This is a genomic window from Pseudomonas sp. 14A (assembly GCF_018132745.1).
GTDB lineage: Bacteria > Pseudomonadota > Gammaproteobacteria > Pseudomonadales > Pseudomonadaceae > Aquipseudomonas > Aquipseudomonas mercuritolerans.
In genome coordinates this window covers 288357-403699 of record NZ_JAGRQJ010000003.1, presented here as the reverse complement: position 1 = coordinate 403699, position 115343 = coordinate 288357, and the positions used below count along the sequence as shown (strand labels likewise).

Genomic DNA, 115343 nt, shown 5'->3' with positions numbered 1-115343 from the left:
GCCCACGGCGAGGAACTGGCGAAGCTGGAATCCGACAACTGCGGCAAACCTTACAGCGCCGCGCTCAACGACGAGATTCCGGCGATTGCCGACGTGTTCCGCTTCTTCGCCGGCGCCAGTCGTTGCATGGGCGGTTCGGCCGCTGGCGAATACTTGCCCGGCCACACCTCGATGATCCGTCGCGATCCGGTCGGCGTGATCGCCTCGATCGCACCGTGGAACTACCCTCTGATGATGGTCGCCTGGAAAATTGCTCCGGCGTTGGCTGCCGGTAATACCGTGGTGCTCAAACCATCGGAACAAACTCCGCTGACCGCGTTGCGTCTGGCCGAACTGGCGTCGGAAATCTTCCCGGCCGGCGTGCTCAATCTGGTATTCGGTCGCGGTCCTACGGTCGGCAGTCCACTGGTGAACCATCCGAAAGTGCGCATGGTTTCCCTGACCGGATCGATCGCCACGGGCGCCAACATCATTTCCAGCACCGCCGATAGCGTCAAACGCATGCACATGGAACTGGGCGGCAAGGCGCCGGTAATCATCTTTGACGATGCCGATATCGACGCGGCAGTAGAAGGTATACGTACCTTCGGCTTCTACAACGCCGGTCAGGATTGCACCGCTGCATGCCGGATCTACGCGCAGCAAGGCATCTACGACACGTTCGTCGAGAAGCTCGGCGCGGCGGTCAGCAGCATCAAGTACGGCTTGCAGGACGATCCGTCGACCGAACTCGGCCCATTGATCACCGCGCAACATCGCGACCGTGTTGCCGGGTTCGTCGAACGCGCCGTGGCACAACCGCACATTCGCCTGATCACCGGCGGCAAATCGGTCGACGGCGATGGTTTCTTCTTCGAACCAACCGTATTGGCCGACGCGCAGCAGGATGACGAAATCGTCCGCCGTGAAGTATTCGGGCCGGTGGTCTCAGTGACGAAATTTACCGATGAAGCACAGGCGCTGGAGTGGGCCAACGATTCGGACTACGGCCTGGCGTCATCCGTGTGGACCTCCGATGTGGGACGCGCGCATCGTCTGTCGGCGCGCTTGCAGTACGGCTGCACATGGGTGAATACGCACTTCATGCTCGTCAGCGAAATGCCCCATGGCGGCCAGAAACTGTCCGGCTACGGCAAGGACATGTCCATGTTCGGGCTGGAGGACTACACCACGGTTCGGCATGTGATGTTCAAGCACTAGGATCCAGAACCTTCGCGAGCAGGCTCGCCCCCACATTTGATCTCTATTTCCTGTGGGAGCGAGCCTGCTCGCGAAAGTGTCACCTCGGCTCCAGAACGGAAACCGGCTCAATGCACCACTTTCCTGGGCCCGCATGAACAAGTTCAGGGGCCATCACCCCCCGGAAAGCATCATCAAAACAAAAGCTCTGCCTGATCGTGTTTCAGCAAGGATATACGATCGAACAGCCTGATTTTTTCATTGGCTTTTTGCCTGGCGTGATCGGACATGACTGCAATCAACTCCTCGAGCTGGCTGACATCTCCAACCACTTTGAATTGCTTTTCCTTGTTGACGAATACAAGCGACTTCTTTTTTCTGGATAACAGTTCGATCACATTGCTGAGCGTACCGGTACTCTTTGCATCCCAGATCATCAAGCCATAGTCAGCCGCTTCGGCCATGACCACGTCTTTTTCGGTGAAAAAGGCTCTTGATCCTTTGGTATGTTTTGAGGCCACGGGCCTGGCGGGCCACTGCCCAAGGTTATTCCTGGGCACCGAGCCGCTGCAGAACACCGTTGTTCTGGAAGCTTCGAGACTCAGCAGGTACTCCTGAATGGAGCTATCAGCGCCACCCGCATCACCCACCACCACCTCAAAATCAGACGCAACGATATTATTGATGCGCTCTTTAACCTTTGGATCAAGGTTCTTGATGTTGATAGAGCCAGCAATAAATACAGTGGTCATTGAGTTCATTTCCAGGTAAGTGCCGCTACGTAAATCTTTCCGACCTTTGGATATTTACGTAAAACGGCGCAGGCCGCGTCCATCGACGCGCCGCTATCAAACAAATCATCTACCACCAAAACATTCCAGCGCCCGTCAGTAGTGATTTCGTCATTGACGCTAAAACTGTTTCCAATCGCTGCAACCTTGTCTGCTTTGGAATGCAGATCCTTCAACGATTTCCCCGTAGCCGCCTTTCGGAGCAAATCCGAGAAAACCGGTCGCCCGATGATTCGTCCCAACGCCAATGCGACCTCGGTTACCGGTTGGCGCTGACGAATATTCGAAGCTGGCATAGGCACTACGAAACCTACCTGATCCAGTTTTGGGAACACGTTTGTCGCTACCGCTTGAGCAAGTGGGCCGACCTGGTTCCAATCCTTCTGGTACTTGAGCCGGTAGGTCGCCTCACCGATCTCGGTACGCTGATTATCGAAACATGCGTGTCCGCGATCATCGTTGCCGAGAAAGGTACTACTTACCATGTGTTTGTCCAGCACCCAGCCCTGATCCCAAGGGCCATTGATCTGCTTGAGAGACACCTTCATTGAATTCTCCGTTATTCGTAACAATCTCTTTAGCCCTGAAACCAAGGGCCGGGCATCTGCAGCGACGCGTAAGATCAAACAAATAACGGAAAAAACACCGGCTAGGGGTGGTCACGCTGATGCCTGCACAAAAACAGGCATTTCCTACAGATACGACCTTCCTGAAAAACTCTCATTTCCTACAGCATCATCCAGTTGCTGCTAAAAAACTGTGGCAAGGGAGCAAACTCCCTCGCCACAGGTAAGGTTGATTTATCTGTCCACCGTGTAAGCCAAATCGCTTTCAGGGTGCCTGCTTCAGTGTTAAAACCGCGAAACACTCCGCATCGCATCCACCAGATAGCGCATGGCGATCCGGTCGCTTTCCGATAGCTCTCGATAACGTTCCACCAGCTTCAATTCCTCGGAATTGAGACGGCGTCTTCTGCGCCCGCCGCCCAAGCAAGGGAAGATGCCCAACATTTCGGTGATGCCCTGTATTTTTGCCATGGACGATGTCCTTCTCTATTGAGTCAAGAAACTGCTGAACCTCACATCGCCCTGCCTCTTCGAGCAGCGTCGTGTGCCCCGCCGGCACGAAGGCTTGTATCCGGTCTTGCTCATAGAATAGGAATTAAATCGGCGTTGAAAAGTGGTTTTTAGAGTAATTAATCGAAAAAAGCAGATATGCCCTCTAAATCAGATAGCCCTGTCAGAAAAATTACAGACATGTCTTGTTTCATTGCCAGATGACGCAACGCAAACAAGCCTTTTTGCCCGACAATCGAACCGATTAAGCTAGCGGGCATCTGTTTATAGTCCGTTGCGTTTGGCCGAAGGCATGACCGAACCGTAATTTCCGATCCGATACGTGCCAGGAACGGCGCGGGATTGCACACGACAGGTTGTATTTATGCACCGCAGGAATTTGCTCAAAGCGTCCATGGCCATTGCGGCCTATACCGGTCTTTCCGCGTCGGGCCTGTTGGCCGCTCGCGCCTGGGCGGCCAATGGTGGCGCCGCCGATGGCGAGGCTCAGGCCTTCGATTTCGAATCGCTGAAGCGTCAGGCCAAGCAGCTCGCCGGCAATGCCTATCAGGATACGAAACAGGTGTTGCCGCCGACCCTGGCGACCATGACTCCGCAGAATTTCAACGCGATCCGCTACGACGGCGAGCATTCCCTGTGGAAGGAAAACAAAGGCCAGCTGGACGTACAGTTCTTCCACGTCGGCATGGGTTTCCGTCAACCGGTGCGCATGTACAGCGTTGATCCGAAAACACGCATGGCGCGCGAAGTGCACTTCCGCCCGGCGCTATTCAACTACGAGAACACTTCGGTCGACACCCAGCAGCTCAAGGGCGACCTGGGTTTTGCCGGCTTCAAGTTGTTCAAGGCGCCGGAGCTGGATCGCCATGACGTAGTGTCGTTCCTCGGCGCCAGCTATTTCCGTGCGGTCGACGCCACTGGCCAATATGGCCTCTCCGCGCGCGGCCTGGCCATCGACACGTACGCAAAGAAGCGCGAAGAATTTCCCGACTTCACCAAGTTCTGGTTCGAGACGCCGGACAAGAACGCCACACGTTTTGTGGTCTACGCCCTGCTCGACTCGCCGAGCGCCACTGGCGCCTATCGCTTCGACATCGACTGCCAAGCCGAGCGCGTGGTGATGGAAATCGACGCGCACATCAACGCGCGTACCACCATCGAACAACTGGGCGTGGCGCCGATGACCAGCATGTTCAGCTGCGGCACCCACGAACGGCGCATGTGCGACACCATCCACCCGCAGATCCACGACTCTGACCGTCTGGCCATGTGGCGCGGCAATGGCGAGTGGGTCTGCCGTCCGTTAAACAACCCGGCAAAGCTGCAATTCAACGCATTTGCCGACAAGGACCCGAAGGGTTTCGGCCTGGTGCAGACCGACCACGAATTCGCCAACTATCAGGACACTGTCGACTGGTACAGCAAGCGCCCGAGCCTGTGGGTAGAACCGACAACCGCGTGGGGCGAAGGCTCTATCGATCTGCTGGAAATTCCCACGACCGGCGAGACGCTGGATAACATCGTTGCCTTCTGGACGCCGAAGAAACCCGTGGCTGCCGGTGATTCGCTGAACTACGGGTACAAGCTGTACTGGAGCGCCCTGCCACCGGTCGGCACGCCACTGGCACGGGTCCACGCAACGCGTTCGGGCATGGGCGGCTTCACCGAGGGTTGGGCGCCGGGTGAGCATTACCCGCCAGTCTGGGCGCGGCGCTTTGCCGTGGACTTCACCGGTGGCGGCCTTGAGCGCCTGCCACAGGGCACCGGGATCGAGCCGGTGATTACCTGTTCCAACGGCAAGGTGCAGGACTTCAGCGTGCTGGTGCTGGATGACATCAAGGGTTATCGGATCCTGTTCGATTGGTACCCGACCAATGACAGCGTCGAGCCGGTGGAACTGCGCCTGTTCATTCGCACCAATGACCGCACGTTGAGCGAGACCTGGTTGTACCAATACTTCCCGCCGGCGCCGGATAAGCGTAAATACCCTTGAGGTTCTAAGGCGGCTGTTCTGGCGTCATTCGCGAGCAGGCTCGCTCCCACACGGGTCCGCATTCCTATTGTGGGAGCGAGCCTGCTCGCGAAGAGGCCCGCCTGGACAACGCAAACTTCTGCGAATAGAAAAGCCCCGACCATCACCGGCTCGGGGCTTTTGCTTTCCAGCCTTCAATCAATCACGCAAATCCGACTCATGAATGGGCTGATCGCGATGAGTCGCGCGTTGATACTGCGCCGGCCACACTGCTTTGCGCCCGCCCAGATCATCGTCGGCGTGCAGCGGCCAGTAGGGATCGCGCAGCAGTTCGCGGGCGAGGAAAATGATATCGGCCTGACAGGTGCGCAGAATGTGCTCGGCCTGTGCAGGCTCGGTAATCATGCCGACAGTGCCCGTGGCGATGCCTGACTCTTTGCGTACCCGCTCGGCGAAGCGCGTCTGATATCCCGGCCCGACCGGAATCTCCGCGTTGGCCGCAGTCCCGCCCGACGACACATCGATCAGATCCGCGCCCAGAGCGTGCAGACGCCGCGCCAGTTCCACCGTCTCATCCGGATTCCAGCCGTCTTCGACCCAATCAGTCGCCGAGACGCGGACAAACACCGGTAATTCCTCCGGCCACACCGCCCTCACCGCTTCGGTGACTTGCAGTACCAGACGGATGCGATTTTCAAACGAACCACCGTACTGATCGCGGCGTTGATTGCTCAGTGGCGAGAGAAACTGATGCAGCAGATAACCGTGCGCGGCATGCACTTCAACCACACTGAACCCGGCCGCCAGCGCGCGTTTGGCCGCGTCGACGAAGGCCTGGATCACGTCGGCGATCTGCCCTTCATCGAGCTGTTTCGGCTGGGTGTGCTGCGGATCGAAAGCAATCGGCGATGGCCCGACCGGGGTCCAGCCGCCATCCTCGGGTTTGACGCTGCCATGCTTGCCGATCCACGGCCGGTGGGTGCTGGCCTTGCGCCCGGCGTGGGCCAGTTGAATACCAGCGACCGCACCCTGGGCGGTGATGAAGCGAGTGATGCGTTGCAGCGGTTCGATCTGTTCGTCGTTCCACAGTCCAAGGTCTTCGGCGGTGATGCGCCCGTCGGCGGTAACCGCCGTGGCTTCGGTGAAAACCAGACCGGCACCGCCCACCGCGCGGCTGCCCAGGTGCACCAGATGCCAGTCGTTGGCCAGGCCATCGACGCTGGAGTACTGGCACATCGGCGACACGGCGATGCGGTTGGGCAGGGTCAGTTGGCGCAGGGTAAAGGGTTCAAGCAGCAGACTCATGGGGCACCTCTCGAATCAGTGGGCAGGCTCCAGGGTTCTGTTTGAAAAGTCGACGAGTGACAGAAAAAGGATGCAGCACCCGCCCCCGCGGGCAAGAATTCGACAAGACGTCACAAGGCCAATCAAGCAGTGCTTAGAGCCTAGTCGACAACCGGAGATGACGGAGGGTTCAGAGTAATTCAGTGTGTGAAAGGACGCTTTCGCGAGCAGGCTCGCTCCCACAAGGCAGCACCGTACCTGTGGGAGCGAGCCTGCTCGCGAATGGCTTAACGCGGTTCGATATGAGCAATCATCAACTGCACAGTCTCGTTGCCACGAAACTCGTTAACGTCGAGCTTGTAAGCCAGTTCAACCCACTGGATCGTCGGGTTCGGCCATACATCGCGATCAACGCCAAACGCGATGCCATCGAGCTTCACCGCACCGCATTCGCTTTTCAGCACCACTTTCAAATGCCGTTCGCCAACCACACGCTGCTCGACCAACTGGAACACGCCATGAAACAGCGGCTCCGGAAAGTGCTGACCCCATGGCCCGGCGTGGCGCAAGGCGCGGGCCAGTTCGAGGTGGAATTCTTCGACGGCCAGCGTGCCGTCCGACAACATGCGCCCGGTGAGGTCTTCTTCGCGAAGTTGCCTACGCACTTCAGCGTCGAAAGCCTCGGCGAACAACGGAAAATTCTCCTGCGGCAAGGTCAGACCAGCGGCCATCGCGTGGCCACCGTACTTGGCGATCAGGTTCGGATGCTGCGCCGCGACCACGCTCAGCGCATCGCGAATATGGAAGCCCTGCACCGAGCGACCGGAGCCCTTGAGCAGACCATCACCGGCATCGGCGAAAGCAATGGTCGGGCGGAAATAGCGCTCTTTCATGCGCGAAGCGAGAATGCCGATCACACCCTGGTGCCACTCCGGATCGAACAGGCAAAGACCGAACGGCATCGAATCGACCGGCAGATCCTTGAGCTGCGCCAGCGCTTCACGCTGCATGCCCTGCTCGATGGATTTGCGATCCTGGTTCATGCCGTCCAGTTGCGCAGCCATTTCCCGCGCCAAATTGGCGTCGGCGGTGAGCAGGCATTCGATGCCCAGGCTCATGTCGTCCAGACGTCCGGCGGCGTTCAGGCGAGGGCCGACGATAAAACCCAGGTCGGTGGAAGTGATCCGCGCAGCCTCTCGCTTGGCGACTTCGAGAATCGCCTTGATCCCCGGCCGTGCCCGGCCGGCACGAATCCGCTCCAGCCCTTGATGCACAAGGATGCGGTTGTTGGCATCCAGCGGCACCACGTCGGCGACGCTGCCCAGCGCTACCAGATCGAGCAGTTCGCCGATGTTCGGTTGCGGCTTGCTTTCGTACCAGCCGAGGCTGCGCAGACGCGCGCGCAAGGCCATCAACACATAAAAAATCACCCCGACACCGGCCAGCGCCTTGCTTGGAAATTCGCAGCCCGGCTGGTTCGGATTGACCAGCGCATCGGCCTGCGGCAGTTCATCGCCGGGCAAGTGGTGGTCGGTGATCAACACTTTCAGTCCGGCGCGCTTGGCCGCCGCGACGCCTTCGACGCTGGAAATACCATTGTCGACGGTGATCAATAGTTGCGGTTCGCGGGTCAGCGCGACTTCGACGATTTCCGGCGTCAGGCCATAGCCGTATTCGAAACGGTTCGGCACCAGATAATCGACATGCGCCGCGCCCAGCAGGCGCAGGCCGAGCACACCGACCGTGCTGGCGGTGGCGCCGTCCGCATCGAAGTCGCCGACGATCAGAATGCGCTGGCGTTGCTCCAATGCCGTCACCAGCAGGTCGACCGCCGCATCAATGCCTTTGAGCTGGTGAAACGGGATCAGGCGCGCCAGACTTTTGTCCAGCTCCGCTTCAGATTGCACGCCCCGCGCCGCATACAGGCGGGTCAGCAGTGGCGGCAGATCACCGAGGAAAGGCAGCGTGGCAGGCAGTTGACGAGGTTCGATACGCATGGGGCGACGGAGGCTTCTCTTTGATTCGTGGGAAATATCAGCGGTGATGCGACCTCAGCCGCGCTCACCTTGCAGCCATTGCAACTGGACTTCGTGCTGACCGCGATCATCGGTGACGAAGATCGTGCCTTCGCTGATCATCACGTCCCACTTGATGACGCGCGGCATGTCCTTGGCCAGGGTTTCCAGCACTTCCTGCGGAACGGCTGCGATGTTGACGTTTTTCAGGTTCTTGATCGCCGGGATCACCTTGGTTTCCCAGACTCGCAGGCTGCCGTAGGCCAGCAGGCTGGTGCGTTCGGTGCGACGCGAGCACCAGGTCAGGCGATCGGCATCCGGCTGGCCGACTTCGATCCAGTGCAGGACACGGTCGTCCAGGCTCTTTTCCCACAAGGCCGGTTCATCCACGTCTGACAGACCACGGCCGAACGACAGCTGCTCGTTGTACCAGAGCGCGTAGGCCAGCAGCCGCACGGTCATGCGCTCTTCGGTCTCCGAAGGATGACGGGCAATGGTCTGCTTGACGCTCTCGTACACGCTGCGGTCGAGGTCGGTGAGGTTCAGTTCGAATTTGTAGGTAGTGGACGGCTGGGCCATGAACGGGCTTCTTGATACGAGGAAAGTCGGCAAGTCTAACCGATGCCACCGGCAATCATCGAATTGATGGCGATCAAGCTGCGGCGTCTGACAGCCGGCTATGTTAAAACCCTGTATCCGCTCAGCCTTGTCCCACAGGATTTCGCATGCCGTTCACCAGCAAACCGCTCTCGGGTCTGAAAGTCATTGAATTGGGTACGCTGATCGCCGGGCCGTTCGCCTCGCGCATTTGTGGCGAGTTTGGCGCTGAAGTGATCAAGATCGAGTCGCCGGACGGCGGCGATCCCCTGCGCAAGTGGCGCAAGTTGTACGAAGGCACCTCGTTGTGGTGGTTCGTCCAGGCGCGCAACAAGAAGTCGCTGACCCTGAACCTCAAACACCCCGACGGTTTGGCGATCCTGAAACAACTGCTCGGTGAAGCCGACATCCTCATTGAAAACTTCCGCCCCGGAGTGCTGGAAAAACTCGGTCTGAGCTGGGAAACGTTGCATGCACTGAATCCGAAACTGGTGATGGTGCGCCTCTCCGGTTTCGGTCAGACCGGGCCGATGAAAGACCAGCCAGGTTTCGGTGCGGTCGGCGAGTCCATGGGCGGTCTGCGGTACATCACCGGTTTTGAAGATCGGCCACCGGTGCGTACCGGGATTTCCATCGGCGATTCGATTGCCGCGCTATGGGGCGTGATCGGTGCGCTGATGGCGCTGCGTCATCGCGAGGTCAATGGCGGACTCGGCCAAGTGGTCGACGTCGCCCTGTATGAAGCGATTTTCGCGATGATGGAAAGCATGGTGCCGGAGTTCGACGTGTTCGGTTTCATTCGTGAGCGCAGCGGCAATATCATGCCGGGCATCACGCCTTCTTCGATCCATACCAGCGCCGACGGCAAGCATGTGCAGATTGGCGCCAATGGTGATGCGATCTTCAAACGCTTCATGCTCGTGATTGGCCGCGAAGATCTTGCCAACGACCCACTGCTGGCCAGTAACGACGGGCGCGACAGTCGCCGGGACGAGTTGTATGGCGTGATTGATCGCTGGGTCAATTCGTTGCCGCTGCAAACTGTGCTCGACCTGCTCAATCAGGCCGAAGTACCGGTGAGCCGGATCTTCAGCGCCGAGGACATGTTCAACGATCCGCAATATCTGGCGCGGGAGATGTTCCTCCACGCCAAGCTGCCGGATGGCAAGGACTTCAAGATGCCCGGCATCGTCCCGAAACTTTCCGAAACTCCAGGTTCGTCCGAGTGGGTCGGACCGCAGCTTGGCGAACACAATGCGCTGGTGCTTGGCGGTCTGGGTTACGACGCGGAGCAAATCGCTCGGCTGCGTAAAGACGGAGCCATTTAAGCTGAAGCGTCAGCAGACATCGGGCAGCAAACGCGCCCCTCTACTTTGGACGTTGTTCGGTCTGATGGTGCTTGGCCTGCCGTTGATAGCCCATGCGAAACCGACGCTGATCTGGCTGCTGCGCGACTTGCCGCCCATGACGATTCTTGAAGGACCGAAGAAAGGCCAGGGTGTCATCGATCAACTGATGCCGCAGTTGATCGCCGGCATGCCGCAGTACGAGCACACGCTGATGCGCGTCAACCGCGCTCGCGGCTGGCAGATGCTCGAGGAGAACCCGCTGGCTTGCGACCCCGCGCTGCTCTGGAGCAAGGCGCGCGCACAGTCGGTGACCTATTCGATCCCGGCGATTCGCGCCGTGAGCAATGGGCTGGTGGTGCGCCAGCAGGATCGCGGCGTGCTCGCCCCTTATTTGGTCGCGGGCGAAGTTGATCTGGCGGCGCTGCTGGGGGATGGCGCAAAGCAGCTCGGCGTAGTTGCCGAGCGCAGTTATGGCGAGTTCATCGATAACATCCTGCAACAGGCACCCAAAGGCTCACTCACGCCGCACTACGGCAACGATGCGCTGAGCAATCTGTTGTCGATGCAGCGTCTGGGACGGCTGCAAGTGGTGCTCGGCTATTGGCCGGAAATCCGCTATCAGGCCCGGCACGCACAGATTGACGAAGAAGAACTGCAGTTTTATCCGATCCGGGGCAGCGAGAAATATCTCTCGGGCTACATTGCCTGCTCCGGCACCGAACAAGGGCGCCAAGCCATCGGCGAGATCAATCAGCTGCTGCGCAGCCTGCCGCGCGAACATTTCAATGAGCTTTATGCGCAATGGCTTGATCCAGCAAGAAGAGCGGGCTATCTGGCCGATGCCCGGGCTTTCTTCGAGCTGCAAGCCGCGCATTGAGCAAATCCCGGGCAAAAAGAAACCCCGAGAAGTGGGGAGACGACTCGGGGTTAAACGTGGTCTGCTTCGAGACCCGTAGCAGCAAGCGACAAGCACCGGAGCACAATGCTTGATCCTGCTGTTATGGGGTCTGACTGACAGGGATGCAGGAAGGTTCCCACAAAAAATTTTTCATCTTTTACAGGGCCGGACGCTTGTCCAGAGCCGCATTGCGCAACGCCGCGATGACGCAGGGTTTCAGCCGCCCTTCGGCGATCATGACGTCACGGTGCAGGCCGTCCACCACGTCTGTCAGCAAGCGCTTGTCGCTCAACTGGGCCTGACTGAATTCGCGTTCCACCACAATTGCGCCGCTGCTGTTCTTCAGCGTCACCAGACATTCACCATGGCTGCCACGAGGGGTCAGCGTCACCTGATACGGGCTCAGAGCCTCACCGAGCAATAGACTGATACTTTCCATCTCGATCTCCACTCAATAGTCCGAAAACACAGTGCCTGGGGCGTGTTCACAATAAATGACCACCGGCCCGAGAAGAAAGTTCTGCCTGTCGCGTCCTGATCTCGCGGGACCGCGTCTGACAGAGCATGCACGGCGAAGATGACAGAAAGATAACCGCGAGTTTCAGGCCTCGATGAGTTCCTGTGCAGTCAGCAGATAACTGTCCAGCAGACCTCTCATCAACACCGCCGAGACCGGCGTTTGCAGCCGCCCCAGCAGGCGCAGGCGCTGTTGGCGAAGCACTGGTTCGAGGTCACTCAACAGGCTCTGTGCGACCGCGCCCAGCAGAATCAGTGCACGCGCCTCATGGTGCGCCGCCAGGTGATGAATCAGAGCGAGGCCATCACCGCCCTTGAGTTGCGGATCGCAGATGGCGATATCGACTGCGCCGCGATGCCCCAGTGAACTCAGGGCCGACGCAAGCGAAGGCGCGGTCAATACATCGTAGATGCCGATGGCATTGAGCATTTGATGCAATGCCATCAGCTGGAACGGGTTGGGTTCAAGAATCAGGACTTTAAGCGAGCGCATGGGCGACCTCTGAAGCGATCATCGCGGACTCTCACCGCAGTTGTCGTTCACTCTAGGGCAGGCGTCTTAAGCCTCCCATCAGAAAAGGAGCCGCGTCTTGCAGGACATTTCCTTACTTTATTGCAGACATCGGCAACCGCTCTCGGTCCGGCGCTGGGTGATGTCGGTCCAGCCGCCCAACAAGCCGCGCAATTTGCCGTCGCCGCTGTAAAACGGCACCGTCCACTGATAGACCTCACGCGGCCCGCCATTGAACAGCAACTGCCGCTTGCTGAAGCGCGATTTGCGGGTCTGCAACTGCGCGATGAACTCCTCGTGCAGCATGCGCGCGGTGGCTTCGGGAAACGCATCGACCTCGATCAGCAAGCGTCCGTGCATCTGGTCCAGGCGCACCGACAGCGCCTCTTCGTAACTGCGGTTGCAGATGATCAGGCGCCCCTGCAGATCACGAACAAATACCGGATCGGGCATGGAATCAATCAGGGCGTGCTGAAAGGCCAGTTGGTCCCCCAGTTCCTTTTCCGCTGCGCAGCGCAACTTGATCACGGCCGCCAGCCGCCTGTTCCAGACCAATGACAATATTCCGAAAACACCGATCACGCCCATCGCCCAGCATCCCCACTCGACCAACTGCTGCCAGATCGACGGCACCGGCGTCGGCGAAATGCCTTCGAGCCATTTGAGACGGATCGCCCGCAACTCCGCCGCAGGGAAAGCTTCCAGCGCCTTGTTGAGAATACTCAGCAGCTGCGGCATGCCTTTTCGTACAGCCAGATGATCGGCTTCCCACTTGCCCTCCACCAGGCCTCCAACCTTGAGCATCCCCAACGGGTAAAGCTGCGCGCCGATTTCGTTTTCGATCGTGGCGTAGGCCTCACCGCTCTCGACCAGTGCTCGCGCTTCGGCATAGGTCTTCACCGAGCGTATTTCAATCGCGGGGTAGTCACGCCGGATCAGATCCTCCAGCGCATGCCGGGCCGGCAGTACCACCACGCGATTCGCCAGTTGTTCAAAGGATTCCACGATCGGCGCGTTGGCATGCCCGACGAAGACCCACCCCGCTCCCCCGAAGGCGTGGCTGAAATCCAGGAACATCTTGCGCTCGTCGCTCACGGCCAGGGTCGTACTGATGTCCGCGACCCCGGTTTGCAGACGTTCGAGCATATGATCGGTAGAAAACGATTCCTGATGCTCGAATTGCAGGCCCGTCATTGCACTGACGCGTTTGAGCACATCGTTGTTCAGACCGCTCCACTGCCCGTGTTCGTCCTGAAACAGGTACAGCGGATACTGAACCGAGGCGACTGTGACCTTGGGATTGTCACGGATCCATTGTCGCTCGTGCGCATCCAGTTCGACAGGTGGCACATTGACTGACGCATGCGCCTGATCGAGTGCCATTTGCGCTGCCAAGGCACTGTTGCATCCCAGCATCGCCCACAAAACCAACCAGCCCAGTGCCGGTTTCAAACCTCTGTAAAACAGCATTGCCATTTCCTTCGTGATCGACTCACCCGTCCTTCATGGGTGAAAACCCGAGCAGTGTGGCAGCAGAAACAAAAAAGCCCGTCAGGAGACGGGCTTCAAAATGTGACAGCTTTTGCGCGCTTAAAGGGGCTTGCCGCGGTTGCCATGCTGGCTGACAAAGGCTTGCACGGCTTTGAGATCGTTTGGCAGAACAGTGCAGCGCTCGTTTCGCTCAAACAAATCAGAAAGATGTGCAGGTAGCTCGAGCGCTTTTCCTACACCCGCTTTCTCCACTGCCTCAGGAAACTTGACCGGATGGGCAGTGCCGAGAATCACCATTGGAATGTCCAGACTGCGACGGCATTCGCGCGCGGCCTTGACGCCAATGGCGGTGTGCGGATCCAGCACTTCGCCGGTCTGCTCGTAGACTTCAGCGATGGTTTCGCAGGTTTGTGCGTCATCCACGGCCAGCGAGTCGAACAGTTTGCGCGCTTCGGTCCAGCGCTCTTGTTCAACGCTGAAGCTGCCGTCCTTTTTGAACGAGTCCATCAGGCCGGCGATCGCCGCACCGTTACGCCCGTGCAGGTCGAACAGCAGACGCTCGAAGTTCGACGACACCATGATGTCCATCGACGGCGACAGCGTTGCGTGCAGGGTTTCCTTGACGTACTGGTTGCCGCTCATGAAGCGGTGCAGGATGTCGTTGCGGTTGGTCGCTACGATCAACTGGTTGATCGGCAGGCCCATGTTGCGCGCCAGGTAGCCGGCGAAGATGTCGCCGAAGTTGCCGGTCGGTACCGAGAACGACACCGAACGCGCCGGGCCGCCCAACTGCAGGGCCGCGTGGAAGTAGTAGACGATCTGGGCCATGATCCGCGCCCAGTTGATCGAGTTCACCGCCACCAGACGCGTGCCTTTGAGGAAGCTCTGGTCGGCGAAGCTGTTCTTGACCATTTCCTGGCAGTCATCGAAGTTGCCTTCGATGGCGATGTTGTGGATGTTCTCGCCGAAGATCGTCGTCATCTGCCGACGCTGCACTTCGGATACACGCTGGTGCGGGTGCAGGATGAAGATGTCGACGTTTTCGCAGTGCTTGCATCCTTCGATGGCCGCCGAACCGGTATCGCCGGAGGTGGCGCCGACGATCACCACGCGCTCGCCGCGCTTTTCCAGCACGTAATCGAGCAGACGACCGAGCAGTTGCAGGGCGAAGTCCTTGAACGCCAGGGTCGGGCCGTGGAACAGCTCGAGCACCCATTCATTACCGTTCAACTGACGCAGTGGCGCCACGGCGCTGTGGGCGAACACACCGTAGGTTTCTTCGAGAATCTTCTTGAAGTCGGCGTCGGGAATGCTGCCGGTGACGAACGGACGCATCACCCGGAAGGCCAGCTCGTGATACGGCAGGCCGGCCCAGGAAGCGATTTCTTCCTGAGTGAAACGGGGCAGGTTTTCCGGGACGTACAGACCGCCATCGGTCGCCAGACCGGCCAGCAGGACCTCTTCGAAATTCAGGGCCGGGGCCTGGCCGCGAGTACTGATATATCGCATTTTTTTCAAACCTTCGGTTTGAGCTGCAAGCTGCAAGCTGCAAGTCGCAAGTAAAAGCCAGACTGCTTCTCTCTTGCCGCTTGCAGCTCGAAGCTTGCCGCTGCTTTTAGTTCAAATGTTCGACACGGATCCGTACAACCGGGCCGTCGACGCCAGCCAGTGCTTCCAGCGCGGTGATCGCATCGTTGATGCGCTGCTCGACCACGCGGTGGGTCAGCAGGATCATCGGCACCAGACCGTCATGCTCTTCGACTTCCTTCTGCATGATCGATTCGATATTGATGCCGCGCTCCGACAGGATGCTCGCCACCTGGGCCAGTACGCCCGGATGATCCTTGGCGTGAATGCGCAGGTAATAAGCGCTTTCGCAGGCTTCGATCGGCAGGATCGGATGCGCCGACAGCGAGTCCGGCTGGAAGGCGAGGTGCGGCACACGGTTTTCCGGGTCGGAAGTCATCGCGCGAACTACGTCGACCAGGTCGGCGATCACCGAGGAAGCGGTCGGCTCCATGCCAGCGCCGGCACCGTAGAACAGCGTCGAACCGGCGGCGTCGCCGTTGACCATCACTGCGTTCATCACGCCGTTGACATTGGCGATCAGGCGATCGGCCGGAATCAGCGTCGGGTGCACGCGCAACTCGATGCCGGCGTCAGTGCTGCGCGCCACACCGAGGTGCTTGATGCGATAGCCCAGCGCTTCGGCGTAGTTGACGTCGGCGGTGGTCAGCTTGGTGATGCCTTCGGTGTACGCCTTGTCGAATTGCAGCGGAATGCCGAAGGCAATCGACGCCAGAATGGTCAGCTTGTGCGCGGCATCGATGCCTTCGACGTCGAAGGTCGGGTCGGCTTCGGCGTAACCCAGCGCCTGCGCTTCGGCGAGCACGTCTTCGAACGTACGGCCCTTCTCGCGCATTTCGGTGAGGATGAAGTTGCCGGTGCCGTTGATGATCCCGGCAACCCAGTTGATGCGGTTGGCGGACAGGCCTTCGCGGATCGCCTTGATCACCGGAATGCCACCGGCCACCGCTGCTTCGAACGCCACGATCACGCCTTTCTCGCGTGCCTTGGCAAAAATCTCATTACCGTGAACGGCTATCAGCGCCTTGTTCGCGGTGACCACATGCTTGCCATTCTCGATGGCCTTGAGTACCAGCTCGCGGGCAACGGTGTAGCCGCCCATCAGCTCTATGACGATGTCGATCTCAGGGTTCGTGGCCACTTCGAAGACATCGTTGGTAATCGCAATACCGGTCGTCTGGAACTGAGGCTTTGGCGTGCGGGTGGCAATTTGTGCCACTTCGATTCCACGCCCGGCACGACGAGCAATTTCCTCGGCGTTGCGCTGAAGTACGTTGAAGGTACCGCCACCGACGGTCCCTAACCCACAGATGCCTACTTTGACCGGATTCACTGTGAACTCCCCATGAAACGGCCGACACAGGGTCGGCCGGAAAACAACCGCATGCTCGCGGCTCTCTGTTGATGGCCCGGCGCTGTTGCCGCCGGACCACGATCGTCAACGGTTGCCCGTGACGATGCGAATTACTTCGCGCCCAGCGCCAGTTTGGCGACTTGTGGCGCCGGCTGGTAGCCCGGAATGACCTGGCCGTCGGCCAAAACGATGGCCGGTGTACCGTTCACGCCGATCGACTGACCGAGGGCGAATTGCTTGGAAACCGGGTTATCGCACTTGGCGGCCTTGATTTCCTTGCCATCGACCATTTTGTCCATCGCGGCTTTCTTGTCTTTCGAGCACCACACTGCTTGCAGCTGCTCGTCACCCGGCGAATTCAGGCCCTGGCGCGGAAAAGCCACGTAGCGCACTTCAATGCCGCGCTTGTTCAGCTCGGGCACTTCCGCATGCAGTTTGTGGCAGTACGGACAGGTGGTGTCGGTGAACACGGTGATGTGCGACTTGGTCTCGCCCACGGCCGGGTAGACCACGGTTTCGGCCACCGGGATGGCATTGATCAGTTTGGAAATGCCCAGGCGTTCGGTCTTCTCGGTCAGGTTGACCGGTTTGCCATTCGCCAGCTGATACAGGTTGCCCTGCACGATGTACTGGCCATCGGCGCTGGCGTACAGCACGCGGCTGCCTTTGAGTTTGACTTCGTACATGCCAGGCAACGGGCTGGCACTGATGCTCTCGACCGGAACCTCGAGTTCGAGTTTTTCCAGGCTTTGACGAATGGCTTTGTCGGCCGCGTCGTCGGCGACGGCAAAGGTGCTCACCAACGCAATGGCGGCGGCAGCGAAAATCTGGGTCAGACGCATGAGTACTCCTGAGGGCGGGCGGATGGAACGATCAGAACGCCCGTGCGAAACACCGGGTCATAACCGTCCATCGTGCAAACCGGCAAAGCCTAACACATAAGGTCACGAGGGCCGAATGCGCCTGTCGCCACACACTCATGTGCAACTGACATACATTATTGTGGCGAGGGGATTTATCCCCGTTGGGTTGCGAAGCAGCCCTGAACCATCCACCGCGATCTTTCAGTCAAAATCGAGCCAGCCGGGCGTGCGAATGCTGCGCAGCCGAACGGGGATAAATCCCCTCGCCACAGGTAATTCTCTCAACATAGAAGCCTGCCTTAGCCGCGTGGGTGGTGCTTGGCGTGCAGATCCTGCAATCGGGCGCGGGCGACATGGGTATAGATCTGCGTCGTAGAGAGGTCGCTGTGCCCGAGCAGCATCTGCACCACGCGCAAGTCGGCGCCATGGTTGAGCAGGTGCGTGGCGAACGCGTGACGCAAGGTGTGCGGCGACAGCGACTTGCTGATCCCGGCGACCTTGGCCTGATGCTTGATGCGATGCCAGAACGTCTGCCGGGTCATCTGCTCGCCGCGCTGGCTGGGGAACAGTACATCGCTGGGGCGGCCACCGAGCAGTTCGCTACGGCCGTGGCGCATATAGCGCTCGACCCAGACAATCGCCTCCTCGCCCATCGGCACCAGACGCTCCTTGCTGCCCTTGCCCATCACCCGCAATACGCCTTGGCGCAGGTTGACCTGCTCCAGCGTCAGGCTGATCAGTTCGGTCACGCGCAGGCCACAGGCATACAGCACTTCCAGCATCGCGCGGTCGCGCTGGCCGATGGCGTCACTCAGGTCCGGCGCCTTGAGCAGCGCCTCGACATCGGCTTCCGACAGCGACTTGGGCAACGGCCGACCCAGTTGCGGCATGTCGACGCGCAACGTCGGGTCGACGCTGATCAGTTTTTCCCGCAGCAGATAGCGATAAAAGCCACGCACCCCGGAGAGAAATCTCGCCGTCGAGCGCGGCTTGTAGTTTTGCTCCAGCCGCCACGCCAGGTGATCGAGGATCAATTCGCGGCCGGCATTGATCAGCTCGAGATTTTTTTCCTGCAACCAGCCGTTGAACAGCGCGAGGTCGCTGCGATAGGCGTCGCGGGTGTTGTCGGACAGGCCTTTCTCCAGCCATAAAGCGTCGAGGAATTGATCAATCAGCGGATGGTCGATGGCAGGCATGGGTGCTCGGGGCAGGCAGTTTTTCACACTGCGCGCAAATAGACAGTGAACGACGGGAATGGCCGCTAGTCTTTCATAGCCAGCCAGATCAAGGAACAGGGAGCATCAATGAACGAGCAGCAAATTCTCTTGGCATTTGGCGGGATCGGCGCGGCGGCGCTGGGTTGTCAGTGGCTGGCATGGCGCCTGAAGCTGCCGGCCATTCTGTTTTTGCTGCTGACCGGCATTCTGGCCGGCCCGCTGCTGGGTTGGCTCGACCCGCAGGAAATGTTCGGCCCGCTGCTGATGCCACTGGTGTCGCTGGCAGTGGCGCTGATCCTGTTCGAAGGCAGCCTGACCCTGCACCTGTCGGAATGGAAAGAGATCGGCAGCGTCGTTCATCGACTGGTGACCCTCGGTGCGATTTCGACCTGGATCGTCATCGCGGTGGCTACGCATTTTCTGCTGGGCTTCGACTGGATGCTGGCGATTCTGTTTGGCAGCCTGACGCTGGTCACCGGTCCGACCGTGATCGTACCGATGCTGCGGGTGGTGCGGCCAAAAGCTTCAATCGCCAACATCCTGCGCTGGGAAGGCATCGTCATCGATCCGATCGGCGCTCTGCTCGCGGTAGTGGTGTATAGCTTCATCATCGCCAGCGCTGACGGTCATGGCCTCAAGCAAAGCCTCTTCACCTTTGGCGGGGTGATTCTCTGCGGCGCGGTGTTTGGTGTCGTCGGTGGCTGGCTGCTGGGGACGGTGATCCGGCGTCAGTGGCTGCCGGACTACCTGCACAACCTGGCCTCGCTGGCGGCGGTGCTGGCGATTTTCATCGGTGCCAACCAAGTGATGCATGAGTCCGGCCTCCTGGCGGTGACGCTGATGGGCATGTGGCTGGCCAACATGAAAGGCGTGGACGTGCGGCACATTCTGCACTTCAAGGAAAACCTCAGCGTGTTGCTGATTTCCGGGCTGTTCATCCTGCTCGCGGCGCGTCTGGATCTGAACGCTTTGCTTGGCCTGGGGCCGCTGGTGTTGATTCTGCTGCTGGTAATCCAGCTGATCGCCCGTCCGTTGAATGTTTTGCTCAGCACCGCCGGTTCCAGTCTGAGCTGGCGCGAACGAGCGTTGCTGTGCTGGATCGCGCCGCGCGGAATCGTCGCTGCGGCTGTCTCGGCGATTTTCGCGATTCGCCTGGATGAATCCGGGCATGAAGGCGCCCTGCTCCTGGTGCCGCTGACCTTTGCGGTGATCATCGGCACCGTGGTTTTGCAAAGCGCGACGGCGCGACCGCTGGCACGGCTGTTAAAGGTCGCCGAACCGGCGCCGAGCGGTTTTCTGATCGTTGGAGCCAATGGCCCGGCTCGTGAATTGGGCAAGTCGCTGCAGCAACTGGGCAGCCGCGTGCTGCTGACCGATTCGAGCTGGGAGAATATCCGCGCGGCACGCATGGAAGGCTTGCCGACCTACTTCGGCAACCCGGCGTCGCAGCATGCCGACGCGCATCTGGATCTGGTGGGGTTGGGGCATTTGCTGGCACTGTCACCGTCGGGCGAGCTGAACACATTGGCGGCGATGCGCTTTCGTCATGACTTCGGTCATCAGCGCCTGTTCGGCCTGGCCAGCGGCCATGAAAGCCGCCGCAGCGACAAGCACCGCGCGAGCCTGGAACACCGGGGCAATCAATTGGGCAGTGAGGCACTGACCTATTCGAAACTGGCCGGCCAGATGGGCCAGGGAGCGGAGCTTTACAGCACGACATTGACGGACGGCTTCGGCTGGGAGGATTACCAAGCGCTGCACGGCAATCGTGCAACGCTGCTGTTCATGCGTGATGACAGCGGCTGGGTGCATGTGGTGACACCGGAAACGGCGTTGAAGCCGGGGGCTGGGTGGACGTTGCTGGCGTTGATTCAACCGCAAGGTTCCGGCGCCTGACGGATCGATTCGCGAGCAGGCTCGCTCCCACATTTGGACTCCTGTGGGAGTGAGCCTGCTCGCGAAGGCCGCGACTCGGTCACGGATAGACTGAAGATCCTTGCAGCACAAATCCCGGGCAACAAAAAAGCAGCCCGTAGGCTGCTTTTTTCTGCATCGGAAGCTGGGCTTAAGCCAGTTTTTCCTTGATGCGTGCTGCTTTACCCGACAGGTCGCGCAGGTAGTACAGCTTGGCTTTACGTACGTCACCGCGACGTTTAACAGCCATGCTGTCGATCTGCGGGGAGTAGGTCTGGAAAGTACGTTCTACGCCAACACCGTTGGAGATTTTACGAACGGTGAACGCACTGTTCACGCCGCGGTTACGCTTGGCGATTACAACGCCTTCGAACGCTTGCAGACGGGAACGATCGCCTTCCTTCACTTTCACCTGAACGACAATAGTGTCGCCTGGGGCGAAGGTAGGGATTTCTTTGGTCATCTGCTCTGCTTCGAGTGCAAGGATGATTTTGTTGGTCATGCTGTGCTCCTAAGGTAAATCGTTCGATCTACCATCGATACGTTGTTAACTATCGTCCCGCTCGCGGATGTATTCCTCGAGCAGCTTCTTCTCTTCTCCAGAAAGCGAGCGGCTTTCCAGAAGATCGGCGCGTCGTTCATAGGTCCGACCAAGGGACTGCTGTAAACGCCAACGCCGGATATGCGCGTGATTGCCACTCAGCAACACGTCGGGAACACGCTGATCCGCATACACCTCCGGTCGGGTGTAGTGCGGGCAATCCAGCAGACCATCCGTAAAGGAATCTTCCTCAGCGGAATCCGCATGCCCTAAAGCTCCAGGCAGCAGTCGTGTAACCGCATCGATCAGGACCATGGCCGGCAGCTCGCCGCCAGACAGTACATAGTCGCCAATCGACCACTCTTCATCGACATGAGCCTCAATAAAGCGCTCGTCAATGCCTTCGTAGCGGCCGGCAATCAGGATCAATGCATCCGATTGTGCCAGCTCGCGTACCGCCGACTGAGTCAGTTGACGGCCTTGGGGGGACAGGTAAATCACCTTCGCCGCCTCCCCGGCTGCTGCCTTGGCCTGAGCCAGCGCATCTTCCAGGGGCTTGATCTTCATCACCATGCCCGGACCACCGCCAAACGGGCGATCGTCCACAGTGTGATGCCGATCCGTCGTGTAGTCTCGCGGATTCCAACAGGTCAGCTGCAAGAGCCCCTGTTTGACCGCACGACTGGTGATGCCGTAATCGCCAATGGCGGAAAACATCTCGGGAAACAGACTGATCACTTCTACGCGCAAGTTAGCCACGTTCAGAAGTCCGCGTCCCAATCCACCTTCATCTCGCCCGCTTCCAGGTCGACGGCCAACACGCATTGCTCCGTATAGGGCAACAGGCGTTCGCGATCATCCAGGCTGCCAGCGCAAGGCTTGACGACCATTACATCATTGGCGCCGGTTTCCAGAAGATGATCGATTTTCCCGAGCAATTGCCCAAGGGTGTCGATGACCTTCAGACCTTCCAGCTGGTACCAGTAGTACTCGCCTTCGGTCAATTCAGCGAACAGGTTGCGCGGCACGCAGATCTCATAACCGGCCAGAAGACGAGCTTCTTCACGATCATCGAGACCCTTGAGCTTGGCGACCAGGAACTTGTCGCTCCCGCGTCCACTGACCAGCTCGACCTGTTTGACATTGCCTTCGCGCTTGAGCGTCCAGGTTTTGTACTGCAACAGGTTTTCAGTCGGATCAGTAAAGGAATAAACCTTCACTTCGCCGCGAACGCCATGAACAGAATAAATTTTGCCAATAACGATCAAATCATCGGCAGGGGCTGGCGTCGCGTTCATATTGCTCAGGCCGCAGCCTTGGCAGATTCCTTCAACAACTGAGCAACGCGCTCAGAAGGTTGTGCACCAACGCTCAGCCAGTAGGCAACGCGCTCTTGGTTCACGGACAGACGGATTTCCTGACCACGGGCAACAGGGTTGAAGAAACCAACCTGTTCTTTGTGGGAGCCGTCACGCGGGTTGCGCGAGTCGGTTACGGTCAGGTGGTAAAACGGGCGCTTTTTGGAGCCGCCAAGGGCAAGACGGATTGTTAGCATGTGAACATCGTTCCTGTAGTCGGTGCTGCAAATCTAAATGCACAGCGGGCATGGGTGCCCGAAAGGCCGCATATTCTAAGGAATATCCGGACTTTTGCAAATGACTTTTTCCGGCGCCCATGGCATGCCGTGCAGATTTGCATAGAGAGCCGTCGATAAAAACGGCCAGTCAGCTCCCGCCGAGTGCGGGTTTGCTGTTGATCCTGCGTCCTTGCAGGGTCTGCGCCGGTGCGACGACCGGCGAAGTCTTGGTGTCCTGTCTCACATTTTCGGCATGCCGCCGCCGGGCAACATACCGCCCATGCCGCGCATCATTTTTGCCATACCGCCCTTGGCGGTGAATTTCTTCATCATCTTCTGCATCTGCTTGTGCTGCTTGATCAAGCGGCCGATGTCCTGCACCTGCGTGCCGGAACCCATGGCGATCCGGCGCTTGCGCGAACCGCTGATCAGCTCAGGATCGCGGCGCTCGGCCGGAGTCATGGAATTGATGATGGCTTCCATCTGCTTGAACTGCTTCTCTGCGGCGTTCTGGGCATTGCCCATCTGCGACAGGTTGACGCCGCCGATGCTCGGCAGTTTGTCCATGAGGCCGCCGAGGCCGCCCATGTTCTTCATCTGTTGCAACTGATCGCGGAAGTCTTCGAGGTCGAAGCCCTTGCCCTTCTTCAGCTTCTTGGCCAGTTTGTCAGCCTTGTCCTTGTCCAGCGTCGCTTCAGCTTGTTCGATCAGGCTGAGCACGTCGCCCATGCCGAGGATCCGCGAGGCGATACGCTCAGGGTGGAACGGATCGAGCGCTTCGCTCTTCTCGCCCATACCGATGAACTTGATCGGCTTGCCGGTGATGGCGCGCACCGACAGCGCGGCACCGCCACGGGCGTCGCCGTCGACCTTGGTCAGGATCACACCGGTCAGCGGCAGCGCATCGCCAAAGGCCTTGGCCGTGTTGGCGGCGTCCTGACCGGTCATGGCGTCGACCACGAACAGGGTTTCGACCGGGTTGATCGCCGCGTGCAGCGCCTTGATCTCGCCCATCATCTCTTCGTCGATGTGCAGACGACCGGCGGTGTCGACGATGACCACGTCGATGAATTTCAGTTTGGCTTCTTTAATAGCCGCGTTGGCGATGTCGACCGGCTTCTGGCTCAGGTCGGACGGGAAGAACGTCACGCCGATGTCGTTGGCCAGGGTTTCCAGCTGCTTGATCGCCGCCGGACGGTAGATGTCCGCCGAAACAACCATGACCGACTTCTTCTTGCGCTCTTTAAGAAAGCGCGCCAGTTTGCCGGCGGTGGTGGTTTTACCCGCGCCCTGCAGACCGGCCATCAGAATCACGGCTGGCGGAACGGCGCTCAGGTTGAGGTCTTCGTTGGCCGCGCCCATCAGGCTTTCGAGCTCGGCCTGGACGATCTTCACGAACGCCTGGCCCGGCGTCAGGCTGCGCGACACCTCGGTGCCGACAGCGCGCTCCTTGACCGAATTGACGAAGTCCTTGACCACCGGCAATGCGACGTCAGCTTCGAGCAACGCCATGCGCACTTCACGCAGGGTGTCTTTGATATTGTCCTCGGTCAGCTTCGCCTTGCCGGTGACATGGCGCAGCGTCTGCGAGAGACGGTCGGTTAAGTTTTCAAACATTGCGCGATCCTTTCAGGCCCTGTACGAACCGGGATAATGGCGGCCCAGACCGGAATCAACATGTGCTCGGCGAGCCTGCGGCGTGGGCAGGTCGCGGATTATAGCGAAGACTGCGGCCGGCGGACACCTCGCCGTCAGCTTGCGGAGTCTTTCGTGCCGTGGCGGTTCTATGCCAAACTCAGCGCCTTTCGGGCTCGCCTAACAGGATTTATGCTCCCCTTGTCACCCAGTTTGCTGACCACCCTCGCCGCCGCCCTGCTCTATGCCGCTGCGACCGTCTATCAAAGCACCCGCCTGGCCACCGGCGCCAAGGCGAACAAGCGCCTGCTGGTCAGCCTCGGCGTCTTCGCCGTGCTCGCCCATGGCGCCAGCCTGCTTACACATCTATTGACCCCGATCGGCCTTGGCCTGGACTTTTTCAGTGCGTCCAGCCTGATTGCCGCCGCGGTAATCGCCCTGACCCTGCTCGCCTGTTCGCGGATCCCGGTGGAAAACCTGCTGGTGCTGTTGTTCCCGCTGGGCGCGATCACGGTATTGCTGGCGCAGTTCGCGCCGACCGGCACGGTGCAGATCATCGATGAAGAGCCGGGCATCCTCGCGCACATCCTATTGTCGATCCTCGCCTACGGCATGTTCACCATTGCGGTGTTCCAGGCGTTGCTGCTGCTGGTTCAGGACCATCAGCTCAAGCACAAGCACCCGTCCGGGCTGATCAAGAACTTCCCGCCCCTGCAAACCATGGAAAGCCTGCTGTTCGGCTTTCTCTGGGCCGGCTGGACGCTGCTGTCGCTGTCGCTGATTTCCGGCTGGCTGTTCGTCGAGAACCTGTTCGCCCAGCACCTGGTGCACAAGACTCTGCTGGCCTGCCTGGCATGGATCGTCTTCAGCGTGCTGTTGTGGGGTCGCAACCGCCTGGGCTGGCGCGGCCACAAGGCGATTCGCTGGACCCTCGCCGGTTTCTGCCTGCTGATGCTGGCGTACTTCGGCAGCAAACTGGTTCGTGAATACATTCTGCACATCTGACGGGCGGCATAAATGGACGGTTTGCCCATAGGGCCGATGCTCGCGGTATTTGTCCTGCTGATTTTATGGTCAGGGCTGTTTACCGCCGTCGAAATCGCGCAGCAGCACCTGCTCGCGCAACGTATCGCCTCGCGCGCCAGCGATAAACCGCTGGCGAAGCTGAGCTTCCCGCTCGACAGCCTGATCCTCTGCAATACCCTGTGCCGCGCTCTCGCGGTGATCATCGCGACGCTGCTGGCGATTTTTCTCTGCGAAGAAAACGGCCCTTGGGCGGCGTGCCTGGGCGCCGGCGCCATCCTGCTGGTGTTCGCCGATTATTTCCCGCGCACCGTCGCCCGGCGCTATCCGGATGCCGTGCTGGCGTTCGGCAACGCCCTGCTGGTCGTGCCGATGAAAATCGTCTATCCGTTTGCCTGGCTGTTCAGCCGAATCAGCGCCTTGCTGATGACCCCGTTTACGCGCAAGGTTCAGGTGGTGCAACAGAGCGAGGACGAGGTGCCGGCCGATCACGATGAGGATCACGACCATCCCGTGCGCAGCCACCCGCTGTCGGGCATTCATGCGCTGGACAACATCACGGTCAACGACATCCTGGTGCCGCGCAGTGACGTCGATGGCATCAACCTCGACGATTCGATCGAAGAGATCATCGAGCAACTGCGCGAGAACAAGCGCACGCGTCTGCCGGTTTTTCACAGCGACATCAATCAGGTCGAAGCGGTGCTTAACACCCGCCAGATCGGCCATTTACTGAGCAACGGCGGATTGACCCGCGAGGCACTGCTGGCCGCCAGCTACGAGCCCTACTTCGTCCCGGAAAGCACGCCGCTCCAGCTGCAATTGCTGAACTTCCACAAGCAGCAGCGGCGCCTTGGCATGGTCGTCGATGAGTACGGCGAAGTGCTGGGCATCGTCACCCTTGAAGATATTCTCGAAGAGATCGTCGGCGAATTCGAAAGCGAGCACAGCCTCGACAATCCGCACATCCATCCCCAGGCCGACGGGCGTATGGTGATCGATGGCGCCGCATCGATCCGCGACCTGAACAAGTGCCTGGGCTGGCATCTGCCGAGCGACGGGCCGAAGACGCTGAACGGGCTGGTGACTGAAGCTTTGGAGACGATTCCTGAAAGTGCTGTCTGTCTGAAGCTCGGGCGTTATCGACTGGAAATTCTCGAGACCGAGGAGAACCGGGTGAGCAAGGTGTTGATCTGGCTGACCTCATCGGTGCCTGCTCTGGTGCCTGCAAGATAAAAGATCAAAAGATCGCAGCCTTCGGCAGCTCCTACATGTGGAATGCGTTCATCTCCAGGAGCTGCCGAAGGCTCGGACCGCGATCGGACGATCTTTTGCGCTTGTTTGATCGTTAGCCCCCTTCCTATAATCGAGGCGCTTACCCAAGCGCCGTCGATCCCTGTGCCTACCCGGCACTGCCCGGATCCTGACTGTTTCCGCTGCAAACCGACGACTGTTCCTACTCGAAACAGCGCTCGCGCCCTACCCCACATCCCTGGGTGTTCGACCATAATAATTCGCTCCACCGGAGCTCATGACTGTCAGGGATCACCGCATGACGACCCATACCGCTTACAGCGAAACCGCGCCTGCCCAGCCGACCAATTCCGCCACCCGCGTGGCCACGGCAAGCTTCATCGGCACCGCCATCGAGTTCTACGACTTCTACGTTTATGCCACCGCTGCGGCGCTGGTGATCGGGCCGGTGTTCTTTCCGCAGACCTCCGGCACGGCGCAGATGCTTTCCGCTTTTCTCACTTTCGGCATTGCCTTCCTCGCCCGACCACTGGGTTCGGCACTGTTTGGCCACTTCGGCGACCGCATCGGGCGCAAGTCGACGCTGGTCGCCTCGCTGCTGTTGATGGGCGTGTGCACCACCTTGATTGGCGTGTTGCCGGGCTACGACAGCATTGGGGCCTGGGCGCCGATTCTGCTGTGCGTGCTGCGTTTCGGTCAGGGCCTGGGCCTTGGCGGTGAATGGGGCGGCGCGGCGCTGCTGGCTACGGAAAACGCGCCGAAGGGCAAACGCGCGTGGTTCGGCATGTTCCCGCAGCTCGGGCCTTCGATTGGTTTTCTGGCGGCCAACGGTCTGTTCCTGACCCTGGCGATGACGCTGGATGATGAACAGTTCCGCAACTGGGGCTGGCGTATACCGTTTCTGCTCAGCGCGGCGCTGGTGATGGTTGGCCTGTATGTGCGCCTCAAGCTGCATGAAACGCCAGTGTTCGCCAATGCGATCGCTCGTCAGGAGCGAGTGAAAGTGCCGCTGATCGAGTTGTTCAGCCAATACTGGGCTCCAACACTGCTGGGTGCGGCGGCGATGGTGGTCTGCTACGCACTGTTCTATATCTCGACAGTGTTTTCCCTGAGCTACGGCGTATCCACGCTGGGTTATAGCCGCGAAACGTTCCTCGGCCTGCTGTGCTTTGCCGTGTTGTTCATGGCCGCAGCGACCCCATTGTCAGCCTGGGCCAGCGACCGTTACGGGCGCAAACCGGTGCTGATCATTGGTGGCGTGCTGGCGATTCTGTCTGGATTTCTGATGGAGCCATTGCTGACGCAGGGCTCGACCTGGGGCGTGGCGCTGTTTCTGTGCATCGAGCTGTTTTTGATGGGCGTGACATTCGCACCGATGGGCGCGCTGTTGCCTGAGCTGTTTCCGACCCACGTGCGTTATACCGGCGCTTCAGCGGCGTACAACCTGGGCGGGATCGTCGGAGCCTCGGCGGCGCCGTTCTTTGCGCAGAAACTGGTGGCGATGGGTGGGTTGAGCTATGTCGGCGGGTATGTGTCGGCGGCGGCGGTGTTGAGTCTGATTGCGGTGCTGTGCTTGAAGGAAACCCGCAACAACGATCTGAATCAGGTTGCCTGACAGAAGATCAAAAGCTTCGCGAGCAGGCTCGCTCCCACAGGGAAATGCATTCCAAATGTGGGAGCGAGCCTGCTCGCGAATAGTTGCCGCGACCCGGTTTACAGCTCGACAACAACCGCCTGCGACGCACGGGTCGCTTTGGCGCGAGCAGCCTCGATCGACTCATCCCGCGCCAGCGCCACGCCCATGCGGCGCTGACCGTTCACTTCCGGCTTGCCGAACAGACGCAGCGCGGTGTCCGGCTCGCTCAACGCAGCGCCCAGGTTGGCGAATGCAGTCTGGGTCGACTGGCCTTCCACCAGAATCACCGCCGACGCCGATGGGCCGAACTGACGGATCAGTGGCACCGGCAGGCCGAGAATCGCACGGGCATGCAGGGCGAACTGGGACAAATCCTGGGAAATCAGCGTCACCAGACCGGTGTCATGCGGCCGTGGCGAGACTTCGCTGAACCACACCTGATCACCTTTGATGAACAGCTCGACGCCGAACAGACCACGGCCACCCAGCGCTTCAGTGACTGCTTTGGCAACGCGCTCGGATTCAGCCAGAGCAATCGGGCTCATGGCCTGCGGCTGCCAGGATTCCTGATAGTCGCCTTTCTCCTGACGGTGGCCGACCGGTGCGCAGAACGTGGTGCCGCCAATGTGGCGCACGGTCAGCAGGGTGATTTCGTAGTCAAAGTCGATGAAGCCTTCGATGATCACCCGACCTTTGCCGGCGCGACCGCCCTCTTGCGCGTAATCCCAGGCTTTCTGTACGTCATCGGCGCTGCGCAGCAGGCTCTGCCCCTTGCCCGACGAACTCATCACCGGCTTGACCACGCAAGGGAATCCCAGGTCCTGAACGGCTTTGCTGTAGTCCTCGAAGGTGTCGGCGAAGTGGTACGGCGAGGTCGGCAGGTCCAGCTCTTCGGCAGCCAGACGACGGATGCCTTCGCGGTTCATGGTCAGCTGCGCCGCACGCGCGGTCGGGATCACGGTGAAGCCTTCGGCTTCCAGTTCGACCAGCGTGGCGGTAGCGATGGCTTCGATTTCCGGCACGATGAAGTGCGGCTTCTCGGCTTCGATCACTGCACGCAAAGCAGCGCCGTCGAGCATGTTGATCACGTGGCTGCGATGGGCGACTTGCATGGCCGGCGCGTTGGCGTAGCGGTCGACGGCAATCACTTCAACGCCCAGGCGCTGCAGTTCGATTACCACTTCCTTGCCCAACTCACCACAGCCACACAGCAATACGCGGGTCGCGGTTGGCGACAATGGAGTTCCGATACGGGTCATCTCAGGTCCTCAAAGGAAGCGGATCATCGAGGAAAGCCACGCAGGTGCGCTTTCCATGGGGAGAAAGCGCGGCATTTTACATGAACCCGAGGGTTTGGCTTCAGCTGGCGACAGCCTGTTTGCGATCACGCCAGGCCATGATCAGCCAGACCGCGGTAACGCCGGCGAACTTCGAGGCCAGCGCGGTGATGATCACCGGCGGCGTCAAGGCGTCGATCATGCCGAAAAAGATGAAGGTATCCAGCGGAATGCTCAGCGCCGAACTGATCCACAGACGATCACGCAATGGCCGCTTGGTGATGCTGAACACCAGCCAGTCGATGCACTCGGAGACCGCGAACGCCGTGGCGCTGGCCAGCGCGATGGATGGGTCGGACGTGATGTAGGAGAGCACCAGCGCCGCCAGCATCGCCACGATCGCGCCATGACCGAAGCGCGTTTGCACCATGTCGCGCAGCACGAACACCAGCCCGCCCCAGGCCGACCAGATGATGTCCAGGTGCGGTGCGGTGGAAAAGGCGAAGTTGATCAGCACGACGCTGCTGATGTAGGCGATGAGGAAGATCATGGGGGCGGCCTGTAAATGTGGCGCACAGGTTACTTGAGCGCTGGTATTGCGCCAATAGGTGCGGTGACAGGACCGACGTCTTCGCGAGCAGGCTCGCTCCCACAGTGGAATGCATTTTCAAGGTGGGAGCGAGCCTGCTCGCGAAAGCGGTGGTTCAGACGCCTGACTTCGCGGGAATCATCCAGACCAATCCACTCGCCTTCGCCCGTTCATGACACAACCCCAGCACCACGCGGCGCTCGTCATCGCTCATGCGGCCCCAGCGGGTGATCTCTGCGACCGTGCGCTGGCACCCGGTACAAACGTCATCTTCATCCAGCGCGCAGATATTCACGCAAGGCGAGGCGACTGGTCGTTCAACAGTCGTCATTGTTCCTGCTCGACCAGATCGCGGGCGTAACGCTGCGAGTTATGCACATAGTGCGCGGCGCTGGCTTCGAGCATCTTCTTTTGCGCCTCGGTCAGTTCACGTACGACTTTGCCCGGCGAGCCCATCACCAGCGAACCGTCGGGAATTTCCTTGCCTTCGCCGATCAGCGAATTGGCGCCGATGATGCAGTTCTTGCCGATCTTCGCGCCATTGAGAATCACCGCGTTGATGCCGATCAGGCTGTAATCGCCGACCGTGCAGCCGTGGAGCATCGCGTTGTGGCCGATGGTCACGCCGGTACCGATGGTCAGTGGATAGCCCATGTCGGTGTGCATCACCGTGCCGTCCTGCACGTTGCTGTTCTTGCCGATGAGGATCAGTTCGTTGTCGCCGCGCAATACGGCGTTGAACCAGACGTTGGCGCCCTCTTCCAGGCGAACCTTGCCCACCAGCACCGCATTGGGCGCGACCCAGCTCTGTGGATGGGTTTCGACACGGGCGTCGCCCAGGCGGTATTTCATCTTGTTTTCCTCAGGGCTCACGGCCGTTCGAACGACGGCTCAGGTATCGATAAAGCTTTTCGGCGGTCGGTGCAGGCTGATTTTGGCGTCATAGAGCAGGTTGATCAACTCGACGATCATGATCGCCGTCAGGCCCCAGATCTTGTACTCGCCAAAGCGATAGCTCGGCACGTACCAACTGCGGCCCTGATAATCGATGCGATGGGTATGCTCACGCGGGTCCTTGCGGAAGAATTCCAGCGGCACGCTGAAGACGGCGGCGATCTCGGCATCGTTGGGCTGGTATTCCACAAAATCGGGAATCACGCCGACATACGGCGTTACCTTGATGCCGTGCAGGGAGATCAGCGGACTCAGCGGGCCGATGACTTCGACCAGGCCCGGCGGCAGGCCGATCTCTTCTTCGGCTTCGCGCAGGGCGGTGAATATGAGGTCGGGGTCTTCCGGGTCGCGGCGCCCTCCGGGGAAGGCGACCTCGCCGCCATGGGTCGAAAGCCCGCTGGCGCGCAGGGTCAGGACCAGTTCCGGTTCGTCACTGCGGGTGATCGGCACCAGCACGGCGGCTTCGGGGAAACGTGCGTCGGTCTCCAGCGTGCGCGGTGTGTGGTTGCTTACCCTGTGCAGTAGCTCGTCCAGCATGAGTGTTCTCGATCGGTGCCTTGCTCCGCATCATGCACCAATCAAAGCGAGCGCCCAAGCCCCCGAAACCCGTCGTGTCGCGAAACGACAACTTGCCGACCGGCCCCGCTGCACGCCAAGATAGGCGCAGCATTCAGGAACCCGAGCATGAAATTTTGCAGCCACTGCGGTAACCCGGTCACCCAGCGCATTCCCGAAGGCGACTCGCGGCTGCGATTTGTCTGCGACAGCTGTCAGACTATTCACTACCAGAACCCCAATATCGTCGCCGGGTGCGTACCGACCTGGGGGACGAAAGTGCTGCTCTGCCGCCGCGCCATCGAGCCGCGTCTCGGTTACTGGACGCTACCTGCCGGCTTCATGGAAAACGGCGAGACCATCGAGCAGGCCGCCATCCGCGAAACCGCCGAAGAAGCCTGCGCCCGGGTGCGCAACCTGAGCATCTACACGCTGATCGACGTGCCGCACATCAGCCAGGTGCATGTGTTCTTCCGCGCCGAACTGGCCGATCTGCAATACGCGGCCGGGCCGGAGAGCCTTGAAGTGCAGCTGTTCGAAGAAGCCGACATTCCCTGGGACGAGCTGGCTTTCCGCACGGTCGGGCGTACCTTAGAATGCTTCTTCGCTGATCGGCGCGTCGAGAAGTATCCGGTTCGTTCGGAATCGATTCCGCCATTGGTTCAGCCGGTGATTGTTGGCTAGAAGATCAAAAGATCGCAGCCTTCGGCAGCTCCTACCTAAAACCTGATCGCGTCACTCCCTGGGGAATCGTTTCAATGCGTTGGTTGCTTGCCCTGTTGTGCCTGTCGTTCGTCAGCGTTTCGCAAGCGTCATTCGTGACCACCGTGACGCCCTCGAACACTCCATTGATCGAAAAAGTCCTGGTACTGAAATCGGCCCACCAACTGCAGTTGATTGCCGACGGCAAGCCGCTGAAGACCTATCGCATCTCCTTGGGCAAGGGCGCGAAGAAAGGGCCGAAACTGATCGAGGGCGACAAACGCACACCCGAAGGTTTCTATTGGATCGACTGGCGCAAGACCAGCGACAAATTCAACCTGTCGATGCACATCTCCTACCCGAACATCAGCGATGCCGCCCGTGCTCGCCGTGAAGGTGTCGAGCCCGGCGGGATGATCATGATCCACGGCACTCCGGATTCGGCAGACAATCCGGAGCAGTTGTTCCATACCCTCGACTGGACCGACGGCTGCATCGCCATGCGCAACGTCGACATGCGTGAAGTGTGGAATCTGGTACCGGACGGCACGATGATCGAGATTCGCCCTTAATCCCTGACCACTGGTCACCCGCAAAAAAATAAATCAAAAGATCGCAGCCTGCGGCAGCGCCTACAGAGGTGATACCACTCTCAACTGTAGGCGCTGCCGCAGGCTGCGATCTTTTGCTTTTTATAGGCCAACACTAATACCACTTTAAACAACGCCCTCTGAAAGCCGCCAATCCATTGGGCCAGACGCCGATTCATGGCGTTGACATGGTATTCAAGTGGTATTAGCTTCCGTCGCACAAGCGAGCCACAACAATCCTATACTCGCGACGGAAACGACCTACATGAACGACCTTCAAACCCTACGTCCCGATGACTCCCAGCCGACGCCGCTGTACTTGCAACTGGCGCGCAATCTGGAAGCGGCGATTCATGCCGGGCAGTGGAAGGCCGAACAGGCGATGCCGTCCGAGCGCAACCTCAGCGACCAGCTCGGCATTTCCCGGGTCACCGCACGCAAGGCGCTGGAAGTCTTGCTCGAGCAAGGCCTGATCCGCCGCCTGCAAGGCTCGGGCACGTTCATCACCCCACGCCTGGAACAACCGCTGTCGCGTCTGTCCGGCTTCAGCGAAATGCTGCGCCTGAAAGGTTTCGTGCCGAGCTCGAAATGGCTGGAGCGGGAAATCACCCTGCCGACCCACGAAGAATTGATCCGCCTCGGCCTGTCGCCGAATGACAAGGTGGCGCGCATGAAGCGCCTGCGCAAAGCCGATGACACGGTCATGGCGATCGAGATGAGCACCCTGCCCGCCTCAATCATGCCCAGGCCGCAAGCGGTGGGCGATTCGCTTTACGAATACCTCGACGGCATCGGCAAACCGATCGTCCGCGCCCTTCAGCACATCCAGGCAATCAACGCCTCGGACGAATTCGCCGCACTGGTCGGCATCGCCCCCGGCACCGCCATGCTGCTGATGACCCGGGTCGGCTACCTGGAAGACAACACGCCGATCGAAGTCACCGACACCTATTGCCGCAACGACTACTACGACTTTGTGGCAGAGCTGCGCCGCTGAGCGCGGCCCCAAGCGAGAACGAAAATGTCCGAAGACAACATCCTCACCGCCAGCGGCTGGGTTCGCGGCCGGCTGATTCACGAACACGGCAAGGTCGTGTCGATCGAAGGCGTGCCCTGCGATCCGGCCGCCAACGATCTGCCCTATCTGCTGCCGGGTTTCATCGACCTGCATGTGCACGGCGGCGGCGGCAAAGACATCATGGAGGGCGCCGAAGCCTTCGAAACCATCAGCAGAACCCATGTGCGTTTCGGCACCACTTCGCTGCTGGCCACGACCATGACTGCGCCGAGCGCGGAGATCTCCAGCGTTCTCAAAGAGGTAGGAGAATTCTGCGAACAGCGTCCGAAAGGCGCCGCGCGAGTCCTCGGCGTGCACCTTGAAGGCCCTTACATCAACCCGGGAAAACTCGGCGCTCAACCGAACTTCGCCCACACCGCGTTGATGGCCGAAGTCGAAGAATATCTGGCGCTGGCGCCGATTCGCGTCATCACCATTGCCCCGGAAATCGCCGGTCACGATGCATTGATCCGTGAGCTGAGCAGCCGTGGCATCCGCATGCAGATCGGGCACACCCTCGGCAGCTACGAGGAAGGCGTCGCCGCGCTGGCTGCCGGAGCCAGCAGTTTCACCCACCTCTATAACGCCATGAGCCCGCTGCATCACCGCGAGCCGGGCATCGTCGGCGCAGCACTGGCCCACGCCAAATACGCCGAGCTGATTCCCGATCTGCTGCACGTGCATCCCGGCGCCATCCGCGTGGCCCTGCGCTCGATCCCGTGCCTGTATTGCGTCACTGATTCGACCGCCGCCGCCGGCATGCCCGACGGTGAATACAAGCTTGGCAGCCACACCGTGACCAAATGCCTGGGCGGCGTGCGTCTGCCCGACGGCACGCTGGCCGGCAGCACCCTGACCATGGATCAGGCCCTGCGCAATCTGGTCAAGATCGGTTTGCCGATCGCCGAAGCCTCGCAGCGTCTGTCGCAATTTCCCGCCGACTACCTCGGCATCACCGAACGCGGGCGCCTTGCCCCCGGCGCCTGGGCCGACTGCGTGCGGCTCGATCGTTCACTCACACTGACCGCCGTCATGGTCGAAGGAGAAGACATTGACTTCAAAAATGCTTGAAGAGGCGCTGTCCTCGTTCGAGGCCGTGCAAGCACAGCTGCAACAGCTCGACGCGCCGATGATCGAGATCGCCGGGCGCCTGCGCCGTCAGCCGCCGCAAGTGGCGATGACCGTCGCCCGTGGCAGCTCCGACCACGCGGCGAGCTACTTCGCCTACCTGACCATGCAGCAACTGGGCGTGCCGGTGGCCTCGTTGCCGATGTCGGTGGTGACCATGCAGCAGGCGCCGCTGAAAGTCAGCGGTCAGGTCGCCTTTGCGTTTTCGCAGTCGGGGCAGAGCCCGGATCTGGTCAACAGCCTGCGCCTGTTGCGCAAGCGTGGCGCGCTGAGCGTGTCGATGGTCAACGCTGCCGATTCGCCACTGGAAGCGGCCTGTGAATTCAGCCTGCCGCTGCTCGCCGGCACGGAAAGCAGCGTCGCCGCGACCAAGAGTTTTATCGCCACCCTCAGCGCCAGCGCGCGTTTGATCGCGCACTGGAAAGAGGACAGCGAATTGCTGCAAGCCCACGATGCGCTGCCAGAAGGCCTGCGCGAAGCGGCGAAACAGGACTGGAGCGTGGCCATCGAAGCCCTGCGCGGTTGCGAGCGCCTGATGGTGATCGGCCGCGGAGCCGGTTTCGCGATTGCCCAGGAAGCGGCGCTGAAATTCAAGGAAACCTCGGCGATTCAGGCCGAAGCGTTCAGCAGTGCCGAAGTCCGTCACGGCCCGATGGCACTGATCGACGAACACTATCCGCTGCTGGTGTTCGCCCCACGCGGCGCCGAGCAGGCCGGCCTGCTGAGTCTGGCGGCGGAAATGCGCCAGCGCGGCGCCCGGGTTTTGCTCGCCGCGCCGGATGACGTCAGCGAACGCGACCTGACCCTGAGCCGCGCCGAACACCCGGCCCTCGATCCGATTCTGGCGATCCAGAGTTTCTACGTGATGGCCGCAGGCCTGGCCGTGGCGCGGGGCATGGACCCGGATCAGCCGCGCCATTTGAGCAAAGTGACCCGCACGCACTGATAGCGGCTAAAGGACGTAACTCCATGCAGGAGCTGCCGAAGGCTGCGATCTTTTGATCTCGACCCATAAAAACAAGATCAAAAGATCGCAGCCTTCGGCAGCTCCTACAGGGGACATCGAACCGAGATTCAACTGATGAGACCCAGCCATGCCCGACAACAATAAAGAGCTGACCCTCAGCGCCCCGCTCAGCGGCCCGGTGCTGACGCTCGCCAACGTCCCGGACGCGGTGTTCGCCAGTGGCGCGATGGGCGACGGCATCGCCATCGACCCGCTCAACGACACGCTGTATTCGCCCTGCGCCGGCGTGGTCATCCACGTCGCGCGCAGCAGCCACGCGGTGACCGTGCGTGCCGACAACGGTGCGGAAATCCTCCTGCATCTGGGCCTCGATACCGTTGAGCTGAACGGCGAAGGTTTCGCCATGCTGGTCAAGGAAAGCGATCGCGTCAGCCTCGGTCAGCCGCTGCTGCGTTATGACCTGGACAAGGTCGGCCAGCACTGCAAAAGCCTGGTCAGCCTGTTGATCCTGACCAACAGCGCGGATTTTCAGGTGCGGCCGATCACCCTCAAAGCGGTGAAAGTCGGCGAGCCGTTGCTGCACATCATCGCGCGCAATGTGGTGGCGGCGAATACCGATACAAGCGGCGGGCCTGAGGTTCGTGGTCAAGTGCAGGTCGCTCATCGCGGCGGCTTGCATGCGCGCCCCGCTGCGCTGATCCGCCAGACCGCCCAAGGTTTCAGCAGCCACTCACAGCTGCACTTCAACGGCAAATCGGCGCCGTGCAACAGTCTGATCGGTTTGATGGGGCTGGCGATTAGTGAGCAGGATGAGGTGCAGGTCAGTTGTCAGGGACCGGACGCCGATGCCGCATTGCGAGCTCTTCTCAGCGCATTGACAACGGCGCTGCCGGACGATCATCACGCGCAGGCGCCGACCACCACAGCCGCGCTGAAACGCCCGGCCGAGGCTGGGGTGTTGCATGGTGTTTGCGCCGCGCCAGGGCTGGTCGCCGGGCCGTTGTTTCGCCTGAACGCGATCACCTTGCCGGCGGATGCGGGCCATCACGATCCAGAGCAACAGCAGCAGACGCTTGAAACGGCATTGAACGCGGTGCGCAGCGAAATCGCCGCCACCCTCGCCCAGGCGAAAAAGCACAAGAACGCCGACGAAGAAGCGATCTTCGCCGCACACATGGCGCTGCTCGAAGACCCGGCCCTGCTCGACGCCGCGCAGCAATTCATCGCGCAAGGCACCGCAGCGACGCACGCCTGGAGTCAGTCGATCGACACCCAGTGCGACATGCTCCAAGGCACCGGCAGTCCGCTGCTGGCCGAACGGGCCAACGATTTGCGCGACCTCAAGCAACGCGTCCTGCGCGCCCTGCTTGGCGAGGCCTGGCAATACCAGGTGCCGGCCGGCGCCATCGTTGCCGCCCATGAACTGACGCCATCGGATCTGCTGCAACTCAGCGCGCAAGGCGTCGCCGGGTTGTGCATGGCCGAGGGTGGCGCGACCTCGCACGTAGCGATTCTGGCGCGCGGCAAAGGTCTGCCGTGCATCGTCGCTTTGGGCGCGCAATTGCTTGAGCAGCCGCAGGATCAGGCCGTGGTGCTCGACGCTGACGGCGGTCGTCTCGAATTGACGCCGAATGCGCAACGCCTGGCCGACGTGCAACAGGCACAAATCCAGCGCCAGCAGCGCCGCGACAGCCAACAGGCCAAGGCCCATTTGCCCGCTGAAACGCGCAATGGCGTGCACATCGAAGTGGTCGCCAACGTCGCCTCAAGCAACGAAGCGGCAGACGCATTTGCCAACGGTGCCGATGGCGTAGGCCTGTTGCGCACCGAGTTTCTCTTCGTCGATCGCCAGACGGCACCGGACGTCGAAGAACAGCGCAGCGCCTATCAAGCGGTCATCGATGCCATGGGCGACAAGTCGGTGATCATCCGCACCATCGACGTCGGTGGCGACAAGCAACTCGACTACCTGCCACTGCCCGCCGAGGCCAACCCGGTGCTCGGTCTGCGCGGCATTCGGCTGGCCCAGGCGCGGCCGGAAATTCTCGATCAGCAACTGCGCGCGCTGTTGCAGGTCAAGCCGTTGTCGCGTTGCCGGATTCTGTTGCCGATGGTCACCGAGGTCGATGAACTGCTGCACATCCGCCAGCGCGTCGATGCACTGCGGCTTGAACTGGGCATTGCCGAGCGCCCGGAAATCGGCGTGATGATCGAAGTCCCCGCCGCCGCGCTGCAAGCCGAGCAACTGGCCGAACACGCCGACTTTCTCTCGATCGGCACCAACGATCTGTCGCAATACACCCTGGCCATGGACCGCGACCACGCCGGGCTGGCGGCGCGGGTCGATGCCCTGCACCCGGCATTGCTGCGCCTGATCGCCATGACCTGCGAAGGCGCGGCGGTGCACAAGCGCTGGGTCGGTGTCTGCGGCGCCCTCGCCTCCGACCCGCTGGCCACGCCGGTGCTGATCGGCCTCGGCGTCACCGAACTGTCGGTGAGCCCGGTGCAGATCGGTGAAATCAAGGACCGCGTACGTCAGTTGCATGAAGCCGAATGTCAGCGCCTGAGCCGCGACTTGCTCAAGCTGTCCAGCGCCGCCGCCGTTCGCCACGCCTGTCATCAACATTGGCCTCTGCGCTAACAAAAACAAAAAGGACAAACGCCATGTACCAACTCTTCATCGAAGGCCTGCAACGCCTGGGCCGCGCGCTGATGCTGCCGATCGCGATCCTGCCGATTGCCGGCCTGCTGCTGCGCCTGGGCGACACCGACCTGTTGAACATCGCGATCATTCACGATGCCGGGCAAGTGATCTTCGCCAACCTGGCGATGATTTTTGCCATCGGCATCGCCGTCGGTTTCGCCAAGGACAACAACGGCACCGCCGGCCTGGCCGGGGTGATCGGTTATCTGGTGATGATCTCCACGCTCAAGGTGCTCGACTCGACCATCAACATGGGCATGCTCGCCGGGATCGTCAGCGGCCTGTTGGCCGGCGCGCTGTACAACCGCTTCAAGGACATCAAGCTACCGGAGTATCTGGCGTTCTTCGGTGGCCGGCGGTTCGTGCCGATCGTCACCGGGTTCGCGGCGGTGGGGCTGGGCGTGCTGTTCGGCTATATCTGGCCGCCGATCCAGCAGGGCATCAATGCGTTCGGCGCGCTGATGATGGAAAGCGGCAGCATTGGCGCCTTCGTCTTCGGCGTCTTCAACCGTTTGCTGATCGTCACCGGCCTGCACCACATCCTTAACAACATGGCGTGGTTCGTCTTCGGCAACTTCACCGACCCGACCACCGGCGCTCTGGTGACCGGCGATCTGTCGCGGTATTTTGCCGGCGATCCGAAGGGCGGCCAGTTCATGACCGGCATGTTCCCGATGATGATCTTCGGCCTGCCCGCCGCGTGCCTGGCGATGTATCGCAACGCTTTGCCGGAGCGGCGCAAGGTGATGGGCGGGATCTTCCTGTCGATGGCGCTGACCTCGTTTCTGACCGGCGTGACCGAGCCGATCGAATTTGCCTTCATGTTTCTCGCACCGCTGCTGTTCCTCCTGCACGCGCTGCTGACCGGGCTGTCGATGGCGATCACCAACGGTCTGAACATTCATCTGGGCTTCACCTTTTCCGGTGGTTTCATCGACATGATTCTCGGCTGGGGCAAGTCCACAAATGGCTGGTTGGTGGTGCCGGTCGGGCTGGCTTATGCGGTCATCTATTACCTGGTTTTCGACTTCTGTATCCGTCGTTTCAACCTGAAGACGCCGGGGCGCGAAGACGTGGCCACGGCAGAAAAAGCCGTGCTTTCGGAAACCGAACGCGCCAGCGCGTATATCAAAGCCTTGGGCGGCGCCGAGAATCTGCTCACCGTCGGCGCGTGCACGACCCGACTGCGCCTGGAGATGGTCGATCGCAACAAGGCCTCGGATGCCGAGCTGAAAGCGCTGGGCGCGATGGCGGTAGTGCGCCCGGGCAAGGGCGGCAGTCTGCAGGTCGTGGTCGGGCCGTTGGCTGACAGCATTGCCGATGAAATCCGCTTGGCCATGCCTGCGCTGGGCCGAACAACGTTGGTGGAAACCGCAGTAATTGCCGATGAACCGAAGACCGTTGTGCTTACAAGCAACGAGGCTCAGCAATGGCTGAATGCGCTGGGCGGTCGCGACAATGTGCTGCAGCTCGATTGCATCGCCATGACCCGCATTCGCCTGCAACTGGCCGATGGCAAGACGTTGTCAGAGGCGCAGTTGCAAGCGCTGGGCTGCCAGGGTGTCAGCCAGTTGGACGGTGGGATCTGGCATTTGCTGGTGGGTGACAAGGCAGCAAGTCTGAGCTGCGCGCTGGAAGGGTTGGTGAATCGCCAAGAGGTCAGCGCGCAAGTTTGAACGAGGGTTGGCGGGCCTGTTCGCGATCAGGCTCGCCAGCTCCGCAGATTCCACACTCCATACGTATGTACCACCCTCCTCCACGCCCCCCTCGCCATGCTGAGCGCTCATTCCCAATCTGGAGAGCGCCCGTGACCCCGGCAAAATCCCCAACACCCGCAGAGATCAACAGCAACGTCAACCAGATCAGCGACTATCTGTTTGACAGCCCGCCCCCACTGCTTCCCGCACAAAAACCGACCGCTGAACAGACTTACCTGAAACGTCTCAACGAACAGCTCACCACTTACCGTAACGGCTTTTTACAACGCAGCCGAGCGCTCTATCAGGCGCTGGAAACCAGCGATCTGCAAACCGCGGAAGGCAAACAGCTCATCGCAACCCAGAAGATCAGGCTCAACACCCAACTGATCAACATGGACCTGCGCGATCAGATCGACGGAAAGCCGGCGAAAACCTTCCTCAAATACGATGCCGGGTTCACCGCCATTGAGCACGAAGCGCGGCAAGCCGTGACCGACCGACTGTTGCACCCGCAAGCCGGCGAGCTTCTGGAGAAACTCGGACTGGGGCCGATGCTGCGTCCGGCAATGTACGCGCTGCAATTCAGCTATCAGGGCAGCCGCGTCGAGCTGGCCGGCGCCTTTGTCGTCACCCAAAAGGACACTCCCCGGGTCAGCGATCTGCTGACAGACCAGAGCGTTGGCTTTGCCGTACTGTTCACACCCGTGCGCGGTCTCGAGTTTTTCAGCTCTCTGGCCGACCTCGATAGCCAATTGCGTGCGTCCCTGAACCAGCCCGGCGGTCGCGACGAGTTCATGTCCCTGTTGCCGACGCGCTACCACGACGTCGGCGCCGCGGGGATCTGGCCGCTGCGACTTGCAGCCATCGACAGCAAGCCGTTGTTCGAGCACACCTACGACGCGCTGTTCGAAAAACGCACCCAGGACATCGAACGGGCGTTGAGCTTCGCCGACAATCCGCAGCAAGATCCCAAGTTACTGGTCAGCGCCCTGGAGCGCGCAATCGCTGCGGCACTGCCTGATCTCACCGCGCGTCTTCAATTGCGTGCCCAGACCCTGTTCGAGCGCCACCTGCGCTACAGCGCGCCGGACTGGTATCGCAGCGCCAGTCCCGACAGGCAGACAGAACTCACGCAGCATGTCGCCAACTACAACCGTGCGCGTCAGCATCTGCTTGATCTGATGGAGCCGACGGGCAGCCTGGCGGCGCTTGCTCGCCACCAATGGCTGGAGCGCCTGAGTGATGACCTGGAGATCGACGACCTCGAACCGCACAAGCTGCAGATCAGCACCGATCGCCGAGTGCCGGGCTATGGGGTTTATGTGCATCGATGCAACTTGCTCGATCTGTCCTTGCGCGGCCCGCACACTGGCGATGAACTGCCCGGCTCGGAGTTTTTGCGCTACACCACGCTCAGCTACGATGACGCGCCGTTGCCGGCAATGTACGCGGACGTGACTCCGGCGTGGCTGGTCGAACAAGCGCTCAAGATGCAACCTCGCGTCGACTACGCCAGCTTGCAAAAAGATATGCAGGCGCGGCCCACGATAAAGCCGGCGATCGAAAAGATGCTCGATCAACGCATCGTCGCGCTCGCGCATACGGCAGCGTTGCAAGGGCACTTGCTCGACACTGATCTGCAACTGATCGAGCGTCTGCGCAGCGCCAGCGACAGCCAACTGCAGGCCGCCACCCTTTGCGTGCATGGGGCGCAACTGCTGGACCTGTGGGTGCTGCGCCAGAGTGATGCGAATGGCGCGATCACGCGGATATTGCTGTGTACGCCTCAGGCACCTCGCGAGCAACAGTTCCAGGCTTTCGGCAGTGAGCGCGAGTGCCAGTCCCAGCTGTTGAGCTGGGCCAGGCACAGCGATGTCGCTGACAGCATGGCGGGTTACCTGATCAACCGTGCGCCCATGCGCTTTCGCCCGACCCTGCGCAAAGTGCTGGCCGGCCTGAGTTTCAAGCCTGGATCGCTGGAACATCAGAGGGTCACGTTCGAACATATCGGCAGTCACTCCGATTGCCTGCGAGCAATGGCCGAGCATGTACTGGCCACGCGTCTTGACGATTATGATTTCAGCACGCCGCCGTGGTATCGCCGGACCAGCATGGCCGACCGCAGAAAACTCACGACATTGACCGAGGATGCCGAGGGCGCCCTGCGTGAGTTCAATGACCATCCACTGTCGGGCGGACGTTTCCCGGCGTTTATCGATTTTGTCCACGAGCAAGCCCGGATCAGCCTGAACCGCCTGCTGCAGCGCCCGGCCAACGACGTCGACCCGGATACCGTCTGGGCCTATTCGCCACCCTCGATGGTGCGTTCGTCGACACCGCCGCCGATGACCTACACACAGCTGTATCGCGACGGCTATGCCGACGGCGTCGGTTTTCTCGATGAAAAATTTTCCAGCTCGGCTCGCTTCAAGGGGCCGCCAGGTATCGATATCAGCCTCCTGACCGCGCAGAAAGTAGCGCGCTCGGTCACTGGCGTATGGATCGGCCAACGCTACACCGACAAGGTCAAGAAGGAACTGCAGGGTTCAACCAGCGAGGGCTACGCTTTCAGACGCAACGCGACGCTGGCGATTACCCAGCGGCAGATGAAAAGCGCTGCGCTGGAAAGCCGGCTGCGAGGCAGCATCACCAGTCACGATCTGCAATGGCTGGAGCAAAGTATTACCAGCATGGATGAGACCTCGGGACCTGTGCGCACGAAATACGCGCTGCACCGGATGATGATCGATGGCGAATGGATAATTGATGTGTGGCTGTTCAGCCATGCCGAAAACCCGGTCCTGCTTTACACACCCGATGCGCCGGACGGCATCGGTTTTCGTGAGGCACGACAGTTCAATTACCTGCTCAAGAAACAGCCTGGCCTGATTGAATACCTCACGCTGCGGGTAGGTGTCAGTGGCCAGGCCCGGGTTCGCACCTTCCTCGAAAATGCAAGAAAACAGTTACCCGACAGCCTCAATATCTCCATGCCCAGCCCGGCACGTTACGACTCGACCCGGTCGGTAAAACCTGTCAGCGATTTACGTACTGCGCTGTACAACATGAAATTGCAGCGCCGGATCGACAATGTCCACGCCACTACCACGAGCCGTACCGAGATGATCGCCGGTCTGATCTGGACCAGTGTCGAATGGGTGCTCGCCATTGCCACCGCGCCCTTCCCGCTGTTGAGTCTGAGCACTGGCCTGCTGCTGGCGTTCAAGGACGCCATGCTCGCTTTGCATGCCTACCGCCAGGGCGATACCAATGAAGCGTTCGGGCATCTGCTCGGTTACTGGTTCAACAGTGCCGGCGCGGTACTGACTGACCTGCGTCCCGCCCTGCGCTCGCTCAAACCTGTGCGCCGCCCCTTGCGCCGAATCAGCGCCAGTGCCAGCAACGAACAACGCAATGTGGTGACACTGATCGATCAAGTGGCTCCGGTCGCAGCTCCGGCGAACATGCAGCCGGTGGTATTCAGGGCACAGAATTTGTGGGCGTCGAACCAGCCCGATGCCCTCGGACGCTATCTGTTGCATCGCCTTGACCCGGACAGTGGCAGGTTGTTCTCGACCGGTATCCTGGCAGTGCGTGATTCAGAAGGCAGGATGGTGCGCAGTGGCATCAGCGGGGGGGCGCCGAAGTATGAACCCTTACCGCAGGCCTCCGGCCCGCACACAGATTACGGTGTGGCGGCCAAATATCGCGAACGCATCGAAACGGTGATGAACCCGCAAGCTCGAGAGGAGCTGCTCAAGCGCAGTGCGGACTACATGGTCCGTCCCGAGTCGATCGTCGCCGGGGCTGTCAGTGAAATGTCCTCGACGCGCAGAGCCTACCTGACGCAGGTCGAGAAGCTGACCAAGGATGCCACGCAGCATTTTTCCGAACTTGCCTCGCTACCCGCACGCCCGCAGGTCCCTGATGTCGGCGCCGATATCTCGTTTGCCCAACTGATCGCCAGCGATGCGCTCAAGGGCAAGAACCTGGTAATCGGCGCGGTGCCCGCCTCGATCGCCAGTAAACAAGCGCTGATCCAGAATCTGGATGCGTTGGTCAGAAACGGCTACAAGCGTCTCTATATCGAATACCTGCCCGGAGACGTCTTCCCGCTCAAACTGGAAAAACTCAACGCGGGCAAATCCTGGCTGCATATCCGCAAGCATCTGCAAGCCGTGGATAAGGCGTTGGGCTGCGATGCGACGTTCTCCTACGAGGCGCTGGTGCGCGCGGCACGGGAAAAAGGCCTGAAAATCAGCGCGCTGGATGCTTCCACCTGCTACCGGGTCGAGGGCGCACTGGTCATGTCCGAGCTCTCGCCTCTGACGCCGAGAGGCAACAGCGTGCGAAATTTCTACTCGCACAAAATCCTTGCTGGCGATAGCGTTGACGCGCCAGACGAACGCTGGATCGTGCTCACGGAACAATCGCGGATGAGCACCTTCGACAACACACCGGGGCTTGCCGATCTTCACGATGCCGTGGCCGTGCGCATTGAAGATGTCGACCTGTATCAACCTGCGCGCATTGCCAGGGATGCGCCCGGCGGCATCGCCGGAGATGCATCAGCGCAAGGAGATTTTCTCGTCCAGATGCCGAGTACATACATGGCGCCTCTGCCAGCCTCCAGGCCGTCCGCCGCAACGGCTGCCGTTGACCACTTCAGTGAATTCGATGTTGCTGCGCCACTGCGCAACGACATTGCTGAAATGTTGCAAAGGCCCTACTCCATGAACTCGTATTACACCCCGACAGTACCGAGTGAAAGAACGGCCTACGAGGCTTTCATTGCCCAGCGCGACCGTCTGGAAAAAGCGGCCAGAGACGCCTTCACTGCTTACGTCCCTCCCGACGCGCCGATCCTGCCGGTGCTCACCTCCGACTGCACATTCGAGGTTTTTTTGCGGCAATTGACCGACGCACGCTTGAATCTGCTGATCGGCGAAACCCACAGCGATACAGCCAGCAAAGCGCTGCTGAAAAAGCACATGAAAGCCCTCAAGGAAGCAGGGTACGACACGTTATATGTCGAGCACGTGTTCACCGACCTGCACCAGGCCGATCTCGATACTTTCCTGCGCACCCAGCGCATGCCGGACAGGCTTAAGGCGTATCTGCAGCGTCAGGATCACGGCCACATGCGCTTTTACCAAGGGAGCGATACGTACACCGAGGTCTATCAGGCCGCAGCCAAATACAACATGCGCATCAGGGCAATCGATTGCACGGCGTCCTACCACCTCAAGGGCATACATGACGTGGAAATCTCCCGAAACGAGATGTTCAGCTATTTCGCGACCCAAGTGATCGAAGCCGATCAACTGGCTCACGGACCGCATAAATGGGTGGCCCTCATGGGCAGCGCGCACACCAATTACAACCTCGGCGTGCCAGGTCTGGCCGATACACTTTCAGCCGTCAGCCTGCACGTACGCGACACGGCCCCTGAGCTGGCCAGGGACATCCACCGTGGCTCGTGGGAGTTTGTCAGCGACAAGAGCAAGGCCAACGTACAGGCCTTGAGCAGCGACTTTCTCATGGAGGTCGCCGTCCCCGGAACGAAAAAGCCTGTCGCGACGCCATCTGTCAGTCGCAGCAAACTGATCCAAACCGGCGACTTCCTGATCGAAAATGCAGATACCCGCAACGCTAGCGTTGTGCATAAATCCCGCAATGGCGAGATCGTTGTCACGCCGATCCAGGTCAATGACAAGGGTCTGTTATTCGTTGATCGTTGGGAGAAAAAAGGTGAGAGCTTCAAATACCTGCGGTTGTTGATCGACATGCTTGTAACAGACGTGAACCTGACACCGGTGACGTGACACCCGAGCGATTGCACGTCGTGGAAAACCACTGGGCTTGACGGCCCAGTGGTTTTTTTCATGCCTGGGGATCCACCCGATCCAGCGCACGGTTCACCGCCAGCTCGGCAAGCATGATGATCTGCTGAATCGCCAGCGCCGTATTGCGCTGCGGTCGCCCCAACTGATCGGCGAAATCACTGGCCAGGGTGTTGGCTGAAGCAAGTGACTCACAGGCATGGGCGAGCAGGGTTTCGGTGTCGATCTCGGGCTGGATCACAAACATGGTACTGGGAGGGTGCGCTTTGCTCGGCTGCGGACACAGGTAAAAATCCAGAGCCCGCTTGATCGCTTCGCGGTTCTTGGCGAGGTCGTCGGCGCGGATGGTTTGTTCGAGGGGGGGTGAGGGTTCGAGGGGTGGGTCGGGGACGATTTTATCCACAATATTTCTCCTGCTGAGGCTGATGGACAACCATCAATCGCCGGATCTCACGCGGCGAATAGGTGGCAGCTATGTGCGAGGTGAGATCCACCGGAGCAGGCAACCGGCCAGACCGAAGTCTGCCCGCACACAGCCGCCATAAAGCAGGCAGCAGATTGAGCTGGCGCCAATTATCGTGGTGCTGGCGCCAGTTGCAAGCTATCCGGGGATCTCACTCCCGATCGCTGATTCGCAGCGACGGGAAAAGACTAGAGATCGCACGTCCGACGGACAACCTGAAAACCTTGTGGGAAGGTTCTGCGAACTCAGACACTGCTTTAAACACACTCCAGATCGCCACCCTCACCCTAGCCCTCTCCCAGAGGGAGAAGGGACTGACCGAGTTGTTCAGGCGAGGTACGACGACGTGAAAGTCCGAGTTGAACTCAGGATTTGCAAACCACACAAAATCGGCCCCCTCTCCCTCCCAGAGGGAGAAGGGACTGACCGAGTTGTTCAGGCGAGGTACGCCGACGTGAAAGTCCGAGTTGAACTCAGGAGTTGAAAACCACACAAAATCGGCCCCCTCTCCCTCGGGAGAGGGCTGGGGTGAGGGGCAGCAACAACACAAATCAAAAGCCGGACACCCGCGCTTTTCACCACGCAATAGGCCGAGTGTCAGCTCGCCTGCTCTTGATCTTGATCCACCGGCGACGTCGGAAGGCTGAGTGGAGGGATTGATCCAGGCGTGGGAGCGCAGCGACCGTTCGACGAAGTCGAACACAGCGGAAGGAGGTGCAGCGAAGCAAACCGTAGCCGCTGCGCCCGGATCGATCCCGCAGCGAAGGAACCCGAGCCTGCGAGGGCCGAACGTAGGAGCAAGCGTTTTTTTGCTTACTTTTTTTAGGCGTTTGTAAAAAAAGTGAGTCGCCGTAAGGGCGAAACCGCCAGCCGCAGCCCCCGAAGAAACGGATATTCACTCAGTCAGCCAGAACATGGTCGCCTATAAGGGCGCCATCGCGAGCAGGCTCACTCCTACAGAAAAGCAAATCGCAGGCAACAAAAAACCCGCAGACAATCACTCATCTGCGGGTCTCCCGTTCAAGCAGCAAAGAAGATCAGAAATCCTCCAGCCGCCACACTTCATAAGCCGGCGTCTCATACGGATGACTGAGCTTCAACGCCGCCACAACAGCCACGATCAACTCATCCGCCACCACAAGCTCAACTTTCCATTCCTCAACCCGCTCAACCTGCCCCGCCTCACCGATGAACGGCTGACTGCCGTCCAAAGGCCGAAACTGGCCAGAGCCAAGCACCTGCCACGCACAGTGGTCATAGTCACCGATCCGCCCACCACCGGCAGCGAACACAGCCCCTTTGACCACCTCGACATGACTGTCAGGAACAAAAAACGCCAGCTTGTACACGACGATCAGTTAACCCACACGCGAGCATTACGGAACATGCGCATCCATGGCGCGTCTTCGTTCCAGTCTTCCGAACGCCACGAATTCTGCACCGCACGGAACACACGCTCCGGGTGCGGCATCATGATCGTCACGCGGCCGTCACGGCTGGTCAGGCCGGTGATCCCGCGCGGCGAGCCGTTCGGGTTGGCCGGGTAGGCTTCGGTGACCTTGCCGTGGTTGTCGACGAAACGCATCGCCACGCAACCGGACAGATCGGCTTCCAGCAATGCTTCTTCGCTGGCGAACTCGGCGTGACCTTCACCGTGAGCGATGGCGATCGGCATGCGCGAACCGGCCATGCCCTGCAGGAAGATCGAGTTCGATTCCTGGATCTGCACCATCGCCACCCGCGCTTCGAACTGCTCGGAGCGGTTGCGCACGAAGTGCGGCCAGAACTCGCTGCCCGGGATCAGCTCGTGCAGGTTGGACATCATCTGGCAACCGTTGCACACGCCCAGCGTGAAGCTGTCGTTACGTTCGAAGAAGCCCTGGAACGCATCGCGGGCGCGGCTGTTGAACAGCGCCGACTTGGCCCAGCCCTCACCGGCGCCGAGCACGTCGCCGTAGGAGAAACCACCGCAGGCCACCAGGCCCTTGAACTCGTTGAGGTCGACACGACCGGCGAGGATATCGCTCATGTGCACGTCGATCGCGCTGAAACCGGCGCGGTCGAACGCGGCGGCCATTTCCACTTGACCGTTGACGCCCTGCTCACGCAGCACGGCAACCTGTGGGCGGATGCCTTTCTTGATGTAAAGCGCGGCGATGTCCTGATTGACGTCGTAGCTGAGCTTGACGCTCAGGCCCGGGTTGTCTTCTTCCAGCAGCGCGTCGAATTCCTGCTCGGCGCAGTCAGCGTTGTCGCGCAGACGCTGGATCTGGTAGCTGGTCTCGGCCCACTGACGTTGCAGCAGACGACGCTGGCCTTCGAACACGGTGTCACCGTTGAAGGTGATGTTGATCTGGCCATTGTTGATCGGCTGACCGATCACCGACACGCAGTCGCCCAGACCGGCGGCGCTGAATTGCGCGAGGATGTCCGGGGTGGCGTCCTGGCGAACCTGGATCACCGCACCGAGTTCTTCGTTGAACAGGATCGCGGCGATTTCCGAAGCGGATTCGGCAACGCTGTCCAGGTTCAGGCTCAGACCGCAGTGGCCGGCGAAGGCCATTTCCACCACGGAAGTCAGCAGACCACCATCGGAACGGTCGTGGTAGGCCAGCAGATGACCGTCGGCATTGAGGCCCTGGATCACCGCGAAGAAGGCTTTCAGGTCTTCGGCGTCATCGACGTCCGGCGCATGCTGGCCGAGTTTGCCGTGGACCTGTGCGAGGATCGAAGCACCCATGCGGTTCTGGCCGCGACCGAGGTCGATCAGGATCAGGTCGGTGGTGCCCTTGTCCATGCGCAGTTCCGGGGTCAGGGTCTGACGGATGTCAGCCACTGGCGCGAAACCGGTGACGATCAGCGACATTGGCGAGGTGACGGTCTTGTCTTCGCCGTTGTCATTCCAGCGCGTGGCCATGGACATCGAGTCCTTGCCCACCGGAATGGTGATGCCCAGCTCAGGGCAGAGCTCCATGCCGACCGCTTTCACGGTGTCGTACAGACGCGCGTCTTCGCCCGGGTGACCGGCCGCCGACATCCAGTTCGCCGACAGTTTGATGTCGGAGAGCTTGTTGATGCGCGAGGCGGCAATGTTGGTGATGGTTTCGCCGATGGCCATGCGGCCCGAGGCCGGCGCGTCCAGCAGAGCCAGCGGAGTACGCTCGCCCATCGCCATCGCTTCACCGGTGTACACGTCGAAACTGGTGGCAGTGACGGCAACGTCAGCCACCGGCACTTGCCATGGGCCAACCATCTGGTCACGGGCGACGAGGCCGGTGATGGTGCGGTCGCCGATGGTGATCAGGAAGCTTTTGCTGGCCACGGCCGGGTGATGCAGAACGCGTTCGATGGACTCGCTGATGTCGAGGTTCGACGGATCGAAGTCATCGCCCAGCTCGGCTTCGCGAACCACCGAACGGTGCATGCGCGGCGCCTTGCCCAGCAACACTTCCAGCGGCATGTCCACCGGGTTGTTGCCGAAGTGGCTATCCGTGACAGTAAGCTGCGGTTCGGCGGTGGCTTCACCGACGACGGCAAACGGGCAACGCTCGCGTTCGCAGATCGCCTGGAAGCGCTCGAAGTCTTCCGGGCCGACTGCCAGCACGTAACGTTCCTGGGATTCGTTCGACCAGATTTCGTGCGGGGCCATGCCCGGCTCGTCATTAGGGATGTTGCGCAGTTCGAAACGACCACCGCGGTCGCCGTCGTTGACCAGTTCCGGGAAGGCGTTGGACAGACCGCCCGCGCCGACGTCGTGGATGAAGCTGATCGGGTTCTTGTCGCCCAACTGCCAGCAACGGTCGATGACTTCCTGGCAGCGGCGCTCCATTTCAGGGTTTTCACGCTGCACGGAAGCAAAATCCAGATCCGCCGAGCTGGTGCCAGTGGCCATCGACGAAGCCGCGCCGCCGCCCAGACCGATCAACATCGCCGGGCCGCCGAGGACGATCAGCTTGGAGCCGACGACGATCTCGCCTTTCTTGACGTGCTCTTCGCGGATGTTGCCCATGCCGCCAGCGAGCATGATCGGCTTGTGGTAACCGCGCACTTCGTCACCGTGCGGAGTGGTGATCGATTGTTCGAAGGTACGGAAATAGCCAGTCAGGGCCGGACGACCGAATTCGTTGTTGAACGCAGCGCCGCCGAGCGGGCCTTCGATCATGATGTCCAGCGCGGTGACGATGCGCTCAGGCTTGCCGTACGGCACTTCCCACGGCTGTTCGAAGCCGGGAATCTGCAGGTTCGAGACGGTGAAACCGGTGAGGCCGGCCTTCGGCTTGGCGCCACGACCGGTTGCACCTTCGTCACGGATCTCGCCGCCGGAACCGGTCGATGCGCCCGGGAACGGAGCGATCGCGGTCGGGTGGTTGTGGGTTTCAACCTTCATCAGGATGTGCACCGGCTCCTGCACCGCGCCGTACTGGCGGGTTTCAGGGTTCGGGAAGAAGCGGCCGGCAACGTTGCCGACGATCACCGAAGCGTTGTCCTTGTAAGCGGACAGCACGCCTTCGCTGTGCATTTGATAGGTGTTCTTGATCATGCCGAACAGGCTTTTTTCCTGGCTCTGGCCGTCAATGTCCCAACTGGCGTTGAAGATCTTGTGGCGGCAGTGCTCGGAGTTGGCCTGGGCAAACATCATCAGTTCGATGTCGTGCGGGTTGCGCTTCAGACCGTTGAAGGCATTGACCAGATAATCGATCTCGTCTTCGGCCAGGGCAAGGCCCAGCTCGGTGTTGGCCTTTTCCAGCGCGGCGCGGCCGCCACCGAGGATGTCGATGGCGGTCAGCGGCTTCGGCTCGGCATGGCTGAACAGACCGGCGGCCTGCTCAAGGTTGGCCAGCACGATCTGGGTCATGCGGTCATGCAGCGCGTCCGAAATCAGCTGGGCTTCGGCTTCGCTGAACTGCCCTGCAACATAGAAGGCGATACCGCGTTCCAGGCGCTGGACCTTGCTCAGGCCGCAGTTGCGGGCGATGTCGCTGGCCTTGCTCGACCACGGCGAGATGGTGCCGAAACGCGGCAACACCAGAAACAGACGGCCGGTAGGCTCTTGAACCGGAACACTTGGGCCGTACTTCAGAAGGCGCGCTAGCACCTGCTGTTCGTCGCCGGTCAGGACGCCGGTGACTTCGGCGAAGTGAGCGAATTCAGCATACAGGCCACTGACAGCTGGAACCTTCTGGCTCAGTTGCTCAAGGAGTTTGCTGTGGCGAAAGGCAGAAAGGGCAGGAGCGCCGCGCAGGATCAACATCTTCGGGACAGCCTCGGGAAGGGGTGTGCTTTGAGGCCGTGCATTCTAGCCTAAACCGACCTCAACATCACCCGAAACGCTACGCACGGTTGCACTCGGGTAGCAATCTGTGTTTCTGCCTTCGGGGTCAGGTAAATCGAGCGTTTCAGCATGGCTTATTTTTACTGTAACAAAATGCCCTGAAGGCCCGTATTCAAGGGATTTCGTTCGATTTTGTGATCGCTAGCAGACTAGTCCTACGCTGTCGAGATATGGCGCCCGTGGCCGTTTGCGTATACTGCGCAGATGTTTTTCCCAACGGCTTTGCGTCCGCGATACGCCAAATGGCTGATCGCAACCGGACTCTTCCTGGTGCTCGGTGGCTGTGTTGATAAACCCAACACACTCGAGCGCGTAAAGGAGGACGGTGTGCTGCGCGTGGTTACCCGCAACAGCCCCGCCACCTACTTTCAGGATCGCAGCGGTGAAACCGGCTTCGAATACGAGCTGGTGAAGCGCTTCGCCGACGATTTGGGCGTCGAATTGAAGATCGAGACGGCGGACAATCTCGATGACCTGTTCAACCAGGTCGGCAAGCCAAACGGCCCGGTACTCGCGGCCGCCGGTCTGGTCAGCAGCGATGAACGCAAGAAGCAGGTGCGGTTCTCCCACTCCTACCTCGAAGTCACTCCGCAGATCATCTACCGCAACGGCCAGTCGCGCCCCACCGATCCGGCGGATCTGGTCGGCAAGAAGATCACCGTGCTCAAGGGCAGCACCCATGCCGAGCAACTGGCTGCGCTGAAACAGAAATATCCCGGTATCGAATACGAAGAATCCGACGCGGTTGAAGTGGTCGATCTGCTGCGCATGGTCGATGAAGGTCAGATCGACCTGACGCTGGTCGACTCCAACGAAGTGGCGATGAATCAGGTGTACTTCACCAATATCCGCGTGGCTTTCGACCTCGGCGACGCGCGCAGCCAGAGCTGGGCGGTGGGCCCGGGCGAAGACAACAGCCTGCTCAATGAAATCAACGCCTATCTGGACAAGGTGCAAAAGAACGGCACCCTGCAACGCCTGAAAGACCGCTATTACGGCCATGTCGATGTGCTTGGCTACATGGGCGCTACCACCTTCGCCCAGCACTTGCAGCAGCGCCTGCCGAAATACGAACAGCACTTCAAGAACTACGCGAAGAAAGAGAAAGTCGACTGGCGCCTGCTGGCCGCCATCGGCTATCAGGAATCCCTGTGGCAGCCGACAGTAACGTCAAAAACCGGCGTGCGCGGCCTGATGATGCTGACCCAGAACACTGCGCAGGCGATGGGCGTATCGAACCGCCTCGATCCCAAGCAGAGCATCATGGGCGGCGCCAAGTACCTGGCTTATATGAAGGATCAGTTGGACGATTCGATCCAGGAACCGGATCGCACCTGGTTTGCCCTGGCGGCGTACAACGTCGGCAGCGGTCATCTGGATGACGCGCGCAAACTGGCGGCGAAGGAAGGCCTGAATCCGGACAAGTGGCTGGACGTGAAAAAGATCCTGCCGCGCCTCTCGCAGAAGCAGTGGTACAGCAAGACCCGCTACGGCTACGCCCGTGGCGGCGAGCCAGTGCATTTCGTGGCGAACATTCGTCGCTACTACGACATCCTCACCTGGGTGACCCAGCCGCAACTTGAAGGCGACCAGGTGGCCGAGGGCAACCTGCATGTGCCGGCGATCGACAAGTCGAAACCGGCGCAAGAGCCCGCCCCTCTTTAAAGCACAAGATCGCAGCCTTCGGCAGCTCCTACAGGGTTATGTGTACACCTGTAGGAGCTGCCGAAGGCTGCGATCTTTTGATCTTAGCCCTTGAGAGCAGCAGCCAGGATCAGCGCCTTCATTTCCGATACGGCAGATTTGAAGCCGACAAACAACGCATGCGCCACCAGCGCATGGCCGATGTTCAGTTCGTTGATGCCTTTGATCGCCGCCACGGCCTCGACGTTGTGGTAATGCAGGCCATGCCCGGCATTGACGATCAGGCCCTGTGCCAGTCCAAACGCCACGCCATCAGCGACGCGCTTGAGCTCTTCAGCCACTTCGGTGGGAGTTTCGGCATCGGCGTAACGACCGGTGTGCAGCTCGATGGCCGGCGCACCGACGCGCTTGGAGGCGGCGATCTGGCGCTCGTCGGCGTCGATAAACAGCGACACTTCGCTGCCGATTTTCGACAAACGCTCCACCGCAGCCCTGATGCGTTCTTCCTGTCCCGCCACATCCAGGCCACCTTCGGTAGTCAGTTCCTGACGGGTTTCCGGGACCAGGCAGATGTGCGCCGGGCGAATGCGTTCGGCGAACGCCATCATTTCTTCGGTGACGCCCATTTCGAAATTCATGCGGGTTTGCAGCACATCCTTGAGCAGCAGCACGTCGCGCTCCTGGATGTGACGGCGATCTTCGCGCAGGTGCACGGTGATGCCATCAGCGCCCGCCTCTTCTGCGTCCAGCGCCGCTTTGACCGGATCCGGGTAGCGCGTGCCACGGGCCTGGCGCAGGGTGGCGACGTGGTCGATGTTCACGCCGAGAAGAATGCGATTGCTGCTGGTCACGGATGCGCTCCTGAATTGAGAGGTTCGGCGCACAGCATATCAGGGCTTGCGAAACAGCTCGCGACTGACAAGCGGACGCCCGCCCAAATGCACCGCCAAGGCCTGGCGCATCAGACGCTTGGCCGCCGACAGCGCACCGGGCGCCGACCAGTCGGCTTCGGCCATGGCCAGCAGTTCGGTACCGTTGAACAGGCCTGGTTGCAGCAGATACACCCTTTCGAGACCGGCATCGACTTGCAGGCGATAGAGACCGTCAGGTGCGACAGGCTCACCGTGCATATCGGTGTTCATGGAGAAGCCGTAGCCGAGATCATCCAGCAATCGCCATTCGAAGGAGCGCAACAAAGGCTCCAGCGGTCGACCTTCGGCCAGCGCCAAGAGGGTCGCGGCATAGTGGTCGAATACGGCGGGATGCGGGTCTTCGGCGGGCAGCAGGCGAATCAACAGTTCGTTGAGATACAGACCGCTGAACAGCGCCTCGCCGTTGAGCCATGCCGAGGTGCCGGAGCTCTCCATGCGCCCGACATTCTTCAGCTCGCCCTTGCCACGGAACTCGACTTCCAGCGCAACGAATGGCCGCGCCAGCGTCCCGGCCTTGCCCCGCGCACTACGCAACACCGCCCGCAGCCGACCTTGCGGCGTGAGGAAATCGACCAGTGCGCTGGTTTCGCGATAGGCGCGCGAATGCAGGACGTAGGCGGGTTGGGCAGGAGGCGGGTTTTGCGACATTGAGTTCTCGATGAAGAAACGCGGTTTTTACATGCAACTCAAAACCACTGTGGGAGCGAGCCTGCTCGCGAAAGCGGAGTGACAGTCAACATCGATGCTGAATGTTACATCCTCTTCGCGAGCAGGCTCGCTCCCACAGTGGGTATCGGTGCTCTCGAGATCGCTACTTACAGGTCGCCGTAACCCAGCGAACGCAGCGCACGCTCGTCATCGGACCAGCCGCCCTTCACCTTGACCCACAGGTTGAGCATGATCTTGGAGTCGAACAGCAGCTCCATGTCCTTGCGCGCCTCGGTGCCGATGCGTTTGATGCGCTCGCCCTTGTCGCCAATGATGATCTTCTTCTGGCCGTCACGCTCGACAAGAATCAGCGCGTGAATGTGCAGGGTCTTGCCCTGCTGCTTGAATTCTTCGATTTCGACGGTGATCTGGTACGGCAGCTCGGCGCCCATCTGGCGCATGATTTTCTCGCGCACCAGTTCGGCGGCAAGGAAACGGCTGCTGCGGTCGGTGATCTGATCTTCCGGGAAGAAGTGATCATTCTCGGGCAGGTGATCGGCAATGACCTTTTCCAGCGCTTCGAGGTTGTGCCCGTGCTGCGCGGAAATCGGGATGATCTGTGCGTTCGGCAGCTGTTCCTGCAACCAGCTCAGGTGCGGCATCAGCTCGGCTTTGTCTTCGATGCGATCGGTCTTGTTCAGCGCGACGATCAGCGGGCCAGTCACGTATTGCACACGCTCCAGAACCATCTGGTCTTCGTCGGTCCACTTGGTGCGGTCGACGACGAAGATCACCACGTCGACGTCTTTCAACGCCGCCGAAGCGGTTTTGTTCATGTAACGGTTCAGGGCCTTTTCGCCACCCTTGTGCATGCCCGGGGTGTCGACGTAGATCGCCTGCACGTCGCCCTCTGTCTTGATCCCGAGCATGTTGTGGCGGGTGGTCTGCGGCTTGCGCGAAGTGATCGCGAGCTTCTGCCCGAGGATGTGGTTGAGCAGCGTCGACTTGCCGACGTTGGGACGGCCGACGATGGCAACGTAGCCACAGCGAGTTGCGTTTGTATCAGTCATTGCCATTCTCCACGCCCAGGGCAATCAGTGCTGCGGCGGCCGCTACCTGTTCGGCAATACGACGGCTCACACCCTGACCTCGGCTTTTTTCATTCAGTAAGACCACTTCGCATTCGACGAAGAAGGTACGGCAGTGCGGTTCGCCCTGGATATCCACCACTTCGTAGCGTGGCAGTTCGCAACCGCGCGATTGCAGATGTTCCTGCAAGCGGGTTTTCGGATCCTTGTTGGTGTCGACCAGCGTCAGCCCTTCGAACTCGCCGGCCAACCACGCCAGCACGCGCTCGCGGGCGACGTCCATGCCGGCATCGAGGTAGATCGCACCGATCAGAGCTTCGAGGGCATCGGCGAGAATCGATTCACGGCGGAAACCACCGCTCTTCAGTTCACCCGATCCCAGGCGCAGATAATCGCCGAGGTCGAAACCGCGAGCCAGTACGGCCAGCGTCTCACCTTTTACCAGCCGTGCGCGCAAACGCGACAACTGGCCTTCGCGGGCCAGCGGGAAGCGATCGAACAGCGCCTCGCCAGCGACGAAGTTGAGGATGGCATCACCGAGGAATTCCAGACGCTCGTTGTTGCGCCCGGCAAAACTGCGGTGCGTGAGGGCCAGCAGCATCAGCTCCTGGTCCTTGAAGGTGTAACCGAGCTGGCGCTCGAGACGGCTTAGAGAAACGCTCACGGTTTACCCACGCTGAGTTCGTGGCTGGTTTCCACTGCCATCGCCGGGGTACGGCGCAGGCCTGGGACAATTAACGCTGTGTTCAAAAAATAAATCCTGGCGATTGCGAAGCCGATTGTGCCGGCTCCAGAAATGCATTCGGCGCTGTGGTCAACAGCGCCGTGTTTGATTACTTGATCAGGCCAACCCGCGAGAAATTCGGCAGGTGGCTGAGTTTCGGCTCCGGCCAGCTCATCCAGACCGCGAAGGCCTTGCCGACAATATTCTTGTCGGGAACCATGCCCAGCAGATCCTTGGGAATGTTCGGATCATCCCAGTAGCGGCTGTCATTCGAATTGTCGCGGTTGTCGCCCATCATGAAGTAGTGCCCGGCAGGCACTGTCCACGAACGGTCCGGGGTGGCGCGGTAACGGCTCATTTCCTTGCGGATCAGGTGCTCGGCTGCGCCGAGTTTTTCCTGATAGAGCTCCGCGCTGCCCAGCGAACCCGCCTCGGCGCCGACCATCTTCTCGGCAATCGATTCGCCGTTGACGAACAGACGCTTGTCGGCGGTGTAACGCACCGTGTCACCCGGCAGGCCGACCACACGCTTGATGTAGTTGACGTTCGGGTCGCTCGGGTAGCGGAACACCATCACATCGCCGCGCTGCGGGTCACCGACTTCGATGATCTTCTTGTCGATCACCGGCAGACGGATGCCGTAGGAAAACTTGTTCACCAGAATGAAGTCGCCGACGTCCAGGGTCGGTTTCATCGAGCCGGACGGGATCTGGAACGGCTCCACCAGGAACGAACGCAGCACCAGCACGATGAACAGCACCGGAAAGAACGACTTGCCGTATTCAACCAGCAGCGGCTCTTTGTTCAGCTTCTCGACCACCACAGGCTCGGGCTGGCTGACACTGCCTTGATAAGAGGCAATGGCAGCACGCCGACGCGGTGCCAGGAACAGCAGATCAAGCAACGCCAACAGGCCGCAGACGAACACGGCGATGACCAGCAACAGCGGGAAATTTAGCGACATAGGACCTGATTATTCCAACCTGAGCACGGCGAGGAAGGCTTCCTGTGGAATTTCCACGTTGCCGACCTGTTTCATGCGTTTCTTACCGGCCTTCTGCTTCTCGAGCAGTTTCTTCTTACGACTGACGTCACCGCCGTAGCATTTGGCCAATACGTTCTTTCTGAGCGCCTTGACGGTTGTCCGCGCCACGATCTGACCACCGATGGCGGCCTGGATCGCCACGTCGAACATCTGACGAGGAATCAGTTCTTTCATCTTCTCGGTCAACTGGCGACCTTTGAAGTGCGAATTGTCACGGTGCACGATCAATGCCAGGGCATCGACCTTGTCGCCGTTGATCAGCACGTCCAGTTTCACCAGATTGGCCGATTGGTAACGATCGAAATGGTAGTCCAGCGAAGCATAGCCGCGGCTGGTGGATTTGAGACGGTCGAAGAAGTCCAGGACCACTTCGTTCATCGGCAGGTCGTAGGTCACTTGCACCTGGTTGCCGAGGAACAGCATGTCGACCTGTACGCCGCGTTTCTCGATGCACAGGGTGATGACGTTGCCCAAATGTTCCTGCGGTACGAGGATATTGGCGCGCACGATTGGCTCGCGCATGTCCTCGATTGCCGACACATCCGGAAGCTTCGACGGGTTGTCGACGTAAATCGTTTCACCGGTTTTCAACACCAGCTCGAAAATTACCGTCGGCGCGGTGGTGATCAGGTCCAGGTCGTATTCGCGCTCGAGGCGCTCCTGGATGATTTCCATGTGCAGCATGCCGAGGAAGCCGCAACGGAAGCCGAAGCCCAGGGCGTCGGAGCTTTCCGGGGTGTACTGCAGCGACGAGTCGTTCAGGGTCAGCTTCTGCAGCGCTTCGCGGAAATCCTCGAAGTCGTCGGAGCTGACGGGGAACAGACCGGCGTAAACCTGTGGCTGGATGCGTTTGAAGCCCGGCAGCACCGGCACGTCCGGCGTCGAGCTCAGGGTCAGGGTGTCACCCACCGGTGCACCATGAATGTCCTTGATGCTGGCGATGATGAAGCCCACTTCGCCGGCCTTCAGATCGACGGTCGCGGTGTGTTTCGGGTTGAACACGCCGACGCTGTCGACCAGGTGCACCTTGCCGGTGGACTTGACCAGAATCTTGTCGCCCTTCTTCACACGGCCGTGGCGCACACGTACCAGGGAAACAACGCCCAGGTAGTTGTCGAACCAGGAGTCGATGATCAACGCTTGCAGCGGATCTTCGATATTGCCGGTCGGCGCAGGGATGGTGTGCACCAGACGCTCGAGCACTTCGTCGACACCCAGGCCGGTCTTGGCGCTGCAGGTGACGGCGTCGGTAGCGTCAATGCCGATGATCTTCTCGATCTCGTCCTTGACGCGATCCGGCTCGGCCTGTGGCAGGTCGATCTTGTTCAGTACCGGCATGACCTCCAGGCCCTGCTCGATGGCGGTGTAGCAGTTGGCCACGGACTGGGCTTCGACGCCCTGCCCCGCATCGACCACCAGCAAGGCACCTTCGCACGCGGCCAGGGAACGGCTGACTTCGTAGGTGAAGTCGACGTGGCCCGGGGTGTCGATGAAGTTCAACTGATAGGTGATGCCGTCTTTGGCTTTGTAATAGAGGGTAACGCTGTGGGCCTTGATGGTGATCCCGCGTTCACGCTCAAGATCCATGGAATCCAGTACCTGGGCTTCCATTTCACGCTCGGCCAGGCCGCCGCACATCTGGATGAAACGGTCAGCCAGCGTCGACTTGCCATGGTCAATGTGGGCGATGATGGAGAAATTGCGGATATGACTCAAATCACTCACGGATCAACACTCAAAAAGGCTGCAGGCTTGGCCCGCCGAAAAATAGCCGGGAATTGTACCTGATACACGGCGCAAGCGTCACGTTCGCCTGTCACCCGGATCGCATGCAAAAACGCCCCGGTCTGGCGACCGAGGCGTTTTCAGGGTTCAAGCGCTCAATGAAAGCTTGTTCATCAGCCCGCGCGCCTGAGCAGCCAGACGCCTGCCAGCGCACACACGCCGGCCGGCACCAGCACCGCAAACAGCGGCGAGAAACCGAACACCAGACTCGATGGCCCCAGCAGATCCTGGACGATGCGGAAGGTGAAGCCCACCAGCACGCCGGTGAAAACACGCTGGCCGAGGGTCACCGAACGCAGCGGGCCGAAGATGAACGAGATCGCCATCAGCACCAGCGCGGCGGTCACCAGCGGCTGCAACACCTTGACCCAAAATGCCAGCCAGTAACGGCCATTGCTCAGGCCCTGCTCGGCCAGATAGTGGATGTAGCCCCACAGACCGCTGATCGACAGCGATTCCGGCGCCATGACTACGGTGCTGAGCAGTTGCGGGCTCAACGCCACGTCCCACTCCTCGCTCGGGGCATTGACGACCTCAGTGCTGCGCTCGTGGAACAGCGTGGTGGCGACGTCGGTGAGCTGCCACTTGCTGCCGTCGAACTCGGCCTTTTTGGCGAAGCTGGAGCTGAGCAGATGGCGCTCCTTGTCGAAGTGATAGCGCGTCACGCCGTACAACAGACCGTTCGGTTGCACCGCATTGATGTGGATGAATTCCTCACCCTGACGGTGCCACATACCGTGCTTGGCGCTTTGCGCATCGCCGCTGCCCTGGGCCAGCGAGCGATTGGCCTGGGCCATGCTTTCGGTGGCCGGGGCGACGTATTCGCCGATCAGCACGCCGGCGAGCATCAGCACCAGCATCGGCTTCATGACCGCCCAGACGATACGGCCGATCGACACGCCAGCAGCGCGCATGACTGTCAGCTCACTGCTGCTGGCCAGACTGCCGAGACCGATCAGGCAGCCGATCAATGCCGCCATCGGCAGCATTTCATAGAGCCGGCGCGGTGCGGTCAGCAATACGAAACTGAGGACATCGACCAGTGTATAGGTGTCGCTGACGTCGCCCATTTCATCAATGAAGGCGAAAAGCGTTGCCAGGCCGAGGATGATCGCCAGCACGGCGATGATCGCCATGAATACGCTGCTGCCGATGTAGCGGTCGAGTTTAACCACGGGCCACCTCCAGCGCGGCGCTGCGACGGCTGGCCAGCTTCAGGCGCAGCGGCTCCCAATAAAGCAGGCCGAGGCCGATCACCAGGAAGATCGCGTGTACCCACCACAGGCCAAGGGCCGGCGGGATCTTGCCTTTTTCAAGGGCGCCGCGAGCGGCAATCAGGATGGTCAGGTAAGCCATATAAAGAAGAATCGCCGGCAGCAGCTTGAGGAAACGCCCCTGACGGGGATTCACCCGCGACAGCGGCACCGCCATCAGGGTCACGATGAACACCAGCAGTGGCAGGGACATGCGCCATTGCAGTTCGGTTTTCGAACGGATGTCATCACTGCCCCACAGGGACGAGGTCGGCATTGCGTCACGATCGGTGACTTCTTCGCTCACATCCGGCTTGGGCAGCAGCACACCGTAGGTTTCGTAATGAATGGCGCGGTAATCGGCCTGCCCCGGGCTGCCGTCATAGCGAAAACCGTTGTCGAGGATCAGGTAGCGATTGCCGTCGGGGCGGATTTCCTGACGGCCCGACTCGGCCACCAGCACGGAAATCCCGCGGTCCTTTTTATCGGCGCCGAGGTTCTTCTGCGAGATGAACACACTGCCGAGATTGACGCGGTCGTCGCTCAGGGTTTCGGTGTAAGTCACCCGAGTACCGTCACGCAAGGCCTGGAAGCGGCCCGGTTCGAGGGTATCGAACTCGGTCAGCGCGTCCTGCTTGTTCAGCAGCAGCTGGAACTGGTTGGCGCCCTGCGGAGCCAGGCCGAGGCTCAGCCACGCCACCACCAGTGCCACCAGCGTTGCCGGAAACAGGGTCATGCGAAACAGCTTCTGCTGGCTCATGCCGGTGGCCGAGAGCACGGTCATTTCGCTTTCGAGATACAGGCGACCGTAGGCCAGCAGGATCCCGAGGAACAGGCCCAGCGGCAGAATCAGTTGCAGGAAACCCGGCAGACGAAAGCCCATGATCAGGAACAGCGAGCCCGGATCGAGCTGACCGGCCGCAGCCTGCGCCAGGTATTTGATGAAGCGACCGCTCATGATGATGACCAGCAGCACGGCACTTACGGCGCTGAGGGTCAACAGGACTTCGCGGGACAGATAACGGAAGACGATCAAACCAGACACTCCAGGGTTGTCAGGCTAAGGCGGCCAAACAAGCAAACACATCGACCGGCCCGCCATGCAGAGCGGTCGAAAAAAGATGCGGCATTATCCTGTGATTGGGTGCGCCTGTCACTGCGCACACTCATCCATCGCTGTAATCCTTTGCTGAGGGTTGTCAGGCGCGGGGAGCGAGGTTCAAACTGCGGCCCTTGTCGCAGGCTTTGGCCTGCGCCTCTTCTATCTATAAGCAGGCGACTGCGGACAACGTCGAACGCCTGCGTGTTGACCATTCATTCAGGGATCCGGACATGGAACTGGTTGTAAAAAGCGTTAGCCCAGAAACGTTGAAAACCGCCACCCTGGTGGTTGCCGTCGGCGAAGGCCGCAAACTCGGCGTCGCCGCCAGACTGGTCGACGAGTCGAGCGGCGGCGCAATCAGCGCCGTGCTCAAGCGTGGCGACCTGGCCGGCAAGGTCGGTCAGAGCCTGCTGCTGCACAGCCTGCCGAACCTGAAAGCCGAGCGCGTGTTGCTGGTCGGCGTGGGCAAGGACGAGGAGCTGGGCGACCGTCCGTTCCGCAAAATCGTTGCCGGCATCCTCAACACCCTCAAAGGCCTGGGCGGCGGCGATGCCGTGCTGGCGCTGGATGAAGTCATCGTCAAAGGTCGCGACAGCTACGGCAAGACTCGCCTGCTGGCAGAAACCCTGGTCGACGGCGGCTACACCTTCGACCAGTTCAAGAGCCAGAAAGCCGAACCGCGCGCCCTGAAGAAAATTACTCTGCTGACCATCAAGGCTGCGCAAGCCGAAGTGCAGCGCGCCGTGAATCACGCCACTGCTATCGCCAACGGCATGGCCTTCACCCGCGATCTGGGCAACCTGCCACCGAACATCTGCCACCCGACCTTCATGGGCGAACAGGCCAAGAACCTGGGCAAAGAGTTCAAGGATCTGAAAGTCGAAGTACTCGACGAGAAGAAGATCAAATCCCTCGGCATGGGCTCGTTCTACGCAGTGGGCCAGGGCAGCGCCCAGCCGCCGCGCCTGATCGTCATGCAATACAGCGGTGGCAAAAAATCCGAGAAGCCGTTCGCACTGGTCGGCAAGGGCATCACCTTCGATACCGGCGGCATCAGCCTGAAGCCGGGCGCCGGCATGGACGAGATGAAATACGACATGGGCGGCGCTGCTTCTGTTTTCGGTACGCTGCGCGCCGTGCTTGAGCTGAAACTGCCGATCAATCTGGTGTGCATCCTCGCCTGCGCCGAAAACATGCCGAGCGGCAATGCATCGCGTCCGGGCGATATCGTCACCACCATGAGCGGCCAGACCGTGGAAATCCTCAACACCGACGCTGAAGGCCGTCTGGTGCTGTGCGATGCGCTGACCTACGCCGAGCGCTTCAAGCCACAAGCGGTGATCGACATCGCCACCCTGACCGGTGCTTGCGTAGTGGCCCTGGGCGCACACACGTCCGGCCTGCTGGGCAACAACGACGAACTGATCGACCAGTTGCTCAGCGCCGGCAAGGCTGCCGACGACCGCGCCTGGCAACTGCCGCTGTTCGATGAGTATCAAGAGCAACTGGACAGCCCGTTCGCCGACATCGCCAATATTGGCGGGCCGAAGGCCGGCACCATTACTGCCGCCTGCTTCCTGTCGCGCTTCACCAAGAACCTCAACTGGGCGCATCTGGACATTGCCGGCACCGCTTGGACCAGCGGCGGCAAGGACAAGGGCGCCACTGGCCGTCCGGTCCCCCTCCTGACCCAGTACCTGCTGGATCGCGCCAAGGCCTGAAACCGCTGAAAGGTGGCGTCACCCTCGGGTGACGCCACTTGCCGCTCTGGAACCGCAATGACCAAAGTCGACTTCTATATCCTGCCCAGCGCCGATCCTTCGGCGCGCCTGGATTTCGTCTGCAAGCTCACCGAGAAAGCCTGGCGCATGGGCCACCGCATCTACCTGCATTGCAGCGATTCGGCTCAGCGTGACGATCTCGATGCGCGTCTGTGGGCATTCAAGGGTGAAAGCTTCGTGCCCCACGGCCCGGCCGACAGCGAACCGGACGGTTTGATCGTGCTGGGACTCGGGCAAGACTGCGGTGAGCATCAGGATCTGCTGGTCAATCTCGACCTGAAAGTCCCGGCCTTCGCCAGCAAATTCGCCCGCGTGGCGGAAGTGGTGGTGGAAGATCCGACCATCCGAGCGGCGGCGCGGGAGAGTTTCCGTTTCTACCGCGAACAGGGCTATTCTCTGCAAGACCACCGTTTACAGCGACTCTGAGCACTCCAATGGACACTCCGAAACCGCAACAGAAGTCCGCACACCTGCTGGACGATCTCGAATCGATCCGCCAGTTGCTCGGCGATGACAACCTGCAACCGCCGCTGTTGACCGATACGGTCGATGACAGCGAACAGGAACAGATTCCAATGCTGTTCGACTCCGTCGGCAACCAGCCGGCGGCCGTCGAGCCTCCACTAGCGCCGCCCCAGGCTGCCCAGGCTGCTGCGCCGGTCGACAAAGGTCCCGACGCTCTCCTGCACCTGGACAGCGAACTGCGCGCCGCCGCGCAATTGATCATGCAAGACGTGATCGACGACTTCGCCCCGCACATCGAAACCGAAATCAAACGCCGCCTCGATGCGCGGATGGAGCGGCTGCTCGCTGCAGCTGCAAGCGGCAAGCTTTAAGCTGCAAGCCAAAGCCAAAGCAAATCCGCCGCGCTCCTCTTGAAGCTTGCAGCTTGTGGCTTGTGGCTGTCCCCACGGCTATACTTCCCGGCTTTTCCTGAATAAATGCCAATAGGGTCCCGCCGCGCATGGATAAGACCTACCAGCCGCACGCCATTGAAACTTCCTGGTACAAGACCTGGGAGTCCGAGAACTACTTCGCCCCGCAAGGCGCGGGCGAGTCCTACACCATCATGATCCCGCCGCCGAACGTCACCGGCAGCCTGCACATGGGTCACGGCTTCAACAACGCGATCATGGACGCGTTGATCCGTTTCCGCCGCATGCAGGGTCGCGACACCCTGTGGCAGCCGGGCACCGACCACGCCGGTATCGCCACGCAGATGCTGGTGGAGCGCCAACTCGAAGCCCAGGGCCAGAATCGTCACGATCTGGGCCGGGAAAAATTTCTCGAGAAAGTCTGGGAGTGGAAAGATCAGTCCGGCGGCAACATCAGCCGGCAGATCCGCCGCCTCGGCTCGTCCGTCGACTGGAGCCGCGAGCGCTTCACCATGGACGACGGCCTCTCGGAAGCGGTCAAGGAAGCCTTCGTGCGTCTGCATGAGGACGGCCTGATCTATCGCGGCAAGCGTCTGGTCAACTGGGACACCAAACTGCACACGGCGATTTCCGACCTCGAAGTGGAAAACCACGAAGAGAAAGGCTTCCTGTGGAACCTGAAATACCCATTGGCCGATGGCGTTAAAACCGCCGAGGGCAATGACTTCCTGATCGTTGCCACCACCCGTCCGGAAACCATGCTCGGCGACTCCGCCGTCGCGGTGAACCCGAACGACGAGCGCTACAAAGCGCTGATCGGCAAATTCGTCGAGCTGCCACTGGTTGGCCGGCGCATCCCGATCATCGCCGACGATTATTGCGACCCTGAATTCGGCACCGGCTGCGTGAAAATCACCCCGGCCCACGATTTCAACGACTACGAAGTCGGCAAGCGCCACAACCTGCCGCTGCTGAACATCTTCGACAAGAACGCCAACGTGCTGCCTGCCGCCCAGGTGTTCAACCTCGACGGCACGCTGAACGAGAGCATCGACGGCAAGATTCCGGCCGAGTTCGCTGGCCTGGAACGTTTCGAAGCGCGCAAGCAGATCGTTGCCGCGTTCGACGCTGCCGGCCTGCTGGTGAGCGTCAACGATCACAACCTGAAAACGCCGAAAGGCGATCGCTCCGGCACGGTCATCGAGCCGTGGCTGACCGACCAGTGGTACGTATCGACCAAGCCTCTGGCCGAGCCGGCGATTGCTGCCGTTGAAGACGGTCGCATCCAGTTCGTGCCCAAGCAGTACGAAAACATGTACTTCTCGTGGATGCGCGACATCCAGGACTGGTGCATCAGCCGTCAGCTGTGGTGGGGCCACCGGATTCCGGCCTGGTACGACGAGTCGGGCAAAGTCTACGTCGGTCGCGACGAAGCCGAAGTGCGTGCCAAGCACAACCTCGGCCCGGACGTTGCGCTGCAACAGGACAACGACGTACTCGACACCTGGTTCAGTTCGGGGCTGTGGACCTTCTCGACCCTGGGCTGGCCTGAGCAGACCGAGTTCCTGAAGAAATTCCACTCCACCGACGTGCTGGTCACCGGTTTCGACATCATTTTCTTCTGGGTTGCCCGGATGATCATGATGACCATGCACCTGATGAAGAACGAAGACGGCACGCCGCAAGTTCCGTTCAAGACTGTGTACGTACACGGTCTGGTACGCGACGGCCAGGGCCAGAAGATGTCCAAGTCCAAGGGCAACGTCCTTGACCCGCTGGACATCATCGACGGCATCGACCTGGAAACCCTGGTGCAGAAGCGCACCTCGGGCCTGATGCAACCGAAACTGGCGAAGAAGATCGAGAAAGCCACCCGCGAAGAATTCGCCAATGGCATCGAAAGCTACGGCACCGACGCCCTGCGCTTCACGTTCTGCTCGCTGGCCTCGACCGGTCGCGACATCAAGTTCGACATGGGTCGCGTCGAAGGCTATCGCAACTTCTGCAACAAGATCTGGAACGCCGCGCGTTACGTTCTGGACAAGGGCGAAGACTGCGGCCAGAACGGCGAAGCCTACGAGCTGTCGCTGGCCGATCGCTGGATCATCTCGCAACTGCAACGCACCGAAGCCGAAGTGACCCGTCAACTGGATCAGTTCCGTTTCGACCTCGCCGCGCAAGCGCTGTACGAATTCATCTGGAACCAGTACTGCGACTGGTATCTGGAACTGTCCAAACCTGTGTTGTGGGACGAGAACGCGCCGGTCGAACGTCAGCGCGGCACTCGCCGGACCTTGGTGCGCGTGTTGGAAGTGGCGCTGCGCCTGGCGCACCCGTTCATGCCGTTCATCACTGAAGAAATCTGGCAGCGCATCGCGCCGCTGGCCGGTATTCAGGGCAAGACGATCATGCTGCAGCCTTGGCCGGTGGCTAACGAAGAGCGCATTGATCCGGCGGCGGAAAACGACATCGAATGGCTCAAGGAACTGATGCTCGGCACGCGCAACATTCGTGGCGAGATGAACATCGGCCCGGGCAAGCCACTGCCGATCTTCCTGAAGAACGTCAGCGCTGAAGACCAGCGCCGCCTGACCGAGAACGAAGCGCTGCTGAAGAAGCTGGCGCGTCTGGAATCGATCACCGTACTCGCCGCTGGCGAAGAAGCACCGCTGTCCGCTACCGCACTGGTGGGCGAGATGGAAGTGCTGGTGCCAATGGCCGGCCTGATCGACAAAGGCGCCGAACTGGCGCGTCTGGACAAGGAAATCCTGCGCCTGCAGGGCGAAGTCCAACGCGTTGGCGGCAAGCTGTCCAACGCCGGTTTCGTCGACAAAGCCCCAGCCGAAGTCATCGAGAAGGAACGCGCCAAACTGGCCGAGGCCGAACAGGCCCTGGGCAAACTGGCCGAGCAGCACGCGCGGATTGCCAGTCTGTAACGGCAAATCGCACTGAAAAAGGGAGGCCCAAGTGGCCTCCCTTTTTTATTCCTGCAAAACCTCGAGTCCCCTGTGGGAGCGAGCCTGCTCGCGAAAGCGCTGAGTCAGCCGACAAATCTGCCGGATGTGCAACCGCCTTCGCGAGCAGGCTCGCTCCCACAGTTTGAACGGTGTTGCCTTCAGATGTGGGACAATGCCCGCCACTTTCAGCCATACCCGAATCGACCACGCCCATGACCGCCCCCCGCACACCCAAACCTGCGCGCAAGAAGCCTGACGCCGCGTCCCCGAGCAAAGCCGTCGAGCCGCGTGAGAAGGCCAGCCTGCATCCGCGCAATCGCCATCAGGGTCGTTACGACTTTCCGGCACTGATCAAGACCACGCCGGAACTGGCCAAGTACGTGATCACCAACCCGTACGGCAAGGAAAGCATCGACTTCGCCAGCCCCGACGCGGTGCGGGTGTTCAATCGGGCGCTGCTCAAGGCGTTCTACGGTATTCAACATTGGGATATCCCGGCGGACTATCTGTGCCCTCCGGTTCCGGGGCGTGCCGACTATGTGCACTTTCTCGCCGACCTGCTGGCGAGCATGAACGACGGCAAGGTGCCGCGCGGCGCGATCGTCAATGTGCTGGACATCGGTATGGGCGCCAACTGCGTTTATCCGCTGATCGGCAACAGCGAATATCGCTGGCACTTCCTCGGCTCGGAGATCGACCCGACAGCCGTGGCGGCGGCGCGAGCCATCGTGCAATCCAATGATCTGAGCAAAGTGATCCAGCTGCGCCAGCAGGAAAACCGCAAGCACATCCTCATCGGCTTGCTGGAGCCGGGCGAGCGTTTCGACCTGACCATGTGCAACCCGCCGTTCCACGCTTCGATGGAAGAAGCGACCAAGGGCAGCGAGCGCAAGTGGCGCGCCTTGGGCAAGGCCGACCCGAAACGCAAGCTGCCGGTGCTGAACTTCGGCGGGCAATCGGCGGAGCTGTGGTGTGAAGGCGGTGAAGCGCGCTTCGTGACGCAGTTGATTGCCGAGAGCGCGAACTTTCAGCACAAGGTGTTGTGGTTCAGCACCCTGGTGTCGAAGGCCTCGAACCTGCCGGCCATCGAGACGGCACTGAAGAAGGCCGGCGTACTGGAAAGCCAGGTCGTGGAGATGTCGCAGGGGCAGAAGCAGAGCCGCTTTGTCGCCTGGACCTTCCAGACCAAGTCCGAGCAGCAGATCTGGCGGCGTGAGCGCTGGGTGCGCTAAGGCGCTGTAGATCGACCTGTGGGAGCGAGCCTGCTCGCGAAAGCGGTCTATCAGTCGACATCCAAGGTGACTGAACCACCGCATTCGCGAGCAGGCTCGCTCCCACAATGGTTCAGTGACATACCCACCGAATTGCAGACACAAAAAAACCGTGCCCCGGATCACTCCGAAGCACGGTTTTTTTTTATCGCTGCGTCTTACTTGTTCACAGCGTCGGTCAGGCCTTTGGCCACAACCAGCTTGATCACTTTCTTTGCAGGGATTTCGATGGCAGCGCCAGTCGAAGGGTTACGGCCGGTGCGGGCAGGACGCTCGGTCACTTTCAGCTTGCCGATACCTGGCAAGGTGATTTCGCCGCCGTTTTCCAGCTGATCGGCAACGATTTGGCCCAGTTGGTCCAGAGCGTTACGCGCGGTGGTTTTCGGCGCGTCGATAGCTTCAGCGATGTCGGCGATCAGTTGGTCTTTAGTAAGAGCCATGTAGTGTTCCTTCCCTATCAAATTCATATGGATTGCAGAGTGCAGTGTCAGCCATCGAGCCCGATCTTCTGGATCTGGCACCCTCGGCGATAACCACGACGAGTCGGGTTATAGATGCCGAAATCAGGGTTTGGTTCGACCTGACAAATGCTGAATGCACGCTTAACGCAGTGACTTCGCGTAAGACCGGGCAAAACTAGCACAGCGACAAGGAAATATCCGCCTCTAGCTACCCATTTGGTCAGCTTTATTGCGCTAAATCGGTAAAAAACCACATAAGGCCGGCCCCTTGCCCCGGTTTCAGCCTTCAACCCCCTGTAGGAGCTGCCGAAGGCTGCGATCTTTTGACTTTGTTTTTTTCAAAAACAAGATCAAAAGATCGCAAGCTTCGGTAGCTCCTGCACAGAGCCTCAGATAGAGATTCGGGTACACTGAGCGCTTTTTCGGGGGAGCCTGCCCTCCTCCCTTCCAACAGCCGAGAAGCCCATGCCGATCCGTCATTGCATCGTCCACCTGATCGACAAAAAACCCGACGGCACGCCCGCAGTTCTGCATGCCCGTGACTCCGAACTGGCCGAGTCCGCAGCCATCGAAAACATGCTCGCCGACCTCAACGAAAGCTACAACGCCAAACAGGGCAAAGCCTGGGGCCTGTTCCATCCGGAATCCGGCGCGTTCCCCTTCAGCGGCTGGCTGAAGGAGTACATGGAAGGCGGCCGTGACTTCACCGCGTTCAGTAAAGTGGCGGTCGAGCATCTGCAGAAGCTGATGGAGGAATCCAACCTGTCGGTGGGTGGCCATGTGCTGTTTGCCCACTATCAGCAAGGCATGACCGACTACCTGGCAATCGCCCTGCTGCACCACAGCGAAGGCGTGGCGGTAACCGACGAGCTCGACGTGACGCCTTCGCGCCATCTCGACCTCGGCCAATTGCATCTGGCAGCGCGGATCAACGTTTCCGAGTGGCAGAACAACAAGCAGTCCAAGCAGTACATCTCGTTCATCAAGGGCAAGAATGGCAAGAAGGTCTCGGAGTACTTCCGCGACTTCATCGGCTGCCAGGAAGGCGTCGACGGCCCCGGCGAGACGCGCACACTGCTCAAGGCCTTCAGCGACTTTGTCGAGAGCGAAGACCTGCCGGAAGACTCGGCCCGCGAGAAAACCAAAACGCTGGTCGACTACGCCAGCAGCCAGGCCAAGCTCGGCGAACCGATGGGTCTTGAGGAACTGTCAGAGCTGATCGACGAAGAACGCCCGAAGGCCTTCTACGACCACATCCGCAACAAGGACTATGGCCTGTCGCCGGAGATCCCGGCGGACAAACGTACCCTCAACCAATTCCGCCGCTTTACCGGCCGCGCCGAAGGCCTGTCGATCAGCTTCGAAGCGCACCTGCTGGGTTCGAAGATCGAGTACGACGAAGAGAACGGCACCCTGATCATCAAAGGCCTGCCGACTTCGCTGACCGATCAGTTGAAGCGGCGTAACTGATGCTCGGCAATGTGCTGAAAAAAGTCGCCCTGGTATTGCTGGTGGTCGTGGTCTATCAGAACTGGGGCAAGATCGAGCGGGTGTTCAATCCCGCGCAAATGGTCTCGCCGCAGACCCGGGCGCAAGCCAACGTCGTGCTCTATGCCACCGACTGGTGCGGCTACTGCAAACAGACCAAACGCTTTCTCGACAGCAAGGGCATACCGTTCAAGGAGTTCGACATCGAGAAGGATGCCGATGCGCGCCAGGCGTATGAGGCACTGGGTGGGCGCGGGATTCCGCTGATCGATGTGAACGGCACGTTGATTCGCGGATTTGATCCAGACGAAATCCTCGCTGCCCTGAAATAGTCCACTGTGGGAGCGAGCCTGCTCGCGAAAGCGCTGCATCAGCCAACGATAATGTTGAATGATCCATCGTCTTCGCGAGCAGGCTCGCTCCCACAGGTTTTGCAGCTGACTGGATAAATCAGCGCGCTTCGATACGGAACCCAAAACGCGGAAAGTGCACATGCACCACGCCGCCACGTTCGTCTTCACGGCGAATGATCAGGTCTTCACTGCCAGCAAACAGCAGCTCGCCCACCACCGGATCAACGCCGTAATCGATAGCGGCAATTGCCACTTGCTGGCCGGCCTTGAAGCCGTTCGGATCGACGAACCGCTCATCCGGCAATGCCGCTGGCGTCGCGTTATGCGCGACCTCCAATGCCTCGGCGGAAGACATCTCGCTCGCTGCGCCATGGCCGAACCCCAGCACCCGACCCAGCCACGCCGCGACCGCCGGATATTCATCCACCAGCGGCGCCGTGACGTGGGTCGCCTTGAGGAACCACAGCGGATGCGCCAACGCGAAGTCGGCAATCGACGGTTCGCCAAAGAGGAAGTCACCCTGTTCGCGCTGCAACTGTTGCTCCAGCCGCGCCATGATCGTCGGCCACTGATGCTTGGCCTGCTCGGCGGACAGACGCGTGGCGCTGCCACCGCTGAACAAACCGGCGCGGTCGGCCAGGAAGGCCTTGATCGCTTCCGGCGGCAATTTGCCGAAACGCACCGCCACCGATTCCGGCTGGAACACTAGGCTCACGGCGTGCTGGAACACCACCGAATCGGCCCACGCGGCAAAACTGGCGCTGGTCATTTCCTGGCCCTCGGGGAAGAACGCCGGCAGGGCTTTTTCCTGTTCCAGGCGTCGAGCGATCAGTGCGGTGTCGCAATAGATGTCAGCACCGATCTGCAACACCGGGGTCTTGCGGTAGCCACCGGTCAACGCGGTCAGATCCGGCTTTGGCATCACCGGGGAAATATGCACCGAACGCCAGGACAGGCCTTTGAAACCCAGCAGCAGGCGGGCCTTCTCGGCGAATGGAGAGGTCGGGTAATGGTGCAGAATCAACTCAGACATGCTCGGCTCCGCCGCTCAGATAGTGAGCCCGCAGCTTAGCGTGCATTGGATTAGCAGCCTACAGATCTGCCTGATGGGAACCAATCAGTCAGATTGATAAGACGCGACGAGGCATTCCTTGGCGCTTTTGCGCAGCTTCTTGATCAGCCGTTCCTGGCGCAGAGCATCGCTTTTGTCGCGGCACAGTTCGGTGTAGACCAGCGCCATCGCCGGGCTGGAAAGAAAGAACCGCGCGCCCTTGCCGCTCTGGTGCTTGGCGAAACGGCGTACGGGGTCGTCGCTGATTCCGCAATACAACGAGCCATTGGCGGCACGCACGAGGTAGACGAACCAGGATTTGCTCGCTGGTTCGGCAGCGTCGACGGATTGTTCGCTAAGACTGGTCACTTCGGGATCTGAACGTGTAGGAAAACAGGCGGCGATCTTATCAGCGCCCGGCCTGAAATGCCTTCAGTCCCTTGCGCGCCTGGGCACGTACGGCGTTGCGCACCAGCGGTGTCCAGCCCAGCAGCAGACCTTTGAAACCCAGCGCCTGCCGCGACCAGCGCCACATATCGAAGTGATCGTGGTGCTCGCAGATCTTGCCGTCACGGAACACGAAGCGCGCCTGGATATCGTTGACCACGACATTGCCGGTCTGGCTGAACAGGTAAGTCGCCACCCAATGCGCGCCACCGGTACGCTCGTCGGCGCGGACGTTGTCGAAGGTCAGGGAGAAATCCTTGGCGCGGGCGGTGAGCATGCGCCACATGTCGCCGGCATCGCGACCGCGCAACTCACCGAAGGCCGGATCGCTGAAGACCACGTCATCGGTATAGCAGGCGGCCATGGCTTCGGCATCGAGGCGCTGGAAGGCCTGGTAGAAGCGAGTGATCAGGGCGCTGTGGGCTTCGCTCAAGGCAATCTCCAAAGAAAGATATACAGATTGCCAGCACCATAATCTGCCGCGCGCAGAAACACTATCGGCAATACGCAAAACCCTTGTGGGAGCGAGCCTGCTCGCGAAGGCAATTCAACATTCAACACCTTTGTTGACCGAACACCGCTTTCGCGAGCAGGCTCGCTCCCACATTTGCAACCAGTGCATTCAGAGCTTTTCGCTTTGCACCTGCACATACAACGCACGCCCTGCGCCCAGCCCGGCAATGATCGCACCGGCGCCGATAATGCCGAAAATCCAGCCCAGCGCATTCCAGCCGCCGGTCCAGTCATGCACCACGCCCACGGCGAATGGCCCCATCGACGCCAGCGTGTAGCCAAAACCCTGGGACATGCTCGACAGGTTCGCCGCGACATGGGAATCGCGCGAGCGCAGCACGATCAGGGTCAACGCCAGACTGAACGTGCCGCCCTGCCCCAGTCCGAGCAGAATCGCCCAGCCCCACAGACCTTCGATCGGTGCGTACAGGCAGCCGAACAGGCCGGCCAGGGTCAGCGCCATGACCACCACGATCGCCAGACGCTGATCCTTGCCACGGGTCGCCAGCCACGGCGCGGCCAGCGAACTGGCCAGTTGAATGATCACCGAACCGGACAGCACCAATCCGGCCTGAGTCGGTGTCAGCCCGCGACCGATGAGGATCGACGGCAACCAGCCAAACACGATGTAGGCCAGCGACGATTGCAGGCCCATGTACAAGGTCACCTGCCAGGCCAGCGGATCACGCAGCAACCCGCGCACGCGATAGGCGACGTTGTGTGCGCCATGTTTGGAGCCGACTTGTGGCAGCCAGAAAACCGCCGCCACCAATGCGGGAATCACCCAGAAGCCCAGGCCCATCGCCCAGCTGTTGTCGAAGTGTTCACTCAGCGGCACGGTCGAACCCGCCGCCATCGCTGCGCCCAGGCACAGCGCCATGGTGTAGACGCCGGTCATGGTCCCGGCGTGCTTGGCGAAGTCGCGTTTGACGATGCCCGGCAGCAGCACGCCGACGATGCCAATGCTGGCGCCGCCAAGGACGCTGCCGGCGAACAGGCCGATCTCGCCGAAATTGCTGCGCAGGATGATGCCGCCGGCCAGCGTCAGCAAAATCCCCAGCACCACGCGCTCAGCACCGAAACGCCGCGCCAGAATCGGCGCCAGCGGCGCAAACAAACCCAGACAAAGCACCGGCAACGTGGTCAGCAATCCCGCCTGCGCCGCAGATAATCCGAGACTCCTGGAGACCTCGCTGAGCAAGGGCGCCATGCTCGACAACGCCGGGCGCAGGTTCAGCGCTACCAGAATCAGCCCGAGCAGCAGCAACCATGGACGTTTTACCAACGGATGGCTTTGCTGCACCTGCTCGTCATCAGCCTCGGCATCGATCAGCAGCTCTTCAAGTTCTGGGGAGCGTTTCGACGCTGTGGATAACTCACTGCGGGACATGGATTTCTCGGTTTCAAGGTTCATTGATCAACTGCCTCGACAAGGCTTTGGCCCGTTCCGGGTCGCGTTGCTCGACCGCATCGAGCAAGTCGATGTGCAGATCGAACACTTCCTGACGGCGCGGGGAGATATTCAGGGTCTGGCGCAATTGCGCGCCGACGATGCTGGAGAAATAGCGATACAGCTCGCTGAGGGTCGGGTTGTGCGCGGCGTCGACCAGGCGGCGATGGAACACCAGATCGCAGGCGATATAAGTGTCGAGATCGCCGTGATAATGGCTGCCGCTGGTGCCGAGCGCTTCACGCAGCGCCGCCAGATCCTCATCGGTACGACGCAACGCCGCCAGGCCGATGGCCTCGACTTCAAGGATGTGCCGGGTCTCCCGGGCCTGCTCCAGCGAACAGCGGGACAACGCTTTAAGTGTGTCGAGCGGGTCGACCAGCGCACGAAGATAACTGCCGTCGCCTTGGCGAATTTCGATCAATCCCGAGAACGCCAGAACACGCATCGCCTCACGCACCGTGTTGCGGCTGATGCCCAGCTCGGCGCACAGCTCAGGCTCGGTCGGCAGCCGCTCGCCGATCTGCCACGCACCGCTGTTGATGCGCTGACGCAGTTGATCCAAAGCCTGATCGACCAGGGACCGCTTGATCAAAGGGGAAATGTCGGACATGAACCTCACCTTTTCATCCAATCATAGGATGAATTTTCCGACATGTTAGTCAGACCCATGTAGGACGGCAACCACCTAGGGTCAATCGGAGACACATGGAGCGGCATTTTCGATTGGTCAAAATTACCCTTTAAGGGTAATTTCAGGGACAGGGTTTTGGCTTCTTATGGACAAGAACACACCCCATTACGACTTGGCGGTGATCAAGGCGGATGTCAGGAGATTAGGCTGGAGGGCATTCACACACTCAGCGAGGAGAACCGGTTCCGATATGGAGCTGACACTTGCAGACATGCAGGAAGTCGTCTTCATGCTGCAGCGCAACATGCTCTACAAGTCGATGACGACCTATGACAACCACCGTATCTGGCAGGACGTCTATCACATCAATTCACATGGTCTGGAGATTTACATAAACGTGTCCTATCACTACGACAGACGCCCGCCGGTGATCTCCTTCAAGGAGAACAATTCATGAATACGCAACAGTGTCTCAGTTGCGGCGCCTCTGAAGGCATGGTGCATTTCGAAGGTCGAGGCGAAACGTTGAGCGTCAAAGGCATGGAGCGCCGCGTTGACCATCTTTCGGGTTGGGAGTGCCAGAAGTGCGGAGAAATCGAACTCGATGAAGTGTGCGGGCAGCGCTACTCGGACGCATGCGATGAGCTCGTTATCGCCAGCAGAAAAATGATTGGCAACGAGATGAAAAAGATTCGTCGCAAATTGCACCTGACGCAAAAAGAGACGGTGCAACTGCTGTCTGGAGGGGGGCATAACGCATTCTCTCGCTATGAGCGGGGCGAGGTATTGCCGCCCAAGCCGCTGATACTGTTAATGCGCTTATTGGAGCGCTACCCGCACTTGCTAACCGATGTGAAGACTTTCGGCGAAGGTGCAGATTTGAGAGGTTTCGAGCACATTGTTCACAAAGAACACGAATCCCTTTCCGTCTCCTGACCCCCAGAAAAACAAACCCGGCACATGGCCGGGTTGCTTTTTACTCATCTACCATCAATGCAAAATCTGACTCAAGAACAACTTGGTCCGATCATTCTGCGGATTGTCGAAGAAGTCATTCGGCGCCGCTTGCTCAACGATCTCGCCCTTGTCCATGAAGATCACGCGGTTGGCCACGGTGCGGGCGAAGCCCATTTCGTGGGTCACGCAGAGCATGGTCATGCCGTCTTCGGCCAGACCGATCATGGTGTCCAGAACCTCTTTCACCATCTCCGGATCAAGCGCTGAAGTCGGTTCGTCGAACAGCATGATTTTCGGCTTCATGCACAAGGCGCGGGCGATCGCCACACGCTGTTGCTGACCGCCGGAAAGCTGCCCCGGATATTTGTGCGCCTGCTCCGGAATGCGTACGCGCTCCAGGTAATGCATGGCGATTTCTTCGGCCTTGCGCTTGGGCATCTTGCGCACCCACATCGGCGCCAGGGTGCAGTTCTGCAGGATGGTCAGGTGCGGGAACAGGTTGAAGTGCTGGAACACCATGCCGACTTCGCGGCGGATCGCTTCGATCTGCTTGAGGTCGTTGGTCAGTTCCACGCCATCGACGACGATGCGGCCCTGCTGGTGTTCTTCCAGACGATTCAGGCAACGAATCGTGGTCGATTTACCGGAACCCGACGGGCCGCACAGGACGATGCGCTCGCCCTGTTTGACGTTGAGGTTGATGTCCTTGAGTACATGAAACTGGCCGTACCACTTGTTCACGCCCTGCATCTGGATGATGCCTTCCGGACCCACAGGCTTTTTGATTGCTTCGCTCATTTACAGAGAACTCCTAACGCTTGTGGCCAGTGTCGAGCTTGCGTTCCAGATGCATGGAATAGCGCGACATACCAAAACAGAAAATCCAGAACACCAGGGCGGCGAACACGTAGCCTTCGGTGGCCATGCCCAGCCATTTCGGGTCGGCGGCGGCTTGCTTGACGCTGTTGAGCAGGTCAAAGAGGCCGATGATGATCACCAGGCTGGTGTCCTTGAACAGCGCAATGAACGTGTTGACGATGCCCGGGATCACCAGCTTCAGCGCTTGCGGCAGAATCACCAGGCCCATCGAACGCCAGTAACCGAGGCCCATCGCCGCAGCCGCTTCGTACTGCCCTTTGGGAATCGCTTGCAGACCACCGCGCACCACTTCGGCGACGTAGGCCGACTGGAACAGGATCACGCCGATCAGCGCCCTCAGCAGCTTGTCGAAGTTCATGCCTTCTGGCAGGAACAGCGGCAGCATCACCGAGGACATGAACAATACGGTGATCAACGGCACGCCGCGCCAGAACTCGATGAAGGTCACGCAGACCACGCGAATCGCCGGCATGTTCGAACGCCGCCCCAGCGCCAGCACGATACCCAGCGGCAAAGCGCCGGCGATGCCGACGGTGGCGATCACCAGGGTCAGCATCAGGCCGCCCCACTGACTGGTCGGCACGGTGGTCATACCGAAACCGCCGTGCAGCAGGATGAAGGCGATGATCGGGTACAGCACCAGGAAGCTCAGGCCGTACACCGCTTTACGCGGCACGCGCGAGATGAACAACGGCGCTGCGCCGATGACCGCCAGCCATACGGTGAGGTCAACGCGCCAGCGCAGTTCGGTCGGGTAGTAGCCGTACATGAACTGGCCGAAACGCTGCTGAATGAACACCCAGCAGGCGCCTTCCTTGGTGCAGTCGGCGCGCGTGGTGCCGACCCAGTTGGCGTCGACGATCGCCCAACTGAGGATCGGTGGCACGACCAGATAGATCAGGTAGAACGCAAACAGCGTCAGCAGGGTGTTGAGCCAGCTGGAGAACATGTTTGCGCGCATCCACGCCACCACGCCGATGCTGCTGTTGGGTGGAGGCATGTCGGGTTTGAAAGTATGAGTACTCATGCGCTTTTCCTTACCGCTCGATCAGCGCAATGCGCTTGTTGTACCAGTTCATCAGCAGGGAAATGCTGATACTGATCGCCAGGTACACGCTCATGGTGATGGCAATCACTTCGATGGCCTGACCGGTCTGGTTGAGCACGGTGCCAGCGAACAGCGAAACCATTTCCGGATAACCGATACCGGCGGCCAGCGAAGAGTTTTTCGCCAGGTTGAGGTATTGGCTGGTCAGCGGCGGAATGATCACGCGCAGGGCTTGCGGGATAATCACCTTGCGCAGGGTCGGGCCGTTGCGCAGGCCGAGGGAACGCGCCGCTTCGGTCTGACCATGGCTGACCGACTTGATCCCGGAACGGACGATTTCGGCGATGAACGCTGCGGTGTACACGGTGAGTGCGAGGGTCAACGCCAGCAGCTCCGGGATCAGCACCCAGCCGCCGACAAAGTTGAAGCCCTTGAGCTCAGGCATTTCCCAGTGCAGTGGAGCGCCGAAGATCAACGCGCACAGGGTCGGGATCACCAGCGCAATTGCCAGGCCGGTCCAGAACTTGTGGAACGGTACACCGGTTTCTTCAAAGCGCTTGTTGGCCCAGCGGCACATCAGCACGATGCCGACAATGGCCAGCACGATGCTGACCACGAAGGCCCAGAAGCCGTCGGCAGCGAGTGCGGCCGGCATGTTCAGGCCACGGCTGCTGACGAAGAAGGTGTCGCCGAAGTTGTGGCTGTTGCGCGGCCCAGGCATGGTCAGGAACACCGCGAAATACCAGAACAGGATCTGCAGCAGCGGCGGAATGTTGCGGAACACTTCCACATACACTGTCGCCAGTTTGGCGATGATCCAGTTCTGCGACAGCCGCGCCACGCCGACGATGAAACCGAGAATCGTCGCCAGGATCACGCCGATAAAGGTCACCAACAGGGTGTTGAGCAGGCCGATGACAAACACCCGCGCGTAGCTGTCCGCTTCGGTGTAGTCGATCAGGGTTTGAGCGATGCCGAATCCGGCACTGCGCTCCAGAAAGCTGAAGCCGGAGGTGATGCCCCGGTGCTGAAGGTTGGTTTGCGTATTGTCGAACAGGTACCAGCCAAGCGAGACCACCGCCACAACAGTGATGATCTGGAATAGCCACGCACGCACTCGTGGATCGCTGAGGCTGAGCCTCTGCTTTGGTGCGCCGATAGAATTTTGCATGAAGTGCCCCGAGAGAAATGGAACAAGAACATCACCCGGCGGTTGGCCCGCCGGGCGATAGAACCATTAGCGCACTGGTGGTGCGTACTGAATGCCGCCGTTGTTCCACAGGGCGTTCAGGCCACGGTCGATTTCCAGCGGAGTGCTCTTGCCGAGGTTTTTCTCGAAGATTTCGCCGTAGTTGCCGACCTGCTTGACGATCTGCACAACCCAGTCTTTCGGCAGTTTCAGGTCTTTGCCGTATTCGCCGTCTGCACCGAGCATACGGGCCACGTCCGGGTTCTTGGTGGACTTGGCTTCAGCTTCGACGTTCTTCGAAGTGATGCCGGCCTCTTCGGCATTGAGCAGCGCGTAGCCGACCCAACGCACGATCGCCAGCCACTCGTCGTCGCCGTTACGCACGACCGGGCCCAGTGGTTCCTTGGAAATGGTTTCCGGCAGAACTACGTAGTCCTTCGGCGAAGCCAGCTTGCTGCGCTGGGCGAACAGCTGGGACTTGTCGGAGGTCAGCACGTCGCAACGACCGGATTCCAGCGACTTGGCGCTTTCATCGGAGGTGTCGAAGGTGATCGGGGTGTATTTCAGACCGTTGCCACGGAAGTAGTCGGAAACGTTCAGCTCGGTGGTGGTACCGGCCTGGATGCAGATGGTCGCGCCGTCGAGCTCTTTGGCACTTTTCACGCCCAGCTTGTTGTTCACCAGGAAGCCGATGCCGTCGTAGTAGGTGATGAAGCCCGGGAATTTCAGGCCCATGCCCGCGTCACGGGAACTGGTCATGGTGGTGTTGCGCGACAGGATGTCGATCTCGCCCGATTGCAGCGCGGTGAAACGCTCCTTGGCGTTCAACTGGCTGAACTTGACCTTGTTGGCGTCGCCGAAAACGGCTGCGGCCACAGCGCGGCAGACGTCGGCGTCGATGCCGAGGATCTTGCCGGTCGCATCCGGTACCGAGAAGCCCGGCAGACCGTCGCTCACGCCACACTGCACGAAACCTTTTTTCTGTACCGCATCCAGGGTTGCACCCGCCTGAGCGAACCCGCTGACGCCGAGTACTGCTGCAGCAGTCACGACCGCCAGAGTGGATTTCAACATCTTCATTCAAACCTCCAGTTTTGCTCTTGTTGTGTCGGAGCTTGAGCCCTGTCGCACCCTTTTGAGGCGTTGTTGACCCGTGTTGGCTTTTTTTGGGGTCAACCGACGTAAGACCTTCGCTATGAGTCTAGTAGGAGAAAATCCACATCATGGATCACTCACTTCTCACCAATCGGCCGAACGGGCTGTAGCCCTTTCACATTCGCTAAGCCCGTAGCGGCCATTGGCGAACATCCATCACCGGATTCGTTGCTGTCCCATCGCGCGACGTAGACTGATAGTGTTACCGCCACGCGTAGGACGCTTCGTACGGAAACCTCCATAGCAAACGCCGTACCACACCGCTTGCCGAAGTCATTGCGCGACACGTCAATAGCTAAACTTGTAACCTTGCGACATCTTGTTAACGGATCAACCGGGCGCGCACTTCCATCACGCACTCAATGAGAGCGCCCGCACATTTTTGGAGCAGACATGACCGAGCCCTTGATTCTTCAGCCTGTTAAGCCCGCAGACGCCTGCGTGATCTGGCTGCACGGCCTCGGCGCCGACCGCTACGACTTCCTGCCGGTGGCCGAGGCGTTGCAGGAAAGTCTGTTGAGCACGCGCTTTGTGCTGCCGCAGGCACCGACCCGTCCAGTGACGATAAATGGCGGATATGCCATGCCCAGCTGGTATGACATCAAGGCCATGAGCCCGGCCCGGGCGATCGATCACGATGAGCTGGAGGCGTCGGCAGAGCGCATCATCGAGCTGATCGAAAACGAGCGCGCCAGCGGAATAGACGCCTCGCGGATTTTCCTCGCAGGATTTTCCCAGGGCGGCGCGGTGGTATTGCATACCGCGTTCCTTAAATGGCAGGGACCGCTGGGCGGGGTGCTGGCGTTGTCGACGTACGCACCGACATTCAGCGACGAACTGGAATTATCCGCCAGTCAGCAGCGTATTCCGGTGCTGTGTCTGCACGGGCAGTTCGATAGCGTGGTGCAGAACTCGATGGGGCGTACTGCCTATGAGCATTTGGTGAAGCATGGTGTCACCGTGACATGGCAGGAATACCCAATGGAGCACGAAGTGTTACCTGAAGAGATTCGCGACGTCGGCGTCTGGCTGAGCGAACGCCTGCGCTGATTTGCGAGCAATGTCCGCCCATTGATCCCTCCTACTACGCCGCGCCCGATTCTTGCATTACACTGGCCGGCGTACATTCCTTAACCAACTGATGAGATGACCGTGCTCAAAGCACTCAAGAAGATGTTCGGTAAAAGCGAGGCTGAGCAGCTCGCGCCAGTTCCCATTGCGCCGTCGCACGCCCCCGGTCATCGCACCGATGCCCCGCAGGCCGACCGCCCCGCTCCCGTAGCGACACCGAAACAGCCGCCAAAACCGGAACCGGCCGCTCCTATCGCCGCCGAACCCACCCAAGACGAAGCGCCGAAACCGGCCAGACCACGCCGCGAACCGAAGCCCAAGGCACCGGTAATTCCATGGAAACTCGAAGACTTCGTCGTCGAGCCACAGGAAGGCAAAACCCGCTTCCATGATTTCAAGCTTGCCCCGGAACTGATGCACGCCATCCAGGACCTGGGCTTTCCGTACTGCACGCCGATCCAGGCGCAGGTGCTGGGTTTCACCCTCGCCGGCAAAGACGCCATCGGTCGCGCGCAGACCGGCACCGGCAAGACCGCCGCGTTCCTGATCTCGATCATCACCCAACTGCTGCAGACGCCGCCGCCGAAAGAGCGCTACATGGGCGAGCCGCGCGCACTGATCATCGCGCCAACCCGCGAGCTGGTGGTGCAGATTGCCAAGGACGCCGCTGACCTGACCAAGTACACCGGCCTCAACGTGATGACGTTCGTCGGCGGCATGGACTTCGACAAACAGCTCAAGCACCTCGAAGCACGGCATTGCGACATCCTCGTCGCCACGCCGGGCCGCCTGCTCGACTTCAACCAGCGCGGCGACGTGCATCTGGATATGGTCGAAGTGATGGTGCTGGACGAAGCCGACCGCATGCTCGACATGGGTTTCATCCCGCAGGTACGGCAGATCATTCGCCAGACCCCGCCGAAGTCCGAACGCCAGACTTTGCTGTTCTCCGCAACCTTCACCGAAGACGTGATGAATCTGGCCAAGCAATGGACCACCGATCCGGCCATCGTCGAAATCGAAATCACCAACGTCGCCAACGAGAACGTCGAGCAGCACATCTACGCCGTGGCCGCTGCCGACAAATACAAACTGCTCTTTAACCTCGTCAACGACAACGGTTGGGAGCGGGTCATCGTGTTTGCCAACCGCAAGGACGAAGTACGCCGTATCGAAGAGCGCCTGGTGCGTGATGGCATCAACGCCGCGCAGCTGTCCGGCGACGTGCCGCAGCACAAGCGCATCAAGACTCTGGAAGGCTTCCGCGAAGGCAAGATTCGCGTGCTGGTGGCCACCGATGTCGCCGGCCGCGGCATTCACATCGACGGCATCAGCCACGTGATCAACTTCACCCTGCCGGAAGTCCCGGACGACTACGTGCACCGCATCGGCCGTACCGGTCGTGCGGGCGCTGACGGCGTGTCGATCAGCTTCGCCGGTGAAGACGACTCCTATCAGTTGCCGTCCATCGAAGAAAAGCTCGGTCGCAAGATCAGCTGTGAAACGCCGCCAACGCATCTGCTGCGCGCGGTTGAGCGCAAACGCCCGCAGTAAGCGTCACGATATGAAAAAGCGCAGCCGGAAACGGACTGCGCTTTTTTTATGCCCGACGGTTGCCCAAAGAAACTAAAAGTCCATAATGGAAAAATAAGTTTAGTTTTGGAGCGCAGAATGTCCAGTTCGCCCTATGTGATCGACCAAGCCAAGGCCCGTGAGCTGCTGGCGCGTATTGATGTGCCGCAGATCCTGCGCAAGCTGTTCCGCGACCTCGCAGCAGGCAATGCCGTGCAACCTGCGCAGCAATTGGTGGAATTCCCCAAGGGCGCCGGCGACTTCATCAATTATCTGGGCGTGCTGGCCGAGGACGGCGTGTACGGAGTGAAGACTTCGCCGTACATAGTTCGTGAGCAGGGTGCGCTGGTGACGGCGTGGACCTTGTTGATGTCGATGAAAACCGGCCAGCCACTGCTGCTTTGCGATGCGGGCGAGCTGACCACCGCGCGCACCGCCGCGGCCACGGCAGTCGCGGTTGACGCTCTCGCGCCGCTGAATGCCCAGCGACTGGCAATCATCGGCAGCGGCAAGGTCGCTCAGGCGCATCTGCACTACGTGAAAGCGTTGCGCGACTGGCAAAGCATCAGTCTGTATTCGCCGTCGCTCACGGAAGACGCCGAAACACAGGCCGTATTGAAGGCCATCGCGCCGTCACTGAAGATTGCCGACAGCCGCGAGACCGCCGTTACCGATGCGGATGTGATCATGCTCTGCACCTCGTCTGCCGGGCCGGTGATCGATCCGGCGCAACTGCACAAACCGGCGCTGATCACCTCGATCAGCACCAACGCCCCCCGCGCCCATGAAGTACCGCCGCAAAGCCTCAACGACATGCAGGTGTTCTGCGACTATCGTCTGACCACGCCCGAATCCGCGGGTGAGATGTTGATTGCCGCCGAACAGCATGGCTGGGACAAGGATTCGATTGTTGGCGATCTCGCCGACTTGCTCAGCGAAAAAGTGCAGCGCCCGGGTTACGACCGTCACGTGTTCTTCCGTTCAATCGGCTTGGGCCTGGAAGACATTGCCCTCGCCAATGCGGTTTATCACCTGCACCACTGACACCACACATCTCCTGTAGGAGCTGCCGAAGGCTGCGATCTTTTGATCCTGTTTTTCAAGGACAAGATCAAGATCAAAAGATCGCAGCCTCGTTTCATTCGGCAGCTCCTACGGGGTTCTCGATAACTTGGGAGTTTTCATGAGCCACGCAGATTTCATCATCATCGGCGGCGGGATTGCCGGCGCTTCTACCGGGTTCTGGCTGGCGCCGCACGGCAAAGTGATCGTGCTCGAGCGTGAAACCCATCCCGGCTATCACTCCACCGGTCGCTCCGCCGCGCTGTACACCGCCGCCTACGGCACCGCACAGGTACGCGCACTCACTCAGGCGAGCCGCGCATTCTTCGACAGTCCTCCGAGCGGCTTCTGCGAGCACCCGCTGCTGACCCCGCGCGGCGAAATGACCGTCGACTTCATCGGTGATCCCGCCGAACTGAACAACCAGTACCTCAGCGCCAAAGCCACGGTGCCGGAAATGCAACTGCTCAGCGCCGACGAAGCCTGCGCGCGCCTGCCGATCCTGCGCCGGGAAAAAGTCCACGGCGCGATCTACGACCCATCGGCCTGCGACATCGACACCGACGCGCTGCATCAAGGCTATCTGCGCGGCATTCGACGCAATCACGGCGAAGTCCGCACCGATTGCGAGGTGCTCGGCTTGAGCCGCGATGCCGATGGCCTGTGGATCGTGCAGACCAATGGCGAGACGTTCAGCGCACCGGTGCTGATCAACGCCGCAGGCGCCTGGGCGGACAAGATCGGTACCCTCGCCGGTGCCCAGCCGCTGTGCCTGCAACCGAAACGTCGCGCGGCGTTTATCTTTGCCGGCCCGGAAGGTGTGGATATTCACCATTGGCCGATGCTGGTCAGCCTCGACGAATCCTTCTACATGAAGCCCGACGCCGGCATGTTTCTCGGCTCGCCGGCCAACGCCGATCCGGTCGAACCACACGATGTGCAGCCGGAAGAACTCGACATCGCCATGGGCATCTATCAGATCGAAGAGGCTACCACGCTGACCATCCGCCGCCCGACCCGCACGTGGGCCGGCTTGCGCAGTTTCGTTGCTGACGGTGATCTGCTCAGCGGCTTCGATCCGCAGGTGCCGGGGCTGTTCTGGGTCGCCGCGCAGGGTGGTTATGGCATTCAGACGTCGCCGGCGATGGGTCAGGCCAGTGCGGCGCTGGTGCGCGGCGAGCCATTCCCCGAGCACCTGCATCAATTCGGTCTCGACAGCGCCATGCTCTCCCCGGCCCGACTGGCTTGACCGCATCGACTCGTCGAAAAGATTGCGGCACACTCGCAGCGCCCCGGCACAAGGGGCGCTGACGCTGCCTGGAGCTCCACTGTCATGACTGCCCCCGAATTCGACCCGGCGCTGGATAACTTCCGCGCCATCGCCGACGCCATCGCCACGCTGTTCTTTCCCCATGCCGAGGTGGTGCTGCACGACCTGCGCACGCAGAAGGTCGACTACATCGCCAACAACCTGTCCAAGCGCGAGATCGGCGACGACTCGTCGCTGGAAGACATGCTCAGCGAGGATGTCAGCGACAGGAATATCGGCCCGTACGAAAAGCTCAACTGGGACGGTCAGAAAATTCGCAGCCTGAGCACCGTGCTGCGTGACAGCGAAAGTCGGCCGCTGGCGGTGCTGTGCATCAATCTGAATATCTCGCTGTTCGAAAACGCCAAAGCGGCGCTGGATCTGTTTCTCTCGCCGAGCAAGCTGATTCCGCAGCCGGACTCGCTGTTCCGTGACGACTGGCAGGAACGCATCAACACCTTCCTCCACGCCTGGTTGCGCGAGCGGCAGTTGAGCCTGAATCTACTGACCCGCGATCACAAACGCGAACTGGTGCTGGCGCTGCACGCCGAGGGCGCGTTCAAGGGCAAGAGCGCCTCGAACTACGTGGCCAATGTGCTGAACATGGGACGGGCGACGGTTTACAAGCATTTGAAGGAATTGAAGGGCTGAAGATTTGCATCGCCAGCGCTGGCCGCTTCGCGAGCAGGCTCGCTCCCACATTTGGAATGCGTTACCCCTGTGGGAGCGAGCCTGCTCGCGAAAGCGCTTGATCAATCGCCGTAGATATCGGACTTGAAATACTTCTCGGAAATTTTCTGATACTCGCCACTCGCGCGAATCCCGTCGATGGCGCTGTTCAACTGGCTGACCAGCTCAGTATTGCCTTTGCGCACCGCAATCCCCGCGCCCTCGCCGACGTACTTCGGATCCTTCAGCTCCGGCCCGACAAACGCATAACCCTGGCCGCGCGGCATCGACAGAAAGTCGTTAAGCGGAATGGTATCGGCGAAAATCGCATCAAGGCGCCCCGCCGCCAGGTCCATGTAGATTTCTTCGTTGTTGCTGTAGCGCTTGACGTTGATGCCCTTGGGTTCGAACACCTCGGTGGCGTAACGATCAGTGGTGGTCGCGCGCTGCACGCCGACGTTCTTGCCTTTGAGGCTGGCGTACTGATCATCCACCGTAGCGCCTTCCTTCATGACCAGACGCGAAGAGGTGAAGTAATACTTGTGACTGAAATCCACCGACTTCTTACGGTCCTCGTTGATGGTCATCGACGACAGCGCCATGTCGATCTTCTTCACTTTCAGCGAAGGAATCAGCCCGTCGAACTCACCTTCAACCCACACGCATTTGACCTTCATCTGCGCACACAGGGCATTGCCGATGTCGTAGTCAAAGCCGACAATTTCGCCCTTGTCGGTTTTCGAGGCGAATGGCGGATAGGCCGCTTCGATGCCGATGCGCAGGGTTTTCTCGGCGGCTAAGACGCTGGCGGAGGCCAACAGGCTGAAGGCCAGACCGGTGATGAGGGGGAGTTTCTTCATGTTCGTTCTCTCGCGGGTTGTTGTTGGTTTGGCGAAGAAGAGCAGCTACAAGCGGCAAACTGATAGCTGCAAGACAGAAGCTTTTTTTGTACTTGGAAATCCATACTGGACTCTCAGGTACAAATCGTCAATTGGGTAGAGGGGGGATGATTTTCGGTGTCGCAGATGATGCCTTCGCGAGCAGGCTCGCTCCCACAGGGGAACGCATTCCAATTGTGGGAGTGAGCCTGCTCGCGGAGACTGACCGGAGGGCGCTAAAAGAATTACTTATTCCAGCGATCAGCGGCGGCATGATCACTGTCGCGCCCTTCGACCCAACGTGGTCCATCACTGGTATTTTCTTTCTTCCAGAACGGCGCGCGGGTTTTCAGGTAGTCCATGACGAAGGCGCAGGCATCGAACGCGGCCTGGCGATGGGCGCTGGCGGCGCCGACGAAGACGATCGGCTCGCCCGGTTCCAGCGCGCCAATGCGATGCAGCACTTCCAGTTTCAACAGCGGCCAGCGCTGCTCAGCCTCGACGGCGATTTTGCCGAGGGCTTTTTCGGTCATGCCCGGATAGTGCTCAAGGAACATCCCGGCCACATCGAGACCGTCGTTGAAGTCGCGCACGTAACCGACAAAGCTCACCACCGCGCCAACGCCGACATTGGCCGCATGCATCGCATTGACTTCAGCGCCCGGATCGAACGGCGTGGCCTGCACGCGAATCGCCATGGCTCAGCCTCCGGTCACGGTGGGGAAAAACGCAACTTCGTCGCCATCGGTCACTGGTTCGTCGAGCTGGCAAAGATCCTCGTTGCGCGCGCACATCAGGTTCTGCTCGCTCAACACCTCGGCGCCGTCACGTTGCGCCAACAGTGCGCGCACGTCTTCAACCGTGGCGAAATCGCCCTCGACCGTCACTGAATCCACGCCCAGCGCTTCACGGTAACGGGCAAAAAACTTCACGGTCAGTTTCATGGCTGCTCCGCCTGGAAGTGGCCGCTCTTGCCGCCGACTTTCTCCAGCAGCCGCACGCTCTCGATGGTCATGCCCCGGTCGACGGCTTTGCACATGTCGTAAATGGTCAGGGCGGCGACGCTGGCGGCGGTCAGCGCTTCCATCTCGACACCGGTCTGCCCGGACAACTTGCAGCGAGCGACAATGCGCACGCTGTCCTCACCCTCGGCGCTGAGTTCGACTTTGACGCCAGTCAGCATCAGCGGGTGGCACAGGGGAATCAGATCGCTGGTCTTCTTCGCCGCCTGAATCCCGGCGATGCGCGCCACGGCGAACACATCGCCCTTGGGATGGCCGCCGCTAACGATCATCTGCAGCGTTGCGGGGAGCATGCGCACCAGCGCTTGAGCCGTCGCCTCACGGAACGTCACGGCTTTTTCAGTGACGTCGACCATGTTGGCGCGACCTTGGGAATCGAGATGAGTCAGCACGAGGGCCTCCTTGAGGCAGCTGCGAGCGGCAAGCTACAAGCGGCAAGTTAAAGCGCGGTAGGCAGGCGTCAGGAAAGCTCGCATTTAAACAGCCGAAAGCCGCAAGCTTCAAGCGGCAAGTGAATTTCACTCGGACCACTTGTAGCTTGCGGCTTGAAGCTTGTAGCTGCTCCTCTTAGAGATGCGATTCGGCGTATTCGGCCAGGATCGAGCGAGGCACCCCTTGCAGGGTGATGTGCACACCGTTGGGGAAGTCCTTGAAGCGTTCGGTCAGGTAGGTCAGTCCGGAGCTGGTCGCGGACAGGTAAGGGGTATCGATCTGCGCCAGGTTGCCCAGGCACACCACTTTGGAACCGGCGCCGGCACGGGTGATGATGGTTTTCATCTGGTGCGGCGTGAGGTTCTGGCATTCGTCGATCAGGATCAGGCTCTGCTGGAAGCTGCGACCGCGAATGTAGTTGAGCGATTTGAACTGCAACGGCACTTTGCTGAGGATGTAGTCGACGCTGCCATGGGTGTTTTCGTCATCCATGTGCAAGGCTTCGAGGTTGTCGGTGATGGCGCCCAGCCAAGGCTCCATTTTCTCCGCTTCGGTGCCGGGCAGGAAGCCGATTTCCTGATCCAGGCCCTGCACGCTGCGGGTCGCGATGATGCGGCGATAGCGCTTGCTGACCATGGTCTGCTCGATCGCAGCGGCCAGCGCCAGAATGGTTTTACCGGAACCGGCGGCGCCGGACAGGTTGACCAGATGAATGTCCGGGTCAAGCAACGCGTACAGCGCCAGACTCTGATAGATGTCGCGCGGCTTCAGCCCCCAGGCCTCTTGATGCAGCAGTGGCTCCTGGTGCAGGTCGAGGATCAGCAGGCGGTCTTCCTGGATTTCCTTGATCCAGCCGACAAAGCCCTGCTCGTCGATGATGAACTCGTTGATGTGCACGGCCGGCAGGTTGTCGATCAGTTGCACCTGATGCCAGGTGCGGCCGTGGTCCTGACGGGTTTCGACCTTGCTCACGCGGTCCCAGAAGGAGCCGGTCATGTTGTGGTAGCCGTTGGGCAGCAGGGACACGTCATCGACCAGTTGGTCGGTGCTGTAGTCCTCGGCGTCGATGCCACAGGCGCGCGCCTTGAGCCGCATGTTGATGTCTTTGGTGACCAGCACCACCGGTTTCTGCGGATCGCGGGAATGCAGATCAATCAGTTGGTTGATGATTTTGTTGTCGTTCAGATGCTCGGGCAGAATCAGGTTCGACTCGGCCTGCTTGCTCATCAGAATTGACAGCAAGCCCTTTGGCCCGCCCTTGCCGCGCTGGATCGGCACACCCAGTTCGACGTCTTCGGGGGACGCATCGCCCAGGGTCTTGTCGATCAGGCGGATCGCCTGGCGGCATTCGGCGGCCACGCTGTGATGGCCGCTCTTGAGCTTGTCCAGCTCTTCCAGCACGGTCATCGGGATGGCGACGTGGTGTTCTTCGAAATTCAGCAGGGCATTTGGATCGTGAATCAATACGTTGGTATCGAGTACATACAGGATTGGCTGGTTGGAGGAAGGGCTGCGTCCGTGATCATCCATACTCGGTCACCTATGTGGGAGCCATTCGACGCAATACCTTGACAGTGCTGCGCCTCGAGGTGACTGCCGAATTCATCCACGCGGGCTGGATGAACTGCACACAATAGCAGTCTGGGAAGACGCCACCTGTGTTGCAGGTTTCGGCGGTCTGTCTTCGTAATACTCCAAAACCGATGACATAAAAAAGCACTTTGACGGTTTTTTTAAGTTTATTTTGCAGAGTGACGAAAAGCCCTTGGCGGACTCCCCGTACCCCGCTAAAGTCGGAAGTCCGCCTGCATCGAATTCCTCCTGAAAATCATCCCAAGCCCAATGTTTCCGGGCTTTTTGTCGTTTCTCAACGAAACGCGTCCTGACAGTCTTCCCAGCCAATGCCGCTCTGCGCAGTCTGGGTGATCAGCCACGGTAAGGACGTCTTCACCGCATCCTGTTTCATGTTGAAATTGATCACCCCGTGTCGCCACAGCAGCATCAGGGTCAACACTCGCTGCGCGCTCGCCGGCCCCTTGAGCTTGCCGGCACCGTCCTGGGCATCGATGTCCCACAGCGCCACTTGCAGGCCCTGGCTATTGAAAAAACCTTGCGCGTCACTGCGGCGCTGGCCATCCGGCGGACGGAATAGCGGCACGTAGTTTTCCGGCAGTTTGTTTTTCACCAGATCGGCGCTGCGCCGTACCGAATCCTGCCAGTCCTGCCAATGGCTGTGGGAGCGGAACTCCCAGCCCTGCACGCCCACGCACTGCCGGGAGAAACTCGCCTGCAGACTGCTGACCGAACGGCCGGTGAGTCGCGCCTGAATATCCTTGCCCAGGACAAAGAATGTCCCGCTCAGATTCGATTTGCGCAGGTATTCGGTCAGCCAGTCGGTGTTGTCCGGTTGCACGTTGGCGGCGCTGTCGAACGTCAGCAGAAACAGCCGATCGTGCATGTCATCGCCGTTGCGCTCGTAGTCGCCGAAACGATCGAATTCGTTACTGGTTTGCGGCGACAGCGCGGCCTTGCGCATCAGCTCGTCGAGGTACTGCAAATGGAAGATCCGGCTCGGCTCGGCCCACTTGGTGTAATAACTGTCGTCGCTCACCACGAACTTGGCCGCCTGCTCGCGCAGGGTCGGCAAATCTTCGACGAGAAAGCAGAACGAGGCGTCCTGATCGCAGCTTTGCTGGGCGTGGTTGTAGTTGGCGAGCAAGCGTTGCCAGAGGCGCTGGCGCAGCTGATTGACCGCATCGATATTGACCGTGCGCAACCCCAGGCGCTGGGCCAGTGCCGCCTCGTCGATGGACTCGGTGCCGAGCAGGCCGCGAGCGAACATGAGGATTTCCGCCCGCGACGCGACGTCGAACAGGGTCGGATTGCTGAGCTGCTCCGGCCAGGTCGTGCGATCCAGCGTCGCCGCGTCGCCGGGCGCCGCCATGGCGCCGAAGCTCAGCAGCCACGCGGTGAATAAAAGAACAATGCGCAAAGGGATGTCTCCATAACAAAACCCGCGCGGCACTATAGCTGATGTGCAAGATTCAAGGTCGTCACCCTCACCCAGCCCTCTCCCAGAGGGAGAGGGAGCTGACCGAGCGGTTCTTTCGATATCCGTCTACCTGAGCTATCGAGTCGAACTCAAATTTGAAGCCAGCGAAGATCGGCCCCCTCTCCCTCTGGGAGAGGGCTGGGGTGAGGGTAAAATCCACCAACCGTCGCAAATCCCCGCACTTGCACCGACCTATAACCCCCATAGCTGGAGTCAACAAGAACAACCCCCTAGAATCGCCCCCACGATTAAAGGAGACGACTTCATGCTGATGGTGATTTCCCCCGCCAAGACCCTCGACTACGAAACACCGCCGGCGACCCAGCGCTTTACCCAGCCGCAGTACCTCGACCATTCCCAGGAACTGATCCAGCAGTTGCGCGAGCTGAGTCCGGCGCAGATCAGCGAGTTGATGCACGTGTCCGACAAGATCGGTGGCCTCAACGCCGCGCGTTTCGGCAGTTGGACGCCGGCCTTTACCCCGGAAAACGCCAAACAGGCGCTGCTCGCCTTCAAGGGCGATGTGTACACCGGCCTGGATGCGCAGTCCTTCAGCGAAGCGCAATTCGATTACGCGCAAAAACACCTGCGCATGCTCTCCGGCCTTTATGGCCTGCTGCGCCCGCTGGACCTGATGCAGCCGTATCGTCTGGAGATGGGCACCAAACTGGCCAACGCCCGTGGCAAGGATCTGTATGCGTTCTGGGGCACGCGCATCAGCGAGTGGCTGAACGAAGCGCTGGCCGAGCAAGGCGATGACGTACTGCTCAACCTTGCATCCAACGAATACTTTTCCGCGGTCAAGCGCAGCGCGTTGAAGGCCCGCATTATCAACACCGAGTTCAAGGATCAGAAGAACGGCCAGTACAAGATCATCAGCTTCTACGCGAAAAAAGCGCGCGGCCTGATGAGCCGTTTTGTGATTGAGGAACGCATCAACGACCCGGCTCAGCTCAAGCGATTTGATGTGCAGGGTTATCGCTACAGCGCAGAGCAATCGAAACCCGACAATCTGGTGTTTTTGCGCGACCACGCCCCGGAATAAAGCATGCCCTTTGCACGACTCTTTTCCTCAAGAGTCGTGCAGTCCGCCCGAAGTCAAAATCCCCCCGCGATATATCGCCAAATTCATGGCGCCAATAAAACCACACCCTGTTTTCTAATTTTAGTTTCACTCGACACTGAAGTTTTTTTTCAGTAGTGGCACCTAAATTTTTTACCCCTAGTGGCACAAAACTATCGACCCCGGTTTCACCCCGATAACTAAAGGGCGAAATCGTTAGTGCTATCAATTTGCACCCAGTGCCATCTTCATCAATATTTCAAAAAATTTCGGCTGGCACGATGAGCGGGCTGGAACTATGTCCAAATGCGTTGCTCATACCACCGGTAACGATTCTCGCCGAGTTTGTACGAGATAACTTACGCAGAGCTGATAGCCATGTAACCAAGTTGTCACAGCAACTTGCCTGAGTGACTAACGAGTCTCAAAACAATCGAAGGACAGGAGATACGCACCATTAATATCCCCTACAAAGGCCAAGGCCGCGCCCCTATAAACGTGCTCGCCTGAGCACCTAACTGCTTGATTTACCGGCCCCCTACCGGACGTCGAGCAGGCTACACGACTGCACTAGAGTCTTCCCGCACGGAAGATCGGCTGCATAACAGGGCAAGTCATAACAACAAGGCCTAGTTGCGCACATCTTGAGTGCACTTATTAGACACTCGGAACTTTGTATGCCTGCACACGGCATTGTGGCGCCTGTAAGCCGCACTTCCGAGTGCACTAGTGACCGCTGAACACCATTAACTCCGGCCTTCTAAGGCCTGATATATACAGAGGTAATTGCGATGCGCATCAGCATATTTGGTTTGGGTTACGTTGGCGCAGTATGTGCCGGTTGCCTGTCTGCACGGGGCCATGACGTAGTTGGCGTCGATGTTGCCAAAGACAAGATCGACATGATTAACGCCGGCAAATCGCCGATTGTAGAACCAGGCCTGGGCGAACTGCTGCAGCAGGGTATCCAGACCGGTCGTCTGCGCGGCACGACCAACTTCGCCGAGGCGATTCGTGATACCGACCTGTCGATGATCTGCGTCGGCACGCCAAGCAAGAAGAACGGCGACCTGGAACTGAACTACATCGAGGCCGTGTGCCGCGAGATCGGTTTTGTCCTGCGTGAAAAAACCACCCGCCACACCATCGTGGTGCGCAGCACCGTGTTGCCAGGCACCGTGGCCAACGTGGTCATCCCGATTCTGGAAGACTGCTCGGGCAAGAAAGCCGGCGTCGATTTCGGCGTTGCGGTCAACCCGGAATTCCTGCGCGAATCCACCGCCATCGCTGACTACGATCAGCCACCGATGACCGTTATCGGCGAGTTCGATACCGCGTCGGGCGACGTTCTGCAATCGCTGTACGAAGAACTCGACGCACCGATCATCCGCAAGGACATCGCCGTTGCCGAGATGATCAAGTACACCTGCAACGTCTGGCACGCGACCAAAGTGACCTTCGCCAACGAGATCGGCAACATCGCCAAAGCGGTCGGCGTCGATGGTCGTGAAGTGATGGAAGTTGTCTGCCAGGACAAGACCCTGAACCTGTCCCAGTACTACATGCGCCCGGGCTTCGCCTTCGGCGGTTCGTGCCTGCCGAAAGACGTACGTGCGTTGACCTACCGCGCCGGTTCCCTGGACGTCGAAGCACCGCTGCTCAACTCGCTGATGCGCAGTAACGAATCGCAAGTGCAGAACGCCTTCGACATCGTTGAAAGCCATGAAAAACGCAAAGTCGCCCTGCTCGGTCTGAGCTTCAAGGCCGGCACCGACGACCTGCGCGAAAGCCCGCTGGTCGAACTGGCGGAGATGCTGATCGGCAAGGGTTACGACCTGAGCATCTACGACAGCAACGTCGAATACGCCCGTGTCCACGGTGCGAACAAGGACTACATCGAATCGAAGATTCCGCACGTGTCGTCCCTGCTCAACTCCGACTTCGATTCGGTGATCGACAACTCCGACGTGATCATCCTCGGCAACCGCGACGAGAAATTCCGTTCGCTGGCCCAGGAAGCGCCGCAGGGCAAGCAAGTCATCGACCTGGTGGGCTTCATGTCCAAGGCCACCAGCGCCGGTAGCCGCACCGAAGGGATCTGCTGGTAAGCAGACATTGCCCGGCGCCGCACACCGCGTCGCCGCGCACTGACTGTGTGAACCCGTGGTAGGAGCTGACGAGTGAAACGAGGCTGCGATCTTTACCGGGCTCACTTGAGTCGTGAGTGAACACCCAGAAGATCAAAAGATCGCAGCCTTCGGCAGCTCCTACAGTGGGCCATTGATGAGCCTGCCTTAACCCCATCGGGCCCAGCCCGAGATAGAGACGGATGCAGATTATGCACAGGCTAAGACACGGCCTACTTCAGGCCGCCGGTTGGCTGTTTTACCTAAGTTTGTTGATGGGCCTGGCCTTGATGCTGCCCACGTCCACATTCGACTCCGAGTCGAAGGACTTCATTTTCCTGATTGGCGCCGTGGGTATCTGGCGCTACTCGATGGGTGCAACGCACTTTGTGCGCGGCATGATTTTTCTCTACATCGTTTACCCGCATCTGCGTCGCAAAGTACGCAAGCTGGGTAAAGCGGCGGACCCGTCGCATGTGTTTCTGATGGTCACCAGCTTTCGTATTGACGCGCTGACCACCGCGCAGGTCTACAGCTCGGTGATCCGCGAAGCCATCGACTGCGAACTACCGACCACCATTGTCTGCTCGATCGTGGAAATGTCCGACGAGTTGCTGGTCAAGGCGCTGTGGGCGCGGATGAATCCGCCGGAGCGGGTCAAGCTCGACTTCGTGCGCATTCCCGGTACCGGCAAGCGCGATGGTCTGGCCTTCGGTTTCCGCGCGATCTCCCGTCACCTGCCGGACGACCGTGCCGTGGTGGCCGTGATCGACGGCGACACCGTGCTCGGCGAAGGCGTCGTGCGCAAGACCGTGCCGTGGTTCCAGTTGTTCGGCAATGTCGGCGGCCTGACCACCAACGAGTTCTGCGAAGTGCGCGGCGGCTACATCATGAGCGAATGGCACAAGCTGCGTTTCGCCCAGCGCCACATCAACATGTGCTCGATGGCCCTGTCCAAGCGCGTACTGACCATGACCGGTCGGATGTCGGTTTTCAAAGCCTCCGTGGTGACCAATCCGGAGTTCATCGCCGACGTTGAAAGCGACTCGCTGCAACACTGGCGTCTGGGCCGCTTCAAGTTCCTGACAGGCGACGACAAGTCGAGCTGGTTCAGCCTGATGCGCCTGGGTTACGACACCTTCTACGTGCCGGATGCCGCGATCAACACCGTTGAACATCCGCCGGAAAAGAGCTTCATCAAGGCCAGCCGCAAGCTGATGTTCCGCTGGTACGGCAACAACCTGCGCCAGAACTCCCGTGCACTGGGTCTGGGTATCCGTCGCCTCGGCGTATTCACTTCGGTAGTGCTGTTCGACCAGCGCGTGTCGATGTGGACTTCGCTGCTCGGCCTGACCGTCGCACTGATCGCCAGCTTCAAGTACGGCACCGCGTTCATCCTGGTGTACCTGCTGTGGATCGGCATCACCCGCCTGATCCTGACGCTGTTGCTGTCGTGTTCCGGCCACCGCATCGGCCCTGCTTACCCGGCGATTCTGTATTACAACCAGATCGTTGGCGCCCTGGTGAAGATCTACGTGTTCTTCCGCCTCGACCAACAATCCTGGACTCGCCAGCCCACATCCCTGACCCGTGATCTCGCCAGCTTTCAACGTTGGTTCAACACCTGGTCGTCTCGGACCATGACCTTCTCCGCCGGCAGCATTTTTGTCGCCGTGCTGCTGATGATGGTCTGACCCGCTCCTATTGAATTAACAAGGAAATCGCCCCTATGAATACCGCCGTCAACGTCAACGTAGTGCATGAATCCGAAGCCCAGCGCCAGCACGCTCGCGTGAAAATCCCGGCCAAGCTGCGTTTCTTCGGCCCTGACCGGACTCCGCTCGAAGCGCGGGTCCTCGATCTGTCGGCTGGCGGTCTGGCGTTCAACGCCGGGCAGATGCCGCTGACCATCGGCGAGGTGTACAAGGCGCGTCTGCAATTCGTCATCGACAACCTCGGCCTGGCCATGGACGTTGAACTGCAGGTGCGTTCTTTCGATCGCGCCACCGGCCGCGCCGGCTGCCAGTTCCAGAACCTCGAGCCGCAGGACATTTCCACCCTGCGCCACCTGATCACTTCGCACCTGGCCGGCGACATCGTCAGCATCGGCGAAGTGCTGGCGACCCTGCAGCGCGACAACTTCACCAAGGCGCGCAAGAACAAGACCAACGACACCGGCATGACCCCGTTCGGCCGCCTGAAAGCCGTGACCTTCAGCGCCGGTATTTTCGCTGTTGGCCTGGTCGCTGCCGGTTTCATCTTCAAGTCGGTGTATGGCATGTACTTCGTCAGCCACGCCCAGGCCGGTCTGGTCAGCGTGCCGGGGATGAACATCACCATGCCGCGTGACGGCACCGTGCAGAGCCTGGTCAAGTCCGACGGCGTGGCCGCCAAAGGCGCACCGCTGGCGACCTTCAGCACCAGCATGCTCGACGTGCTCAAGGGCCATCTGGCCGAAGACCAACTGGCCCCGGCCAAGGTTGAAGAACTGTTCGGCAAGCAAATGACCGGCACTCTGACCTCGCCGTGCGATTGCACCGTGGCCCAGCAACTGGTGGCTGACGGTCAGTACGCGAGCAAGGGCGACGTAATCTTCCAACTGGTGCCGCGCAACACCCAGGCCAACGTTGAAGCACGCTTCTCCTATCGCCAGTTCGGTGACGTGCGTCCAGGGACTCCGGTGAGCTTCCAGATCGCCGGCGAAGACAAGACCCGCACCGGCAAGATCGTCAGCAGCACCAGCCTGAAGAGCGCCGACCTGTCCTCCGACATTCGCGTACAGATCCAGCCTGACGAGCCGCTCGACAGCAGCCTGGCCGGCCGCCCGGTGGAAGTGAACAGCGACCGTGGCCCGAACCTGAACTGGCTGATCGACAAAGCCATGGCTGCCGGTCTTTAAGTCGAGGACATGCCTGTGACTACGCATAACTTGAACACACCGCCGACCCTGTGGGAGCGAGCCTGCTCGCGAAAGGGCCAGCGCGGTTTGTCTGAAGTACCGAGTCGACTGCTTCGCGAGCAGGCTCGCTCCCACATGGGATTGATGGTGTGCTCGCTGGCACTAGCAGTTTCTATGGCCGGTTGCGCCGGGCTGCCCGACCAGCGTCTGGCCAACGAAGCGCTCAAGCGTGGCGACACCGCCACCGCTGCGCAGAATTACCAGCAACTGGCCGATCTGGGCTACAGCGAGGCGCAAGTCGGCCTGGCTGATATCCAGGTCGACAGCCGCGACCCGGCGCAGATGAAACAGGCCGAGGCGACTTACCGTGCAGCGGCCAGCGTATCGCCGCGTGCCCAGGCACGTCTCGGTCGTCTGCTGGTGGCCAAGCCGGGCTCCACCGAAGCCGAGCACCACGAAGCCGAAACCCTGCTGAAAAAAGCCGCCGCCAATGGCGAAGGCAACACGTTGATCCCGCTGGCGATGCTGTATCTGCAATACCCGCACAGCTTCCCCAACATCAACGCGCAGCAGCAGATCGATCAGTGGCGCAAGTCGGGCTACCCGGAAGCGGGTCTGGCGCAGGTGCTGCTGTATCGCACCCAAGGCACCTACGACCAGCACTTGGATGACGTGGAAAAAATCTGCAAGGCCGCGCTCAACACCACCGACATCTGCTACGTCGAACTCGCCACCGTTTACCAGAAACGTGGCCAGCCGGATCAACAGGCCGAGCTGATCAAGCAGATGCAGGCTGGTTACAGCCGTGGCACCGTCACCGCGCAGCGTGTCGACTCCGTAGCCCGCGTGCTGGCCGATTCGACCCTGGGCAAGACCGACGAAAAAACCGCGCAGGCGCTGCTCGAGCCGATCGCTCCGGGCTACCCGGCGTCGTGGGTCACCCTCGCGCAATTGCTTTACGACTTCCCCGAACTGGGCGACGTCGACCAGATGATGAAGTACCTGGACAACGGCCGCGCCGCCGACCAGCCGCGCGCCGAACTGCTGCTGGGCAAGGTCTACTACGAAGGCAAAATGGTCCCGGCTGACGCGAAAGTCGCCGAGGAACATTTCCAGAAAGCCGTCGGCCGCGAAGTCGCTGCCGATTACTACCTCGGCCAGATCTACCGTCGTGGCTACCTGGGCAAGGTCTATCCGCAGAAGGCTCTCGACCACCTGCTGACCGCTGCGCGCAACGGCCAGAACAGTGCCGACTTCGCCATCGCCCAGTTGTTCTCGCAAGGCAAGGGCACCAAGCCCGACCCGCTGAACGCCTACGTGTTCAGCCAACTGGCCAAGGCGCAGAACACCCCGCAAGCCGATGAACTGGCAGCGACCCTCGAGGCGCAATTGCCGCCCGAGCGCCTGCCCGAAGCCCGCCGCCTGTTGCAACAGGAACAGGCCAGCCGTGGCGCCCTGAACTCGAACACGCTGCAACTGCACGCCCTGCAAGAAGAAGACGGCGAGGAAAAACTATGAAGCTGAACCCATTCGTGAAGGCCGGTATTGGCCTCACCTTCGCGCTGATCTGGTCTTGCCCGACACTGGCTGCGATGACTGAAAGCAAGAACTTCGGTCTGGAAGTGAAACTCACCGGCCAGTCCGAAGACGACCGTGACCTCGGCACTGCCGGCGGCGGCGACGTCAATGGCGTGGGCCTCGACCTGCGTCCGTGGATCTACGGCGAAAGCGGCGCGTGGAGCGCTTATGCGATGGGTCAGGCCGTGACCTCGACCGACATCATCGAGACCGACACCCTGCAGCAGTCCGACGGCGCACAGACCACCGACAGCGGCGATCGCGAAACCAAGAAAAACTACTTGGCGATGCGCGAGTTCTGGGTCGGTTACAGCGGCTTCACGCCCTACCCTGGCGAGATTCTCAAGTTCGGTCGTCAGCGTCTGCGCAATGACGACGGCCAATGGCGCGACACCAACATCGAAGCGCTGAACTGGACCTTCGATACCACACTGCTGCGCGCCAATGCCGGTGTCGCCGAGCGTTTCAGCGAATACCGCACCGACTTGAAAGAGCTGGCACCGAAAGACAAGGATCGCCTGCACGCCTACGCCGACGCTGCTTACCAGTGGACGCCGGGGCAGTGGGTCGGCATTCGCGGTCACCACACCCACGACGACGGCAAACTCGATTACGCCGAGCCGGGCGTCCCGCGCGACTCGCTGGACAAGACCGAGAACGGCGACATCAGCTGGATCGGCCTGACCGCTGACAGCGACGCCTACAACTGGCGCAACACCAACACCGTCAACTACTGGGGCAGCATCACCGGCATGAGCGGCGACCGCGACACGGTCAACGCGCTGAACGCCGACGGCACGCGCCCGACACAAGCCAAGCGCAGCGATGACATCAGCGGCTGGGCAGCCGATGTCGGCGTGCGTCTGCGCCTCGATCCGCAGTGGCAAGTCGGCGGTGCCTACGCCCGCGCCAGTGCCGATTACGAACAGAACGGTCTGGAGAGCAACCGCTCCAACTACACCGGTACCCGCTCGCGCGTGCACCGTTTCGGCGAAGCGTTCCGTGGCGAAATGAACAACATGCAAACCGCCACCCTGTTCGGTTCGTGGATGGTCAACGACGAGTACGACGCCAGCCTGATCTACCACAAGTTCTGGCGTGTCGACGGCAACAAGCCGGTCGGCAGCAACGGCATCAATGCGGTGGAAAACAACACCGACGATGTCACCGGCGCGATCCTCTCCAGCACCTCGCTGCCGCTTGAAGATGGCAACAAGGACCTGGGTCAGGAAATGGACCTGGTCGTCACCAAGTACTTCAAGCAAGGCCTGTTGCCGGCGGCGTTGAGCCAGTCGATCGACGAGCCTTCGGCACTGGTGCGTTTCCGTGGCGGTGTGTTCAAACCGGGCGATGCCTACGGCAGCCAGGTTGATTCCTACATGCACCGCGCATTCATCGACGTGATCTGGCGCTTCTGATGCAAACCGCCAAGGGAGTGCCCGACATGATCAGCACCAGAACAGGCTCACTCAGCCTGCTGGCCGGCGCGATGCTGCTGGCCAGCGCCAGCGCCTTCGCCAATGTTGAACCGGCCAAACCTGCGACCGTGGCCAAGGAACTGCAACAGGCCAAGACCTATACCGTCAGCAGCGCGCCGACCGACGCGCTGAAACTGGCCAAGCCGACACTGCCCGACCTGTCCGGCTTCACCGCCGAAGCCGCCGCCGCGAAAATCGTGCGCAGCAAACCGGGCAAGATCAGCGTGCGCCGGATGATGCAGGAAAACGCCCTGAAGGACTTCATCGGCGGCGATAACAAGATGGCCGAATGGGTGGTGCGTCAGCACGGCATCCCGCAGGCGATCTTCATCGACGACGGCTACATGAACCTCAAGGACCTGGCGAAAAAACTGCCCAAGCAGTATTTCAGCGAGACGTCCCCGGGCGTGTATCTGGCCAAATTGCCGATCGTGGTCGGCGAGAAAGGCATCCTCGAAATCGACGGTCAGACCCAGGAACTGCGCCTGTCCCAAGAGGCCGGTTCGTTCCTGGTCAACGACGGCAAACTGTTCGTGCGTGACACCAAAGTCACCGGCTGGCGCGAGAAGGACAACGGCCCGGCGACATTCCGTTCGCCGAAGGAATTCCGTCCGTTCCTGCTCGCCTGGGGCGGCACCGAGACCTACATCGTCAACAGCAAGATGGCCAGTTTCGGTTACGCCAACAGTAAGTCGTACGGGGTGAGTATTTCCCAGTACACGCCGAACATGGCCAAAGTCCTCAAGCGCCCGGAACCGACCGGCTGGATCGTCGGCTCCGAGTTCTCGGACATGTGGTACGGCTTCTACTGCTACGAAACCAGCGACTTTGTGGTCAAGGGCAACACCTACAAAGACAACATCGTCTACGGCATCGACCCGCATGACCGCTCGCACCGTCTGATCATTGCCGAGAACACCGTTCACGGCACGAAGAAGAAGCACGGGATCATTATTTCCCGTGAGGTCAACGACAGCTTCATCTTCAACAACAAGAGTTTCGACAACAAGTTGTCGGGCCTGGTGATCGACCGTAACAGCGTCAACAACATCATTGCCTACAACGAGATCTACAAGAACCACACCGACGGCATCACGCTCTACGAGTCCGCCGACAACCTGCTGTGGGGCAACAAGGTCATCAGCAATACCCGTCACGGCATTCGTATTCGTAACAGCGTGAACATCCGCCTCTACGAAAACGTTGCCATGACCAACGGCCTGACCGGTATCTACGGCCACATCAAGGACCTGACCGACACCGACCGTGACATCAAGCTCGACCCGTTCGACGCGCAGGTCTCGCTGATCGTCGTCGGCGGCGAGCTGGCGGCCAATGGCAGCGGCCCGCTGTCGATCGACTCGCCGCTGAGTGTCGAGCTGTATCGCGTGTCGATGCTGGCGCCGACCAAGTCCAGCGGCATCAGCTTCAACGGCATCCTCGGCGAGCGCCAGGATGAAATTCTCGACCTGCTGGTGCGCCAGCAGAAAGCCGTGCTGATCGACCCTGTCGAACGCCAGACCGAAATGCAGGACTGAGGATAATTTTTATGCACCCACATATGATCAAACTGCTCAGCCTCTCGGCCCTGACCCTCGGCATTCTCGCTGCCGGCAACGCCCGCGCCGACGTGGACGGCGCAAGCGTCACGCCACCGAAGTTCACCGCCGAGCCGTGCTGCAACCTGTGCCCGGCGGCCCATGACGCGAAGAACTACACCACGCGTTATCAGCAGAACTTCACCACCCTGGTACAGGCCCAGGGCGACTGGCTGTTCCGTACCCAGGAAGACCTGCGTACCGAGTTCAACACCACGCCGGCCGGCTACAAGCGCCTGCAACAACTGCACGATGCGTTCAAGAGCAAAGGCGTCGAGCTGGTGATCGTCTACCAGCCGACCCGTGGCCTGGTGAACCGCAACAAGCTCAACCCGCAGGAAAAAGCCGCGTTCGATTACGAGAAAGCGCTGGGCAACTACAAGACCATGCTCGGCCGTTTCGCCAAGATGGGCTACGTGGTGCCGGACCTGTCGCCACTGACCAACGAATCGCTGCCGGACACCCTGCCCGCCCACGATTTCTACTTCCGTGGCGACCAGCACTGGACACCTTACGGTGCTCAGCGCACGGCAAAAATCGTCGCCGAAAAGGTCAAGCAGATCCCGGCCTTCGCCGACATTCCCAAGCGTGAATTCGAGACCAAGCGCTCCGGACGCATGGGCAAGACCGGCACCCTGCACAACATGGCCGGGCAACTGTGCGGCACCAGCTACGCGATCCAGTACATGGACCAGTTCACCACCGAGCCGAAAGGCGAGGCAGGCGACGGCGACCTGTTCGGCGATTCCGGCAATCCGCAGATCACCCTGGTCGGTACGTCGCACAGCGGCAAGAACTACAACTTCGCCGGTTTCCTTGAAGAAGCCATCGGCGCCGACATCCTCAACGTGGCCTTCCCCGGCGGCGGTTTCGAAGGTTCGATGCTGCAGTACCTGGGCAGCGAAGAATTCCAGAAGACCCCGCCGAAGATTCTCATCTGGGAATTCTCGCCGCTGTATCGCCTCGACCAGGAAACCATCTATCGCCAGATGATGGCGCTGCTGGATAACGGTTGCGAAGGCAAAGACGCACAGATGTCCGCCAGTGCCACGCTGAAGCCGGGCAGCAAGCAAGAACTGCTGGTCAACAGCAAGAACCTGAACCTGCAGAACGCCAACCATCAGGTCGACATCCGCTTCGCCGACACCTCGGTGAAAACCCTGCAAGCCACCCTCTGGTACATGAACGGTCGCCACGAGGACATCAAGATCGAGAAACCGGAAACCTCCGACACCGACGGTCGTTTCGCCTTTGAGCTGCGCACGGACGAAGACTGGGCCTCGCAAAATCTGCTGGCAGTCGAAGTCCAGGGTCCTGAAGCCGGACCTGACGCCGCGCCACAAAAAGTCGAAGCGAAAATCTGCAAACGCAACGTATTCCCGGGCGTCGGTCAACAGACCGCGCAGCTCGGGCAATGAGGTCTGCTATGCGAAATCCGAAACTGAAAAATCTGTTGGCACCGACCCTCCTGAGCCTGGCGATGTTCGCCGGGGCAACTCAGGCTGCCGCGCCATTGCGTCCACCGCAGGGCTACTTCGCCCCGGTGGATAAATTCAAGACCGGCGACAAGAGCGACGGCTGCGACGCGATGCCGGCGCCGTACACCGGTCCGCTGCAATTTCGCAGCAAGTACGAAGGTTCGGACAAGGCCCGCGCGACGCTGAACGTGCAGTCCGAAAAAGCCTTTCGCGACACCACCAAAGACATCACTGCGCTGGAGCGCGGCACCGCCAAGCGCGTCATGCAGTTCATGCGCGACGGTCGCCCGGAGCAGCTCGAATGCACGCTCAACTGGCTGACCGCGTGGGCCAAGGCTGACGCGTTGATGTCCAAAGACTTCAACCACACCGGCAAGTCGATGCGCAAATGGGCACTGGGCAGCATGGCGTCTTCGTACATTCGCCTGAAGTTCTCCGACTCGCATCCGCTGGCCCAGCACCAGCAGGAAGCGCAGTTGATCGAAGCCTGGTTCAGCAAAATGGCCGATCAGGTGGTCAGCGACTGGGACAACCTGCCGCTGGAAAAAACCAACAACCACTCGTACTGGGCCGCCTGGTCGGTGATGGCCACCGCTGTCGCCACCAACCGCCGCGACCTGTTCGACTGGGCGGTGAAGGAATACAAGGTCGGCGTCAATCAAGTCGATGCCGACGGCTTCCTGCCCAACGAACTCAAGCGCCAGCAACGCGCCCTCGCCTATCACAACTACGCCCTGCCGCCGCTGGCGATGATCGCCAGTTTCGCCCAGGTCAACGGTGTCGATCTGCGTCAGGAAAACAACGGCGCGCTCAAGCGTCTGGGTGATCGGGTGTTGGCCGGCGTCAAGGACCCTGACGAGTTCGAGGAAAAGAACGGCAAAAAGCAGGACATGACCGACCTGAAAGAGGACATGAAATTCGCCTGGCTCGAACCGTTCTGCACGCTCTACACCTGTGCGCCGGATGTGATCGAGAAGAAACGCGACATGCAACCGTTCAAGACCTTCCGTCTTGGCGGCGACCTGACCAAGGTCTACGACCCGTCGCATGAAAAGGGCAACAAGGGTTCGTAAGGCCAGACGCAAAACCTGTGGGAGCGAGCCTGCTCGCGAATGCGGTCTGACATTCAGAATGTGATGTCGACTGACACGACGCTTTCGCGAGCAGGCTCGCTCCCACGGGTGCCGGTGTCAGGTTTGAGATTTTTGAGTTGACCCTCCGGTTTTACGTGGGGGGTTTGGGGGGGCTTTGGCCCTTGACTGTTGGTTCAAACATGGAGAGATCGGGATGGTATTTTCATCCAACGTGTTCCTGTTTCTGTTCTTGCCGATCTTTCTCGGCTTGTACTACCTGAGCGGGCAACGCTATCGCAACCTGCTGCTGCTGATCGCCAGCTACGTGTTCTACGCCTGGTGGCGGGTGGACTTCCTCGCGCTGTTCGCAGCGGTCACGCTGTGGAACTACTGGATCGGCCTCAAGGTCGGTGCTGCCGGCGTGCGAACCAAACCGGCGCAGCGCTGGCTGCTGCTCGGCGTGGCCGTCGACCTGTGCATCCTCGGCTACTTCAAGTACGCCAACTTCGGTGTCGACAGCATCAACGAGATCATGACTTCGTTCGGTCTCGAGCCGTTCATCCTCACCCACGTGCTGCTGCCGATCGGTATTTCGTTCTACATCTTCGAATCGATCAGCTACATCATCGATGTGTACCGTGGCGACACTCCGGCCACGCGCAACCTGATCGACTTCGCAGCATTCGTGGCGATCTTCCCGCACCTGATTGCCGGCCCGGTTCTGCGTTTCCGTGACCTCGCCGATCAGTTCAACAACCGCACGCACACCCTCGACAAGTTCTCCGAGGGCTGCACGCGCTTCATGCAGGGTTTCATCAAAAAGGTCTTCATCGCCGACACCCTCGCCGTGGTTGCCGACCATTGCTTCGCCTTGCAGAACCCGACCACGGGTGATGCCTGGCTCGGTGCGCTGGCGTATACCGCGCAGCTGTATTTCGACTTCTCCGGCTACAGCGACATGGCCATCGGCCTGGGCTTGATGATGGGTTTCCGCTTCATGGAAAACTTCAAGCAGCCGTACATCAGCCAGTCGATCACCGAGTTCTGGCGCCGCTGGCACATCAGCCTCTCCACCTGGCTGCGTGACTACCTGTACATCACCCTCGGCGGTAACCGTAAAGGCACGCTGATGACCTATCGCAACCTGTTCCTGACCATGCTTCTGGGTGGTCTGTGGCACGGCGCGAACATCACTTACATCATCTGGGGCGCCTGGCACGGCATGTGGCTGGCGATCGAGAAAATGCTCGGCCTGAACACTTCGCCGCGCAGCCTCAACCCGATCCGCTGGGCACTGACCTTCCTGCTGGTGGTGATGGGCTGGGTGATCTTCCGTGCCGAGAACCTGCACGTTGCCGGGCGCATGTACGGCGCGATGTTCAGCTTCGGCGACTGGTCGCTGTCGGAACTCAATCAGGCCAGCCTGACCGGCCTGCAAGTGGCAACTCTGGTGGTGGCTTACGTGACCCTGGCGTTCTTCGGCCTGCGTGATCTGTACACCAATCAGCCGCCAGCCAAGACCAAACCGGAAGTCAACGTCGAGGCCGATGGCCCTGCGACCGCGACGCCGGGAATGATCAAGGCAGCGCCTGGGGAAAATCCGGCGAGCATCCACGAACCTGGCTACACCGTCGGCGTCGAGGCCCAGGTGCAACCGGCCTACTGGACCGCCGACTGGTCGCGCTACGTGATGCGCGGGCTGATCCTGCTGCTGTTCATCGCCTCGATTCTCAAACTCTCGGCGCAAAGCTTCTCGCCGTTCCTTTACTTCCAGTTCTGAGGGATCTGACATGACCCGCTCATTACGCATCTTCTACATCGCCCTGTTCCTGGTGACGCTGTTGGTCCTCGGTCTGTGGTCGATTCGCAGCTTCTTCGGCTTCAGCACCAACGCCGACGCGACGGTGCTCAATGGCCGCTGGACCAAGGCGGTGGAAACCCACTACGACGATGAATTCCCGATCAAGCGTCTGGGCACCAACCTCTGGGCCGCGCTGGATTTCAAACTGTTCAACGAAGGTCGTCCGGGCGTTGTGCTCGGCCGCGACCAGTGGTTGTACAGCGATGAGGAATTCAACCCGATCGTCAACGAACAGCAGAACCTGCAAGGCAACTACGCGCTGGTCGAAGGCGTGCGCCAGACCCTGAAAGAGAAAGGCGTGAAACTGGTGATGGCGATCGTGCCGGCCAAGGTGCGTCTGTATCCGGAGCATCTGGATGAAGTGAAGCCTTCGAGCATTCACCAGAACCTGTATCAGGATTTCCACGCCCGTGTCGCGGCCGACAAGATCCTCGCCCCTGACCTGCTCGGCCCGCTGCAACAGGCCAAGCAGAATGGTCAGCAAGTGTTCCTGCGCACCGACACCCACTGGACGCCGGAAGGCGCCGAGATCGCCGCCAACACGCTGGCGAAAACCATTGCCGAGAAATTCCCGCTGAGCGGCGAGCCACAGCGCTTCGTCACCACGCCAGCAGAGAAGATCACGCACAAGGGCGATCTGCGTCTGTTCCTGCCGCTCGATCCGCTGTTCGAAAACATGATGCCGGCGCCTGAGCCACTGCTCAAACGCAACACCGTTGCCGCCGAGCAGCCTGCCGGTGACGACGCCCTGTTCGCCAACAGCGAAGTACCGGTCGCGCTGATCGGCACCAGCTACAGCGCCAACCCCAACTGGAACTTCGTCGGTGCGCTCAAACAAGCGCTGCACAGCGACGTCGTCAACTACGCCGAAGACGGCCATGGCCCGATTCTGCCGATGCTCAGCTACCTGAAAAGCGATGACTTCAAGAACAGCCCGCCACAAGTGCTGATCTGGGAGTTTCCTGAACGATATCTGCCTGTGAACAACGAAATCGGCGACGCCGACCCGCAGTGGGTCGCAGAGCTCAAACAAGCCGGCGCCCGCCAACAAAACGTAGCCATCAACACTAAATCCGAGACGCCCGATCGGGCGCAAAACTGAAAGAGAGGTACACCATGACTTTCACTACTACTCCTCGTCGTCTCGCTAAAAGCTTCGCACTGGTTGCTGGCCTCAGCGTACTTTCCGTCCCAGCCTTTGCCGGCGGCGACGCCGCGCTGTACGGCCCGACCGCACCGAAAGGCTCGACCTTCGTGCGCGTCTACAACGCCAGCAACGCTGAAGTCAGCGCGACTGTCGGCAGCACCAACCTGAGCGATATCGCGCCACTGGCCAGCAGCGACTTCAGCTTCATGCCAGGCGGCGACTACAGCGCCAAAGTCGGCAGCCAGACCCTGCCGGTGAAACTCGCCGGTGACCACTACTACACCCTGGTCAACAACGCTTCCGGCGCGCCACAACTGATCGAAGAGCCACCGTTCAAGAACAAGCAGAAATCCCTGGTGCGCGTGCAGAACCTCAGCGACAAACCGCTGACCCTGAAAACCGCCGACGGCAAGACCGAAGTGGTGCCGAACGTCGCTGCCAAGGGCCGTGGCGAACGTGAAATCAACCCGGTGAAAGTCAGCCTGGCACTGTACGAAGGCGACAAGAAAGTCGGCGACGTGAAACCGGTCGCCCTGGAGCGCGGTGAAGCAGCGGTGCTGTACGTCACCGGCAACGGCAGCAACCTGTCGCCAGTCTGGGTGAAACGCCCGGTGTCGACTCGCTAATCCTTTTGTGAACTGACGCAGTACCCCTTGTGGGAGCGAGCCTGCTCGCGAATACGGTCTGACATGCAACATCAATGTCGACCGAGCCATCGCCATCGCGAGCAGGCTCGCTCCCACAGGGCTCTAACCAAATTGATTTTATGGAGTAAACATTATGATTCCGGTGATCTTGTCAGGTGGTAGCGGTTCGCGTCTGTGGCCTCTTTCGCGCAAGCAATTCCCCAAGCAATTCCTCGCCCTGACCGGCGAACACACACTGTTCCAGCAAACCCTCGAGCGCCTGGTGTTCGAAGGCATGGACACGCCGATCGTGGTCTGCAACAAGGAACACCGTTTCATCGTCAACGAGCAACTGGCCGCACGCAATCTGGAATGCCAGCGCATCCTGATGGAGCCGTTCGGCCGCAACACTTCGCCGGCCGTGGCGCTGACCGCGATGATGCTGGTCAATGAAGGCCGTGACGAACTGATGCTGGTGCTGCCGGCCGACCACGTGCTGGAAGATCAGAAAGCCCTGCAACGCGCGCTGGCCCTGGCGACTGTCGCAGCCGAGAACGGCGAGATGGTCCTGTTCGGCGTACCGGCGACCAAACCGGAAACCGGCTACGGCTACATCAAATCCACCGCTGATTCGCTGCTGCCAGAAGGCGTCAGCCGCGTCTCGCACTTCGTCGAAAAACCGGATGTGAAGCGCGCCACCGAGTACGTCGAATCCGGCGGCTACTACTGGAACAGCGGCATGTTCCTGTTCCGCGCCAGCCGCTTCCTCGAAGAGCTGAAAAAGCACGATCCGGACATCTACGACACCTGCCTGCTGACCCTCGAGCGCAGCCAGCAGGACGCCGACACTGTCACCCTGGACGAAGCCACTTTCGCCTGCTGCCCGGACAACTCCATCGACTACTCGGTGATGGAAAAAACCCAGCGCGCCTGCGTGGTGCCGCTGAGCGCCGGCTGGAGCGATGTCGGTTGCTGGTCGTCGCTTTGGGAAGTCAACGAGAAAGACGCCAACGGCAACGTCAGCAAAGGCGACGTGGTCATCCAGGACAGCAAGAACTGCATGATCCACGGCAACGGCAAACTGGTTTCGGTGATCGGTCTGGAAAACATCGTCGTGGTCGAAACCAAGGACGCGATGATGATTGCCCACAAGGACAAGGTCCAGGGCGTCAAGCAGATGGTCAACACCCTCAATGCCCAGGGCCGCAGCGAAACCCAGAACCACTGCGAAGTCTATCGTCCGTGGGGCTCGTACGACTCGGTGGACATGGGCGGGCGTTTCCAGGTCAAGCACATCTCGGTCAAGCCGGGCGCGTGCCTGTCGCTGCAGATGCACCACCACCGCGCCGAACACTGGATCGTGGTCAGCGGCACCGCCGAAGTGACCTGCGACGAGAACGTGTTCCTGCTCACCGAAAACCAGTCGACCTACATCCCGATCGCCTCGGTGCATCGCCTGCGCAACCCGGGCAAGATCCCGCTGGAAATCATCGAAGTGCAGTCGGGTTCGTACTTGGGTGAAGACGATATCGAGCGTTTCGAAGATATCTACGGCCGCTCCACCCCGATCGAACGCGGCGTGTCGGTGAAGACCATCGCGCAGTAATCGATCACTAAAACGAGAAGCCCTCGTCCAGCCCGTTGCGTTCCCTATCCGCAGCGGGCTGGGCGGGGGCTTTTTTTGTCCTGATTCAGCGTGGCAGAAATGGCCTCTTCGCGAGCAGGCTCGCTCCCACAGGGGAATGCGTTTCAAGTGTGGGAGCGAGCCTGCTCGCGAAGACGCCGGTCTGACGGCTCAAGTCCCGATGCCCATCGCCAACCTCACCTACGCTTAGGTAGGATGCCTCTCTGTCTCTGCGAGGTTATCCGACATGTTCATCGGCATCCTGCTGGTCATCACCTGGCTGATCCTGCTGCTGCGCTACCCGGCCAAGGCCTTGCCGGTGTCGGTGGCCGCTGCCATCGGCCTCGGCTTCGTAGCCATGTGGGTGGTGTGGCTGGACAACCGCGAGGTCAAACAGCTGGCGCGCCTGGAATTGCGCATCGCTTATGCTCCCGAACAATGCCCGGCCGACCGTCCGCTGCAATTGAAAATGAACAACGGCAACGATGTGCCGCTGACCGAGCTGCGCTGGCGCATCGCTGCCTATGCGCCGGGCGATACGGTCAATCTGGCCGACAATCAATACACCGCCCCACGCTATCGCGGCCCCGGCGAACTGCAGGCCGGCGCCACCTGGGAAGACTGCCTGCCGCTGCCGCCACTGCGCCCCGGCTATCGCCCGCAAACCCTGGAGTTTCGCGCCGAGCATTTGCAGGGTAGTTTCTCTGACTGATCCCCTCCCCCGACTTTTTTGCACAAGGAATGCGCCATGCCCGTTGCGTTGATTACCGGTTGTTCCAGCGGCATCGGCCGCGCCCTCGCCGATGCGTTCAAAGCAGCCGGCTACGAAGTGTGGGCCAGTGCGCGCAAGGCTGAAGACGTCGCTGCGCTCAGCGCTGCCGGTTTCACCGCGATTCAGCTGGACGTCAACGATGGCGCCGCGCTGGAGCAACTCGCCGAGCGCCTGAACCAGCAACACGGCGGCCTCGATGTGTTGATCAACAACGCCGGTTATGGCGCGATGGGGCCGCTGCTCGACGGCGGTGTCGCGGCCATGCAGCGCCAGTTCGAAACCAATGTGTTTTCGATTGTCGGTGTCACCCGCGCGCTGTTCCCGGTGCTGCGCCGGGCCAGGGGGCTGGTGGTGAATATCGGCAGTGTTTCAGGAGTTTTGGTCACACCGTTTGCCGGTGCTTACTGCGCTTCGAAAGCGGCGGTGCATGCGCTGAGTGATGCGCTGCGCATGGAACTGGCGCCGTTCGGCATACGCGTGATGGAAGTTCAGCCCGGCGCCATCGAATCGAGCTTCGCGAAGAATGCCGGGCACGAAGCGGAACAGTTGATCAATGAGCAATCGCCGTGGTTTCCCCTGCGTGAAGGCATTCGCGCACGGGCCAAGGCATCGCAGGACAAGCCGACACCGGCCAATGAGTTTGCCGCCGAGTTGCTCAAGGCTGTGCAGCAGAGCAAACCGCCACGGCTAGTTCGCATTGGTAATGGCAGCCGGGCGTTGCCGTTGTTGGCGGCGTTGTTGCCCAAGGGTTTGCTGGAATCGACGTTGATGAAGCGGTTCGGCTTGCGTGGGAAGCTCTGATTCACTTCAGTGAAATTGCCAAATCAGCCGATCAACGTAGAATGCGCCGCACTTGAAGCATGCAATGCTCCAAGTGAACCGTATAACGCATGGAATCGCTGGTGCACGCATCGAAGCAAGGGAACTGCTGAATACTGATATCCCCCTCCCCCGGCCTTTCTCTACGGAAACGTCGCTGCTTTGTTTGCCTGCCTGACGACGCCCTGCGTACGCTTCACTTCAGATCAGGACCAACTTTTGAAACTTCTCAACGTATTTCCTTTGGCATTGCTCACATGGCTGGCGGGCTGTTCCACTCAAGAAGTGCCCCTCAACGACACCCTGCCGAAATTGACCGCGCAAGCGCTCTTGCCCGCCGTCACCGCAAATGAATACTGCAATCCACTGATGGACAGCGACATTCTGTTTGGCACAGGCTTGCTGATGTTCGAGGACGGATCGCGGGATGTCGCCCAAACTTGCCTGGTCATGGCGGCGCCGAACCACCCTAGAGCGTTTTGCTACCTGTCCACAATGGTGATGCAGTCCGGCGACCTGAGCAAAAACAAAAACCAGGTTTTCAACTACACGGCCTACGCGGCAAAGCAAAATGACTGGTGTGCGGAGTACGGCATGTACGATATGTACAGTTCCGGCACTCTCGGGGCGAAAAAAGACGCCAAACTTGCCATGCGCTGGCTGCTGCGCTCATCGCAACACGGTTATCCGGATGCCCAGAAGGAACTGATCAGTCAGTACGAAAAACAGGACAACCTGCCCGAAGCGTACGCGTGGAGCAAATTCCTCATCGGTACTGAGGACGCCGCCATCGGCACCACACTCAAAACCCGGATGAGCCCGAGCCAGGTTGCCGAGGCTGACAAACGCTACAACGACCTCGTCCCTCAGGTCGCCAGCAAGGCGGCATTGGCCGCAGAAGAACGAGCAGAGGACGTCGCCCGCTACTCCGCCCAGATCTATCAAGACTATCCGGATACCTTCAAGGGCCTGACGTCCGCCGAACGTCAGGCCTACATGACTCGGTGGATCGGCGATGCCATGGACCTGCCATTCATCAGGAACCGAGACCATGTATTGATCTACATCGTGATCAATCGCGCCGCTGAGTTGAAAAAACCTGGCGCAAATATTGCCAATGATCAGCGGATCATCACTCTCATTGAAGACAAACGGTTAACAGTCGATGAGACCATCGAATCCGGACTGCGGGTGGTCAAAACGTTCTACCGATAACCCGGATCGCGAGCAGACTCGCTCCCACAGTGGATCTTCGGTGTACTGCAGATCCAGTGTGGGAGCGAGCCTGCTCGCGAAGGAGGCGACCCGGTCTTTCAGATATCCGCAGCAGCCTGATTCACCACCACCGTGCAAGTAATTCCCGCCGCCAGCAAAACGCCCTCCGGCACCTCATCAATGTGGATTCGGACCGGCACCCGCTGAGCCAACCGCACCCAGTTGAACGTCGGGTTCACATCGGCGATCAGCTCGCGGCTCTCCGGGTTGTCGCGGTCGTAGATGCCGCGGGAAATGCTCTCGACATGGCCCTTGAGCACTTCGCCGCTCATAAGCTGCAGATCGGCTTTGTCACCCACTTTGACGTGGGGCAATTTGGTCTCCTCGAAGAAGCCGTAAACCCAGAACGAGTTCATGTCGACCACGGCCATTTTCGCCTCGCCGATGCGCGCGTAGTCGCCGCGATGCACATTGAGGTTGGTCACGTAGCCGTCCACCGCCGCACGCACTTCGGTGCGTTTGAGGTTGAGTTCGGCGGCTTCCAATTGCGCCTGGGCGTGTTGGTAATCGGCCAGCGCGGCATCAGCGATGTTGCTGGCGTCGTCGCGGTTCTCCTTGGAGATCACCAGATTGTCGAGGTCGGCGCGGCGGTGGGCGTTGACCTTGCGCATTTCCCAGGTCGACTTGCGCGAAGCCACCAGTGACTGCGCCTGCTTGACCGCGATGCGGTAGTGCTCGGGGTCGATGCGCATCAGCAGATCGCCCTTCTTCACCAATTGATTGTCGCGCACCGGCACTTCAACCACTTCCCCGGTGACGTCGGCGGCGACGTTGATGATGTCGGCGCGCACGCGGCCATCGCGGGTCCACGGCGTGTTCATGTAGTGCTCCCACAACGTGCGGCCGATCCACAGCGCCAGGGCCAGCACCAGCAGGGTCGCGAGCAGGCTGAAAAACTTTTTCATCAAGATGTTCTCAACGGTAGACAGTCAGCGCCATGGCGCCGAACAGACAGGTAAACAGGCTCAGACGCAGCAGCGCCGGGTGCCAGAAAAAACGGTACAGGTCGAACCCCGAGAGGAAGCGGTCCACAGCCCAGGCCAGTCCCGCAGCAATGAAAAACATCAGGGTCATGGTCGGCATGTACACGCCGTGGAAGGCGATTTCACGAGGCATGGGCGAGTCCTTCGGGCCGGGCAGAAGCGAATTGGGCGAGGGGTGATTGCGGGTCGAGCAGCGAGGTGCGGATGAAGTGCAGATAGCTTTTCACCCGCCGCAACGCGGAGGTATCGAAGTGCGGCGCGAACGGCTCGTCGGTGGCGGCGACGCGGCTGATAGCATGATCGACCGCCACCAGTGCACGTTCGAGATTGCTCGCGTTCGGCTGCAGAAACAGGCGCACCAGCGCACGCCCCATCACCCGGATTGCCTGGCGCCACGGCTGCGATTCGGCATAGGCCGGATGCACCGGCAGGATCGCCTGCTCCTTGCGCAATTCGATGATCGCGTGGCCGACTTCGAGCACCACGAACATCCAGCGCAGCAGACTCTTCTGCACCTTCGGTTGCCCTGCCGCGAGGCCGTACGCCTGATGCAGCAGATCGCGGGTGCGGCTCTCGAAACTTGAGGCCAGGCCTTTGAGTCTGCCGCTGATCGCGTAGACCACTTGCCCGCGCAGATCCTGCTCCAGGCGCTGCCACAGCCAGCGACTGTTCGGCGGCAGAATGATCGCGCCCGCTGCGGCACACACGAGCATGCCCATGACCATGGCGATGTAGTCGTTGATGAAGGTGTAGGGGTTGTAAATCGTGAGATTGTCCGGCACCGAACCGGTGCTGAAAAAGATCAACAACCCGAGGCCGACACCGGCGTATTGCGGTCGTGAGGCGAGGAACGAACCGAGCACGATCACCGGCGCGAGCATCACGCAGAGCAAGGGGAAACCGTCGATCAACGGGAAGATGAAAAACATCTCGACGAAGCCGATCAGTGCGCCGAGAAAAGTCCCGCAGGCCATTTGAAAGGCCATGCGCTTGGGGTTCGGTGTCG

Annotated in this window: 100 protein-coding genes (2 of these 100 cut by a window edge); 47 read left to right on the top strand and 53 right to left on the bottom strand. The window is 60.2% G+C overall.

Features of this window, described 5'->3' with window-relative positions; all coding sequences use genetic code 11:
* Window positions 1-1200, top strand: partial view of a gamma-aminobutyraldehyde dehydrogenase gene (locus PS14A_RS04445; protein WP_212615395.1) — the 3' portion only. It extends 225 nt beyond the left edge of the window; only the last 1200 of its 1425 coding nucleotides appear in the window; the start codon falls outside the window, past its left edge; its stop codon occupies window positions 1198-1200.
* A gap of 173 nt (window positions 1201-1373) precedes the next feature.
* Here PS14A_RS04445 and PS14A_RS04440 read toward each other — a convergent pair whose 3' ends face one another.
* The 3 genes from PS14A_RS04440 to PS14A_RS04430 form a co-directional block, all read right to left on the bottom strand.
* Window positions 1374-1931, bottom strand: coding sequence for a hypothetical protein (locus tag PS14A_RS04440; RefSeq protein WP_042606925.1), 558 nt, complete (start codon window positions 1929-1931; stop codon window positions 1374-1376).
* A 5-nt stretch (window positions 1932-1936) separates the two neighbouring features.
* Window positions 1937-2518: a ComF family protein gene (locus tag PS14A_RS04435; RefSeq protein ID WP_137215227.1), complete on the bottom strand. Its 582-nt coding sequence runs from the start codon at window positions 2516-2518 to the stop codon at window positions 1937-1939.
* Between the two features lie 303 nt (window positions 2519-2821).
* Entirely contained in the window at window positions 2822-3007 is a 186-nt protein-coding gene (locus tag PS14A_RS04430) for a hypothetical protein (RefSeq protein ID WP_016771524.1), read from the bottom strand.
* Between the two features lie 403 nt (window positions 3008-3410).
* Between PS14A_RS04430 and PS14A_RS04425 the strand changes: the two genes are divergently transcribed.
* Window positions 3411-5039 carry a glucan biosynthesis protein D gene (locus PS14A_RS04425; RefSeq protein ID WP_212615394.1) on the top strand — a complete coding sequence of 543 codons (1629 nt, stop codon included), beginning with the start codon at window positions 3411-3413 and terminating at the stop codon, window positions 5037-5039.
* 177 nt (window positions 5040-5216) lie between these two features.
* Here the strand turns inward: PS14A_RS04425 and PS14A_RS04420 are convergent, their stop codons facing one another.
* From PS14A_RS04420 to PS14A_RS04410, 3 genes are all read right to left on the bottom strand, one after another.
* Window positions 5217-6323 (bottom strand): NADH:flavin oxidoreductase/NADH oxidase, encoded by a 1107-nt coding sequence (locus PS14A_RS04420; protein WP_212615393.1) that lies wholly within the window; start codon window positions 6321-6323, stop codon window positions 5217-5219.
* A gap of 266 nt (window positions 6324-6589) precedes the next feature.
* A complete protein-coding gene (gene recJ / locus PS14A_RS04415) occupies window positions 6590-8299 on the bottom strand; it encodes a single-stranded-DNA-specific exonuclease RecJ (RefSeq protein WP_212615392.1) in 1710 nt (569 codons plus the stop codon).
* A 54-nt stretch (window positions 8300-8353) separates the two neighbouring features.
* Window positions 8354-8896, bottom strand: coding sequence for a YaeQ family protein (locus PS14A_RS04410; protein WP_007908961.1), 543 nt, complete (start codon window positions 8894-8896; stop codon window positions 8354-8356).
* A gap of 146 nt (window positions 8897-9042) precedes the next feature.
* On the opposite strand from PS14A_RS04410, the gene PS14A_RS04405 reads away from it, so the two are divergent.
* Both PS14A_RS04405 and PS14A_RS04400 read left to right on the top strand, forming a co-directional pair.
* A complete protein-coding gene (locus tag PS14A_RS04405) occupies window positions 9043-10242 on the top strand; it encodes a CaiB/BaiF CoA-transferase family protein (RefSeq protein WP_212615391.1) in 1200 nt (399 codons plus the stop codon).
* Entirely contained in the window at window positions 10169-11140 is a 972-nt protein-coding gene (locus PS14A_RS04400) for a TIGR02285 family protein (RefSeq protein WP_212615390.1), read from the top strand. The genes PS14A_RS04405 and PS14A_RS04400 overlap by 74 nt, the downstream gene beginning before the upstream one ends.
* Before the next feature lie 178 nt (window positions 11141-11318).
* Here PS14A_RS04400 and PS14A_RS04395 read toward each other — a convergent pair whose 3' ends face one another.
* The 7 genes from PS14A_RS04395 to xerD all read right to left on the bottom strand — a co-directional run bounded on the left by PS14A_RS04395 (window position 11319) and on the right by xerD (window position 18679).
* A complete protein-coding gene (locus PS14A_RS04395; protein ID WP_130912392.1) occupies window positions 11319-11600 on the bottom strand; it encodes a DUF3509 domain-containing protein in 282 nt (93 codons plus the stop codon).
* A gap of 162 nt (window positions 11601-11762) precedes the next feature.
* The gene (locus PS14A_RS04390; protein ID WP_130912391.1) at window positions 11763-12170 is read right to left on the bottom strand and encodes a response regulator; all 408 of its coding nucleotides are present in this window, start codon (window positions 12168-12170) and stop codon (window positions 11763-11765) included.
* Window positions 12171-12287: 117 nt separating this feature from the next.
* Entirely contained in the window at window positions 12288-13658 is a 1371-nt protein-coding gene (locus tag PS14A_RS04385; protein ID WP_137215222.1) for a transporter substrate-binding domain-containing protein, read from the bottom strand.
* 120 nt (window positions 13659-13778) lie between these two features.
* Window positions 13779-15188 (bottom strand): threonine synthase, encoded by a 1410-nt coding sequence (thrC, locus tag PS14A_RS04380; RefSeq protein ID WP_130912389.1) that lies wholly within the window; start codon window positions 15186-15188, stop codon window positions 13779-13781.
* A 106-nt stretch (window positions 15189-15294) separates the two neighbouring features.
* Window positions 15295-16599 (bottom strand): homoserine dehydrogenase, encoded by a 1305-nt coding sequence (locus PS14A_RS04375; protein WP_024011722.1) that lies wholly within the window; start codon window positions 16597-16599, stop codon window positions 15295-15297.
* A gap of 131 nt (window positions 16600-16730) precedes the next feature.
* Window positions 16731-17462, bottom strand: coding sequence for a bifunctional protein-disulfide isomerase/oxidoreductase DsbC (dsbC, locus tag PS14A_RS04370; RefSeq protein ID WP_016771534.1), 732 nt, complete (start codon window positions 17460-17462; stop codon window positions 16731-16733).
* Between the two features lie 320 nt (window positions 17463-17782).
* Window positions 17783-18679 carry a site-specific tyrosine recombinase XerD gene (xerD, locus tag PS14A_RS04365; protein WP_137215221.1) on the bottom strand — a complete coding sequence of 299 codons (897 nt, stop codon included), beginning with the start codon at window positions 18677-18679 and terminating at the stop codon, window positions 17783-17785.
* A 108-nt stretch (window positions 18680-18787) separates the two neighbouring features.
* Between xerD and PS14A_RS04360 the strand changes: the two genes are divergently transcribed.
* The gene (locus PS14A_RS04360; protein ID WP_212615389.1) at window positions 18788-20596 is read left to right on the top strand and encodes a sodium:proton antiporter; all 1809 of its coding nucleotides are present in this window, start codon (window positions 18788-18790) and stop codon (window positions 20594-20596) included.
* A gap of 169 nt (window positions 20597-20765) precedes the next feature.
* Here the strand turns inward: PS14A_RS04360 and rplS are convergent, their stop codons facing one another.
* The 5 genes from rplS to ffh form a co-directional block, all read right to left on the bottom strand.
* The gene (gene rplS / locus PS14A_RS04355; protein ID WP_003175895.1) at window positions 20766-21116 is read right to left on the bottom strand and encodes a 50S ribosomal protein L19; all 351 of its coding nucleotides are present in this window, start codon (window positions 21114-21116) and stop codon (window positions 20766-20768) included.
* A 45-nt stretch (window positions 21117-21161) separates the two neighbouring features.
* On the bottom strand, window positions 21162-21914 hold the full coding sequence (gene trmD, locus PS14A_RS04350) for a tRNA (guanosine(37)-N1)-methyltransferase TrmD (protein ID WP_038860625.1): 753 nt from the start codon (window positions 21912-21914) through the stop codon (window positions 21162-21164).
* 2 nt (window positions 21915-21916) lie between these two features.
* Complete coding sequence (gene rimM / locus PS14A_RS04345; RefSeq protein WP_016771538.1) at window positions 21917-22453, bottom strand: ribosome maturation factor RimM; 537 nt, start codon at window positions 22451-22453, stop codon at window positions 21917-21919.
* A 5-nt stretch (window positions 22454-22458) separates the two neighbouring features.
* The gene (gene rpsP / locus PS14A_RS04340; protein ID WP_003185073.1) at window positions 22459-22710 is read right to left on the bottom strand and encodes a 30S ribosomal protein S16; all 252 of its coding nucleotides are present in this window, start codon (window positions 22708-22710) and stop codon (window positions 22459-22461) included.
* Between the two features lie 261 nt (window positions 22711-22971).
* Complete coding sequence (ffh, locus tag PS14A_RS04335; protein WP_007967791.1) at window positions 22972-24348, bottom strand: signal recognition particle protein; 1377 nt, start codon at window positions 24346-24348, stop codon at window positions 22972-22974.
* 210 nt (window positions 24349-24558) lie between these two features.
* Between ffh and ccsA the strand changes: the two genes are divergently transcribed.
* The 3 genes from ccsA (at window position 24559) to PS14A_RS04320 (ending at window position 28258) form a co-directional block, all read left to right on the top strand.
* On the top strand, window positions 24559-25371 hold the full coding sequence (ccsA, locus tag PS14A_RS04330; RefSeq protein ID WP_016771539.1) for a cytochrome c biogenesis protein CcsA: 813 nt from the start codon (window positions 24559-24561) through the stop codon (window positions 25369-25371).
* Window positions 25372-25383: 12 nt separating this feature from the next.
* Window positions 25384-26625 (top strand): transporter associated domain-containing protein, encoded by a 1242-nt coding sequence (locus PS14A_RS04325; protein ID WP_212615388.1) that lies wholly within the window; start codon window positions 25384-25386, stop codon window positions 26623-26625.
* Between the two features lie 316 nt (window positions 26626-26941).
* Window positions 26942-28258 carry an MFS transporter gene (locus PS14A_RS04320; RefSeq protein ID WP_212615387.1) on the top strand — a complete coding sequence of 439 codons (1317 nt, stop codon included), beginning with the start codon at window positions 26942-26944 and terminating at the stop codon, window positions 28256-28258.
* A gap of 98 nt (window positions 28259-28356) precedes the next feature.
* On the opposite strand, the gene purT is transcribed toward PS14A_RS04320, so the two are convergent.
* The 5 genes from purT to PS14A_RS04295 form a co-directional block, all read right to left on the bottom strand.
* Window positions 28357-29538 (bottom strand): formate-dependent phosphoribosylglycinamide formyltransferase, encoded by a 1182-nt coding sequence (purT, locus tag PS14A_RS04315; RefSeq protein WP_024011715.1) that lies wholly within the window; start codon window positions 29536-29538, stop codon window positions 28357-28359.
* Between the two features lie 100 nt (window positions 29539-29638).
* Window positions 29639-30106, bottom strand: coding sequence for a VUT family protein (locus PS14A_RS04310; protein WP_016771544.1), 468 nt, complete (start codon window positions 30104-30106; stop codon window positions 29639-29641).
* 154 nt (window positions 30107-30260) lie between these two features.
* Window positions 30261-30476: a DUF1289 domain-containing protein gene (locus PS14A_RS04305; RefSeq protein WP_212615386.1), complete on the bottom strand. Its 216-nt coding sequence runs from the start codon at window positions 30474-30476 to the stop codon at window positions 30261-30263.
* Window positions 30473-30997 (bottom strand): gamma carbonic anhydrase family protein, encoded by a 525-nt coding sequence (locus PS14A_RS04300; RefSeq protein WP_016771546.1) that lies wholly within the window; start codon window positions 30995-30997, stop codon window positions 30473-30475. Before PS14A_RS04300 ends, PS14A_RS04305 begins: the two co-directional genes overlap by 4 nt.
* Window positions 30998-31036: 39 nt before the next feature.
* Window positions 31037-31636, bottom strand: coding sequence for a CoA pyrophosphatase (locus tag PS14A_RS04295; protein WP_016771547.1), 600 nt, complete (start codon window positions 31634-31636; stop codon window positions 31037-31039).
* Window positions 31637-31783: 147 nt separating this feature from the next.
* Between PS14A_RS04295 and PS14A_RS04290 the strand changes: the two genes are divergently transcribed.
* The 8 genes from PS14A_RS04290 (at window position 31784) to PS14A_RS04255 (ending at window position 46327) form a co-directional block, all read left to right on the top strand.
* On the top strand, window positions 31784-32338 hold the full coding sequence (locus tag PS14A_RS04290) for an NUDIX hydrolase (protein WP_056783116.1): 555 nt from the start codon (window positions 31784-31786) through the stop codon (window positions 32336-32338).
* Window positions 32339-32412: 74 nt separating this feature from the next.
* On the top strand, window positions 32413-32928 hold the full coding sequence (locus PS14A_RS04285; RefSeq protein ID WP_024011712.1) for a L,D-transpeptidase family protein: 516 nt from the start codon (window positions 32413-32415) through the stop codon (window positions 32926-32928).
* A gap of 283 nt (window positions 32929-33211) precedes the next feature.
* Complete coding sequence (locus tag PS14A_RS04280) at window positions 33212-33943, top strand: GntR family transcriptional regulator (RefSeq protein WP_016771550.1); 732 nt, start codon at window positions 33212-33214, stop codon at window positions 33941-33943.
* Window positions 33944-33967: 24 nt separating this feature from the next.
* Window positions 33968-35074 (top strand): N-acetylglucosamine-6-phosphate deacetylase, encoded by a 1107-nt coding sequence (gene nagA / locus PS14A_RS04275; protein ID WP_212615385.1) that lies wholly within the window; start codon window positions 33968-33970, stop codon window positions 35072-35074.
* A complete protein-coding gene (locus tag PS14A_RS04270; RefSeq protein ID WP_137215215.1) occupies window positions 35055-36077 on the top strand; it encodes an SIS domain-containing protein in 1023 nt (340 codons plus the stop codon). Before nagA ends, PS14A_RS04270 begins: the two co-directional genes overlap by 20 nt.
* A 148-nt stretch (window positions 36078-36225) precedes the next feature.
* Window positions 36226-38739, top strand: a complete 2514-nt coding sequence (gene ptsP, locus PS14A_RS04265) for a phosphoenolpyruvate--protein phosphotransferase (RefSeq protein WP_212615384.1) — start codon at window positions 36226-36228, stop codon at window positions 38737-38739.
* Window positions 38740-38762: 23 nt separating this feature from the next.
* A complete protein-coding gene (nagE, locus tag PS14A_RS04260) occupies window positions 38763-40478 on the top strand; it encodes an N-acetylglucosamine-specific PTS transporter subunit IIBC (RefSeq protein WP_212615383.1) in 1716 nt (571 codons plus the stop codon).
* Between the two features lie 131 nt (window positions 40479-40609).
* Window positions 40610-46327: a membrane-targeted effector domain-containing toxin gene (locus PS14A_RS04255; protein WP_212615382.1), complete on the top strand. Its 5718-nt coding sequence runs from the start codon at window positions 40610-40612 to the stop codon at window positions 46325-46327.
* Between the two features lie 58 nt (window positions 46328-46385).
* Here the strand turns inward: PS14A_RS04255 and PS14A_RS04250 are convergent, their stop codons facing one another.
* From PS14A_RS04250 to purL, 3 genes are all read right to left on the bottom strand, one after another.
* Window positions 46386-46748, bottom strand: coding sequence for a DUF6124 family protein (locus PS14A_RS04250; protein WP_212615625.1), 363 nt, complete (start codon window positions 46746-46748; stop codon window positions 46386-46388).
* 1097 nt (window positions 46749-47845) lie between these two features.
* Window positions 47846-48157: a YqfO family protein gene (locus tag PS14A_RS04245; RefSeq protein WP_095050948.1), complete on the bottom strand. Its 312-nt coding sequence runs from the start codon at window positions 48155-48157 to the stop codon at window positions 47846-47848.
* Window positions 48158-48162: 5 nt separating this feature from the next.
* Window positions 48163-52059 (bottom strand): phosphoribosylformylglycinamidine synthase, encoded by a 3897-nt coding sequence (purL, locus tag PS14A_RS04240; RefSeq protein WP_212615381.1) that lies wholly within the window; start codon window positions 52057-52059, stop codon window positions 48163-48165.
* A gap of 285 nt (window positions 52060-52344) precedes the next feature.
* On the opposite strand from purL, the gene mltF reads away from it, so the two are divergent.
* Complete coding sequence (gene mltF, locus PS14A_RS04235; protein WP_024011704.1) at window positions 52345-53805, top strand: membrane-bound lytic murein transglycosylase MltF; 1461 nt, start codon at window positions 52345-52347, stop codon at window positions 53803-53805.
* 83 nt (window positions 53806-53888) lie between these two features.
* On the opposite strand, the gene pdxJ is transcribed toward mltF, so the two are convergent.
* The 8 genes from pdxJ to lptF form a co-directional block, all read right to left on the bottom strand.
* Window positions 53889-54635 (bottom strand): pyridoxine 5'-phosphate synthase, encoded by a 747-nt coding sequence (pdxJ, locus tag PS14A_RS04230; RefSeq protein WP_016771560.1) that lies wholly within the window; start codon window positions 54633-54635, stop codon window positions 53889-53891.
* A 39-nt stretch (window positions 54636-54674) separates the two neighbouring features.
* A complete protein-coding gene (gene recO / locus PS14A_RS04225) occupies window positions 54675-55364 on the bottom strand; it encodes a DNA repair protein RecO (protein WP_016771561.1) in 690 nt (229 codons plus the stop codon).
* Between the two features lie 167 nt (window positions 55365-55531).
* Window positions 55532-56434, bottom strand: coding sequence for a GTPase Era (era, locus tag PS14A_RS04220; RefSeq protein WP_016771562.1), 903 nt, complete (start codon window positions 56432-56434; stop codon window positions 55532-55534).
* Window positions 56427-57116 (bottom strand): ribonuclease III, encoded by a 690-nt coding sequence (gene rnc, locus PS14A_RS04215; RefSeq protein WP_024011703.1) that lies wholly within the window; start codon window positions 57114-57116, stop codon window positions 56427-56429. Before rnc ends, era begins: the two co-directional genes overlap by 8 nt.
* Window positions 57117-57285: 169 nt before the next feature.
* Entirely contained in the window at window positions 57286-58140 is an 855-nt protein-coding gene (lepB, locus tag PS14A_RS04210; RefSeq protein ID WP_016771563.1) for a signal peptidase I, read from the bottom strand.
* Window positions 58141-58149: 9 nt separating this feature from the next.
* Entirely contained in the window at window positions 58150-59946 is a 1797-nt protein-coding gene (lepA, locus tag PS14A_RS04205; protein WP_016771564.1) for a translation elongation factor 4, read from the bottom strand.
* 173 nt (window positions 59947-60119) lie between these two features.
* Entirely contained in the window at window positions 60120-61181 is a 1062-nt protein-coding gene (gene lptG / locus PS14A_RS04200) for an LPS export ABC transporter permease LptG (RefSeq protein WP_122601897.1), read from the bottom strand.
* Entirely contained in the window at window positions 61174-62295 is a 1122-nt protein-coding gene (gene lptF, locus PS14A_RS04195; protein ID WP_130910109.1) for an LPS export ABC transporter permease LptF, read from the bottom strand. The genes lptG and lptF overlap by 8 nt, the downstream gene beginning before the upstream one ends.
* Before the next feature lie 296 nt (window positions 62296-62591).
* On the opposite strand from lptF, the gene PS14A_RS04190 reads away from it, so the two are divergent.
* From PS14A_RS04190 to rlmF, 5 genes are all read left to right on the top strand, one after another.
* The gene (locus tag PS14A_RS04190) at window positions 62592-64082 is read left to right on the top strand and encodes a leucyl aminopeptidase (RefSeq protein WP_137215433.1); all 1491 of its coding nucleotides are present in this window, start codon (window positions 62592-62594) and stop codon (window positions 64080-64082) included.
* A 57-nt stretch (window positions 64083-64139) separates the two neighbouring features.
* Window positions 64140-64568 carry a DNA polymerase III subunit chi gene (locus PS14A_RS04185; protein ID WP_212615380.1) on the top strand — a complete coding sequence of 143 codons (429 nt, stop codon included), beginning with the start codon at window positions 64140-64142 and terminating at the stop codon, window positions 64566-64568.
* An 8-nt stretch (window positions 64569-64576) separates the two neighbouring features.
* Window positions 64577-64978: a DNA polymerase III subunit chi gene (locus PS14A_RS04180; RefSeq protein ID WP_212615379.1), complete on the top strand. Its 402-nt coding sequence runs from the start codon at window positions 64577-64579 to the stop codon at window positions 64976-64978.
* Between the two features lie 128 nt (window positions 64979-65106).
* Entirely contained in the window at window positions 65107-67953 is a 2847-nt protein-coding gene (locus PS14A_RS04175; RefSeq protein ID WP_073473636.1) for a valine--tRNA ligase, read from the top strand.
* 233 nt (window positions 67954-68186) lie between these two features.
* On the top strand, window positions 68187-69206 hold the full coding sequence (gene rlmF / locus PS14A_RS04170) for a 23S rRNA (adenine(1618)-N(6))-methyltransferase RlmF (protein ID WP_016771571.1): 1020 nt from the start codon (window positions 68187-68189) through the stop codon (window positions 69204-69206).
* Window positions 69207-69403: 197 nt separating this feature from the next.
* On the opposite strand, the gene PS14A_RS04165 is transcribed toward rlmF, so the two are convergent.
* On the bottom strand, window positions 69404-69685 hold the full coding sequence (locus PS14A_RS04165; RefSeq protein WP_003221909.1) for an HU family DNA-binding protein: 282 nt from the start codon (window positions 69683-69685) through the stop codon (window positions 69404-69406).
* A 486-nt stretch (window positions 69686-70171) separates the two neighbouring features.
* Between PS14A_RS04165 and yejK the strand changes: the two genes are divergently transcribed.
* A complete protein-coding gene (gene yejK / locus PS14A_RS04160) occupies window positions 70172-71176 on the top strand; it encodes a nucleoid-associated protein YejK (RefSeq protein WP_039759184.1) in 1005 nt (334 codons plus the stop codon).
* On the top strand, window positions 71176-71526 hold the full coding sequence (locus tag PS14A_RS04155) for a glutaredoxin family protein (RefSeq protein ID WP_016771573.1): 351 nt from the start codon (window positions 71176-71178) through the stop codon (window positions 71524-71526). Before yejK ends, PS14A_RS04155 begins: the two co-directional genes overlap by 1 nt.
* A gap of 118 nt (window positions 71527-71644) precedes the next feature.
* Here PS14A_RS04155 and PS14A_RS04150 read toward each other — a convergent pair whose 3' ends face one another.
* From PS14A_RS04150 to PS14A_RS04130, 5 genes are all read right to left on the bottom strand, one after another.
* Window positions 71645-72580: a glutathione S-transferase family protein gene (locus tag PS14A_RS04150; protein WP_212615378.1), complete on the bottom strand. Its 936-nt coding sequence runs from the start codon at window positions 72578-72580 to the stop codon at window positions 71645-71647.
* 84 nt (window positions 72581-72664) lie between these two features.
* Window positions 72665-72967 carry a GIY-YIG nuclease family protein gene (locus PS14A_RS04145; RefSeq protein WP_130912780.1) on the bottom strand — a complete coding sequence of 101 codons (303 nt, stop codon included), beginning with the start codon at window positions 72965-72967 and terminating at the stop codon, window positions 72665-72667.
* 40 nt (window positions 72968-73007) lie between these two features.
* Window positions 73008-73478, bottom strand: coding sequence for a nuclear transport factor 2 family protein (locus tag PS14A_RS04140; RefSeq protein WP_212615377.1), 471 nt, complete (start codon window positions 73476-73478; stop codon window positions 73008-73010).
* Window positions 73479-73667: 189 nt separating this feature from the next.
* The gene (locus PS14A_RS04135) at window positions 73668-74972 is read right to left on the bottom strand and encodes a CynX/NimT family MFS transporter (protein WP_130912782.1); all 1305 of its coding nucleotides are present in this window, start codon (window positions 74970-74972) and stop codon (window positions 73668-73670) included.
* The gene (locus PS14A_RS04130) at window positions 74962-75621 is read right to left on the bottom strand and encodes a FadR/GntR family transcriptional regulator (RefSeq protein ID WP_130912783.1); all 660 of its coding nucleotides are present in this window, start codon (window positions 75619-75621) and stop codon (window positions 74962-74964) included. The genes PS14A_RS04135 and PS14A_RS04130 overlap by 11 nt, the downstream gene beginning before the upstream one ends.
* A gap of 166 nt (window positions 75622-75787) precedes the next feature.
* Here PS14A_RS04130 and PS14A_RS04125 point away from each other — a divergent pair, with 166 nt between their 5' ends.
* Both PS14A_RS04125 and PS14A_RS04120 read left to right on the top strand, forming a co-directional pair.
* Window positions 75788-76099: a type II toxin-antitoxin system MqsR family toxin gene (locus tag PS14A_RS04125; protein ID WP_212615376.1), complete on the top strand. Its 312-nt coding sequence runs from the start codon at window positions 75788-75790 to the stop codon at window positions 76097-76099.
* Window positions 76096-76578 (top strand): type II toxin-antitoxin system MqsA family antitoxin, encoded by a 483-nt coding sequence (locus PS14A_RS04120; protein WP_130912785.1) that lies wholly within the window; start codon window positions 76096-76098, stop codon window positions 76576-76578. The genes PS14A_RS04125 and PS14A_RS04120 overlap by 4 nt, the downstream gene beginning before the upstream one ends.
* A gap of 54 nt (window positions 76579-76632) precedes the next feature.
* Here the strand turns inward: PS14A_RS04120 and PS14A_RS04115 are convergent, their stop codons facing one another.
* The 4 genes from PS14A_RS04115 to PS14A_RS04100 form a co-directional block, all read right to left on the bottom strand.
* The gene (locus PS14A_RS04115; RefSeq protein WP_016771581.1) at window positions 76633-77397 is read right to left on the bottom strand and encodes an amino acid ABC transporter ATP-binding protein; all 765 of its coding nucleotides are present in this window, start codon (window positions 77395-77397) and stop codon (window positions 76633-76635) included.
* 13 nt (window positions 77398-77410) lie between these two features.
* A complete protein-coding gene (locus tag PS14A_RS04110) occupies window positions 77411-78505 on the bottom strand; it encodes an amino acid ABC transporter permease (RefSeq protein ID WP_110600243.1) in 1095 nt (364 codons plus the stop codon).
* A 10-nt stretch (window positions 78506-78515) separates the two neighbouring features.
* Window positions 78516-79697 (bottom strand): amino acid ABC transporter permease, encoded by a 1182-nt coding sequence (locus tag PS14A_RS04105; protein WP_024011692.1) that lies wholly within the window; start codon window positions 79695-79697, stop codon window positions 78516-78518.
* 66 nt (window positions 79698-79763) lie between these two features.
* Window positions 79764-80795 carry an amino acid ABC transporter substrate-binding protein gene (locus PS14A_RS04100; protein WP_016771583.1) on the bottom strand — a complete coding sequence of 344 codons (1032 nt, stop codon included), beginning with the start codon at window positions 80793-80795 and terminating at the stop codon, window positions 79764-79766.
* 468 nt (window positions 80796-81263) lie between these two features.
* Between PS14A_RS04100 and PS14A_RS04095 the strand changes: the two genes are divergently transcribed.
* The 5 genes from PS14A_RS04095 to PS14A_RS04075 all read left to right on the top strand — a co-directional run bounded on the left by PS14A_RS04095 (window position 81264) and on the right by PS14A_RS04075 (window position 86535).
* Window positions 81264-81920, top strand: a complete 657-nt coding sequence (locus PS14A_RS04095; RefSeq protein WP_212615375.1) for an alpha/beta fold hydrolase — start codon at window positions 81264-81266, stop codon at window positions 81918-81920.
* 96 nt (window positions 81921-82016) lie between these two features.
* Window positions 82017-83495, top strand: coding sequence for an ATP-dependent RNA helicase RhlB (gene rhlB / locus PS14A_RS04090; protein WP_212615374.1), 1479 nt, complete (start codon window positions 82017-82019; stop codon window positions 83493-83495).
* Between the two features lie 117 nt (window positions 83496-83612).
* Window positions 83613-84557: an ornithine cyclodeaminase family protein gene (locus PS14A_RS04085; RefSeq protein ID WP_130912790.1), complete on the top strand. Its 945-nt coding sequence runs from the start codon at window positions 83613-83615 to the stop codon at window positions 84555-84557.
* A gap of 139 nt (window positions 84558-84696) precedes the next feature.
* Entirely contained in the window at window positions 84697-85824 is a 1128-nt protein-coding gene (locus tag PS14A_RS04080) for an FAD-binding oxidoreductase (protein ID WP_212615373.1), read from the top strand.
* 84 nt (window positions 85825-85908) lie between these two features.
* Window positions 85909-86535: a transcriptional regulator gene (locus PS14A_RS04075; RefSeq protein WP_016771588.1), complete on the top strand. Its 627-nt coding sequence runs from the start codon at window positions 85909-85911 to the stop codon at window positions 86533-86535.
* A 101-nt stretch (window positions 86536-86636) separates the two neighbouring features.
* Here PS14A_RS04075 and PS14A_RS04070 read toward each other — a convergent pair whose 3' ends face one another.
* The 6 genes from PS14A_RS04070 to PS14A_RS04045 form a co-directional block, all read right to left on the bottom strand.
* Window positions 86637-87413 (bottom strand): ABC transporter substrate-binding protein, encoded by a 777-nt coding sequence (locus PS14A_RS04070; RefSeq protein WP_212615372.1) that lies wholly within the window; start codon window positions 87411-87413, stop codon window positions 86637-86639.
* 263 nt (window positions 87414-87676) lie between these two features.
* Window positions 87677-88129, bottom strand: a complete 453-nt coding sequence (gene moaE / locus PS14A_RS04065) for a molybdopterin synthase catalytic subunit MoaE (RefSeq protein WP_073473663.1) — start codon at window positions 88127-88129, stop codon at window positions 87677-87679.
* 3 nt (window positions 88130-88132) lie between these two features.
* The gene (gene moaD, locus PS14A_RS04060) at window positions 88133-88375 is read right to left on the bottom strand and encodes a molybdopterin converting factor subunit 1 (RefSeq protein WP_130912794.1); all 243 of its coding nucleotides are present in this window, start codon (window positions 88373-88375) and stop codon (window positions 88133-88135) included.
* Window positions 88372-88845, bottom strand: a complete 474-nt coding sequence (moaC, locus tag PS14A_RS04055) for a cyclic pyranopterin monophosphate synthase MoaC (RefSeq protein ID WP_130912795.1) — start codon at window positions 88843-88845, stop codon at window positions 88372-88374. The genes moaD and moaC overlap by 4 nt, the downstream gene beginning before the upstream one ends.
* 175 nt (window positions 88846-89020) lie before the next feature.
* A complete protein-coding gene (locus PS14A_RS04050) occupies window positions 89021-90415 on the bottom strand; it encodes a PhoH family protein (RefSeq protein WP_212615371.1) in 1395 nt (464 codons plus the stop codon).
* 337 nt (window positions 90416-90752) lie between these two features.
* A complete protein-coding gene (locus PS14A_RS04045; protein ID WP_125927510.1) occupies window positions 90753-91877 on the bottom strand; it encodes a polysaccharide deacetylase family protein in 1125 nt (374 codons plus the stop codon).
* A 325-nt stretch (window positions 91878-92202) separates the two neighbouring features.
* Between PS14A_RS04045 and yaaA the strand changes: the two genes are divergently transcribed.
* The 16 genes from yaaA (at window position 92203) to PS14A_RS03965 (ending at window position 113294) form a co-directional block, all read left to right on the top strand.
* Window positions 92203-92982 (top strand): peroxide stress protein YaaA, encoded by a 780-nt coding sequence (gene yaaA, locus PS14A_RS04040; RefSeq protein ID WP_130912797.1) that lies wholly within the window; start codon window positions 92203-92205, stop codon window positions 92980-92982.
* A gap of 809 nt (window positions 92983-93791) precedes the next feature.
* Window positions 93792-95108: a UDP-glucose/GDP-mannose dehydrogenase family protein gene (locus tag PS14A_RS04035; protein ID WP_016771595.1), complete on the top strand. Its 1317-nt coding sequence runs from the start codon at window positions 93792-93794 to the stop codon at window positions 95106-95108.
* Between the two features lie 227 nt (window positions 95109-95335).
* Window positions 95336-96820: a mannuronan synthase gene (gene alg8, locus PS14A_RS04030; RefSeq protein ID WP_178083766.1), complete on the top strand. Its 1485-nt coding sequence runs from the start codon at window positions 95336-95338 to the stop codon at window positions 96818-96820.
* Window positions 96821-96855: 35 nt separating this feature from the next.
* A complete protein-coding gene (locus PS14A_RS04025; protein ID WP_024011680.1) occupies window positions 96856-98025 on the top strand; it encodes an alginate biosynthesis protein Alg44 in 1170 nt (389 codons plus the stop codon).
* Between the two features lie 9 nt (window positions 98026-98034).
* Window positions 98035-99543, top strand: a complete 1509-nt coding sequence (gene algK / locus PS14A_RS04020) for an alginate biosynthesis TPR repeat lipoprotein AlgK (protein WP_212615370.1) — start codon at window positions 98035-98037, stop codon at window positions 99541-99543.
* On the top strand, window positions 99540-101021 hold the full coding sequence (locus tag PS14A_RS04015) for an alginate export family protein (RefSeq protein ID WP_212615369.1): 1482 nt from the start codon (window positions 99540-99542) through the stop codon (window positions 101019-101021). Before algK ends, PS14A_RS04015 begins: the two co-directional genes overlap by 4 nt.
* Window positions 101022-101047: 26 nt before the next feature.
* The gene (gene algG, locus PS14A_RS04010) at window positions 101048-102619 is read left to right on the top strand and encodes a mannuronan 5-epimerase AlgG (RefSeq protein WP_212615368.1); all 1572 of its coding nucleotides are present in this window, start codon (window positions 101048-101050) and stop codon (window positions 102617-102619) included.
* An 11-nt stretch (window positions 102620-102630) separates the two neighbouring features.
* Window positions 102631-104097 (top strand): alginate O-acetyltransferase, encoded by a 1467-nt coding sequence (locus PS14A_RS04005; RefSeq protein WP_212615367.1) that lies wholly within the window; start codon window positions 102631-102633, stop codon window positions 104095-104097.
* A gap of 8 nt (window positions 104098-104105) precedes the next feature.
* Complete coding sequence (locus PS14A_RS04000) at window positions 104106-105230, top strand: mannuronate-specific alginate lyase (protein WP_212615366.1); 1125 nt, start codon at window positions 104106-104108, stop codon at window positions 105228-105230.
* A 214-nt stretch (window positions 105231-105444) separates the two neighbouring features.
* Window positions 105445-107010, top strand: coding sequence for an MBOAT family protein (locus PS14A_RS03995; RefSeq protein ID WP_024011674.1), 1566 nt, complete (start codon window positions 105445-105447; stop codon window positions 107008-107010).
* A gap of 10 nt (window positions 107011-107020) precedes the next feature.
* On the top strand, window positions 107021-108193 hold the full coding sequence (locus tag PS14A_RS03990; RefSeq protein ID WP_137215451.1) for an alginate O-acetyltransferase: 1173 nt from the start codon (window positions 107021-107023) through the stop codon (window positions 108191-108193).
* Window positions 108194-108207: 14 nt separating this feature from the next.
* Window positions 108208-108864 carry an alginate O-acetyltransferase AlgF gene (locus PS14A_RS03985; RefSeq protein ID WP_016771605.1) on the top strand — a complete coding sequence of 219 codons (657 nt, stop codon included), beginning with the start codon at window positions 108208-108210 and terminating at the stop codon, window positions 108862-108864.
* A 154-nt stretch (window positions 108865-109018) separates the two neighbouring features.
* Entirely contained in the window at window positions 109019-110470 is a 1452-nt protein-coding gene (locus PS14A_RS03980) for a mannose-1-phosphate guanylyltransferase/mannose-6-phosphate isomerase (protein ID WP_186568165.1), read from the top strand.
* 265 nt (window positions 110471-110735) lie between these two features.
* On the top strand, window positions 110736-111200 hold the full coding sequence (locus PS14A_RS03975) for a multidrug transporter (RefSeq protein WP_130910246.1): 465 nt from the start codon (window positions 110736-110738) through the stop codon (window positions 111198-111200).
* Between the two features lie 36 nt (window positions 111201-111236).
* On the top strand, window positions 111237-112061 hold the full coding sequence (locus PS14A_RS03970; protein WP_212615365.1) for an SDR family oxidoreductase: 825 nt from the start codon (window positions 111237-111239) through the stop codon (window positions 112059-112061).
* 237 nt (window positions 112062-112298) lie between these two features.
* The gene (locus PS14A_RS03965) at window positions 112299-113294 is read left to right on the top strand and encodes a sel1 repeat family protein (protein WP_212615364.1); all 996 of its coding nucleotides are present in this window, start codon (window positions 112299-112301) and stop codon (window positions 113292-113294) included.
* Window positions 113295-113392: 98 nt separating this feature from the next.
* Here the strand turns inward: PS14A_RS03965 and PS14A_RS03960 are convergent, their stop codons facing one another.
* The 3 genes in view from PS14A_RS03960 to PS14A_RS03950 are tightly spaced (at most 10 nt apart) and all read right to left on the bottom strand, a layout consistent with a single transcriptional unit that may run on beyond the window.
* Entirely contained in the window at window positions 113393-114259 is an 867-nt protein-coding gene (locus PS14A_RS03960; protein ID WP_212615363.1) for an HlyD family secretion protein, read from the bottom strand.
* 10 nt (window positions 114260-114269) lie between these two features.
* Window positions 114270-114470 (bottom strand): DUF1656 domain-containing protein, encoded by a 201-nt coding sequence (locus PS14A_RS03955; RefSeq protein WP_016771611.1) that lies wholly within the window; start codon window positions 114468-114470, stop codon window positions 114270-114272.
* Window positions 114460-115343 carry the end of an FUSC family protein gene (locus PS14A_RS03950; RefSeq protein WP_212615362.1) on the bottom strand. The gene runs 1309 nt beyond the window's last position, so only the last 884 of its 2193 coding nucleotides appear in the window; its start codon lies off the right edge, out of view; its stop codon occupies window positions 114460-114462. Before PS14A_RS03950 ends, PS14A_RS03955 begins: the two co-directional genes overlap by 11 nt.

Coding starts and splice junctions, on each gene's coding strand:
- PS14A_RS04440 (WP_042606925.1), bottom strand. CDS start 1,931: ATGACCACTGTATTTATTGCTGGCTCTATCAACATCAAGAACCTTGAT.
- PS14A_RS04435 (WP_137215227.1), bottom strand. CDS start 2,518: ATGAAGGTGTCTCTCAAGCAGATCAATGGCCCTTGGGATCAGGGCTGG.
- PS14A_RS04430 (WP_016771524.1), bottom strand. CDS start 3,007: ATGGCAAAAATACAGGGCATCACCGAAATGTTGGGCATCTTCCCTTGC.
- PS14A_RS04425 (WP_212615394.1), top strand. CDS start 3,411: ATGCACCGCAGGAATTTGCTCAAAGCGTCCATGGCCATTGCGGCCTAT.
- PS14A_RS04420 (WP_212615393.1), bottom strand. CDS start 6,323: ATGAGTCTGCTGCTTGAACCCTTTACCCTGCGCCAACTGACCCTGCCC.
- recJ (WP_212615392.1), bottom strand. CDS start 8,299: ATGCGTATCGAACCTCGTCAACTGCCTGCCACGCTGCCTTTCCTCGGT.
- PS14A_RS04410 (WP_007908961.1), bottom strand. CDS start 8,896: ATGGCCCAGCCGTCCACTACCTACAAATTCGAACTGAACCTCACCGAC.
- PS14A_RS04405 (WP_212615391.1), top strand. CDS start 9,043: ATGCCGTTCACCAGCAAACCGCTCTCGGGTCTGAAAGTCATTGAATTG.
- PS14A_RS04400 (WP_212615390.1), top strand. CDS start 10,169: ATGCGCTGGTGCTTGGCGGTCTGGGTTACGACGCGGAGCAAATCGCTC.
- PS14A_RS04395 (WP_130912392.1), bottom strand. CDS start 11,600: ATGGAAAGTATCAGTCTATTGCTCGGTGAGGCTCTGAGCCCGTATCAG.
- PS14A_RS04390 (WP_130912391.1), bottom strand. CDS start 12,170: ATGCGCTCGCTTAAAGTCCTGATTCTTGAACCCAACCCGTTCCAGCTG.
- PS14A_RS04385 (WP_137215222.1), bottom strand. CDS start 13,658: ATGCTGTTTTACAGAGGTTTGAAACCGGCACTGGGCTGGTTGGTTTTG.
- thrC (WP_130912389.1), bottom strand. CDS start 15,188: ATGCGATATATCAGTACTCGCGGCCAGGCCCCGGCCCTGAATTTCGAA.
- dsbC (WP_016771534.1), bottom strand. CDS start 17,462: ATGCGTCTGACCCAGATTTTCGCTGCCGCCGCCATTGCGTTGGTGAGC.
- xerD (WP_137215221.1), bottom strand. CDS start 18,679: ATGCCTGCCATCGACCATCCGCTGATTGATCAATTCCTCGACGCTTTA.
- PS14A_RS04360 (WP_212615389.1), top strand. CDS start 18,788: ATGAACGAGCAGCAAATTCTCTTGGCATTTGGCGGGATCGGCGCGGCG.
- rplS (WP_003175895.1), bottom strand. CDS start 21,116: ATGACCAACAAAATCATCCTTGCACTCGAAGCAGAGCAGATGACCAAA.
- rimM (WP_016771538.1), bottom strand. CDS start 22,453: ATGAACGCGACGCCAGCCCCTGCCGATGATTTGATCGTTATTGGCAAA.
- rpsP (WP_003185073.1), bottom strand. CDS start 22,710: ATGCTAACAATCCGTCTTGCCCTTGGCGGCTCCAAAAAGCGCCCGTTT.
- ffh (WP_007967791.1), bottom strand. CDS start 24,348: ATGTTTGAAAACTTAACCGACCGTCTCTCGCAGACGCTGCGCCATGTC.
- ccsA (WP_016771539.1), top strand. CDS start 24,559: ATGCTCCCCTTGTCACCCAGTTTGCTGACCACCCTCGCCGCCGCCCTG.
- PS14A_RS04325 (WP_212615388.1), top strand. CDS start 25,384: ATGGACGGTTTGCCCATAGGGCCGATGCTCGCGGTATTTGTCCTGCTG.
- PS14A_RS04320 (WP_212615387.1), top strand. CDS start 26,942: ATGACGACCCATACCGCTTACAGCGAAACCGCGCCTGCCCAGCCGACC.
- purT (WP_024011715.1), bottom strand. CDS start 29,538: ATGACCCGTATCGGAACTCCATTGTCGCCAACCGCGACCCGCGTATTG.
- PS14A_RS04310 (WP_016771544.1), bottom strand. CDS start 30,106: ATGATCTTCCTCATCGCCTACATCAGCAGCGTCGTGCTGATCAACTTC.
- PS14A_RS04305 (WP_212615386.1), bottom strand. CDS start 30,476: ATGACGACTGTTGAACGACCAGTCGCCTCGCCTTGCGTGAATATCTGC.
- PS14A_RS04300 (WP_016771546.1), bottom strand. CDS start 30,997: ATGAAATACCGCCTGGGCGACGCCCGTGTCGAAACCCATCCACAGAGC.
- PS14A_RS04295 (WP_016771547.1), bottom strand. CDS start 31,636: ATGCTGGACGAGCTACTGCACAGGGTAAGCAACCACACACCGCGCACG.
- PS14A_RS04290 (WP_056783116.1), top strand. CDS start 31,784: ATGAAATTTTGCAGCCACTGCGGTAACCCGGTCACCCAGCGCATTCCC.
- PS14A_RS04285 (WP_024011712.1), top strand. CDS start 32,413: ATGCGTTGGTTGCTTGCCCTGTTGTGCCTGTCGTTCGTCAGCGTTTCG.
- PS14A_RS04280 (WP_016771550.1), top strand. CDS start 33,212: ATGAACGACCTTCAAACCCTACGTCCCGATGACTCCCAGCCGACGCCG.
- nagA (WP_212615385.1), top strand. CDS start 33,968: ATGTCCGAAGACAACATCCTCACCGCCAGCGGCTGGGTTCGCGGCCGG.
- ptsP (WP_212615384.1), top strand. CDS start 36,226: ATGCCCGACAACAATAAAGAGCTGACCCTCAGCGCCCCGCTCAGCGGC.
- nagE (WP_212615383.1), top strand. CDS start 38,763: ATGTACCAACTCTTCATCGAAGGCCTGCAACGCCTGGGCCGCGCGCTG.
- purL (WP_212615381.1), bottom strand. CDS start 52,059: ATGTTGATCCTGCGCGGCGCTCCTGCCCTTTCTGCCTTTCGCCACAGC.
- mltF (WP_024011704.1), top strand. CDS start 52,345: ATGTTTTTCCCAACGGCTTTGCGTCCGCGATACGCCAAATGGCTGATC.
- recO (WP_016771561.1), bottom strand. CDS start 55,364: ATGTCGCAAAACCCGCCTCCTGCCCAACCCGCCTACGTCCTGCATTCG.
- era (WP_016771562.1), bottom strand. CDS start 56,434: ATGACTGATACAAACGCAACTCGCTGTGGCTACGTTGCCATCGTCGGC.
- lepB (WP_016771563.1), bottom strand. CDS start 58,140: ATGTCGCTAAATTTCCCGCTGTTGCTGGTCATCGCCGTGTTCGTCTGC.
- PS14A_RS04190 (WP_137215433.1), top strand. CDS start 62,592: ATGGAACTGGTTGTAAAAAGCGTTAGCCCAGAAACGTTGAAAACCGCC.
- PS14A_RS04185 (WP_212615380.1), top strand. CDS start 64,140: ATGACCAAAGTCGACTTCTATATCCTGCCCAGCGCCGATCCTTCGGCG.
- PS14A_RS04180 (WP_212615379.1), top strand. CDS start 64,577: ATGGACACTCCGAAACCGCAACAGAAGTCCGCACACCTGCTGGACGAT.
- PS14A_RS04175 (WP_073473636.1), top strand. CDS start 65,107: ATGGATAAGACCTACCAGCCGCACGCCATTGAAACTTCCTGGTACAAG.
- rlmF (WP_016771571.1), top strand. CDS start 68,187: ATGACCGCCCCCCGCACACCCAAACCTGCGCGCAAGAAGCCTGACGCC.
- PS14A_RS04165 (WP_003221909.1), bottom strand. CDS start 69,685: ATGGCTCTTACTAAAGACCAACTGATCGCCGACATCGCTGAAGCTATC.
- yejK (WP_039759184.1), top strand. CDS start 70,172: ATGCCGATCCGTCATTGCATCGTCCACCTGATCGACAAAAAACCCGAC.
- PS14A_RS04155 (WP_016771573.1), top strand. CDS start 71,176: ATGCTCGGCAATGTGCTGAAAAAAGTCGCCCTGGTATTGCTGGTGGTC.
- PS14A_RS04150 (WP_212615378.1), bottom strand. CDS start 72,580: ATGTCTGAGTTGATTCTGCACCATTACCCGACCTCTCCATTCGCCGAG.
- PS14A_RS04135 (WP_130912782.1), bottom strand. CDS start 74,972: ATGAACCTTGAAACCGAGAAATCCATGTCCCGCAGTGAGTTATCCACA.
- PS14A_RS04130 (WP_130912783.1), bottom strand. CDS start 75,621: ATGTCCGACATTTCCCCTTTGATCAAGCGGTCCCTGGTCGATCAGGCT.
- PS14A_RS04125 (WP_212615376.1), top strand. CDS start 75,788: ATGGACAAGAACACACCCCATTACGACTTGGCGGTGATCAAGGCGGAT.
- PS14A_RS04120 (WP_130912785.1), top strand. CDS start 76,096: ATGAATACGCAACAGTGTCTCAGTTGCGGCGCCTCTGAAGGCATGGTG.
- PS14A_RS04115 (WP_016771581.1), bottom strand. CDS start 77,397: ATGAGCGAAGCAATCAAAAAGCCTGTGGGTCCGGAAGGCATCATCCAG.
- PS14A_RS04110 (WP_110600243.1), bottom strand. CDS start 78,505: ATGAGTACTCATACTTTCAAACCCGACATGCCTCCACCCAACAGCAGC.
- PS14A_RS04105 (WP_024011692.1), bottom strand. CDS start 79,697: ATGCAAAATTCTATCGGCGCACCAAAGCAGAGGCTCAGCCTCAGCGAT.
- PS14A_RS04100 (WP_016771583.1), bottom strand. CDS start 80,795: ATGAAGATGTTGAAATCCACTCTGGCGGTCGTGACTGCTGCAGCAGTA.
- PS14A_RS04095 (WP_212615375.1), top strand. CDS start 81,264: ATGACCGAGCCCTTGATTCTTCAGCCTGTTAAGCCCGCAGACGCCTGC.
- rhlB (WP_212615374.1), top strand. CDS start 82,017: ATGACCGTGCTCAAAGCACTCAAGAAGATGTTCGGTAAAAGCGAGGCT.
- PS14A_RS04085 (WP_130912790.1), top strand. CDS start 83,613: ATGTCCAGTTCGCCCTATGTGATCGACCAAGCCAAGGCCCGTGAGCTG.
- PS14A_RS04080 (WP_212615373.1), top strand. CDS start 84,697: ATGAGCCACGCAGATTTCATCATCATCGGCGGCGGGATTGCCGGCGCT.
- PS14A_RS04075 (WP_016771588.1), top strand. CDS start 85,909: ATGACTGCCCCCGAATTCGACCCGGCGCTGGATAACTTCCGCGCCATC.
- PS14A_RS04070 (WP_212615372.1), bottom strand. CDS start 87,413: ATGAAGAAACTCCCCCTCATCACCGGTCTGGCCTTCAGCCTGTTGGCC.
- moaE (WP_073473663.1), bottom strand. CDS start 88,129: ATGGCGATTCGCGTGCAGGCCACGCCGTTCGATCCGGGCGCTGAAGTC.
- moaD (WP_130912794.1), bottom strand. CDS start 88,375: ATGAAACTGACCGTGAAGTTTTTTGCCCGTTACCGTGAAGCGCTGGGC.
- PS14A_RS04050 (WP_212615371.1), bottom strand. CDS start 90,415: ATGGATGATCACGGACGCAGCCCTTCCTCCAACCAGCCAATCCTGTAT.
- yaaA (WP_130912797.1), top strand. CDS start 92,203: ATGCTGATGGTGATTTCCCCCGCCAAGACCCTCGACTACGAAACACCG.
- PS14A_RS04035 (WP_016771595.1), top strand. CDS start 93,792: ATGCGCATCAGCATATTTGGTTTGGGTTACGTTGGCGCAGTATGTGCC.
- PS14A_RS04025 (WP_024011680.1), top strand. CDS start 96,856: ATGAATACCGCCGTCAACGTCAACGTAGTGCATGAATCCGAAGCCCAG.
- algK (WP_212615370.1), top strand. CDS start 98,035: ATGCCTGTGACTACGCATAACTTGAACACACCGCCGACCCTGTGGGAG.
- PS14A_RS04015 (WP_212615369.1), top strand. CDS start 99,540: ATGAAGCTGAACCCATTCGTGAAGGCCGGTATTGGCCTCACCTTCGCG.
- algG (WP_212615368.1), top strand. CDS start 101,048: ATGATCAGCACCAGAACAGGCTCACTCAGCCTGCTGGCCGGCGCGATG.
- PS14A_RS04005 (WP_212615367.1), top strand. CDS start 102,631: ATGCACCCACATATGATCAAACTGCTCAGCCTCTCGGCCCTGACCCTC.
- PS14A_RS04000 (WP_212615366.1), top strand. CDS start 104,106: ATGCGAAATCCGAAACTGAAAAATCTGTTGGCACCGACCCTCCTGAGC.
- PS14A_RS03995 (WP_024011674.1), top strand. CDS start 105,445: ATGGTATTTTCATCCAACGTGTTCCTGTTTCTGTTCTTGCCGATCTTT.
- PS14A_RS03990 (WP_137215451.1), top strand. CDS start 107,021: ATGACCCGCTCATTACGCATCTTCTACATCGCCCTGTTCCTGGTGACG.
- PS14A_RS03985 (WP_016771605.1), top strand. CDS start 108,208: ATGACTTTCACTACTACTCCTCGTCGTCTCGCTAAAAGCTTCGCACTG.
- PS14A_RS03980 (WP_186568165.1), top strand. CDS start 109,019: ATGATTCCGGTGATCTTGTCAGGTGGTAGCGGTTCGCGTCTGTGGCCT.
- PS14A_RS03975 (WP_130910246.1), top strand. CDS start 110,736: ATGTTCATCGGCATCCTGCTGGTCATCACCTGGCTGATCCTGCTGCTG.
- PS14A_RS03970 (WP_212615365.1), top strand. CDS start 111,237: ATGCCCGTTGCGTTGATTACCGGTTGTTCCAGCGGCATCGGCCGCGCC.
- PS14A_RS03960 (WP_212615363.1), bottom strand. CDS start 114,259: ATGAAAAAGTTTTTCAGCCTGCTCGCGACCCTGCTGGTGCTGGCCCTG.
- PS14A_RS03955 (WP_016771611.1), bottom strand. CDS start 114,470: ATGCCTCGTGAAATCGCCTTCCACGGCGTGTACATGCCGACCATGACC.